77 protein-coding genes and 2 pseudogenes (1 of these 79 running past the window's edge) are annotated in these 81,191 nt (G+C 68.8%); 39 read left to right on the top strand and 40 right to left on the bottom strand.

The features are described from left to right. Positions 1-139 precede the first annotated feature (139 nt). Genes AWB89_RS11190 through AWB89_RS11165 form a run of 6 tightly spaced genes read right to left on the bottom strand, consistent with a single transcriptional unit; the run spans position 140 to position 6,530 of the window. On the bottom strand, positions 140-1,249 hold the full coding sequence (locus AWB89_RS11190; protein WP_085173509.1) for a M24 family metallopeptidase: 1,110 nt from the start codon (positions 1,247-1,249) through the stop codon (positions 140-142). Continuing rightward, complete coding sequence (locus tag AWB89_RS11185) at positions 1,239-2,498, bottom strand: M24 family metallopeptidase (protein WP_085100916.1); 1,260 nt, start codon at positions 2,496-2,498, stop codon at positions 1,239-1,241. Before AWB89_RS11185 ends, AWB89_RS11190 begins: the two co-directional genes overlap by 11 nt. A 1-nt stretch (position 2,499) precedes the next feature. Then, the gene (locus tag AWB89_RS11180; RefSeq protein ID WP_085173507.1) at positions 2,500-3,666 is read right to left on the bottom strand and encodes an amidohydrolase family protein; all 1,167 of its coding nucleotides are present in this window, start codon (positions 3,664-3,666) and stop codon (positions 2,500-2,502) included. A gap of 10 nt (positions 3,667-3,676) precedes the next feature. Continuing rightward, positions 3,677-4,624 (bottom strand): SDR family oxidoreductase, encoded by a 948-nt coding sequence (locus tag AWB89_RS11175; RefSeq protein ID WP_085173505.1) that lies wholly within the window; start codon positions 4,622-4,624, stop codon positions 3,677-3,679. Beyond that, the gene (locus tag AWB89_RS11170) at positions 4,618-5,841 is read right to left on the bottom strand and encodes a cytochrome P450 (protein ID WP_085100906.1); all 1,224 of its coding nucleotides are present in this window, start codon (positions 5,839-5,841) and stop codon (positions 4,618-4,620) included. The genes AWB89_RS11175 and AWB89_RS11170 overlap by 7 nt, the downstream gene beginning before the upstream one ends. Next, positions 5,838-6,530: a TetR/AcrR family transcriptional regulator gene (locus tag AWB89_RS11165; RefSeq protein WP_085100903.1), complete on the bottom strand. Its 693-nt coding sequence runs from the start codon at positions 6,528-6,530 to the stop codon at positions 5,838-5,840. The genes AWB89_RS11170 and AWB89_RS11165 overlap by 4 nt, the downstream gene beginning before the upstream one ends. A gap of 114 nt (positions 6,531-6,644) precedes the next feature. Here AWB89_RS11165 and AWB89_RS11160 point away from each other — a divergent pair, with 114 nt between their 5' ends. Then, a complete protein-coding gene (locus AWB89_RS11160) occupies positions 6,645-7,121 on the top strand; it encodes a nitroreductase family deazaflavin-dependent oxidoreductase (RefSeq protein WP_085173503.1) in 477 nt (158 codons plus the stop codon). A gap of 13 nt (positions 7,122-7,134) precedes the next feature. Here the strand turns inward: AWB89_RS11160 and AWB89_RS11155 are convergent, their stop codons facing one another. Genes AWB89_RS11155 through AWB89_RS11145 form a run of 3 tightly spaced genes read right to left on the bottom strand, consistent with a single transcriptional unit; the run spans position 7,135 to position 9,808 of the window. Beyond that, complete coding sequence (locus tag AWB89_RS11155) at positions 7,135-7,677, bottom strand: hypothetical protein (RefSeq protein WP_085173501.1); 543 nt, start codon at positions 7,675-7,677, stop codon at positions 7,135-7,137. Further along, complete coding sequence (locus AWB89_RS11150) at positions 7,674-8,825, bottom strand: serine hydrolase domain-containing protein (RefSeq protein WP_372515222.1); 1,152 nt, start codon at positions 8,823-8,825, stop codon at positions 7,674-7,676. Before AWB89_RS11150 ends, AWB89_RS11155 begins: the two co-directional genes overlap by 4 nt. Before the next feature lie 41 nt (positions 8,826-8,866). Next, entirely contained in the window at positions 8,867-9,808 is a 942-nt protein-coding gene (locus AWB89_RS11145) for a LysR family transcriptional regulator (RefSeq protein ID WP_085173499.1), read from the bottom strand. A 147-nt stretch (positions 9,809-9,955) separates the two neighbouring features. Between AWB89_RS11145 and AWB89_RS11140 the strand changes: the two genes are divergently transcribed. Further along, complete coding sequence (locus AWB89_RS11140; protein ID WP_085173497.1) at positions 9,956-11,059, top strand: sulfite oxidase; 1,104 nt, start codon at positions 9,956-9,958, stop codon at positions 11,057-11,059. Between the two features lie 9 nt (positions 11,060-11,068). On the opposite strand, the gene AWB89_RS11135 is transcribed toward AWB89_RS11140, so the two are convergent. The 3 genes from AWB89_RS11135 to AWB89_RS11125 form a co-directional block, all read right to left on the bottom strand. After that, positions 11,069-11,560 (bottom strand): DUF2231 domain-containing protein, encoded by a 492-nt coding sequence (locus AWB89_RS11135; protein WP_085100885.1) that lies wholly within the window; start codon positions 11,558-11,560, stop codon positions 11,069-11,071. 34 nt (positions 11,561-11,594) lie between these two features. Further along, positions 11,595-12,218 (bottom strand): hypothetical protein, encoded by a 624-nt coding sequence (locus tag AWB89_RS11130; protein WP_085173495.1) that lies wholly within the window; start codon positions 12,216-12,218, stop codon positions 11,595-11,597. Between the two features lie 102 nt (positions 12,219-12,320). Next, positions 12,321-13,130, bottom strand: coding sequence for a SigB/SigF/SigG family RNA polymerase sigma factor (locus AWB89_RS11125; RefSeq protein ID WP_085100878.1), 810 nt, complete (start codon positions 13,128-13,130; stop codon positions 12,321-12,323). 440 nt (positions 13,131-13,570) lie between these two features. On the opposite strand from AWB89_RS11125, the gene AWB89_RS11120 reads away from it, so the two are divergent. The 6 genes from AWB89_RS11120 to AWB89_RS11095 all read left to right on the top strand — a co-directional run bounded on the left by AWB89_RS11120 (position 13,571) and on the right by AWB89_RS11095 (position 19,456). Then, on the top strand, positions 13,571-14,449 hold the full coding sequence (locus AWB89_RS11120; protein ID WP_085173493.1) for an SDR family NAD(P)-dependent oxidoreductase: 879 nt from the start codon (positions 13,571-13,573) through the stop codon (positions 14,447-14,449). Positions 14,450-14,488: 39 nt separating this feature from the next. After that, positions 14,489-15,697 (top strand): FAD-dependent oxidoreductase, encoded by a 1,209-nt coding sequence (locus tag AWB89_RS11115; protein ID WP_241520462.1) that lies wholly within the window; start codon positions 14,489-14,491, stop codon positions 15,695-15,697. A 56-nt stretch (positions 15,698-15,753) separates the two neighbouring features. Next, entirely contained in the window at positions 15,754-16,323 is a 570-nt protein-coding gene (locus AWB89_RS11110) for a DUF4389 domain-containing protein (RefSeq protein WP_085173591.1), read from the top strand. Beyond that, positions 16,320-16,949, top strand: a complete 630-nt coding sequence (locus tag AWB89_RS11105) for a class I SAM-dependent methyltransferase (protein WP_085173491.1) — start codon at positions 16,320-16,322, stop codon at positions 16,947-16,949. The genes AWB89_RS11110 and AWB89_RS11105 overlap by 4 nt, the downstream gene beginning before the upstream one ends. A gap of 188 nt (positions 16,950-17,137) precedes the next feature. Further along, a complete protein-coding gene (locus tag AWB89_RS28275) occupies positions 17,138-18,772 on the top strand; it encodes a PE family protein (RefSeq protein ID WP_142282500.1) in 1,635 nt (544 codons plus the stop codon). Between the two features lie 225 nt (positions 18,773-18,997). Further along, positions 18,998-19,456, top strand: coding sequence for a limonene-1,2-epoxide hydrolase family protein (locus AWB89_RS11095; RefSeq protein WP_085173589.1), 459 nt, complete (start codon positions 18,998-19,000; stop codon positions 19,454-19,456). A 53-nt stretch (positions 19,457-19,509) separates the two neighbouring features. On the opposite strand, the pseudogene AWB89_RS11090 reads toward AWB89_RS11095, so the two are convergent. Then, positions 19,510-20,815: pseudogene (locus AWB89_RS11090) on the bottom strand (IS256 family transposase). Positions 20,816-21,055: 240 nt separating this feature from the next. On the opposite strand from AWB89_RS11090, the pseudogene AWB89_RS27945 reads away from it, so the two are divergent. Beyond that, positions 21,056-21,616 (top strand): annotated as a pseudogene (locus tag AWB89_RS27945) (PPE family protein); the annotation flags it as partial. A gap of 319 nt (positions 21,617-21,935) precedes the next feature. On the opposite strand, the gene AWB89_RS11080 reads toward AWB89_RS27945, so the two are convergent. Beyond that, the gene (locus AWB89_RS11080; protein WP_241520461.1) at positions 21,936-24,449 is read right to left on the bottom strand and encodes an FtsX-like permease family protein; all 2,514 of its coding nucleotides are present in this window, start codon (positions 24,447-24,449) and stop codon (positions 21,936-21,938) included. Further along, the gene (locus tag AWB89_RS11075; RefSeq protein WP_085173585.1) at positions 24,446-25,144 is read right to left on the bottom strand and encodes an ABC transporter ATP-binding protein; all 699 of its coding nucleotides are present in this window, start codon (positions 25,142-25,144) and stop codon (positions 24,446-24,448) included. The genes AWB89_RS11080 and AWB89_RS11075 overlap by 4 nt, the downstream gene beginning before the upstream one ends. Before the next feature lie 390 nt (positions 25,145-25,534). On the opposite strand from AWB89_RS11075, the gene AWB89_RS11070 reads away from it, so the two are divergent. The 3 genes from AWB89_RS11070 to AWB89_RS11060 all read left to right on the top strand — a co-directional run bounded on the left by AWB89_RS11070 (position 25,535) and on the right by AWB89_RS11060 (position 28,179). Continuing rightward, positions 25,535-26,935 carry a WS/DGAT/MGAT family O-acyltransferase gene (locus AWB89_RS11070; protein ID WP_085173489.1) on the top strand — a complete coding sequence of 467 codons (1,401 nt, stop codon included), beginning with the start codon at positions 25,535-25,537 and terminating at the stop codon, positions 26,933-26,935. A gap of 81 nt (positions 26,936-27,016) precedes the next feature. Continuing rightward, positions 27,017-27,802, top strand: a complete 786-nt coding sequence (locus AWB89_RS11065) for a heavy metal-binding domain-containing protein (RefSeq protein ID WP_085100862.1) — start codon at positions 27,017-27,019, stop codon at positions 27,800-27,802. Next, the gene (locus AWB89_RS11060; protein WP_085100859.1) at positions 27,802-28,179 is read left to right on the top strand and encodes a DUF5073 family protein; all 378 of its coding nucleotides are present in this window, start codon (positions 27,802-27,804) and stop codon (positions 28,177-28,179) included. Before AWB89_RS11065 ends, AWB89_RS11060 begins: the two co-directional genes overlap by 1 nt. Positions 28,180-28,189: 10 nt before the next feature. On the opposite strand, the gene AWB89_RS11055 is transcribed toward AWB89_RS11060, so the two are convergent. From AWB89_RS11055 to AWB89_RS11035, 5 genes are all read right to left on the bottom strand, one after another. Beyond that, on the bottom strand, positions 28,190-28,657 hold the full coding sequence (locus AWB89_RS11055; RefSeq protein ID WP_158089818.1) for a nuclear transport factor 2 family protein: 468 nt from the start codon (positions 28,655-28,657) through the stop codon (positions 28,190-28,192). 7 nt (positions 28,658-28,664) lie between these two features. Beyond that, entirely contained in the window at positions 28,665-29,306 is a 642-nt protein-coding gene (locus tag AWB89_RS11050; RefSeq protein WP_372515256.1) for a cutinase family protein, read from the bottom strand. A gap of 135 nt (positions 29,307-29,441) precedes the next feature. Then, positions 29,442-29,906, bottom strand: a complete 465-nt coding sequence (locus AWB89_RS11045) for a hypothetical protein (RefSeq protein WP_170929180.1) — start codon at positions 29,904-29,906, stop codon at positions 29,442-29,444. Between the two features lie 79 nt (positions 29,907-29,985). Beyond that, a complete protein-coding gene (locus AWB89_RS11040) occupies positions 29,986-30,657 on the bottom strand; it encodes a TetR/AcrR family transcriptional regulator (protein WP_085173485.1) in 672 nt (223 codons plus the stop codon). Between the two features lie 90 nt (positions 30,658-30,747). Beyond that, positions 30,748-31,332, bottom strand: a complete 585-nt coding sequence (locus AWB89_RS11035; RefSeq protein ID WP_085173483.1) for a TetR/AcrR family transcriptional regulator — start codon at positions 31,330-31,332, stop codon at positions 30,748-30,750. A gap of 206 nt (positions 31,333-31,538) precedes the next feature. Here AWB89_RS11035 and AWB89_RS11030 point away from each other — a divergent pair, with 206 nt between their 5' ends. Both AWB89_RS11030 and AWB89_RS11025 read left to right on the top strand, forming a co-directional pair. Then, entirely contained in the window at positions 31,539-32,084 is a 546-nt protein-coding gene (locus AWB89_RS11030) for a class I SAM-dependent methyltransferase (RefSeq protein ID WP_085173481.1), read from the top strand. Between the two features lie 110 nt (positions 32,085-32,194). Further along, the gene (locus AWB89_RS11025; protein ID WP_085100844.1) at positions 32,195-33,046 is read left to right on the top strand and encodes an enoyl-CoA hydratase-related protein; all 852 of its coding nucleotides are present in this window, start codon (positions 32,195-32,197) and stop codon (positions 33,044-33,046) included. On the opposite strand, the gene AWB89_RS11020 is transcribed toward AWB89_RS11025, so the two are convergent. From AWB89_RS11020 to AWB89_RS10985, 8 genes are all read right to left on the bottom strand, one after another. Continuing rightward, the gene (locus AWB89_RS11020) at positions 33,043-34,743 is read right to left on the bottom strand and encodes an FAD-binding protein (RefSeq protein WP_085173479.1); all 1,701 of its coding nucleotides are present in this window, start codon (positions 34,741-34,743) and stop codon (positions 33,043-33,045) included. The two genes, AWB89_RS11025 and AWB89_RS11020, sit on opposite strands and share 4 nt — an antisense overlap. Beyond that, on the bottom strand, positions 34,740-36,119 hold the full coding sequence (locus AWB89_RS11015; RefSeq protein ID WP_085173477.1) for an aromatic ring-hydroxylating oxygenase subunit alpha: 1,380 nt from the start codon (positions 36,117-36,119) through the stop codon (positions 34,740-34,742). The genes AWB89_RS11020 and AWB89_RS11015 overlap by 4 nt, the downstream gene beginning before the upstream one ends. An 18-nt stretch (positions 36,120-36,137) precedes the next feature. Continuing rightward, complete coding sequence (locus AWB89_RS11010; protein ID WP_085173475.1) at positions 36,138-37,670, bottom strand: acyl-CoA synthetase; 1,533 nt, start codon at positions 37,668-37,670, stop codon at positions 36,138-36,140. A gap of 19 nt (positions 37,671-37,689) precedes the next feature. After that, entirely contained in the window at positions 37,690-38,565 is an 876-nt protein-coding gene (locus AWB89_RS11005; RefSeq protein WP_085100832.1) for an enoyl-CoA hydratase-related protein, read from the bottom strand. 26 nt (positions 38,566-38,591) lie between these two features. Continuing rightward, positions 38,592-38,828: a lipoyl domain-containing protein gene (locus tag AWB89_RS11000; protein ID WP_085100829.1), complete on the bottom strand. Its 237-nt coding sequence runs from the start codon at positions 38,826-38,828 to the stop codon at positions 38,592-38,594. Continuing rightward, a complete protein-coding gene (locus tag AWB89_RS10995; RefSeq protein WP_085173473.1) occupies positions 38,821-39,831 on the bottom strand; it encodes an alpha-ketoacid dehydrogenase subunit beta in 1,011 nt (336 codons plus the stop codon). The genes AWB89_RS11000 and AWB89_RS10995 overlap by 8 nt, the downstream gene beginning before the upstream one ends. Next, positions 39,828-40,766, bottom strand: a complete 939-nt coding sequence (locus AWB89_RS10990) for a thiamine pyrophosphate-dependent dehydrogenase E1 component subunit alpha (RefSeq protein ID WP_085173583.1) — start codon at positions 40,764-40,766, stop codon at positions 39,828-39,830. The genes AWB89_RS10995 and AWB89_RS10990 overlap by 4 nt, the downstream gene beginning before the upstream one ends. Before the next feature lie 100 nt (positions 40,767-40,866). Continuing rightward, a complete protein-coding gene (locus tag AWB89_RS10985; protein WP_085100822.1) occupies positions 40,867-41,730 on the bottom strand; it encodes a mycofactocin-coupled SDR family oxidoreductase in 864 nt (287 codons plus the stop codon). 236 nt (positions 41,731-41,966) lie between these two features. On the opposite strand from AWB89_RS10985, the gene AWB89_RS10980 reads away from it, so the two are divergent. Next, on the top strand, positions 41,967-43,187 hold the full coding sequence (locus AWB89_RS10980; RefSeq protein ID WP_085173471.1) for a CaiB/BaiF CoA transferase family protein: 1,221 nt from the start codon (positions 41,967-41,969) through the stop codon (positions 43,185-43,187). A 9-nt stretch (positions 43,188-43,196) separates the two neighbouring features. Here AWB89_RS10980 and AWB89_RS10975 read toward each other — a convergent pair whose 3' ends face one another. Continuing rightward, a complete protein-coding gene (locus AWB89_RS10975; protein ID WP_085100816.1) occupies positions 43,197-43,571 on the bottom strand; it encodes a thioredoxin family protein in 375 nt (124 codons plus the stop codon). Between the two features lie 124 nt (positions 43,572-43,695). Here AWB89_RS10975 and AWB89_RS10970 point away from each other — a divergent pair, with 124 nt between their 5' ends. The 5 genes from AWB89_RS10970 to AWB89_RS10950 all read left to right on the top strand — a co-directional run bounded on the left by AWB89_RS10970 (position 43,696) and on the right by AWB89_RS10950 (position 46,742). Then, positions 43,696-43,965: a metal-sensitive transcriptional regulator gene (locus AWB89_RS10970; protein ID WP_067881621.1), complete on the top strand. Its 270-nt coding sequence runs from the start codon at positions 43,696-43,698 to the stop codon at positions 43,963-43,965. Between the two features lie 39 nt (positions 43,966-44,004). Then, a complete protein-coding gene (locus AWB89_RS10965; RefSeq protein WP_085100813.1) occupies positions 44,005-44,415 on the top strand; it encodes a DUF302 domain-containing protein in 411 nt (136 codons plus the stop codon). 14 nt (positions 44,416-44,429) lie between these two features. Then, positions 44,430-44,798: a carboxymuconolactone decarboxylase family protein gene (locus AWB89_RS10960; RefSeq protein WP_085100809.1), complete on the top strand. Its 369-nt coding sequence runs from the start codon at positions 44,430-44,432 to the stop codon at positions 44,796-44,798. Between the two features lie 110 nt (positions 44,799-44,908). Next, entirely contained in the window at positions 44,909-46,273 is a 1,365-nt protein-coding gene (locus tag AWB89_RS10955; RefSeq protein WP_085173469.1) for a wax ester/triacylglycerol synthase domain-containing protein, read from the top strand. Between the two features lie 190 nt (positions 46,274-46,463). Then, entirely contained in the window at positions 46,464-46,742 is a 279-nt protein-coding gene (locus AWB89_RS10950; RefSeq protein ID WP_085100802.1) for an ANTAR domain-containing protein, read from the top strand. Positions 46,743-46,800: 58 nt separating this feature from the next. On the opposite strand, the gene AWB89_RS10945 is transcribed toward AWB89_RS10950, so the two are convergent. Then, a complete protein-coding gene (locus AWB89_RS10945; protein WP_142282499.1) occupies positions 46,801-47,610 on the bottom strand; it encodes an IclR family transcriptional regulator in 810 nt (269 codons plus the stop codon). 21 nt (positions 47,611-47,631) lie between these two features. Between AWB89_RS10945 and AWB89_RS10940 the strand changes: the two genes are divergently transcribed. After that, a complete protein-coding gene (locus AWB89_RS10940) occupies positions 47,632-48,972 on the top strand; it encodes an FAD-binding oxidoreductase (protein WP_085173465.1) in 1,341 nt (446 codons plus the stop codon). Continuing rightward, positions 48,972-49,781, top strand: coding sequence for a DAPG hydrolase family protein (locus AWB89_RS10935; protein WP_085173463.1), 810 nt, complete (start codon positions 48,972-48,974; stop codon positions 49,779-49,781). Before AWB89_RS10940 ends, AWB89_RS10935 begins: the two co-directional genes overlap by 1 nt. On the opposite strand, the gene AWB89_RS10930 is transcribed toward AWB89_RS10935, so the two are convergent. Next, the gene (locus tag AWB89_RS10930) at positions 49,757-50,737 is read right to left on the bottom strand and encodes a DMT family transporter (protein ID WP_085173461.1); all 981 of its coding nucleotides are present in this window, start codon (positions 50,735-50,737) and stop codon (positions 49,757-49,759) included. The genes AWB89_RS10935 and AWB89_RS10930 overlap by 25 nt on opposite strands. A 62-nt stretch (positions 50,738-50,799) precedes the next feature. Here AWB89_RS10930 and AWB89_RS10925 point away from each other — a divergent pair, with 62 nt between their 5' ends. Then, positions 50,800-51,405, top strand: coding sequence for a CGNR zinc finger domain-containing protein (locus AWB89_RS10925; RefSeq protein WP_085173459.1), 606 nt, complete (start codon positions 50,800-50,802; stop codon positions 51,403-51,405). Positions 51,406-51,437: 32 nt separating this feature from the next. On the opposite strand, the gene AWB89_RS10920 is transcribed toward AWB89_RS10925, so the two are convergent. From AWB89_RS10920 to AWB89_RS10910, 3 genes are all read right to left on the bottom strand, one after another. After that, on the bottom strand, positions 51,438-51,887 hold the full coding sequence (locus tag AWB89_RS10920; protein ID WP_085100784.1) for a DUF6941 family protein: 450 nt from the start codon (positions 51,885-51,887) through the stop codon (positions 51,438-51,440). 183 nt (positions 51,888-52,070) lie between these two features. Then, positions 52,071-52,418, bottom strand: coding sequence for a DUF732 domain-containing protein (locus AWB89_RS10915; protein WP_085100781.1), 348 nt, complete (start codon positions 52,416-52,418; stop codon positions 52,071-52,073). Between the two features lie 146 nt (positions 52,419-52,564). Continuing rightward, positions 52,565-54,343 (bottom strand): DUF4407 domain-containing protein, encoded by a 1,779-nt coding sequence (locus AWB89_RS10910; protein WP_085173579.1) that lies wholly within the window; start codon positions 54,341-54,343, stop codon positions 52,565-52,567. A 232-nt stretch (positions 54,344-54,575) separates the two neighbouring features. Here AWB89_RS10910 and AWB89_RS10905 point away from each other — a divergent pair, with 232 nt between their 5' ends. Both AWB89_RS10905 and AWB89_RS10900 read left to right on the top strand, forming a co-directional pair. Continuing rightward, complete coding sequence (locus AWB89_RS10905; RefSeq protein WP_077097478.1) at positions 54,576-55,133, top strand: hypothetical protein; 558 nt, start codon at positions 54,576-54,578, stop codon at positions 55,131-55,133. Positions 55,134-55,215: 82 nt separating this feature from the next. Further along, entirely contained in the window at positions 55,216-55,644 is a 429-nt protein-coding gene (locus tag AWB89_RS10900) for a type II toxin-antitoxin system Rv0910 family toxin (protein ID WP_174627821.1), read from the top strand. 14 nt (positions 55,645-55,658) lie between these two features. Here the strand turns inward: AWB89_RS10900 and AWB89_RS10895 are convergent, their stop codons facing one another. From AWB89_RS10895 to malQ, 5 genes are all read right to left on the bottom strand, one after another. Next, on the bottom strand, positions 55,659-55,904 hold the full coding sequence (locus AWB89_RS10895; protein WP_085173457.1) for a hypothetical protein: 246 nt from the start codon (positions 55,902-55,904) through the stop codon (positions 55,659-55,661). Between the two features lie 90 nt (positions 55,905-55,994). After that, positions 55,995-57,746: a molybdopterin-dependent oxidoreductase gene (locus AWB89_RS10890; protein ID WP_085173577.1), complete on the bottom strand. Its 1,752-nt coding sequence runs from the start codon at positions 57,744-57,746 to the stop codon at positions 55,995-55,997. A 317-nt stretch (positions 57,747-58,063) separates the two neighbouring features. After that, positions 58,064-58,534: a nuclear transport factor 2 family protein gene (locus AWB89_RS10885; RefSeq protein WP_085100772.1), complete on the bottom strand. Its 471-nt coding sequence runs from the start codon at positions 58,532-58,534 to the stop codon at positions 58,064-58,066. After that, a complete protein-coding gene (locus AWB89_RS10880) occupies positions 58,531-59,424 on the bottom strand; it encodes an LLM class F420-dependent oxidoreductase (RefSeq protein ID WP_085173455.1) in 894 nt (297 codons plus the stop codon). Before AWB89_RS10880 ends, AWB89_RS10885 begins: the two co-directional genes overlap by 4 nt. Positions 59,425-59,453: 29 nt before the next feature. Continuing rightward, positions 59,454-61,592, bottom strand: a complete 2,139-nt coding sequence (malQ, locus tag AWB89_RS10875) for a 4-alpha-glucanotransferase (protein WP_085101467.1) — start codon at positions 61,590-61,592, stop codon at positions 59,454-59,456. A 364-nt stretch (positions 61,593-61,956) separates the two neighbouring features. Here malQ and eccB point away from each other — a divergent pair, with 364 nt between their 5' ends. Both eccB and eccCa read left to right on the top strand, forming a co-directional pair. Further along, positions 61,957-63,480 carry a type VII secretion protein EccB gene (gene eccB, locus AWB89_RS10870; RefSeq protein WP_085173453.1) on the top strand — a complete coding sequence of 508 codons (1,524 nt, stop codon included), beginning with the start codon at positions 61,957-61,959 and terminating at the stop codon, positions 63,478-63,480. Next, positions 63,477-67,646: a type VII secretion protein EccCa gene (gene eccCa / locus AWB89_RS10865; protein ID WP_085100763.1), complete on the top strand. Its 4,170-nt coding sequence runs from the start codon at positions 63,477-63,479 to the stop codon at positions 67,644-67,646. Before eccB ends, eccCa begins: the two co-directional genes overlap by 4 nt. Positions 67,647-67,691: 45 nt before the next feature. On the opposite strand, the gene AWB89_RS10860 is transcribed toward eccCa, so the two are convergent. Continuing rightward, positions 67,692-68,867 carry a cytochrome P450 gene (locus AWB89_RS10860; protein ID WP_085173451.1) on the bottom strand — a complete coding sequence of 392 codons (1,176 nt, stop codon included), beginning with the start codon at positions 68,865-68,867 and terminating at the stop codon, positions 67,692-67,694. A 197-nt stretch (positions 68,868-69,064) separates the two neighbouring features. Here AWB89_RS10860 and AWB89_RS10855 point away from each other — a divergent pair, with 197 nt between their 5' ends. From AWB89_RS10855 to AWB89_RS10800, 12 genes are all read left to right on the top strand, one after another. Then, entirely contained in the window at positions 69,065-69,259 is a 195-nt protein-coding gene (locus tag AWB89_RS10855; protein ID WP_066912427.1) for a ferredoxin, read from the top strand. 419 nt (positions 69,260-69,678) lie between these two features. Beyond that, positions 69,679-70,989, top strand: a complete 1,311-nt coding sequence (locus AWB89_RS10850; RefSeq protein ID WP_085173449.1) for a PPE family protein — start codon at positions 69,679-69,681, stop codon at positions 70,987-70,989. Between the two features lie 165 nt (positions 70,990-71,154). Further along, a complete protein-coding gene (locus tag AWB89_RS10845) occupies positions 71,155-71,454 on the top strand; it encodes a PE family protein (RefSeq protein WP_066912455.1) in 300 nt (99 codons plus the stop codon). A 10-nt stretch (positions 71,455-71,464) separates the two neighbouring features. Next, positions 71,465-72,670: a PPE family protein gene (locus AWB89_RS10840; protein WP_085173574.1), complete on the top strand. Its 1,206-nt coding sequence runs from the start codon at positions 71,465-71,467 to the stop codon at positions 72,668-72,670. A 500-nt stretch (positions 72,671-73,170) separates the two neighbouring features. Then, the gene (locus tag AWB89_RS10835; protein ID WP_085173447.1) at positions 73,171-74,409 is read left to right on the top strand and encodes a PPE family protein; all 1,239 of its coding nucleotides are present in this window, start codon (positions 73,171-73,173) and stop codon (positions 74,407-74,409) included. A gap of 217 nt (positions 74,410-74,626) precedes the next feature. Next, positions 74,627-75,847 (top strand): PPE family protein, encoded by a 1,221-nt coding sequence (locus AWB89_RS10830; protein ID WP_139830777.1) that lies wholly within the window; start codon positions 74,627-74,629, stop codon positions 75,845-75,847. A 309-nt stretch (positions 75,848-76,156) separates the two neighbouring features. Further along, on the top strand, positions 76,157-76,456 hold the full coding sequence (locus AWB89_RS10825) for a PE family protein (RefSeq protein ID WP_068231124.1): 300 nt from the start codon (positions 76,157-76,159) through the stop codon (positions 76,454-76,456). A gap of 223 nt (positions 76,457-76,679) precedes the next feature. Beyond that, complete coding sequence (locus tag AWB89_RS10820) at positions 76,680-76,976, top strand: WXG100 family type VII secretion target (RefSeq protein ID WP_066914021.1); 297 nt, start codon at positions 76,680-76,682, stop codon at positions 76,974-76,976. Between the two features lie 50 nt (positions 76,977-77,026). Next, complete coding sequence (locus AWB89_RS10815; RefSeq protein ID WP_068226688.1) at positions 77,027-77,311, top strand: WXG100 family type VII secretion target; 285 nt, start codon at positions 77,027-77,029, stop codon at positions 77,309-77,311. 97 nt (positions 77,312-77,408) lie between these two features. After that, complete coding sequence (locus tag AWB89_RS10810) at positions 77,409-78,311, top strand: ESX secretion-associated protein EspG (protein ID WP_085100747.1); 903 nt, start codon at positions 77,409-77,411, stop codon at positions 78,309-78,311. A gap of 269 nt (positions 78,312-78,580) precedes the next feature. Continuing rightward, the gene (eccD, locus tag AWB89_RS10805) at positions 78,581-80,098 is read left to right on the top strand and encodes a type VII secretion integral membrane protein EccD (protein WP_085173445.1); all 1,518 of its coding nucleotides are present in this window, start codon (positions 78,581-78,583) and stop codon (positions 80,096-80,098) included. Next, a protein-coding gene (locus AWB89_RS10800) for a type VII secretion-associated serine protease mycosin (RefSeq protein ID WP_085173443.1) crosses the window boundary here: on the top strand, positions 80,076-81,191 show its 5' portion. It continues 747 nt past the right edge of the window; the window shows 1,116 of its 1,863 coding nt (coding positions 1-1,116); the start codon lies at positions 80,076-80,078; its stop codon lies off the right edge, out of view. Before eccD ends, AWB89_RS10800 begins: the two co-directional genes overlap by 23 nt.

Below are 81,191 nucleotides of genomic sequence, written 5' to 3'. Positions count from 1 at the left end.
CTCGACCGCGGCCAACCCCGCACCAACACCTACCACCACCCCGAAAAACTCCTCCACCCCGACAACAACGACGACGAAGACGAAGGCAAAGGCGCGCAGGCAGCGTCCTAGCGCGGCCGGCGGTGCGCGTGTCTAGCGGTCAGCTGGGATCGCTGGTCAGCACCTCGGCGCCGTCGTCGGTGATGTGGACGGTATCGCGGCGGACCACCGCCCCGATGCCTTCCTGCCACACGTAACCGCTGATCGCGAGCACCATACCGGCTTCCAGACGGTCGAGTTCGCCTGCGGCCGAGAGGGTTTGAGAGACGACCGGCGGATCGAAACCTAGCCCCAAGCCGTGCGCGACCGGCATGGGCGGCAGCGGCTCACCGGCCTCCTCGTAGGCGGCCAGCAGTCCGGTCGTGGAAGCTCCGGGACGGCAGGCCGCGAGCATTTTGTCGAACAACGCATCCGAACGCGCGAACAGCTCGCGCGTCGAACCGTTCACGCAATCGCCTGCCTGCCAAGTCCTGCCCACCTCGGCGACATACCCGTCGGCCAGCGCACCCGCCGCCAAGGCGACGAGATCACCAGGACCCACCTTGCCCCGGCCGCGCTGCCACGGGTGCTCCCGCGAAGTCACCCAGGCGACGTCCTGGGTGGCCGGCGTGCTGACCCCGCCGGCGGCCATGGCCTCCAGCGCGGCACCGGCCAGCGTCTGCTCGGAGACGCCCGGCCGTAACTCCGCCACGGCGGCGGCAAGTCCCTTTTCCGCGACGCGGAGCGCTGGACCCATCGCAGCGATCTCATCGGCTGTCTTGACGCGGCGGGCGGTCCGCATGGCCGGCTCGCCGTCGACCAGTTCGGCGTTGGGGAACGCCTCGGGCAGCAACGTCGCGAAAGTCGGTGTGATGGCGTCTGTTCCGACCCTGCGCGCCGTCGCCGCGCCGTCGATGTGCTTGAGCACCTCGATGAGCGTCATCGGGTTCCAGGCCAGACCGTACAGGTGATCCCGACCGATCTCGTCGGGGACGCCCTCGTCGTCGGTGCTGTTGAGGTAGATCTCCCCGGTGGCGCGCACGACGACGCACATCGGGCCGAACGGTCGCGTCCCGGCTATCCACAGCTGCGGGGCGCCGGTGACGTAGCGAATGTTGGCTTGCCGCCCCAGCACCAGGATGTCGAGGTCGTGCGCCTCCATCTGTGCCAGCGCCCGCTCGCGACGCCCCGTCCGCAACGACAGCGAATCGGGCGAAACCTCAGTCGCCATAGGGGGAGTCGCCATAGGGGGAGTAGGGGTAGTCGGTGATCGGCGTATAGCCGTCTTCGGTGATCACCACAATCTCCTCACTGCGGTAGCCGCCGGTGCCGTCCTCCCACACCACGGGTTCCAGCACGAGCGCCATGCCGGGCGGGAAGACGAAGTTGTCGTCGAATTCCTCGCCGAGATCCGTTCCGATCATCGGCGCCTCGGCGGGGTAGGTGCCGATGCCGTGCCCCAGGTAGAAGTGCGGCAGCCACGGCTTGCGACCGCCGTTGGCGGCGATCGCCGCGCGCGCCAGATCCCCCGACGTGACACCGGCTTTCGTCACTGCGAGCACTTCGTCCAGGATGGCGCGCCAGCGCCGGAACTGGTCGTGCTGTCGCGGCGAGGGTGTGTCGCCGACCAACCAGGTCCGCCCGAAATCCGAGCAGTAGCCGCCGTAGCTGATGCTGATGTCCGTCCACAGCACGTCGCCGGCGGCCAGCTCCCGGGCGGTGGGAAGCAGGGGCAACGCGAGGTCGCCGTGGGTCGTCCACACACCGGCTTCCCGCGAGCTGGGCATCACCTGCCAGATGGCCTCGAGCATGTTGGTGGTGGCGCCGAGCTCGAACGCGCGCCGAACCAGCTTGGCCGACAGGTCTATCTGGCGGACGCCGGGCGCCAAGGCCCGCTGCACATCGGCCATCGCCTGCTCGGTGATGCGGCACGCGCGGCGCAGGCACGAGATCTCGTCGCGCGTCTTGACCAACTGCGCCGCGCCGACCACGATCGCCGCATCCGACGGCGGCCCGGCGGGAAACAGGGTGTCGCCCGCCCGCCGCATCGCACCCGTGAGCTCGTCGACGGCCACGGCCGCACCCGGCGGTATCAGGTCGGCCAGCTGCCGCGCGAAATCCCGGACGCCCTGGTCGAATTCGAGGTAGACCGGCCCGTGCAGATGATCGTCGGGAACCGGCGGACCGGACGATTCGGGGAACGCCCCGCCGCGGAATGGCATGAACAGATGCGGGTGCTGGTCATCGGCCAGCACCACGGCCACCGGGCGCTCCACGTGCGAGAGGCCCGCGTCCAGCAGCGGCCAACTGGTACCGGTGGCATACCCGACGTAGCCGTTCATCAGCAGGACGAGGGCGTCGACACCGTGGTCCGCCATCGCGGCCCGCAGGCGCGCGCCGGTCTCGGCGCGCAACCGCGCCCAGTTCGGCTCGTCGGGAATCTCGAAGACCGAGCCGCGGGCGGTGAGTGAGTTGGTCATCCTAAACGCCCAGAAACGCCTTGACGTTGCCGCTTACGACGCGGACGGCGTCCTCCGGGCCGACGGCGTCGACGACCGCGGCCAGCGATCGCTCCGAGTACCCGAAGGTGCTCTCGTTGTGCGGATAATCCGATGACCACATCACCTTGTCGATTCCGATCTCCTCGATTTGATCGAGCCCCAGCCCGTCGACCATGAACGACGCGCACATGTGCTGGTTCCAGTAATGCCGGATGTCGTGCTTCGGATGGCCTTTGAGCATGTGCCGGTAGGAGGCCAGGACGTGCTCGGCGTCCTGCAGAGCCGGTGGCACCCAAGCGATTCCGCCCTCGAACCAGCCGACACGCAACCCGGGATGCCGGTCGAGGATGCCGCCGAAGATGTACTTGGAGAACATCTCCCGGAACGAGTCGATGTTGACCATCATGGCGACCGCCACGCTGTTGACCTCGCTCGGGCACTTGGGCTGGCTTTCGCCGATGTGGTGGGTGACCGGCAGCCCGGCCTCCTCGATCTCGTCCCACACGGCGCTCATCGCCGCGCTGGAGAAGTCGATGACGTGGCCGTTGTCGTCATTGCCGGGGTTCAGCGGCATCAGAAAGGTCTTGAGCCCCAACGCCTTCAGCTCGGCCAGGGTACGGCGGGTGCCGCGCGCGTCCCACCAGTTGATCAGGCCGACCCCGTAGCAGTGGCCGTTCGAGGCCTCTTGCACTGCGGCGATGTGTTCGTTGTAGATGCGCAGAATGCGTTCGCGCAGGTCCTTATCGGGGTAGTGGAACAGGGCCAGCACCGCGTTGGGGAACACCAGTTCCTTGTCGACCCCGTCTTCGGCGAGTTCGCGGACGCGGGCGTCGATGTTGCTGGAGACGGCGCCGGCCAGGTCGTCGTACTGCATGAGCACCGCGCTGAAATCGCCGACCACCATGGACTGCCCCGGACGGCCGAGCAAGTAAGCGCCGTCCTCGTACCAGATCCGCGGCGCGTACTCCTTCAGGTCGTCCGGGAAGTGCTCGTAGAAGATGTCGTCGGCCACCGAGATGTGGTTGTCGGCCGAGAACACCTCCGTCCCGGCGGGCAGGCCCGTCACCGAGCCCGCGGCGTGACCGCGGCGGTGCTTGGGCGCCCCGATCACGCCCTCCGGGTACAGGGTGCGGGCTTGGCCTGACATCAGAGTCCCTTCATTGGGGATACCTGACCCCGGTGAGCTGTTCGGAAAGCTGCCACAGGCGCTCCATGTCGCCCTGACTGCGCGCCAGGCTGGGCACCGACGCGAAAGTGACGCCGCCCCCGGCGGTTTCGTAGAAGCCCCGCGGGCCGTAGTACCTGCCACCTTCGGCGCCGGGGGATACCGCCGCATACAACGACGGCTTGATCCCCTCGTCGACGTCGAGCCACATGAACGGCACGAGCCGCCAGGTCAGCCGGGTGAGCCGCGCCTGCAACGTCGGCTTGTCGCGGCCGTAGGAGGCGCCGCTGAGCAGGTTGGTCTTGCTCAAGCCCGGGTGCGCGGCGTTCGACGTCACGCCCCAGCCGCCGCGGCGGCTGCGCCGATCCAATTCGATTGCGAACATGAGTTGCGCCAGCTTGCCCATTCCGTAGGAGCGCATGGGTTTGTAGCCATGCTGCGCGTTGGGGTCGGTGAAGTCGAGACCGCGTTGCGTCGCGGCGATGCTGCCGACGGTCACCACGCGCGCGCCCCCCGCCCCGCGCAGCAGCGGCAGCAGGTGCCCGGTCAGCGCGAAATGGCCCAGATGGTTGGTGCCGAACTGCAATTCGAAGCCGTCCCGCGTTTCCTGGCGCTGGGGCGGTGTCATGACGCCGGCGTTGTTGATCAGGATGTCGACCGGGCGGCCCTCCGCGGCCAGCTCCTCAGCGAACGCCGCCACGCTCTTCAGCGACGACAGGTCCAGATGCCTGATGGCCAGCTTGGCCGCCGGCGCGTCCCGTCGGATCTCGGCGATCGCGGCTTCGCCCTTGGTCCGGCAGCGGATCGCCAGCACGACGTCGGCGCCCCCGGCCGCCAACCGTTTCGCGACACCCAGCCCCAGGCCGCTATTGGCTCCGGTCACGACCGCGAACCTGCCGGACAGGTCCGGCACGTCCAGGGTCAGGGCGGGCTTCACCATGTCACGGGGAGCTCGTAGACGCCGTACGCCAACGAGTCGTGCTTGAACGGCAGCTCCTCGAGCGGGACCGCCAACCGCAGCGTCGGGATGCGGCGCAGCAGGGTTGGCAGCACGATCTGCAGTTCCATCCGGGCCAGTTGCTGACCCACGCATTGGTGGCGGCCGTAGCCGAAGCCGACATGCGCGCCGTCCTCGCGGCCCAGGTCCAGGCGCTCCGGGTGCGGGAATTGGCGGGGATCCCAGTTCGCCGGCGCGACGTCGAGGATGATGCCCTCGCCGGCCCGGATGGTCTCCCCGCCCACCTCGATGTCCTCGACGGCGATGCGTCGCTGACCGGTCTGGATGATGCTGAGGTAGCGCATCAATTCCTCGACCGCGGTCGCGATCGTCTTCGGGTCGTCGGCCTCGCGCAGCACCGCCCGCTGATCGGGGTGCTCGAGCAGCGCCGCCACGCTCAGGCTCAGCATGTTCGCGGTGGTTTCGTGCCCGGCGATCAGCACGCCGAGCGCCAGTTGGGTGGCCTCGCGCACGCTGAGCTCTTCGGCGTTGACCCGCTCCGCCAGATCGGACACCAGATCCTCCGAGGGATCTTCCATCTTGGCGCGGATCAGCTTGGCGATGTATTTGGCCAACGAGGCGGCGCCCTGAGCCGTGTCCTCCTCGGTCGCGTAGCGCCCGGTGCCGCGTTGCGCTTGCTCCTGGAAGAAATCGGCGTCCTCGTAGGGCACACCCAGCAATTGGCTGATGACGAGCGAGGGGACCGGCAGCGCGACGGCGCTCACGACGTCGCCGGGGTTGGGGCCGGCCAGCAGGGCATCGATGCGATCGTCGGCGATCTTCTGCACCGCCGGCCGCAGCCCTTCGACGCGCTTGAAGGTGAACGGCTTGGACAGCATCCGCCGGAATCGGGTGTGCTCTTCGGCGTCGGACGTGAACACCGAGCGCGGCCTTTTGTGGACCGTCGCCAGCATCCCTTCGTTCCAGTGCGGATAACCCGGCAGCCGGTCGTCGACGCTGGTGCGCGAGTCGGTGAACAGCGCCCGTATCGCGTCGTAGCCGTGGATCAGCCAGGGCGTGCTCCCGTCCCAGATCCGCACCCGGCTCAGCTGCCTGTCGGCGTTGAGCGCCAACGCCTCCGGCGGCGGAGCGAAGGGGCAACCGGGCGCCCGCGTCATCGGGAAGTCGGGGATCTCGGTGGCGGTCGAGGTCTCGGTCATCGTCCTCCTCGGGTCTCATGTGCCGCGCCCACATGGACCGGAGCCCGCCACAGGCCGACGATCGCGTCGATCAGCCCCTCGCCGGCCACGGGCCAGCTCGACCGCGCCCGCGGCCCGTGCTCGGCCAGGGCGCCCTCGTGCTCGGCGCAGGTATGCATCAACAGGTTGCGGACCATCACGATGCGCTCGAACCGCACGCGCTTGGGCAGCTCGGGCAGGCAGCGGGTGATCCCGTCGATCGTCTGCACCAACCGCGGCGACGTCAGCGCGTCCTTGGTGACGACGTGGCGATAGGTCGGGTCGGCCATCGCCTGGGCGGCGAACCGCGCGTACCAGCTGGGGGTGCCGAGGGCGGCCAGGTGATCGGTCAGCGGCCGCACCAAGGTGCCCACCCAGTCCCGTAGTTCGGTCGAATCGCCCACGTCGGCAAGCATTTGCGCGCGCAGCTCCTCGATCGGCTCGCGATGCTTGCTTTCGATGGCCCGGAGCAGGTCGGTCCTGGTGCCGAAGTGGTAGCAGGCCGCGGCGTTGTTGCCCTGCCCGGCGGCCTCGCTGATCTGCCGGTTGGACACCGCGTACATGCCGCGCTCGGCGAACAGCACCTCGGCGGCCGACAGGATCGCCTCCCGGGTGCCGGTCGCCCTGTCGGAGCGAGCCATCCGCTCAGCGGTCATCGCCTCAGTGAACACTGCGGCAATCTTTAAATCAAGCCATTTATTTAATGGCGCCACCAATGGCGGGCGTCATCTCGCACGCTCGGCAGCCGCCGCGCCGAAAGCGCCGGGGCCGAATAGAGTACGGCTGTGAATCCGCTGCAGCGGGCGGCGCGCAACCCGACCGCCTACCGCTGGTTGGTGCTTCGGGGGCGACCGATGGCCCAAGGGACCGAAGCGCTGCTCCGCTTCGCGACCAAGGGTCGCCTCGGTGTCCTGGACCTGACCGGGCTGCCCAACGTGCAGGTCACCACGTCGGGGCGGAAAACGGGCCTGGCCCGCACCGCCACCGTGCAATGTGTGCCCACCGAGGACGGGTTGCTGGTCGTCGGATCCAACTGGGGTCTGCCCCGCCACCCGTCGTGGTCGGCGAATCTCAAAGCGACAGAACGGGTCACCGTTCGCAGGCGGGGCCACCGGTTCACCGCGAAGGTGCGGTTGCTCACCGGGGAAGAACGCGCCAGGGCATGGGCCACCGCGCTCACGCACTGGCCCAACTATCAGATCGCCCAAGACCGCGCCGGCGGGCGCCCGTTTCGGCTGTTCCTTTTGACGCCGGAGTCGTAAGAGTCGTAGCCGCTCAGCCGGCGAGGCCCCTCTTGATCGCCGCGTCCTGCTTGGTGCCGACGTCGGCCACGAAATCCGGCGCCACGAGGTCGTCGGGCGGGCCGTCGAATTCCAGCTCCGCGAACGCCCTGCCCTCGGTGAACAGCAGCACGGTGACGCCCCTGGAGCCGTCCGGCGAGGGGCCCGAGATCGTGGTCCCGCCGGCCCCGACGGCGATCGGATCGGGCACGCCGTGGACGTAACCGTCGGTTGTCGCCTTCGCCGATTCGAGCGCGCGGGTCGCGGCGGCGGGGTCCGGCAGGATCTGGATGCTGTCGACGATGACGCGGGTGCGGTCGCGGTCGCTGAATGTCGTCGTGGCGCCCGGCTGACCGTTCGGGTTGTTGATCGCGGGCGCGGCGGTGAACGCTTGGGGCGCAACCAGATCGCTCGCGCGGATCAACAACCCGGTGTAGTCGGTCGGCTGGGCGAGGGCCGCCGGCGCCGCCACCGGCAGCGGCAAAATCACCGCCGCGATCGCCGCCGGAAGGCCCCGGGCGGCAGGGGATGCCCTCACGCCGCGGACCCGAGCGCGGCGAAGATCAGTTCCCCGTAGGTCGCCATCCGGTCCGAACCGAGAACGCCCGGCCCCATCTTGTTCATCACGTAGGACACGGTGGTTTGGCGGTCGGGCCACGCCAGCACCATCGAGCCGCCCCAGCCACCCCAGAAGCAGATCCTCTCGTCGGGGACATAGGGGAGCGCCTCGGGCTGCGGAAGCGCGTATCCCAGGCCCCAGCGCAGCGGCGCGGGCAGCACCAGGTCGAGGCCGCTGGCCTGCTCCTCGAAGATTTTCTCGACGGTCTCGGGCCTGAGCAGTCGAACTCCGCGGGCCTTGCCGCCCAACGAAATCACCGACAGGATCGCCGCCAGGGAGCGGGCGTTGCCGTGGCCGTTCAGGGCGCCCATGTCGGCGTCGCGCCAGGCCGGCGTGTTGGCGGCGTCGGCGTTGGGCGCCGGACCAATGAAGGTTTTGCGCATCGGGCTGTCCTCGGGCAGCTGGTCGAGGGGCAACTCGAGGGGCGGCGGCGGGATGATTTCGGCGATGCGGTCGTAATCGGCGGGCACAGCACCGATTTGGAAATCCGCGCCGAGCGGGCGGGCGATCTCGTCGCGCACGAACTCCTTGAGCGTATGCCCGGTGACGCGCCGTATCACCTCGCCGATGAGGTGGCCCTGATTGTGGGCGTGATAGCCCGAGGCGGTTCCCGGTTCCCACCACGGCGCCTGGGCCGCCAGCGCCGCCGTCGCCCCGTCCCAGTCGTACATGTCCTCGGTCGCGAAGGGTAACTCCCAGCCGGAAACGCCGGAGGTATGCGACAGGATGTGGCGAATCTCGATGTCCTGCTTGCCGTTTGCGGCGAACTCGGGCCAATACTCGGCCACCGGCGCGGTGGGCTCGATCAGGCCGCGGTCGATGACCATCAGCGCGGCCAGGCTGGTGACCGTCTTCGTGGAGGACCACACGTTGACGATGGTGTCCTCGGCCCAGGGCCTGGTGCGTGCGGCGTCCGCGTGGCCGCCCCAGATGTCGACGACGCTTTCGCCGCCGATGTCGATGGTGATGCACGCGCCAACCTCTTCGCCGGAGGCGATGTTGTCGGCCAGCGCCGCTCGGACCGCGTCGAAACGCGCGTCGCAATGGCCGATGACGTCCGTCACCACGAACGGAACATAGGGGACGAACGGGGCCGTGGGCAAGGGAGCTAGCGGGCCGCGGGGCCGGTGATATGCGTGAGCAGGTCCCGGGCCACCCCGGCGGCCGGTGCGCGCCCACCCACCCAGATGGCCCGCAGTTGGCGTCTCAAGTCCAATTGGGTGATCGGCACCGTCCGCAACCGTCCGATCGCCAGGTCGTCGGCGACCGCCAGCCCGCTCATCACCGCGGGCCCCGCTCCCGCCGCCACCGCGGCGCGCACCGCGGCGGCGGAGGACAGTTCGAGGACCGGATGCGCTTGCTGGGAGGACTCGCCCAACGCCCGGCGCAGCGCCGCGGTCAGCGCGTCGCGCGTCCCGGATCCCGGTTCGCGGGTCACCAGCGGCGTCCGACTCAGTTCCGCCGCGGTGATCGGTCGCTGCCGGACTGCCCATTTGTGGTCGGGTGGCACGATCAGTACGAGTTCGTCATGCGCGACCACCTTGCTGCGCAACTCTTTTGGCAAGTGGGGTGTCTCGATGAAGCCGAGATCGGCCTTTCCGTGGCGCACGGCGGTGATCGCCTGGTCGCTGTTGGTGGCGGTCATGATGACCTCGGGCGCGGTGGCGCCCAACCGACTCGCCGCGACCTGGAGGGACACCAGCCAGCGCGGCATGAGTTGTTCGGCGATCGTGAGGCTGGCCACCACCTTGACTCGCTTGCGTCTTTCGGCTCGCAGTGAGGCTAATCCGGCGTCCACATACTGCGCCACGTCGAGCAACCGATCCGCCCACTCCGCGACGACGACTCCCGCCGGTGTGAGTTGCGAACCGCGTGGTGTCCGAACGACGAGGGCGATCCCGGTCTGGGCCTCGATCGAGGCCAGTCGCGCCGAAACCGCCTGCTGCGTCAGGCCGAATTCCCGGCCCGCGGCCGCGAGGCTGCCGGTCCGGGCGATGGCCAGGAAGATCTCGAACGCCGACAGGTTGGGTATGTGACTGCTGAGCGGCATGACGGTCCTCCGGGTACAAGGCGGCCTTGGGGGTACCCACAAGTAAAGCTTGTGACCCCACAAAACTCACCCCGCTAGCCGCGGCCCCTCGCGGGAGGGACGATTCCTGATATCGCCGGCAGAGGAGGAAGCGTGACAATAAGCGCCATGACGCCGACCACGGCATTGTGGGGTAAACGCGACGACATGATCGTGCGTGCGCACTTTCCCTACAACGCCGAACCGCCGCCCGCGGTGCTGGCCGACGGCGGCATCACCCCGATCGACGCGTTCTACGCGCGCAATCACGGGCGGTTCCCCGACACGGCGCCGCAGGATTGGAGGCTCGCGGTGAACGGGCGGGTCAACAAACCGCTCACCGTGACGTACGAGCAGCTGACCACCGATTTCGAGCAACACGAGGTGGTGGCGACGCTGGCATGCGCGGGCAATCGGCGCGCCGAGCTGCTGCGGATCCGGCCGATACCCGGCAAAGAGCCATGGGCGCACGGGGCGATCTCGACCGCGAGGTGGCGCGGTGTCCGGCTGGCCGACGTCCTGGCGGCCGCGGGAGCGCACCACGACGACGGTCTGCACGTGGCCTTCGAAGCATCGGACATCGCCGAGGAGGCGACGCCCGCGCAGCCCTACGGCAGCTCCATCCCGCTGAGCAAGGCAATGTCACAGGAAGTCCTGCTCGCGTGGCAGATGAACTCCGAGCCCCTCCCGCGCGTCCACGGTGGTCCGGTGCGGGTGGTGGTGCCCGGCTACATCGGCGCACGCAGCGTCAAGTGGGTCTCCGCCGTCACCGTGCAACCGGGCCCGTCGCAGAACTACTTCCAGGCGCGCGACTACCGCATCCTGCCGTCGGACGCCGACCCCGACGCCGCGGCCGCGGGGGAGGGCATCTCGCTGTCGCCCCTGGCGCTCAACTGCGACATCCTCGACCCCGCCGACGGCGACCGGGTGCCACGCGGTCCCTTGACCATCCGCGGCTACGGCATCGCCGGCGACGGTCGCAGCGTCGAGCGCGTCGACGTGTCGCTCGACGACGGGCTCACCTGGCGGCAGGCCGACCTGCATCCGGCGCTCAGTAAATGGTCGTGGCGGCCGTGGTCGCTGGTCGTCGACGTCGCGCCGGGACCGTTGCGCATCACCGCCCGCGCCTGGGACGAGACCGGTGCCGCGCAGCCGGAATCCGCGGCGTCGCTGTGGAACCCGCGGGGCTACGGCAACAACTCGTGGGCACGCGTCGCATTGAGTGTGCGATGACGCGAGTCGCTAGGTCCCGTTGGACTTCTTGAGGCGCGCGATCTCGCCTCCCCATACCGACTGGGCGCCCGCGTCACCGGTGCGGTAGACCTGCACCATCGACGAGACGCTCACGGCGAGAACGATTATCGCGACGACGACGTGGGTGATCACCCGGCGCTTGTCGGATCGGCGTTCGATGAAACGCAGCGCGACCAACCCGACCGCGACCACCAGCAGGGCGGCGGCGAAGTACACCATCGTGCTGCCGCGCTCGGCATGTTCCTGCAGGATCGGGCTGGGCTTTTTCCTCAGGTCATAGAGCCATTCGCCGGCGTTGATGGTGATGGGCGTTATCACCATTGTGGCGACGGCCATCAACACCGTGAGCCACAGCAGCGGGCCCCGCCGGGCGGCCGGCCACCAGCCACAGACGATTTCCAGCAATGCCGTGAGCGGCACGAACACCACCACCAGATGCAGCCACAGCGCGTGCGCCGGCAGACCGTTGACGACGTTCATAAACCCCCTCGGCTCTTCGCGACGGGCGCGCGGCTCAGCCGCCCAGCCCCTTCTTGACGGCCGCCTGCTGCTTCTGCGCCACGTCGGTGACGAAGTCCTGGGGCGGTAGCGACTCGACCGGTCCGTCGAACTCCAGCGTGACCAACGCCCTGCCCTCAGTGAACAGCAAGACGAGAACGCCCTTGGAGTTGTCCGGCGAGTTCCCGGTCAGCGTCGTTCCGCCGGTTCCGACGTTGAATGGCTCGGTCTTCGGATTCTTGACGCTGTTGCCCTGATTACCCTTGGCCGCGTTCAGCGCGTTCGTGGCGGCCGCGGGGTCCGGGAAGACCTGGATCGTGTCCTTGATGACGTGGCTGTTGTCCTGGGTGCTGAAGATTGTCGCGACGCCCGGCTGGCCGTTGGGATTGTTCGTCGGCGGGCTGCCCGTGAACTGGATCGGCGCGTCGATGTCGCTCGCCTGGATCAACAGCGCGGTGTAGTCGCTCGCCGGCGCGGGCGCCGGCGCCGACGATTTCGGCGCCGAGCTGCTGGTATTCGAGGCGGGACCGGATGTGCCCGACTGCGACGTGGACGCCTGCTTACTGCCGCAGCCGGCCACCGATACCGTCAGCGCCGTCGCCGCCGCGATCCCCGCGAGCACCGTCCGAGAAACCCTCATCGCATCGCGCTCCTTCCAGGCTGACTCCGGCGACACAGTCGACTCGTTTCCGAATCGCACAGTACATCGCCCGGTGTCAGCGGACGTTGCGGCGGCGGCGAGTCACTCCAGCTGGTCGCGCAGGCAACGCAGGGTGTTGGCCAGGATGCGAGAGACTTGCATCTGCGACACGCCGATTCGCTCGGCGATCTGGCTTTGGGTCATCGATTCGAAGAACCGCATGTGCAGCACCTGACGTTCCCGCTCGGGGAGCGCGCCCACCAGTGCTCGCACCGCCTCGCGGTTGGTGATGTGCTCGATTTGCGGATCGATGCCGCCCACCGCGTCGGCCACCAACCGGGGTTTGCCCGAGTCGTCGGCGCCCAGCGGCGCGTCCAGCGAGTCGAGCCGATAGGCGTCGCCCGCGACGAGGCATTCGACGATTTCCTCCCGGGGCACTTCCAGCACCTGAGCCAGCTCGCCGGCGGTGGGCGCGCGGCCCAGCTTTTGCGCCAAATCGCTTGTCGTCCGGCTGATTTGGACGTGCAGCTCGCGCAGCCGGCGCGGCACGCGCATGCCCCAGCTGTAATCGCGGAAGTAACGCCGAACCTCGCCCATCATGGTGGGAACCGCGAACCCGATGAAGCTGGGTCCCTTGTCGGGATCAAATCGGTTGACGGCGTTCATCAACCCCAGGCGGGCGACCTGGACCAGGTCGTCGAGACCCTCGCCGCGGCGGGCGAAGTGGCTGGCCACATGGTCGGCCAGGGGCAGGCATCTCGCAACGATGCGTTCGCGCTGCCGGCAGTACTCGTGGGACTCGCCCGGCATCCGGCGCAGCGCAATGAACATCTCGACGACGTCGTCGTAGGAATCGTCCGTTTGTGTGCTGGCTGACCGGGTGGGGCGGGTAGGAGTCGCGACGTCGGTCATCGGTCGAATCGCGTCGCACCGACGCAACTCGCAGTGAAAAGATAAGCGCACGAATAGGTTTGCATGTTGGCCCACTCCCTATGGGTCACGCGCGGCGAGGCATCGCAACTCTGCGCACAGTCGCCTCCACCACACTTGTATCCGCAGGACGAGTCGATGATCAGCGCACGTAGCGACAACGGGGGAAGGGTGACGGTGCTGATATCGCCGGAGCCACGTCAAGCCCAACAGCCGTGGGGGCTGATTGACCGCTTTGAGCTAAACGGCGACATGTCCAGAACGGACTTCACTCCCGACTATACGCCCCGCCGCGCGAACCCGCGATGTCGCTCGCATAACGGTCCGACGGTTGGCTTCGCTGAACGAAGGTCTCCGGGAGCGTCCGCCGCTGGTCCGATACGGGTTTCTCTTTCCCTCGTCGCGGCAGTACCGTTCGCCCCATGAACCTGCTGGACGGCCGCGGTGTGGTGGTGTCCGGAGGCAGCCGCGGCATCGGTCGTGCGGTGGCCGAACTGCTATGCGAGCTCGGGGCCGGCGTCGTCGTCAACGGCCGCGACGCCGATGCCGTGGGTGAGACGGTCGCGGCGATCGCCGAATCCGGGGGCCGCGTCACCCCGGTGGTCGGAGCCGCGGACGACGAACGCGTGGCCGGCGGGCTCATCGCCGAATGCCTGAAATCCTTCGGGCGGTTGGATGCCCTGATCAATTGCGCCGGGATCGCCGAGCCCCCGGGTTCGTCGATCCTGAACATCTCGCCGGCGGAATTCGACCACCTGATCGGCGCGCACCTCGGTACGGCGTTTCACACCAGCCGGGTCGCGGCCCGTGTCATGGCCGCCCAAGGACACGGGGCGATCGTCAACACCGGTTCGGTCGCCTTTCTCGGCGACTACGGCGGGACCGGCTACCCCGCGGGCAAAGGCGCCGTCAACGCGCTGACGATGGCCATCGCGGCGGAACTGAAGCCCTACGGTGTGCGGGCCAACGTGGTGTGTCCCGGCGCGCGGACGCGGCTCTCCACCGGCGCCGAGTACGAGCAACACATCGAGGACCTGTATCGCCGCGGCCTGCTCGACGAGATGACGATGCGGGCCTCGCTGGACAGCGCGCCGGCCGCGTTCGTGGCCCCGCTCTACGCCTATCTCGCCGGCGACTTATCCCGCGACGTGACGGGTCAAATCCTCGTCGCCGCGGGCGGATTCGTCGGGAGCTTCGACCGGCCGACGCCGCGCGTCCTGGCGTACCGCGACCACCACGACGCCGAACCCTGGTCGGTCGAGGACCTGCACACGATGATCGGCACGCCGGCGCCCACCTGACCTTTGAACCCATCGACCGACCGCTACGTATCCACTGGAGTGACGAGCGGCGGGGCCATTCGCATCCTGGTTGTCGGCGCCGGCGTGAGCGGCATTGCGGTGGCGCGGGGACTGCTGCGGGACGGTCACGACGTCACGGTCTTCGACCGGCGCGACGACACCCGCGCCGGCGGCGGCGCGGTGACCATCTGGTCCAACGGCTCGGCGGTGCTGCGACAGCTGGGCGTCGACATGGACGGCGCCGGCCAGGTGCTTTCCCGGGTGCAGGTCGTGACATCCCGCGGGCGCCGGCTGGCGACCCTGGACGTGACCGCGATGGTGGACCGGCTGGGCGCTCCCGTTCGGATGGTTCCCCGTCGCGTCCTGCTGGAACGATTGTTGGACGGCTTTCCGATCGATCGGATCCGGTGCAACGCGCGCGCGGTGGGCGCCGTCGCGACGTCCGACGGCGCGGAGGTCGAATTCGAAGACGGCAGCGTGGCCCGGGGCGACCTGGCGATCGGCGCCGATGGTCTGCACTCGATCCTGCGGGGCGTGGTCGGCGCGCCCGCCGCCCAGCCAACCGGCTGGTGCAGCTGGCAGGGACTCGTCGCCATTCCCGAGCTCGCCGACTCCCGCGTGGCGATGATCGCCATCGGCGCAGGGGGAAACGTCGGCGTGTGGCCGGCCGGCGGTGGCGAAGTGCAGTGGTGGTTCGACCTGCCGTGGTCCCGGGACTTCGTCAGGCCGCCGCGCCCGCTCGACGTCCTCCGGTCCACGTTCACTGGGTGGTCCGAGACCGTCGACCTCGTCCTGGGCAGGCTGACCGCCGACGACCTGGCGGGCTCGCCGTATCCGCATTTCCGGCACCCCGTCGGCGGCGCGCTGCCCCCGGGTCCGCTGACGCTGCTCGGCGACGCCGCCCACACCATGCCGCCTACCCTGGCCCAGGGAACCAACCAGGCGCTGCTCGACACCATGGTGCTGTGCAGGGCCCTGTCGCAGGTCCGCAACGACGCAGAGGAGGTTTCCCGCGCGCTGCGCCGATACGAGAGGACCCGGCGACGCCGCGTCGCGGCCGTGTCGCGGGTGGCCGGGCTGCAGGTGGCCCACGCCGAGTCCGTGCTGCGGCCCGCGGCGTTCATCCCGGACCGGCTGCACACCCGGATGCTGACCGCGTTCCTGGGCGCGACGAGTCACCGCCGGATGTCGGCGGAGATCGAGCGCGGCCTCGCCGCCACCACCCCGATCGCGATGGCGCGCCGGTGAACGCGGCCGAAGCCCCCGTCCTCACCGCGGTTCGCCACGCCGACGGGCCCGTGCGGGTGCGCGGGGACCTCGACGCGCCGTCGCGCAAGCGATGGCTCGTCAAGTGGTGCGTGCTGGCCGTTCCGCACTACCCGATATTGATATTTCTGTATTTGGTGTATCCGCTGCTGACGATCGCCGCCGGCCTCGCGATCCTGTGCACGGGGCGCTACCCGCGCCCGATCTTCGACTTCAACGTGGGGGTGCTGCGCTGGTCCTGGCGGGTGATGAATTACCGATTCCCGATGAACAGCACCGACAAGTACCCGCCTTTCACGCTGGCGCCGCGGCCCGACTACCCCGGCGACCTGGCGGTCGACTATCCCGAGCGGCTTTCCAGGCCGGCCGTACTGGTGAAGTGGTGGCTACTGGGACTCCCGCAGATAATGCTGTGTTGGGCGATGGAGCCGCTGTTGCAGGTGCTGTGCGTCATCTCGGCGGCCTGGTTGTTGTGCACGGGGTCCATCAACCCCGGCATGTTCGACCTCCTGATGGGGATCGTTCGGTGGCGCTACCGGGTGGCAGCGTATGTATCGTTGATGTCTGACGAATATCCACCGTTTCGACTGGATTTAGGTGGTCGATAACGCGCGAAAACCCTTTGTTCCCTTATATCTATCGGTTTGGACAGCCGATTTTCGACCGGCTTTTCTACAACCGATATCGTCGCGCGGCGATCGCACACGCGACCGGCCGGCTGCTCATGGTCGGCCTGGGCCCGGGAACGGACCTGAAGTTCGTGCCGCCCGCCGTGACGGCGGTCACCGCCGTGGAGCCGGTGGCCGCGTTCCGGCGGATGGCGTCGCGCCTTGCCATCCGCCACGGCATCGACGTCGAGGTCGTCGACGGCACCGGTGAGCGAATTCCCTTCCCCGACAACAGTTTCGACTCGGTCCACATCGGTCTGGTGCTGTGCTCGGTCGACGACGTTGCCGCCACGCTGCGGGAGATCCGGCGCGTCCTCGTGCCCGGAGGCAGGCTGGTGGTCCTCGAGCACGTCCGCGGCGAGGGTGTGACGGGCCGGCTCCAGGACCTCGTCGCGGGGCCGTGGTCGTGGTTGGCCGCCGGCTGTCATCCGAACCGCCGGACGGTGGACGCCATCGCCGCGGCGGGCTTCGACACGACGGGGCTGCGCCGCGTGCGGACCCCGGTCCCCTTCCCGTGCAAGCCGCATCTGCAAGGCTTCGCCACCGCAATCGAAAGCAACGCTTGAATTTTGCGGATGCGCACTCTTCGCATCGGGGCTAGGCCGCCCCTGTGTTGAGTTGTACGCTGGTCGAATAGCCCGGTGAGCGCCGCGCGGCGTCCGGGACTTGCCCCCACCGGTGGTGGCCCATCGAGCGCCTCACCTGATGCAGGTCAGGTGATCGGTTCGCGGAATCGGGCGATCGGGGTGACAACATGACATTTGTAATCGCAGCACCGGATTTGGTGACGGCGGCGGCCACGGACCTGGAAAACATCGGGTCGAATATCGGCGCCGCGAGCTCGGCGGCGGCGGGCTCCACGACGGCGTTGCTGCCCGCGGCCCAGGACGAGGTCTCGGCGGCGATCGCGTCGTTGTTTGGCCTGCACGGCAAGATGTTTCAGGCGTTGAGCGCCCAGGCCGCGGCGTTTCACCAGCAGTTTGTGCAGGCCCTGAACGCCGCCGCGGGGGCGTACGCGAGCACCGAGGCGGCCGGCATCCCGTCGTTGCAGGCGGCCCCGACCCTCACCGGCGTCGCGACCGCGCTGCAGAACGGCGGCGCCGCGCTGGCACCCGGGCTGCTGGCGCCGGCTGCGGGCACCGGGCTCGCCTCGATCGCCGGCCCCTACGAAACGCTGTTCGCCAACACGGCCGCCAACCTGCGAACGCTCGAGGCTGCCATCGCGGCCAATCCGGCGCCGTTCCTGCGCCAGTTCCTGCTCAACCAAATCGGCTACGCGCGGGAGATCGCCGCAGGAGCTCAATACGTGCTCCAGAATCTTCCCGCCGTGCTGGCCAATCTGCCGGCGAACATCCGGGCGGCTGTGCAGGCGCTGCTCGCCTTCAATCCGGTGCCGGTCATCCAGCAGTTCATCGCCCAGCAGATCACCTACGCCCAGATCCTCGCGACCTCCCTGCAGAACGCGGCCCATGACTTCGTCGTCGGCCTGGAGCAGTTGCCGGCGGCCTTCCAGTCCGCCGTCCAGGCCCTCATGGCGGGCAACGTCGGCGGCGCGGTAAGCGACATCGCGCAGGGCTTCCTGGGTCTGTTCGTCAGCGGTGTGGACGTCACGACCACCGGCGATCCCCTCGTCCCGCCCGGGCTCGCCATCAGCGTCGTCCCGACGGGGACGTTGGGAGACCTGTTACCCACCCTCACCATTCCCGGGATGATGGCGCAGAACTTCACCAACCTGCTGCCACCGGGTTCCATTCCGGCGCAGGTCTCGCAGAACTTCACCAACGTGATCGATACGCTCACGAACACGTCCATCAACGCCAACGCTCTACTCGGGCTCGGGACGTCCGGTCTCAGCGCCACTCTGACGACTGACATCGGGCTGCCGGCGGCGCTTCTCATCGACGCGTTCGGCGCGCCGGTCAACGCCTTCGACGCCCTGTCGGCAAGCGCAGCGCAATTCGCCGGCGACCTGCAAACGGGCAACCTGACCGGCGCGATCGCCACCCTCATCGACGCTCCGGCCGTCGTCACCAACGGCTTCCTCAACGGGGAGACGAGCTTGCCGCTGTCACTTGACCTGCCGGCGTTCAGCACGAACCTCGGCAACAGCGTCCTGTTGGGCACGCTGTCGTTCACGAACGGCACCGCCAACATCAACATTCCGCTGGATGGCCTTCTCGTGCCGCAAACCCCGATCACCGCGACAATCACCGGAACCGCGACAGGCACCGGTTTGGCGATCTCGGCGAGCAACATCGCCGCCGCTCTCGTCAACAGCCAAATCCCGCTGAACGTCGACGTCCTCGGCACGCCGACCAGCGGGCTCATCACCGCCCTGCTGGTCTACGCGCCCGAGCAACTGGCCCTGGCGATCACGCCTCCCGGGTAATCCGTTGAAGAGGAATTGTCAAGACTTGTGGATTTGGGTCAGGTGTGGGCGTTCGAAGGTTTGCCTTTGTGCCAATGAGCGCTGGCGCGCACCGACGCGACGAGCTCGGGAACATCGACCCTGTGTCTCAGCGGGCTTGTGCGGCGTCGATCGGCTTGTTGGTGATGGGGATTCCGGACTTGAGCGGGCTTGACACGTGACCAGCAACCGAGTTGCATGACCGCCATGACTGAAGCTTCCACGATCGCGGAACGCGAGGTTGTACTCGGCATGTGGCGGGCGCTTTCCCGGCGCGATTGGGATGCAATCAAGACTTTTCTCTCCGCGGATTGTCTCTACGTCGATATGCCGATTCCCGCGTTGGCGGCGCGCGGTCCCGATGACATCGTGAAGCGGCTCAGGCTATTGGTGGACCAGCTCGCTGGTTACGAGGGTCACGACGGCGTGCTGGTGTCAAACGGTTCCGACGTCATGTATGAGCATTCGGAAACTTGGATGTTCCCGTCGGGTGAGCAAGGCCTGCTGAAGGTCGTCACCGTACACAAGGTCGTCGACGGGAAAATCACTCTCTGGAAAGACTATTGGAATATGGCCACGCTCATGAGCTTCGCACCTGCCAACTACTTCGAAAGTTTCGGCACTGGCGATATGTCGTGGGTTCTCGACGCTACTAACCTGATCTGAGCCACTAGGCCGACGACCCGGAGGGACAGTCAATGCCCTGCGGATTGAGTATTTCAGGCGACCTCCTCGGTTGATTGGTTCGGTTCGGCGGCCGGGGTGATGTCGGTCGGCCGTTCCAGCAGCTTGCCTTTGTGGAAGACGGCGCCGGCTCGGACGAGGGCGACCAGTTCGGGGCCGTTGACTTTGCGCCAGCGGGCTTGTGCGGCGTCGATGAGCTTGTAGGCCATGGCAATTCCGGCTGCGCGTGATCCGGGGCCCTTGGTGACGCGTTGGCGCAGCCGCACGGTGGCAAAGGGTTGATTCGATGGGGTTGGTAGTGCGCAGGTGGATCCAGTGCTCGGCGGGGTATTTGTAGAACTCCAGCAGGACGTCGAGGTCGTCGGTGATCTTGGCCACCGCCTTGGGATACTTGGCGCCGTAGTCGGCCTCGAAGGCCTTGACCGCGACCTGGGCGTGGTCGATATCCTCGGCGTTGTAGATCTCGCGCCTCGCCGCGGTCGCGCCACCGTGTGCTGACTTCGGTAGCGCGGCAAGCACATTGGCTTGTCTGTGGAACCAGCAGCGCTGCTCGCGGGTATCCGGGAGCACCTCCCGTACGGCCTTCCAGAAACCCAGGGCACCATCGCCGACCGCGAGCACCGGTGCGGTCATGCCGCGGCGGCGACAATCGCGCAGCAGATCAGCCCAGGACTCGGTCGATTCCCGGAAGCCGTCGGCCAAAGCGACGAGTTCCTTGCGACCATCAGCACGGACCCCGATCATCACCAGCAGGCAAAGTTTCTGCTGATCGAGCCGGACTTTGAGGTGGATGCCGTCCACCCACAGATAGACGTAATCGGTGCTGCACAGATCACGCTGGCCAAAGGCGCGCGCCTCGTCTTGCCACTGCGCGGTTAGCCGAGTAATCGAGGTCGCCGACAGCCCCGCACCGGCGCCCAGGAAGTGCTCCAGCGCCGGGCCGAAATCCCCACTGGACAGCCCATGCAGATACAGCAGCGGCAACACCTCGGTCATCTGCGGCGACTTACGCGCCCACGCCGGCAAAATCGCGGACGAAAACCGGCACCGCTCACCGGTGTCAACATCGGTGCGCTTGTCGTTGACCCGCGGAGCCTTGACCGGCACGGCACCAGCAGAAGTGAGCACGCTCCGCTCGTCGTGATAGCCGTTGCGCACCACCAGACGATGCCCGTTCTCATCGACCTGATCGGTGAACTGCGCGATATAGGCCGCGACTTCGGCCTCCAGCGCCGCCGCAAGCATCTGCCGGGCGCCGTCGCGGACGATCTCATCGAGCAACGACCGGCCTGAACCGGCGTTGTCGTTGGACTCATCGACGTCGTGAACTACCGTGAGCATGGGCGTACCTTCCCAACTAGCGCGCCAACGCCGGTCCTTGATCAGACAAACGGACTTCAGATCATCCTCGGGAAGGTGCGCCCATTCACGACGCCCCGCCGAGGCTCATCCACAGGTTCTGATCATTGCTCTCCGTTGAACTTTCGGGGCGCGTATTTCGTGTAGTCCTAGACGCTGCGCGTTGTCGGCGACCACCGCGCCGACGCGATCGTCGCGGCCCGCAGGGAAGGGACTGTGGTCATGAATTTTTCGGTGCTGGCGCCTGAAATCAATTCGGCGCGGATGTTCGCCGGCGCGGGTTCCACTCCTATGTTGGGAGCGGCCGCCGCTTGGGACGCGTTGGCCTCCGAGCTGGGGTCCGCGGCGTCGTCGTTTTCCTCGGTCACTTCGGGGCTGACCGGCCAGGCGTGGCAGGGCCCGGCGTCGGCGGCGATGGCGGCCGCGGCGGCCCCGTACGCGGGGTGGCTGAGTGCGGCGGCGAGCCAGGCGACCGGGGCGGCCGGCCAGGCCCGGGCGGTGGCCGGCGCGTACGAGGCCGCGCGGGCCGCGACGGTGCATCCGCTGGAGGTGGCGGCCAACCGAAACGGGTTGGTGCAGTTGATCATGTCGAACCTGTTCGGACAGAACGCGCCGGCGATCGCGGCCGCCGAGGCCGACTACGAGCGGATGTGGGCCCAGGACGTGGCCGCGATGGCCGGCTACCACGCCGGGGCCTCCGCCGCCGCCGCGCAGCTGCCGCAGTGGCAGCAGTCGGTGCATGGTTTGGCGACCCGGCTGGCCTCGGCGCTGGGCCTCAGCCCGGTCACCAACCCGGTGCCCGGCGACCCGGACTTCATGAGCCAAACGAGTGGGTTCGCGGGCTTGCTAACGAACACCTCCATCGCCGACCCCGACGACAACAACTTCGTCGGGACGACGTTCAGCAGCCCGCTCTTCACGGCCGCGGTCACCTCCGGCGCCGAGCCCACGCTAGGCCTGGGGGCGCCCGGCCAGACGATCCTGACGTTCCAGAGCCCGGTAGCCCCGTTCCTGAACAGCTCGATCGCCCTTCCGGTGACCGACCCGTTGGCACCGCTGTTCACCGCGCTGCTGCCGCTGGGCTTCTGAACCTTCCCGCGATCTAGTCGACGCTGACGGCTTCGATGATGTTGAGCCGAGCCGCACGCCGGGCCGGCGGCAGCGACCCGAGCAAGCTGATCGCCAGCGCGCCGAGGCAGAACGCGAACGCCGTCCAGCTGGGGCGGAACGCGACCTGGAAGTTCATCATGTCCCCGCTGACGAGGCTGAACAGCCACTGGTCCGCGCCGCCGAACGCGAGTCCGAGCACGCCGCCGACGACCCCGATGCCCGTCGCCTCGGCCAGCACCATCCGCAAGGTGAACCGGCGGCTGGATCCCATGGCCCGCAGCACGCCGAGTTCCCGACGCCGTTCCAGCACCGACAGGGTCAACGTGTTGAGCAGCGCCACCGCCGCGACGCACACGACGATGATCCACACCGCATTCGCGATGAACATGCTCTGCCGCATCGGGGCCTCGAGGCCCGCCAGCTTGGCCCGACCGCCGTACACATAGTCGGGCGATGGCACCACGCGGCGGACGTCGGCCAGCAGGCGATCGGGGTCCACGCCCGGCCCGGCGGCGATCTCGAGGGTCGTCGTGACCGGGCGGTCGAACCAGGACCGCATGTCATCGAGGCTCATCCCGACCGTCCCGATGACGGTCGAGAAGTACGGCACGAGGGCCAGCACCGTCGCCTGCCGCGCGCCGTGCGGCGTTTGCATCCGCAATGGGTCGCCGACCCGCACGTGCAGGGTCTTGCCCAGGTTCTGTGAGAGCACCACACCACGACCGGCAAGCAGCTGGTCGCGCACCGGGGCGTCGAGCGCCCGGTAGAGCGGATCGGCGGTACCGGAGGAGAAGCCGTCGAGCATGACGCGAGTGCCGCCGACCTCGGCGAACCCGAGCGCGCCCTCGGTGACGCGCCGCACCCCCGGCAGCGCCGCAATTTTGCCCGAAAGGCCTTGCGGCAGAGCGTCGGTGGGATAGCTGTCGGGCGAGTTCGCGCTCACCCAGACGGGCACGTCGACGACCGGGGCGAAGACGTCCCGCGCGGAGCGGATCATGTCGGCGTTGGTGCCGGTGATCGTGATGGTGGTGACCACGGCGATGAGCACCGTCATCACCGTCGCCCACACCCGTCGCGGCGCCCGCTCGATGGTCGCGGCCGCGAGCGCCCCGACGGCCCCGAAGACGCGGGCCGCGGCGGCAGTGGCGTTGACGATGGGCACGGTGAGCGCGAAGCCGAGCGCGATTTCGGCGGAGAACACCGCCGACACCGCGACAAAAGCCAGGGCGCCACGCTGGGTGAGCACGACCCCGATGGACAGCCCGAAAACCGCGACGGCCGCCACCCCACTGGTGATCCGCAGCCACCGCGGCACCCGGTCGGCGGTTGAGACCCCCACGGGCGCCAACGCCTCGATGGGCGCGACCTTGTACACCTGCCGGGCGGCCATCGCCGAGGCCGCCACGCTGGTCAGCGCGGTCACCGCGACCGCGGCGGGGATGGCGTAGCCGGGCAGCCAGTATTCGATGCGCGCTTCCAGGCCCTGGGTCATCGCCGGGGGCAACCGGCCAATCGCGATGCGGCCCAGCGCGATTCCGATGGCCGAGCCAATGGCCCCGCCGATGATGCCGAGTATCGCCGCCTCCGCCAGCATGTCGCGGACGATGGTGGCGCGGCGCCCGCCGATGGCGCGCAACAACGAGATGATCGGCCGGCGCTGGGTGATCGCCATTGTCATCGTGGTGTAGATCAGGAACGCGCCGACCATCAGCGCGACCATGGCGCCCATGAGGGCCATGTAGTTCATCAGCTTGACGCCGTCACCGGCGCAGGTGGCCCGCATGCCGGGGTCGGCGACGATGGCCCGGCCGCTCACCGCGCGGTCGACGGCGGCGCGCACCTGGGCGAGATCGGCGCCGGGCTTGGCGGTGATCAGGATCGAGTCGAGCTGGCCCTGTCGCCCGGTGACGTTCTGCGCCAAGGCAAGTGGGGCCAGTACATAATGGCCGCCGTTGAGGGCGGCGGCCTGCTCGCCCGTGAGCACCTCGCTGACCGTCACCGAGGCGGTACCGAGTTGGAACGTCGCGCCTTTGGGGTGGCCGGTGCCGGGTCCGACCCGGACGGCGTTCGCGGCGGGCGGTCCGGCGGGTCCGCTTTTCGGGTCGTTCTTCAGCGCGTCCTTGAGTGCGCCGCCCAGGGCGGCGAGGCGGTCGTCGGCGCCGAACAGCAGGACTGGCCCCGACGAGGTGGACACCGTCGTCCGGATCATCGGCGCCGCGGTCGCGACGCCGGGAACCGCGGCCACGTCGGCGGCGATCGCGTCGGGAAACCCGGCGTCGGTGATCCCCGACACCTCCAGCGAGGCGACGCCCGCGATCCCGTCGGCGAGCCGGTCGACCGATCCGGTGATCGAGCCGAAGATGCCGAACACCGCGACCAGATACATGGCCGACGCCGCCATCACCGCGATCGACGCGATCGTGCGGCGGCGGTGCACCTTGAGCTCCCGCAGGCTGAACAGGCGCAGCCGGCTCGCCGCCGCACCGATCGCGGCGCCCGGTGTCACACCGGGACCGCCGACCGCTCGTCGGAACCGATCCGCCCGTCCTGCAACGCGATCACCCGATCGGTCGCGTCCGCGGCCTCCGCGTTGTGGGTCACCATCACCACCAGCCGCCCGCGGCCGGGCTCGTGCGCCACCTCGCCGAGCAGGCCCAAAATCGACGCGCCCGTTGCGGAGTCGAGGTTCCCGGTCGGTTCGTCGGCGAGGATCAGCGGCGGGTCCATCATCAGGGCGCGCGCCACGGCGACCCGCTGCATCTGGCCGCCGGACAACTCGGCGGGCCGGTGGTCTATCCGGTTGCCGAGCCCGACGCGGTCCAGGAGCCGGGTCGCGTCCGGTTTGGCCTTGCCCAGCCGGACGCCGTCGAGCAGCTTGGGTACCGCGACGTTCTCCCACGCCGACAGCGTTGGCAACAGGTTGAAGAACTGGAAGATGAAGCCCACCTGGCGATGACGGAAGACGGACTGCTGCTCATCGCTGAGCCGGCCGATCTCCTCGCCCTCGAAGGTGATCGACCCGGAATCGGGGGAGTCCAGCGCGCCGAGCAGGTGCAGCAGGGTGCTCTTGCCCGCCCCGGACGGCCCGACGACCGACAGGAAGTGCCCGCCCTCCAGCCGCAGGCTGATCTCGTCGAGCGCGCGCACCGTTTGACCGCCGACCCGGTACTCGCGCACCACATCGCGGAGCTCGATGGTCAGTGGGCCGCGCCCCGCGGGATTGTCGGTGTCGATGCGTCTGAACATGGTCCTCCCGCGCGTCCGCACTCGTCAGCGCGCGGCCGCCCCCACGCAGACCGTGCCGCCAAGGCGCTGATATCCGAGATAACGAGACCGCGCCGCGGTCGGTTCATCGTGCGCAGGTTTAACCGTCGCGGCGTTTGGGGAAATCCGACGGTTCTGGCGGGGGGCGCAATCGCACCCGCGGGAACCGTTGCGTCCCGTTTCGGAGCGGGATCGGCGAAATAACATCGCGGTCATCAACAATTAACGCGAAAAGATTTGTTAAGCAGTGGCTTTCAACTTTTTCGCTACCTAAACTCTGTGGGGTTAGGGCGGGGGATTTAGAGGTCACTAGTCGAGCAGGCGGCTATGGAACGACTAAGCGGACTTGACGCATTCTTTCTCTATCTGGAGACTCCGACGCAGCCGTTGAACGTGTGTTGCATTTTGGAGTTGGACACCTCGACCATGCCGGGCGGCTATACCTACGGCCGCTTGCGCTCCGCGGTGGCCAAACGCGTGTCCGCGATGCCGGAATTCCGGATGAAGCTGGCCGACACGCAACTCAACCTGGATCACCCGGTGTGGGTGGATGACGAAGACTTCCAGCTGCGGCGCCACCTGCGCCGCGTCGGGGTGCCGGCGCCCGGGGGGCGCCGCGAACTGGCCGACATCTGCGGCTATATCGCGGGGCTGCCGCTGGACCGCGATCGCCCGCTCTGGGAGATGTGGGTGCTCGAAGGCGCCGCCCGCCCGGACGCGGTGGCGGTGCTGCTCAAGGTCCATCACGCCGTGGTCGACGGGGTGGCCGGCGCGAACCTGCTCGCCCAGCTGTGCAGCGTGGCGCCCGATGCGCCGCCCCCGGAGCCCGTGCGCGGCGCCGGTGGCGGCAACGCTTTGCGCATTGCCGCGAGCGGACTGCTCGGGTTCGCCTTGCGGCCGTTGCGGCTTGCGACCGTGGTCCCGGCGACGATGCTGACCTTGGCGCAGACCGCGCTTCGCGCGCGCGACGGGCGCACCATGGCCGCGCCGTTCTCCGCGCCGCCCACCCCCTTCAACGGCGCCGTCACCCGGCTCCGGAACATCGCCTACACACAGTTGGACATGCGCGACGTCAAGCGGGTCAAGGATCGGTTCGGGGTGACGGTCAACGATGTCGTGGTGGCGCTGTGCGCGGGGGTGCTGCGGCGTTTCCTGCTCGAACGCGGGGAGTTGCCCGACCAGCCGCTGGTGGCGACCGTGCCGGTGTCGGTGCGCAACAAGTCGCAGCGGCCCGGCCGCAATCAGACCACCTGGATGTTCTGTCGGGTGGAAAGCCAAATCGCCGATCCGGCCGAACGCATCCGCACGATCGCGGCGGGCAATGCCGCCGCGAAAGACCACACGGCGGCGATCGGTCCCACGCTGCTGCACGACTGGACGCAGTTCGGCGGACCCACGATGTTCGGTGCGGCCATGCGGATCCTGCCGCGCATCCCGATATCGCACAGCCCGGCGTACAACATGATCCTGTCGAACGTGCCCGGCCCCCAGACCGAGTTGTATTTCCTCGGGTGCCACGTCGACGCCATGTACCCGATGGGCCCGATCATCGGCAGCGCCGGGCTCAACATCACCGTGATGTCGCTGGGCGGTGAACTCGGCATCGGCATCATCGCCTGCCCCGACCTGCTGCCGGACTTGTGGGATATCGCCGACGCGTTCCCCGATGCGCTCAAGGAGCTACTCGAATGCGCCGACGTCCGGCCGCAAGAGAGCTGTCCGCGATAATTCCCGCCGGGCCGAGCGCCCGGTGAGCGCGCCGTCGGCGGGCTACGCTTTCCTTCCCAACCTCAGGAGGGCCGGCAGCCGATGCAACCCAACCCGCTCGACCCAGTTGCCAGCGAACGCCTGTCTCACGCGGGCAAGGTCTTCACGTCCGACCTGTCGATCAACGAATTCGCGCTGCTGCACGGGGCCGGGTTCGAACCGATCGAGCTCGTCATGGGCGTGTCCGTCTATCACGTGGGATACCAGTTCACCGGCATCAGGCAGCAATCCGAGCTGCCGGTGCTCACCGAGGCGACCTACCGCGCACGGTGGAACGCGATGTCGCGGATGCAGGCCGAGGCCGATTCGCTCGGCGCCGACGGAGTGGTCGGCGTCCGCCTGGAATGGCGTCACCAGGGCGAGGGCGAGCACCTCGAGTTCATCGCCGTCGGCACCGCCGTGCGGTACACCGCGAAGCCCGGGGCGTACCGGCGTCCCAACGGGCAGGCGTTCACCAGTCACCTGTCCGGCCAGGACCTGACGACCCTGCTGCGCTCCGGCTACGCCCCGGTCGCCTTCGTGATGGGCAACTGCGTGTTTCACGTTGCCGTGCAAGGGTTCATGGCGATGCTCAAGCAGGCGGGACGCAACACCGAGATGCCGCAATGGACGCAGGGCAGCTACCAGGCCCGGGAGCTGGCGATGTCGCGCATGCAGGGCGAGGCCGAGCGGGACGGCGGAAACGGCGTCGTCGGTGTGCATTTCGCCATCTCGAACTACGCGTGGGGACACCACACGGTGGAGTTCTACGTGGCGGGCACGGCCGTCCGTCGCAGCGGCGAGGCGCAAACCCTGACGCCGTCGTTCGTCCTGCCGATGAGCGATTGATGACCGCCTACGATCACGATCGGGTCAGCCACGCCATCGGGTCCGCCCTGGCCGGGCCCGGGGGAGTCGCGTTGGTGGTCAAGGTGTTCTGCGGCGTTCCCGGGGTGGTTCTCGTCCCGGCGCGCCGGGGCTTTTTTCGCTCCCAGCCCGAGCGGATCCAGATCGGCGACTGGCGATACGAAGTCACCGCCGACGGCCGGCTCAGCGCGGCGCACGTGGTGAATGGCATCGTCCTGGCGGAGGAGGTGCTGCCCGCCGGCGCCGTGGGTCCGCATGTCGCCCGCGCGCTGGGGCAATTGGTGCGCAGCTACGGCCCGACGATCGTTCCGAACATCGACGCGGCGCTGGAAGTGCTCGAGAGCGCGCCCCGGTTCTGATCCATCCGGGTCAGCCGGCGCCGGGCTGCGCCTGGTCGATCGCCACCACCCACCGGCTGAACCGCCACACGCCGCCTTGCTTGGTCGCCGTGAACTCGTAGCGTCCGGTCAGATCGGCGACGGGCGGGCCGCCGTCTTTGACGGCGAAGACCTGGACGTAACAGTGACCCGTCGCCTCGGTGTCGCCCTGGCTGGAGAACCAAAACGAATTCAGCGCGTGGCGCCGTTGGTTGTTTTCGGCCTTGAACCCCGCCTTGCGGACCGCGAGCAGGCTCATGACCGTATCGATGTCCGCCGACAGCGGGCGGCCCTCGTGCCACAGGACGAGTTCGGGCGACTCGGTGAACAACGCACGAAAGTCGTCGAGCCGGTTCTCGTCGTAGGTGTGGGCGTAGGCGCCGAACAGGTTGATGATGGCCAGCCTGTCGGCGACGTCGAAGGCGGTGCTCCCGACGTTCTCGGCGGGTCCGTTCGTCACCGCGCGGCTACAGGCGGCTCGCGGCGAAATCGGCCGCCTGATCCACCATGCCGGCGTCGACGTACTGCCGGTGCGCGGCCGGGAATCCCGATCCCGAACAGACCGGGTCGTTGGGCACGCAGAGGTCGATCGTTTTGGGTGCATACAGCGGCCCGACGGTGACCGGCGGCTCGTTGATGATGCTCATGAACTGGCCCGACGGCTTGCCGAAGAGGGCGACCGCGGCGACGTGGTTGGCGACGTCGGGCGGCATCGGTTGCGGTGGCTGCGCGAGATTTGCGCCGTCCGGCACCTGGTTCGCGGTGACGAAACCCATCACCGCCGCGCCCTGGGAATATCCGCCCAGCACCATCTTGGTGCGGGGACAGCTCGCCGCCATGGACTCGACGTGGTGGCCGGCGTCGGTGATGCCGTCAATGGCCGTGGGGAAGTCCGTGGTGGCCGGGTAGTTGACCGGGTACACGCCCAGCGATTTGCCGCCCACGCGGGAGCGCAGCGTGTCGACGAAATGCTGGCCGATGCCGCCGACCCCGGGCGGCTCGCTGGTACCCCGGGCGAATACCACCTCGACGTCGGGGCAGGGCTCGGCCGATGCCGAGGGAACGGGCGCGATCACGAAGACCCAAATCGGCGCTACCGCAGTGCAAATCAGCTTGAGGAGGGGAGGCAACTTCACGCCAAAATTTTGGCATAACGCGGCGGCGGATGCTCGGCGAGCGCCCCCGCCCTGACGCGACGGGCACCCCGGCGGCCGGCAAAACCGCAGCTCAGGGCCGTGGAAGGGCTACGGCGCGCTGTCCCGCCTGCGCACCAGCGAGGTGGCGGCGCGCAGCACGCCCCGGAAGGCGTAGGCGGCGGTCACCACCACCAACAGGATCAGCAGCACGAACATCGGCAGCCAGTTGCCGCGGCTGTGATCGACTTCCCACCAGATGATGGTGAACAACACCACGCACAGCAGCAGCACCACATCGCGCCAGTTGCCTCGGTACGTCAGCGCGGCCTTGCGCAGCGCGCGGTTGCGGTCAGCGACATCGACCAGGTCATCGATGCGGTCGTCGATCGTGCGTTGCAGCTCGGCGCGCCGCGCGGTGGCCTCCGGTGGGAGGCGATCCAGCAGATCCATGTCCTGTTTGATCAGCTCGCGATAGTTCGGGCCCCTGAACTGCCCGGCCGCAACGGCCAACATGAGACCTCCGAACACGGGTGCGCTGTTGAGCGCGACTTGTCCCAGACCCACCACGTCCACTCCTTCGCCGGTCGTCAACGTCGGTTCGTTGAGGATCGCCGAAGCCGCCGAACGGATCAACCACCCGGCCGGGGCGCCGTCAGGACGCCTTCCAGGGCCGCTTCCGGGCGGGCGCCGCGTCCGGGCCCCGCAGCGCCTCCATCGTCCGCACCATTTGCGGATAGGCGATCGCGGGACCGATCCAGCGGATCAGATACCGCCGCAGATCGTCGCCACCGCGGGCCGGACGGCCCGGGTCGGCGAGGAAGGAGTGCAGCACCCGCAGGCAGAACTCGTTCAGCTCATCCAGGCCCGCCTCGTCGAAACCGTAATGCTCCCAATCGATGTCGTAGCGGTGCAGCATCGAGCGCCCGAACGCCAACGCGGTGTCGGAGATGATCGAGACCGGCTTGCCGCCGCGGTGGCGCCGATTCAGCACGAATTCGACCTGATTGTCCGACGCCAGTTGTTCGATGGCGAATGCCAGGCCCTCGGTCATCGCCACGACCGGGTCGGTCACGCCGTCGAGATGGCTCGCCAGCCGGTCCAGGAAACCGTCGGCCGATCGCATCGCGGTTGCCACCAGCAGCGCCTGGGTGCCGGGGAAGTACCGGTACACGGTTTGTCGGGTCACGCCGAGGGCCCGCGCCACGTCGGTGATCCGCGTCGCCGGCCCGCGTTCGTCGATGATCTTCTCGGCGGCGTCCAGGATGCGCTCGATCGCCTCCTCGTCGGAGGCGGGCGTGTTCCCTGCCCAGCCGTGACTGCGCATGCTTAGCGGACGGTCATCCCCATCGCTGGATCATAACGTCAATCGTGCGCGGAACGCCCGTCCCACTGGATCCCCTTCCACCGCAACCCTTTACGCGTGGGACGCGCCCAGGATCAGGTCGACGGCCTCGTCCAGCCGCCCCGCGATCTCCTGGTAGCTGACGAACCGAGCGGTCAGGAGCGCCCCGGCGAACGTCATCTGCAGCGCGGATCTCACCGCGCGGGGCCACCCCGGTCCCAGCGCGGCACCGATCCGCCTCGACACCTCGGCGCCGATCTGCTCGCGCAGCGGCTGGACCGCGGGATCGTCGGCCATCAGCGCGGCGCTGCAGGCCGTCATCAGCTCTGGCTCATCGGCGACCATGAGCGCCATGTCGCGCAGCGTCGCGCCGACCCGGGCCGCGGTGGTGTCGTTGACGTCGGTGTGCAGCGGGAGATCGCGCAGAAAGCGCAGGTACACCGCCGCCACCAGCGCGCTTTTCGACGGAAAGTACGTGTATGCGCTGGCCGGCGAGACCCCGGCGCGGGTGGCGACCGCCCGCATCGTCAGGTTCGCGTACGACGATTTGCGCAGCTCCTCCAGGCCGGCGTCGAGCACCTTGCGGATCGTCTGCGCCGGGCGACGGTCCGAGCGGCGGGGTGTGGTGGCGGCCGGCGAAACCGCTTCCCTGGACACCGGTCCAGTGTAGAAACGGGCCGCGCGACCTGGTCCACTGGTCGCCGCCCCGCAGCGCCCGGCGACGCCGCGCTAGCGAGCGCTCTGGTCCACTGGTCGCGCCCCGCAGCGCCCGGCGACGCCGCGCTTGCGAGCGCTCTGGTCCACTGGTCGCGCCCCGCCCCTCCCGGCGACGCCGCGCTTGCGAGCGCTCTAGGGTGGCGCCTATGGCCGAGGGCGACCGGCGCCGCTGGGACGAGCGGTACGCCGCTCGGGGCGTGCCGCCGGCGGACGCGGTGGCGCCGCCCGAGTTGCTGGCGCGCCACGCGAAGGAGGTCCCGACGGCGGGGCGGGCCCTGGACCTGGCCTGCGGCCCGGGCTACGGCGCGGTGTGGCTGGCCCGGCGCGGCCTGGACGTTCGGGGGGTGGACGTCTCCCCGGTCGCCATCGATCAGGCCCGCGAGGTGGCCCGGCTCGCCGGCGTCGGCGACCGCTGCCGCTTCGAGGTGTTCGACCTCGACGACGGTCTGCCGCCCGGGCCGCCCGTAGACGTCATCCTCTGCCACAAGTTCCGGGACCGCCGCCTCGACGCCGCCATCATCGACCGGCTGGCGCCGGGCGGGCTGCTCGCGATCGCGGCGCTCAGCGAAGTGGGGGCGGAGCCGGGGCCGTTCCGCGCGGCGCCCGGCGAGCTGGCGGCGGCGTTCGCCCAACTGGAGCAGATCGCCGCCGGCGAGGGCGACGGGCTCGCGTGGCTGCTGGCGCGCCGTTGAGGGTGGCGCGATCGAGCCTGCGTCCAGATCGCCGATTCGGAGCAAAATCGCGCTCTGAGCGCAGGCTCGGCGCCGTCGTCGCGGGCCTGCGACCCGGTAGTGTCACGAAGATGGAGCGGCGCGTGCTCGAAGCGATCATCTATGAACGCGAACCGCCGATTGCGCGGATCATCCTGAATCGGGTCGACAAGGCCAACACCAAGGACGCGGTGTTGGTCACCGAAGTCGACGACTGTCTGCACGAGGCCGACCGCGACAAAGAGATCAAGGTCGTCATCATCAAGGCCAACGGCAACGGCTTCTGCGGCGGACACGTGGCGCGCTGGGGCCCGGACGAAAACCCCTATCCCGACTTCGGAAACACGTTCGAGGACCTGTACAAGGGGACCGCCGACCTGTTCCTGTGGCCAACCCTGTACCTGTGGGAATTTCCGAAGCCGACGATCTCGCAGATCCACGGCTACTGCATGGGTGGCGGGATCTATCTAGGCCTGCTGACCGACTTCTGCGTGGCGTCCGACGACGCGTATTTCCAGATGCCCCTTGCCCAAAGCCTCGGGGAACCCGGCGGGCACACCATGATCGAACCCTGGTTGTTGATGAACTGGCACCGCACCATGGACTGGCTGCTGCTGGCGCCCACCCTGTCCGCGCAGCAAGCGCTCGACTGGGGCCTGCTGAACAGGGTCGTGCCGCGCGACGACCTGGAGGACACCGTCGAGGACATGGCGCGCCGGATCGCCCAGATCCCGTTGACCACCCTGATGGCGGTGAAGAACAACGTGAAGCGCGCCTGGGAATTGATGGGCATGCGGGTCCATCTGCAGGTCAGCCACATCCTGACCAACATGGTCGGCGCCGCCTCCGACGTTCAGGCGCGGCGGGCCGAACTCATCCAATCGGGCATGAAGCCAAGGGATTTCGTCGGCCGCGAGGACAAGGACGCTCCACCAGGGGACTAGCGGCTCTTTTCGCCGGCGATCCTGCGCCCGGCGGCGTGCCGCGCGGCGACGTAGCCGAACACCATCGAGCTGGCGATGCTCGCGCCGGCGCCCGGATACGTGCGGCCCATCACCGTCGCGGTGGTGTTCCCGGTGGCGTACAGGCCGTCGATCACCAGGTCCTGCTCGTCGAGGACCTGCGCGTGCTCGTTGGTGACCACGCCGCCGCACGTCCCGACGTCGGCCGGCAGCACCCGCGTGGCGTAGTAGGGCGCGCGGTCGAGCGGTCCGACGGCGGCGTTCGGCCGATACCCGGGATCGCCGAGGCAGTCGTTGTAGGCCGACTGGCCGCGGCCGAAGTCCGGGTCCAGTCCCTTGGCCGCGAAGTGGTTGAACCGCTGGATCGTTCGCGCCAATTCGTCCGCCGGAAGGTCGATCCGGCCGGCGAGGTCGGCGATGGTGTCGCCGCGTTTGACCGCGCCGCTCTCGATGAGCTCCGGTGGCAGGTGCTGGTTTCGCTTGAGCGGGTTGCTGCTCAGGACGTATCGGCGCACGTAACCCTCGTCGAAGATCATCCAGCAGGGCACCGCCTTGTTGGCGTACATCGCCTTGCCGATCTCGACGTAGGAGTTCGACTCGTTGCAGAATCGCCGGCCGGTCGAGTCGACGTAGATGGCCCCCGGACGCTGGCGGCCCGAACCGAGCGAGGCCGCCGCCGCACCGCCGTTGGCGATGAAAACCGAAGGCAGCCACCAGGCTTCGTCCAGCAGGTCGGTTTTGGCCCCCAGCCGCATCGCCGCCTGCAGCACCTCGCCGGTGTCCCCGGCGTTGGCGATCGACCACTGCGCCTCGTTGGGCTGAGCGCCGCTGTACTGGCGGCGCATCTCCTTGTTGTGCCCGAAACCGCCCGCCGCCAGCAGGACGCCCCTGCGCGCCTCGACGTTCAGCGTTTCCCCGTCCCGCGTGACGCGCGCGCCGACGACGCGGCCGTCCTCGACGATGAGATCGTCCATCGCCGCGTTCGTCCACAGCGGCGGCGGCCCGTCGCTGAGGTCGATCAGCGCCTTGAGCAGTTGGGCGATGAGCGACGCCCCGTTGGTGAGGATCTGGCGGCGGCGCGCCCGCGCGGCCGCGGTGCGCAGGAACACGCGGGCCGCGACGGCGAAGGCGCGCGGCGAACGGTTGTAGTACTGAACCGAGCGCAGTTCGTTGGTCAGGACCACGAATCCGTAGTTCTTGGCCAGCGGGGGCTGCACTTTGTCGCGCCAGCTGCCCAGCTCCGCGGCGTCGAAGGGGATGCCCTCGATCGCGCGCCCGGACTCGTTGCCGCCCTTGTGGTTCGGGTAGTAGTCGCTCCACCCGGCGCACCGGATCAGCCGAACACCCTTGCGGAGCAGGAAATTGACCATCTCGTAGCCGGCGGTCAGAAACATCTCGCGGCGGGCGGGCGAGGAGGGCGCGCCGATATCGCCGACCACGTCGGCCAGGTAGGCCAGGCCGTCCTCGTGCGAGTCCGCGACGCCCTCGGCGCGCATCAGGGGGTTGTTGGGCAGCCAGACGATGCCGCCCGACAGCCCCGTCGAGCCCCCGACCAGCGCCTGCTTCTCGAGGATCAGCGGTTCCAGCCCGCAGTCGAGTGCGGCCAGCCCGGCCACCATGCCACCGCCGCCGCTGCCCGCGATGAGCAGGTCGACCGAGCGGTCCCAGCGGGTGCTCATCGCGCCTCCCGCGTGAAGGCGAAGTCGGCGACCGGCACGTCGATGGTCGTGTTGGTCTTCTGAATCGCCGGCACCAGCGCGTCGTAGGGCAGGCCGGCCAGGAAGCCGTCGATGACGCGTTCGAAGTTGGAGATCAGCCCCTCGATCCGGTCGGACAGCCGCATGTATTCAAATCCCTTGGAGTGCAGGCCTTTCTGCTGCCGCGGCAGGTTGGAGAAGTCCTGGGCCGGGATCGGCGGCCAACGCGGGTCGTCGGGGGCCATCGGCTCGGGTGAAGTCGGTTTGCCGGTGACCTGGTCGGGTGGGATCCGGGTGAGCGACCAGATCTCGAACAAGGTCTCCTCCGGGCCCAGCGGGCGGATGCGGTACGACGAGGCGCTGCTGTATTGCGGCAGCAGGAAGTAATGGGGGAAACAGAAGTTGATCGCCTCGGTGATGCCGCGCCGCTCCAGCTCGTTGAGGTCCGGCATGTCGCAGCCCCGGGCCCGGTGCCAGCGGACGACGGCGTCGTTCAGGGTGGAGCGCCAGGTGGCGATCGCCGCGGCCGGATCGTCCGGCAGCTCCATGTCCTGCAGCCCCTCGGCGATGCGGACGTCGTTCTCGTGCGTCATTCCGGCCATGCCGTCGCCCAGCGTGCGCATGAAGTAGAGGTTGGTCTTCGCCAGCCCCGGCGGGCTCCCGTCCGCTCTCGGCATCGAGGACGGCAGCAGCTGCGGGTGCGTCTGCGGGACGTGGTAACCCTCCATGAAGGCCGCGGTGGCCAGCTTCCAGTTCACCGGCAGCCGGCATGACTGCCACCACTCGACGCGCAGGGATTCGACCTTCCACGCGTCGTAGATCGACCCGAACGGTTCGATGCAGTCGCGCAGGCCCGGGGCGTCGTCGTCGAGGTTGATCCACGCGCACCCGCCCCACAGCTCGCACCTGACCGGGACGAGTTGGAGATCCTCCGCGCGCAGGTTCTCTTCGGCGAACTCCTCGGGTCGCAACACAAACGTGTTGCGACCGTCGATGCCCCAGCACCAGCCGTGGAACGGGCAGACGAAGGTGCGCCGATTCCCGTTGCCCTCCACCAGCTTTACCCCGCGGTGGCGGCAGGCGTTGTGGTAGGCCCGCACCGTCTGACCGTCGACGCGCACCACGATGATCGACTCGTCGAGGATCTCGTACTCCACGAAGTCGCCGGCCTTGGGGATCTCATCGAGGCGGCACGCCATCTGCCACACCCGCGGCCAGAACATCTCGTTCTCGAGGGCGTAGAACTCCGCGTCGTAGTAACGCTGCTTAGGGATGCGATCGGGCGTCTGAACCGCCCATGGCACCGGTAGCGGTGTCCAGTTGACACCGACTCGCTCCGAACCCGTTTCTACCGCCATCTCACTGTCCTTGTCAGCTCATAGGATCCGCGAAACCCGTCCTTGCCAGTAACGTTCACGGATGCGCCGCTTGTAAAGCTTTCCGTTCGGGTCGCGCGGCAGCTCCGGCTCGAACTCGACCGTGCGGGGGCACTTATAGCCCGCCAGGTGCGCGCGGCAGTACGCGATGAGCTCGGCCTCCAGGTCGGGACCGGGCGCCACGCCGTCGGCCGGCTGTACGACGGCCTTGACCTCCTCGCCGAACTCGTCGTTGGGAACGCCGAACACGGCCGCGTCGACGAGCTTGGGGTGCATGACCAGCAGGTTCTCCGCCTCCTGCGGGTAGATGTTCACCCCGCCCGAGACGATCATGAACGTCGACCGGTCGGTGAGGTAGAGGTATCCGTCGTCGTCGACGTAGCCCATGTCGCCGAGGGACCGCCAGCCCCGGTCGTTCGCCACCGAGGCGGTCTTGGCCGGGTCCTTGAAGTACTCGAAATCGGGCCCGCCCTCGAAGAACAGCTCGCCGGACTCGCCCACCGGAAGTTCGACCCCGTCGTCTCCCAGCACGTGGACGGGGCTGAACGGCTTGCCGACCGAGCCGGGATGCGCGAGCCATTCCTCGGGTCCGATCGTGGTGCCCGCGAATCCCTCTGTGCCGCCGTAGTACTCGTGAATGATGGGACCGAACCACTCCATCATCCGGTGCTTGACGTCCACCGGACACGGGGCGGCCGCGTGGATCACGCACTGGAGGCTGGACACGTCGTATTTGGCCCGGACCGCCTCGGGCAACTTGAGCATCCGCACGAACATGGTGGGAACGAACTGCGCGTGCGTCACCCGATGCGTCTCGATCAACCGCAGCACGTCCTCGGCGTCGAACTTGCGCATCAGGATCGAGGCGGCGCCGACGCGGTGCACCGCCATCGTGTAGTTCACCCCGGCCGCGTGATACAGCGGTGCGGGGGAGAGGTAGACGCTGGAGGAGTCCATCCCGTACTTGTGGATGAGCGCCATCTCCAAAACCGCCTGGGCCCAGGAGCCGTTGCCGTCGGTCGGCAGCGCCCGGCGGACGGCCTTGGGCCGTCCCGTGGTGCCCGACGAATAGAGCATCTCCGAGCCGTCCGACGGCGGCGGCGCGTCGCCCGCCACCGCCAGGGCGTCCTCGTAGGGGCGCCAGCCGGGCAGCGCGTCGCCGACGGCCACGCCAACCGAGATGCCCGCGTTGACGGTGCCCAGATGAGCGGCGAGGCCGGCCATCGAGCCGTCGACGAACACCGCCTTCGCGTCCGAGTCGTCGATGACGTAGGCGACCTCGTCGGGCGTGAAGTGGGTGTTGACGGCGGTGTAGTACAGCCCGGAAAGCTGGCAGCCCCAGGTGATTTCGAAGAACTCGGGCCGGTTCGGCAGCACCAGCGCCACGCCGTCGCCGCGGCGCAGCCCGGCGTCGTGCAGCAGGGCGGCGACGCGACGGCTCCTGGCATGCAGCTCGCCGAACGACATCGGGCCGCGATCGGTGATCAAGGCGGGCGAGTCCGCGGCGGCGCTCGCATGGTCGGCGATGTTCACCGGCGGGCCTCGCGAAGGCTCAAGTCGTCGCCGCCCCGTCGACGGACGAGGCTGCTGCCGCCGCCTGGCGCCGGGCCTGCTCGGACGGCAGCACCTTGTCCTTGAACACCGTCTGGATCAGCTCCTGCACATCCCTGCTGATCGACGCGAGCGCAACGAGGTCGTTGGAGCTCTGCCAGTGCACCCGCATGCCCATCAGCTCCCAGGCCCGCTTGAGATTGGCCTTGGTCGCCAACAGCGTCGTCATCGGCGCCTGGGCGATGTGACGGGCGATGGCATCGGCGCGGGCCTCCAGTTGGTCGCGCGGCACCACCTCGTTGACCAGACCGACCTCCAGCGCCTTTTTCGCGTCGATGACCTCGGCGAGGTAGAGGTAGTACGCCGCGCGCCGCCAGTTCATGAAGACCCACGGCTCGATCGAGCACTCACCCGACGGCATCCCGAATCCCTGCAAGGGGGGATAGGAGAAGTACGCGTCCTCGGCCGCGATGACGATGTCGGTCGTCAACCCGTAGTGGGTGCCCCCGCCGACGCAGTAGCCGTGCACGGCCGCGATGGTCGGCTTGGAGAACTCCCACAGGTTCAGCACCGGCTTGACGAACAGGTCGGTCTGCGGCTTCCACGGCGTGCCCATCACCTTGGCGCCCTCGACGAATGCCGGATAGTCGACCGCGTTGTTGCCGATGGCGTGCCCGGAGCAGAAGCCCTTGCCGTTGGCCTTGAGGATCAGCACCTTGATGTCGTAATCGCGGTCGGCGTCGAGCAGCGCGGCGTCGACTTCCTCGGCCAGCTTCTGGTCCTGGGCGTTCGCCTTCTCCGGCCAGTTGAGCGTGACGCGGGCGATCGGGCCTTCCTTTTCGTAGACGATTCTCTCGCGGGTCTCGTTGAGATCCATGCAGACTTACCTTTCGCTCTCTCGAATCATGTGGTGATGACGCCGATTTGGGCGCCGATGTCGTAGGTCGTCCCGACCTGTCCGGTCCATTGCACGACGCCCGACGCGCCGGCTTCGATTTCCTGTTCCACCTTCTCGGTGGCGATCACATAGATCGGCGTGCCCTCCTCGACATGCTCACCCGCGGCCACCAGCAGATCGGTCAGCTCGGCTTCGGAGACCGCCACCGACACGCGTGGGATGCGGATGATGAAGTCAGCCATGCACTTTGGCCTTCCCCGCGCCTTCGAAGGTGCGCCGTGCGGCCGCGACGATGCGCGGCGGCGACGGGTAGACCTGCGCCTCGAGCGCGGCAGCGGCCGGGTTGGGGACGAACCTGGCCGCCACCCGTTCGACGGGTGCCGCCAGCTCGCCGAACAGTTCGGACTGCAGGATCGCGGCGATTTCCGCTCCGGGCCCGGCGAATTGGACCGCGTCGTGCACGATCACCGCCCTTCGGGTGCGGCGGGCGGATTCGACGATGGTCTCGACATCGAGCGGCACCAGGGTGCGCAGATCCACGACCTCGGCGCTGACGCCCTGTTCGGCCAAGGTTTCCGCCGCCGCCAGCGCGTCGTGCACGGGGCGACCGTACGCGATCAGCGTCACGTCGGTGCCCGGCCGCTTGACGTCGGCCTGCCCCAGCGGGATCGAGAACCCGGGTTCGACGGGAACGGGCCCCTTCTTGCCCTGCAGCCGGATCGTCTCGACGAACAGGCAGGGGTCCGGATCGAAGATCGCCGCTGTGAGAAGGCCTTTGCCGTCGCGCGGGGTGGACGGCACAATCACCTTCATCCCGGGGATGTGCATGAACCACGCTTCCAGGCTCTGCGAATGCGTGGCGCCGGTGGCCAGCCCGGCGTAGACCTGCGTGCGGATCGTGATCGGCGCCGTCGTCCGGCCCGCGGTCATGAACCGCAGCTTGGCGGCGTTGTTGATGAGCTGGTCGGCCGCGATGCCGATGAAATCCATGATCATGATCTCGGCCACCGGCAGCATCCCGTCGATCGCGGCGCCGATCGCGGCGCCCACGATGGCGGCCTCCGAGATGGGCGTGTCCAAGACGCGGTCGTGGCCGTACTTGGTGGACAACCCCGCCGTGGGCCCCGAGGCGCCGGGGTCGGCGATGTCCTCACCCAGCAGGAACACTCGGTCGTCGGCGGCCAGCGCCTCGTCGAGCGCGAGGTTCAGCGCCTCGCGCATCGTCATCTCTTTTTCCTGCGTCATGCCGGAAACCCGATCGGGGTCGCGTACACGTCGCGGTCGAGCTCGTCGATCGAGGGCGACGGCGCGCCCATCACCGTCGCGAGGGCGTCCTCCACCCTGGCAAGCGCCTCGTTATCGATGCGGGCGAGTTCGTCCTCGCCGCAAATCCCGGCCTGCGCGAGGTGCTCGCGGAACCGCGGCACCGGATCGGCCGCCATGGCCGCGGCCAGTTGCTCCTTGGGGATGTAGGGCATCCGGTCACCGAAGTAGTGGCCGCGGAAGCGAAACGTCACGCACTCGATGAACGTGGGCCCCTGACCGGCGCGGGCGCGGCGCAGGGCCTCGTCGAGGGCGGATTTCACCGCCAGCGGGTCGTTGCCGTCGACGCGGACGCCCGGCATGCCGTAGCCGGCCGCCCGCTGGGCGACCTGCTCGAGCTTCATCGTGTCCGACGTCGGTGTCATCTCGGCGAACAGATTGTTCTGGCAGACGAACACCATCGGCAGGTCCCACAGCGCGGCCATGTTGGCCGCCTCGTGGAAGGAGCCGGTGTTCGTCGCGCCGTCGCCGAAGCTGACCACCGTGACCCGGTCGAGGCCCTTGCGCCTGCCCGCCATCGCCAGCCCGACGGCGACCGGGGGTCCGGCCCCGATGATCCCCGTGGAGAGCATGACCCCCTTGTCGGGCTTGGCGATGTGCATGGTGCCGCCCTTGCCGCGGCTCGCGCCGACGGTGCGGCCCATCATCTCGCCGTAGATCTCCCCGAGCGGGACGCCCTTGCCGATCAGGTCGTGCAACCCGCGGTAGGTCGTCACCAGCTGGTCGTCGGGCCGCAGCGCCACCCCCATCGCGGCGGCGATCGCCTCCTGCCCGCGCGAAGGCCAGTACACGCACATGAATTCGCCGGTGCCGATGCCCTTGGACAGCCGGTCGTCAGCCGCCTTCATCAGGATCATCAATTCGTAGAGGCGACGTTCGACGTCCGTTGCGTCCTGACCGTCGCTCACCTACACCCTCCAGACATTCTGCACCCCAACACGATTGGTGACGCCGGCGTCAGCCGCCCGACCACGGCTTGACCTTGAGGAACCCGCCGCCGTCCACGCGGAGCTGCTGGCCGGTGATGTAGCGCGCCGCGTCCGACGCCAGAAACAGCACCGCCTCGCTGATGTCCTCGGGTTCGACGTAGGGGATGGGCATCGCCTGGACCACTGGGAAGACCGGTTCGGCGTCCTCCCGCTTGGGTTCCTTCAGATCGGGCCGGAACGCCCGGTACATCGGTGCGCTGTGCAACATGTCGGTGTTGACGTTCGTCGGATGCACCGCGTTCATCCGGATCGAGAACTTGGCCAGCGCCAGTGCGAAGTCGTTAACGTAATGCGCGGCAGCGAGTTTCGCGAACGCGTAGCCGGCTCCGCCGGGGCCGCCATCGATGCCCGTGGTGTTCATCGACGACATGAACGCCGCGTTCGACCCGATCACGATGATCGACGCGCCGGCCTGCAGATGTTTGAGGCTGGTGTGCACCAGGTTGAGCACGCCGACCAGGTCGACATCGACCGCGTCGGCGAACGCCTGCGGCGGAAGGCCGGCGGTAAGCGGGCAGATCCCGGCGTTGGCCACCACGATGTCGAGGTGGCCGAATTCGGCCACACCCTGGTCGATCGCGGCGGCCAGGGCCACCCGGTCGCGGACGTCGGCGACCGCCGTGAACGCGCGCTGCCCCTCCTTCTCCACCAGCCGCGCCGTCTCGTCGAGATCCTCGGGGCGCGCCAGCGGGTACTCGTTGGTCTCGATGTCCGCGCACAGATCCACCGCGATGATGTCGGCGCCCTCGGCGGCCAGCAGCCGCGCATGGGAACGGCCCTGGCCGCGCGCCGCACCGCTGATCACGGCCACCTTGCCCGTCACCCTGCCCATGTTGCGTCCTTTGCCCCGATGCCTACACCAGCGACCCGCGTTGGGGGCCAAAGCTATTCGGTGCCAAAGAGCTGTGAGTGCGCGCGCTCACCGCATCGCGGAGGTGGAGCGACCCAATGGTCGGCTCCACCACATGTCTTCCACGAAAACTGCGCGTGGCCACAGCCGGGCTCTCGATATCCCTTAGAGTAGCTAGAATACCTAAAATAGCAAGAAAGACGACCGAGGGGGTTGCCTTGTCCGGCGTGCTGAGCGGTGTCCGGGTGGTCGAATTGGCGTCCTGGACCTACGTGCCCTCGGCCGGCGCCGCCCTCGCCGACTGGGGCGCCGACGTGATCAAGGTGGAGGGCGTCGCAGCGGGGGACCCCGGGCGCGCGCTGGTGGTCGGCGGCTTCACCCGCGAAGCGGCCCGCCCCGACGCCGATTTCATCCTCGAATTGGGCAACCGCGGCAAGCGCAGCATCGCCATCGACATCAAGTCCGAGCCGGGCCGTGCGCTTTTCGGCCGCCTGCTGGCGAGTGCGGATGTGTTCCTGACCAATTGGCTGCCCGGCGCGCTCGAGCGGGCGCGGTTGACCGTCGACGACGTCCGCGGGTTCAACCCGAAGATCATCATCGCCCGCGGCACCGGGCTGGGGGTCCGGGGCCCGGACCGGGATCGCGGCGGGTTCGACGCCGCCACCTACTTGGCGCGCGGCGGGGTGGCGTACACGCTCACGCCGTTCGGCACCGACACGCCCGCGGTCCAGGGGCCCGCGTTCGGGGACCTGCAGGGCGGGGCGACGCTGGCCGGCGGCGTGTGCGCGGCCTTGTTCCACCGGGAACGGACCGGCGAACCGACGATCGTGGACTCGTCGCTGCTGGCACAAGCGATGTGGGCGATCGCGCCGTCGATTTCGGCGGCCGATTTCTTCGATATCGACGGCATTCCGGGCGCGCCGCCCGGGCTGGCCATCAACCCCCTGGTGAACCGGTACAAAACCAAGGACGGCAGGTGGATCCAGCTGGTGTTCCTGCAGCCCGACAAGTTCTGGGCCGGCTTCTGCACGCGGATGGGTTTGGCGGAGTTGGCCACCGACGAGCGGTTCGTCCCGTCAAGCAACCTGATCGCCAACGCCGCCGCGGCGACCGAGCTGGTGGCCAACGCCTTTGCCCGCCATGACCTTGCGCACTGGCAGGAGGTGCTCGCGGACGAGCCGGGCGTGTGGGGCGCGCTGGCGACGCCGCGCGAGACGCTCAACGACCCGCAGGTCGAGCCCAACGGGTACGTGGTGACCAACGTCGACGACCACGGGGAGAAGTACCGCATCGTCGCGGCGCCGGTTCAGTTCGACGAGACCCCACCCGCGCCCGCGCGCGCCCCGGAGCACGGGCAGCACACCGAGGAGATTCTGCTGGAGCTCGGCGTCGACTGGGACGACATCGCCAGCGCGAAGGATCAGCGGGCGATCCTCTGAGGGCGCGGGTCAACCGGCCACCGCGGCCTTGCGGGCGGCGATCTTGGCGCGCACCGCGTGCATGTCGAGCGATTTCACCTGGTTGATCAGGTCTTCCAGCACGGCCGCGGGCATCGCGCCGGGCTGGCTGTAAACGAGGACGCCGTCACGAAACGCCATGATGGTCGGGACGGACCGGATCCCCAGCGCGGCCGCCAGCTCCGGCTCGGCCTGCGTGTCGACCTTGGCGTGCACGACCTCGGGGTGGGCCTGCGCCGAGCGGTCGTACACCGGCGCGAACGCCTGGCAGGGGCGGCAGTAGCCGGCCCAAAAATCAACCAGCACAAGCGGGTTGTCGACGATCGTCGATTCGAACGTCTGGCGGGTGAGCGCCTGGGGTGTCATGGTGCTTCCTTTCGTGGACATGCTTGCCCGTGACAACGGATACCCTATGGGGTATATTCCTCGGTAGCTAGTTGATACCCCGGCGGGTACCCTGTTCGTAGCGACAAACGAGACGGAGGATCCAGTGATTGGTGACCAAGACAGCGTCGGCGCGGTGCTCAACCGGCTGCGGCGGGCCCAGGGCCAGCTTGCCGGGGTGATCTCGATGATCGAGCAGGGCCGCGACTGCAAGGACGTCGTCACCCAGCTCGCGGCGGTTTCGCGCGCCCTCGACCGCGCCGGGTTCAAGATCGTCGCGACCGGGTTGAAGGAATGCGTCACGGGTACCACCGCCGACGGCGCGACTCCGCTGAGCGAGGCCGAGCTGGAGAAGCTGTTCCTGGCGCTCGCCTGAGCGCCGGGTCGGTGACGGCAACAAACGGAAGGAAGCCACATGAATCTCGCCATTTCGACACCGCTGGAGACCTCATTCGAGGACGCGGTCGCCAAGACGCGCGCGGCGCTCGCTGAGCAGGGTTTCGGGGTGCTCACCGAGATCGACGTGAAGGCCACGCTGAAGGCGAAGCTCGGCCATGACATGGAGGACTACCTGATCCTGGGCGCCTGCAACCCACCGCTGGCGCACCGGGCCCTGGACGCACGCCGCCAGATCGGCCTGCTGCTGCCGTGCAACGTCGTGGTGCGGACCGACCCCGACCACGCCGGCACGGTGCTCGTGGAGGCCATGAATCCCGGGCTGCTGGTCGAGGTCACCGGCGAGCCGGAACTGCGGCCGGTCGCCGACGAGGTCACGGACAAGCTGAAGGCGGCCATCGACTCCCTCAAGCCCGCAGTGCACCGCTGAGAGCGGGCCCGGGCATGGCTGACCATCAACATCATCACGAGGTGCTGCAGGACCTGCTGCCGCAGCACCGCGCGCTTCGCAAGCAAATCCCCGAGGTTTACCAAGGATTCGCGGCGCTGAGCAGCGCCGCCCTGACCGATGGGGCGCTGAGCCGCAAAATCAAGGAGCTCCTGGCGCTGGCGATCGGGGTCGTCGAGGGTTGCGATGGCTGCATCGCCTCGCATGCGCAGGGCGCCGCGCGCGCCGGCGCCACCCGGGAGGAAGCCGCCGAGGCCATCGGCGTCACCTTCCTCATGCACGGCGGTCCGGCCACCATTTACGGCGCGCGCGCCTACACGGCGTTCTGCGAATTCGCCGACGCCGAAGCCGCCGAGTCGTCATAACCGCGGCGCCGCTGACGAAGGACCCGATGTAGAGGGACCAAAGTCATTGGCTGCCAAGGATCTGCTGACCTTTGCCGCCCCGCGTCGTAGGTTGGTGCCCGGAGCATGCGATGACCGGATTCCTGCGCAACAGCGACGCCTTCACGTGGGCGATGGAAAGCGATCCACGGCTGAGATCGACCGTGGTCAGCATCGTGCTGCTGCAGCGCTCGCCCGACTGGGACGACGTGCGCGAACGCTTCGATCTGATCAGCCGCAAACTTCCGATGTTTCGGCAACGGGTGGTGCCGTCGCCGGCGCCGGCCCCGCCGCACTGGGAGTACGCCCCGGACTTCGACCTCGACTACCACGTCCGGCGGACCGCCGCCCCGGGGGCGGGCACGCTCGACGACGTCCTCGAGCTGGCCCGGTTGGCCGAGATGCAGGACTTCGACAGGGCCCGGCCGCTGTGGGAGACGACCCTCGTCGATGGCCTGGAAGACGTTGGCGCGGCGGTGATTTGCAAGTTCCATCACGCCCTCACCGACGGGATCGGCGGCGTGCAGATCGCGATGCATCTGTTCAACCTCTCCGAGGAGTTGTGCCGGCGCGAACCGTTGCCGCCCGAGCCGGAGTTCTCGCGGCCGTCGTGGCTCGCGGGATACCGGGACACCTGGGGCTATGACGCCGGGCTGCTGGCCAACGCCGTCGCCGGGGCGCTCAGGGCGACCCCGCGGCTGCTCTACGGCGGCGTGCGCCGGCCGGTCGCGACGGCCCGCTCCGCCGCGGCCACCGCGGCATCGTTCTATCGGACCGTTCGGCCGATCAGCCGCACCGGCTCGCCGCTGCTCACCGAGCGCGGCCTGATCCGTCGCCTGATGGTGCACGAGGTGCCGATGCAGCAGCTGCGCGAGGCGGCGCACCGTTCCGGCGGCGCGCTCAACGATGCCTTCGTCGCCGGGGTCGCCGGCGGCCTGCGCCGCTACCACGAAAAGCACGACGTCGCGGTCGGCGACCTGCACCTCACGATGCCCATCAGCTTGCGGACCGAGTCCGATGACATGGGCGGCAACCGGATCACGCTGATGCGGTTCGACGTTCCGGCGGGGGAGACCGAGCCGACCGCACGAATCCGGGCGATCCACGAGCGCGCCGGCGCGGTACGCGCCGAACGGTCGCTGCCCTACACCCAGCTGATCGCCGGCGCTTTGAACCTGATGCCGCGCTGGTACATCGGTTCCGTGCTGCGCCACGTCGATTTCCTCGCCAGCGATGTGCCGGGCGTGCCGGTGCCGGTCTTCCTGGGCGGCGCGCCGGTGCGCGCGCAATACGCGTTCGGCCCCACCATCGGCGCGGCGGTCAACGTCACGCTGCTCACCTACGTCGACACCTGCACCCTGGGCATCGATGTCGATACCGCCGCCATACCCGACTACGACACCTTCTATGACGCGCTGGTCGCCGGCTTCGACGAAGTGTTGGCCCTCGCAGGCTGATCGCCCGATCCCGAAACGGTCACAAGCGAATATCGATACGGGCGGCGGTCTGGCACAAACTCGTTCAGTCCGCAAATCATTGCACAGGGCGCCTTTTGAGAATCACCGGCGCGACGATGCGTACGAATGGATTCTCTTCCGCAATGCGCGTAGCGGATTTCGTTCGGGCGCAACAGGAGGTATCGACAGCATGATGGCGAACTGGGTGCCTGCCCAGACTTCATATGGCCCGAATTCCGGCCGCATTCTCGACACCGCGCGAGGCATCCTCATCGGGCTGCGCCGCTGCCCCTCGCAGGCGGCTTTCGATGAATTGCACAGTGCGGCACTGCGTCACAAGGTTCCGGTGTTCGCCATGGCCTGGGCGCTTGTCCACCTGGCCGGCGAAGGGGAGAAGACCCCCAGCTTCGTCGACGCGCAGTCGGCCGCTCGCCGGGAGTGGGGTTCGCTGTTCGCGGTGAGCTGCTGAGGGAGGGTTAGGACTTGGCGCGGCCGGGGTCCTTTGGGGGGTACCGCGGCCGTCGCCATCATCCACTCGGCCGGCTGCTTGAACGGGTCCAGGCCGGCGAGTCGGCCGCCGCGCGCAACGCGTCGACGACGCGACCCTCCTTCTCGCGGAAGCGTTCGGTGGGGGCCGGAACCGAGATCGCCACCACGTTGTCGCCCAAGGCTCGCCGCGCGATGGCGGCCGCCGAAATTCCGGTGGTGTGCTCGTCGCGGTCGAAAGCGATCCCGCTGCGCCTGATTTCGGCGATCTCGGCGCGCAGCGACTCCGCGACTTCGGGGTCGAATCGGGACAGCGCGGCCTCCGCGTGGGCCGGGTCGAGCGCGGCGAGGGCCGCCTTGCCGTTGGCGGTCGACTCGAGCGGGAAGCGCACGCCGACGGCCGAGACGGCCCGCAGGCGGTGCGACGATTCGATCTGGTCGACGAACCACATCCGCTGCCCCCGCAGCACCGACAGGTCGACCGTCTCGTCGGTCGCGTGCGCCACCCGCTCGATCGTCGGGCGGAAGATCGTGGCGATCTGCGCCCCGTCGGCCCTGCCGAGCCCCAGCAGGCGCTCGCCGAGCGAAAAGTGTCCCTGCGCGTCGACGCTGGCCAGCCCGACCTCGACCAGGCCCACCAGCAGGCGGCGGGTCGTCGACTTGGCCAGCCCGAGCCGCTCGCCGAGGTCGACCAGCCGGAGGCGTCCGGGTTCGGCCGCGATCTCGTCCAGCGCGGCGGCGGCGCGACGCAACACCTGGATGCCCTCGTCGCGGCCAGTCGGCGAATTTTCTTCCGGGAAAGGCACGGGGACACTATAGTGTTCCGCAATGCGGTCTACCAAGTACCGCATTGTGGATCCAAAGGAGCTCCGATGGGCGTGCTTCCGGCCGGGCGGCATTTCTTCCGCGACGATGACGGCTACGAGGCCGCCCGCCGGCGCACCGTGTGGCACCAAAAGGTGCCCGACCGCTACCCGGAGCTGATCGTGCAGGCCATCGATGCCGGGGACATCGTCGCGGCTCTGCGCTACGCCAAGACCAACGGCCACAAGGTCAACATCGTGTCGGGTGGGCACAGCTTCGCGGCCAGCCATCTGCGTGACGGCGCGGTGCTGCTGGACGTCGGCCGCCTCGACCACGCGACGATCGACGCCGAGAACAGGACCGCCGTCGTCGGGCCGGGCAAGGGCGGCAGCCTGCTCATGGCCGACCTGGAGGCGCAGGACCTGTTCTTCCCGGGCGGCCATTGCAAGGGCGTCTGCCTCGGCGGTTACCTGCTGCAGGGCGGTTACGGCTGGAACAGCCGGATCTACGGCCCGGCCTGTGAGAGCGTCGTCGGCCTCGACGTCATCACCGCCGACGGCGAACAGATCCACTGCGACGCGGAGAATCATCCCGACCTGTACTTCGCCGCCCGCGGGGCGGGTCCGGGCTTTTTCGGCGTCGTCACCTCGTTTTATCTGAAGCTGTATCCGCGCCCGGCCGCCTGCGGCACCAGCGTCTACGTCTACCCGTGGGACGTCGCCGACGAGGTCTACACCTGGGCCCGCGGCATCAGCGCCGAAGTCGACCGTCGCGTCGAGATGCAGGCCATAGCCACCCGGAGCCTCGCGGAGATGGGCATCGACGGCCCCGGCATCGCGTTCGCGTCGCCGGCCTTCGCCGACTCCGAAGAGGAGGCCCGGCAGGCGCTCGCGATCTTCGAAACCTGCCCGGTCGTCGATCGGGCCGTGCTGAAAGTTCCCTACATGCCAAGCGATTTGCCCACCTGGTACACCGCGGTGATGACCCACTATCTGGACGACCATCGCTACACGGCGGACAACATGTGGACCTCGGCGGCGGCGGACGAGCTGCTGCCGGGCATCCACAAGATCCTCGACACCATGCCGCCGGCCCCATCGCATTTTCTGTGGCTGAACTGGGGGCGCTCGCCGGCGCGCCAGGACATGGCCTACAGCATCGAAGCCGAGATCTACCTGGCCCTCTACGGCTCCTGGAAGGACCCCGCCGACGACGACACCTACGGCAACTGGGCGAGCTCCAACATGGCCGCCATGTCGGGCCTGGCCACCGGGATTCAGCTCGCCGACGAGAACCTCGGCCAGCGCCCGGCGAAGTTCGCCAGCGACGAGGCGATGGCGCGGCTCGACAAAGCCCGCGCCACCTATGACCCCGACGGCCTGTTCAACGCCTGGATGGGGCGGCTCTGATGACCGGCGACCTATACCTCGGCTACCGCGGCGACGACGCGGACACGCCCTTTGGCAAGTTCTTCAAGCCCGAGATGGCCCCGCTGCCAACGCATGTCGTGGAGGCACTGCAGCACGGGCCACAGGGCGGGATGGCGCTGTCGGCGTTCGAGACCGCCGCCGGCGTCGCCGAGCCGGGCTACCAGCAGACCGAGAACGGCTACGGCGTTCTGGACGACGGCAGCTACCAGGTGTCGGTGCGCACCGACATGCCCGGAGTCAGCCCGGCGATGTGGTCATGGTGGTTCGGTTGGCACGGCTGCGACACCCGCCGCTACAAACTGTGGCATCCGCGCGCGCATCTTGCCGCGGCGTGGAAGGACGGCGCGGATGCCGGCCGCCGGGGCGCCCAGCGCTACATCGGCCGCTGGTCGCTCATCAGCGAGTACATCGGCTCCACGATGCTCAACGGCGCAATCCAATTCGTCGAGCCGACCGAGCTGGGCTGCCCACCCGACGGCGACGCCGCGGTGTCGATCTGCGCGCGGCTGGGCTCCAGCGATGCGCCGGTCGACGTCGGATGGTTCGTCCACCACATCAGGTCGACGGCCACCGGCGCCGAGATGCGGTCACGGTTCTGGATGGGTGGGCCGCACATCGCCGTGCGCAAGGCCCCGGGCGTCGCGTCCAAGGCGGTGCGCCCCATCGCGTCGCGGATCCTGGGCGACCCGGTGGCCAGCGGCCGTAACCTGCTGGTGCACTGCGCCCAGGAGATGAATCACCTGGCGGGCTTCCTGCCCGAGCTCTACGAACGGTTCGGCGCCGAGTAGATCCCGCCGCGCTCGCGAAAGCGCAACGGTTCCAACGTCTCTGGAGCGGACGCGTCGACAGCGGCACTCTCCCGATCAGGCTCGACCCCTGAGCCGGCAAGGTAGCCGGCGACGAGCACGAGCGCACAACCGGCGAGTTGCAGCGGGGACGGATGCTCGCCGAGCACGACGGCGCCCAGGGCGACCGCACCCACCGGCATCAGCAGAAGCAGCGCGGAGCTGACGGTGCTCGGCAGCCGGGCCGACAACCGGGCCACCAGCAGCCAGCCGAGTAGCTGCCCCGTGATGGCGACCAGCGTCAACCATCCGGCCGCGCGCCAGCCCGGCCACGGGTCCAGGCCGTGCCACCAGGGGCCGACGGCGGCCGCCACCACCACCGACGTCGCCAGCACGATGGCGTAGGTCTGCATGGGTTGGCCGGCCCGCCCGCCTCGGCGCAGCAGGAACAGAAACCCCGAGTAGCACAGCGCGGCGCCGATCGCGTGCAGGGTGCCGCGCGTGGGGTCGCTGCCGGAAATCCCGTGCTCGAGCATCCCGCCGGCGAGCGTGACGCCGGCGAGCAGCGCGGGCAGCGTGAGCAGGAACCGACGGGGCACCGGCTCCCGGTCGACGAGCCAGCTCAGCAACGGAACGACGGCGACCTGCGTGTTGACCAGGACCGTCGACAAGCCCGCGCCCACTTCGGGGATGGCCTGGGTCCACAGCAGCATGTCGGCGGCGAACAAGATGCCACAGCAGACCGCCGACAGCATGCCGCGGCGCGAGAACCCGCCGCCGCGTTGCCATTCCGGGATCGCCAGGGCGATGACGACCGGCAGCGCAATCAGGCAGCGCGCGAACGTTGCGGTGGCCGGCGTCGTCGCCGCGAGCTTGAGCATGATCGCCGACGCCGACAAGGACAAGGCTCCGAAGGCCAGCCCGGCCTGATTCATCCGGTGCGCGGAGGTGTGTCTCATGCCGGTTCGGGTACCCGATGATCTAATGGTTAAAGCGTCTTTTAGGGATTAGGTGATAAGTCATGAAAGGGTCGGCGGCGGCCAAGCTGGAGCTGCGCGGGGGCCATATCGCGGTTGACCTGGTCAACACGGTGGCGTGGCGGGGCGACCCGGACCGGCGGGTCGACTATCTGGTCGGCTACCTGGACCTGGTGGCCTGGGCGCACCACGCGGGTGTCCTGTCGCCCAGCGAGGCGCGAACCCTTGCCGGATGTGCGACCTCGGACCAGGACGCCGCCGCGAAAACGCTGCGCCAGGCCCATCGCCTCAGGGAGGCGCTGCACGCCATCTGGACCGGATGCGGGTCCAGCAGGGAGGCCGCCCGCGTCGCCGACGCTTACCGATCCGCGCTGCGCGCCAAGCGGCTCACCGTTGCCGAGGACGCCGGCAGGTGGGACGACACGGCGCTGACGGTGCGCACCCCGCTGCACCGGCTGGCCGTCGACGCGGTGACCCTGCTGACCACCGTCCCGCGCTCGCGCGTCAAGCGCTGTGGCGACTCACAATGCGGCTGGCTGTTCCTCGACGGCAGCCACCGGCAGAACCGCCGATGGTGCAGCGCGGCCGACTGCGGCAACCGCGCACGGGTCAGGAGCTTCTACCACCGCACCCGCGACGTTTCGGGCTGAGGGCGTGCCGAAACCGATTGCGGGGCGGTGTGTCACGCCGATGCCGTCGGTGGGTGCGCGGCACCGATGACGACGAACGCCTCGACCGCGGTCGCCTGTTCGAAACCGTCGACCTCCACCCGCCACTCGTAAAGGCCCGGCTCCAGCGGTATCCCGGCCGGGATGTTGAGCGTGAGCGGCATGCGAACAGAGGTGCCGTGGATCGCTCCCGGCGGGCGGCCGGCCTCCGCGGACGCCTCGAAAGAGATCCGTTGAGGCCCTTGCGTTCCCATCACCACGACCGGGTCGCCGTCGGTGGTCAACAGCTGGCAGCTCAGCTTGTGCGGCTTGTTGGTCTCGTCCCAGTCGATGTCCAGGAACAGCACCAAAGCGAAAGAGGGCGTGGGGGTTTGGCATTGCCGCCAGCCCAGGCCGAGGGCGTGGACCTTGCCCGACTGGGCGTCGGCCTGCGCCGCGTCCGCGAGGAACAGCGTGATCTTCATGGGCGGGCCGGAGTCGCGTTCGCTCTTGGGGTGTTCACCGCAAGATCCTGCCCTGCCATTGTCGCCGCCTCACCCGATCCACGCGATCCGTCCCCCGATCTTGTCGGGAGGATCATACCTTCGCGTGATCAGCGGCCGCGGCCCCGCACGCTCGCGGCCAGCGAGCGCGCGGCGGACCTTTCGCTATGCGCCGCTGGGCTTCGGCGTGGCGCCCGGGTCCTCGGCTTGGGTCAGCTTTTCGGGGCAGTACGCCGACGCCGCGATCGCCGCGAACTTCGCGGCACCCGGGCCCTGGAACCCCGGGTTGCGGTCCTGCAGATTCTTGACGATCTCCTCACCCGTCATGCCACCGTCGGCCAGGCTGCACACCTGTTTGCCGGCCGTGATGGCCCGGTCGGCGTTCAGGTAGGTCAGCCCGGCCTGCGACAGGGCGGTCAGGAAGGCTTGATCTTTGGCGTCGGGGTCGGCGTAGGCCGGGGCGGCCGTACCGATCACCACGGCGGCGCTTGCCATCAGCAGCACGAGTCTCATAGTTCGGTGATTGTTCCAAAGGGACGACGAGCCCGCATCCGTTGCGGCCGAACGGAGCTTTAACGGAACCTGACCACCCGATGAAATCCGGGTGATTCGAATGATCCTGTCCGGCAACGCCGCTCGCGCGTGCAGCGCCGCGAGGATCACTGCCCGGGCGGCAGCTGGCGGGGGCCGTCGGGCGCCCGCAATTCGCCCGGGCCGTCCCGCCGGCCCAGCTCGGCGTTGCGGTCGCCCGCGGCCGGCCCCAGGGAGGTCGTGGCCTCCCGCGCTGCCAGGGGCTGCGCCGACGAGTACCGCTCGTGCCTCGCCGGGCCGCGCTGTTGACGCGCCGACTCGACCCGCGCCGCCGGGGCGCTCGACGCCGGGTGCGGCGGTTGCCCGCCGCCCTCGGTGCTTTGCGCGTCGAAGGTCACCTTGTGGGTGCGCTTGAGCGAGAACCGAATCTCCTCGACCTCCTCGAACACCTGACGCGCGGTGCGCAGGGGTGCGGTCGTGTTGTCGATGACCCGGGCCACGAACGGCGGCACCAACGGGCGAATCCAGCGGGCCGCGGCCTTGGTGGCGTCGGGAATGGAGGGAATCAGGGGCGTCGCGCGCTCCTCGTGCCGGGGCTCGACCTCGCCGTGCGGCTCGACGGGCGCCGGCAAGTTCTCGGGGACCGGCTCGGCGGGTGGCACGGCGGCGATCACCCGGCTGGCCGCCTCGGCTTCCGCGGCGATCGGCAGGTAGATATCGTCGTCCACCGGCTCGAAAGCGCGCCGCGACGACGTGCGCACCGGGGCGTCGAGCGCGTCCATCACCCGCCGGCGCTGGCTTTCGCGATCGATCTCGGTCTGGGCCTCGATGGCGAGCCGGGCCTGCGTCAGCTGGTGCTCGGCCCACATGATCTCGGCCTCGCGGCGGACCTGCGCACGCTTGATCGCGATCGCGGTGTCCGCCTCGAGTTCGGCGCGCTCCTGCTCGGCCCGGGCCGTCGCCCGGCGGTCGTGGGTCGTCTCCCCGCGCCAGCGCCGCAGGATCAGCGGCAGCACGCACAGCAGCGCGAAGAAGGCAATCGTCGCCACCCGCAGCGCCAACGCCCCCGGGCTCGCCAGTGTCAACTCGTTCATCGCCACCCAGCGCGCGCCGAGACCCCGGCCGGCATCCGCGACCACGCTCTGCCGCGCCTGGCTCAGCGTCAGCTCGTCGCGCGACACCCTGCCGTCCAAGTCCGGCGCCCGGCGATCGCGGGCCGCCACCGCGGTGTCCAGCTCCTGCTGCGCGTCGACGAGAAGCTCGTTTGCCGTTCGCGTTTCGGGCCCGGACCCCGCAACGCCGGTGATCCGGGTCTGCGGGCAGGCCGGGGTGGGGTGGTACTCGCAGCGCGCCACGATCAGGGCCTGATCCTGGTGCTCGCGAGCCTGGTCGACGGCCCGGTCGAGCCCGGTGCGCGCATCCTTGGCCTGTTGGAGCTCTGCCGCCGCCTGCGCCACGGCCGGCGACGCGTCGGCACCGCGCAAGGCCCGTTCGGCGAGGCGGTGATCGATCGAGCCGGCGAAGATGGCCAGCGCGGCGAGCTCGCCGACGGCGACGCCGACCGCCACCGCGACCGCCGCGCGTCCGGCGACGCCGGGCCAGCGTGCGCCGGGCCCGCCCGCGACGCCGCGAGCCACCGCGCCCACCAGCAAGCCGAAGACCAGCGTGAGCGGCGCGACGGCCACCATCGGCCACCGCGTCGCCTCACCCACCGCCAAGCCGGCGACCAGCCACGCCAGCAGGGCGGCCAACAGCACGACCGCGCCCGCGACCGCGTGGGTGGACCGTTCGTGGCGCTCGCCGAGTTCGGCCCAGTGGCCGCCGCCGAGCCACGTGAGCGGCCCCTCGATCCGCGCTGCGGCCGAACGAGCCTCGGTCACGGGTTCAGCGAATTTTTGGGCGCACATCAGCTCCAAACACCTCCCAGTAGGTCAAGCCTCCCAGGCCGCCGGCCGACACACCGAATCGAAGCGCCACGCCTGTGGTGCTCTTCACAGAGACAGGGTGGCTGCGGATCACATCCTCGTGATACCCATCGGGTCCGCTCAACCCCGATCCCCACCGCGTACGCCGCGAAAATGCTGCGACGCGGGCAGATCAGCGACCGTTCCGGCAGGGGACGTGAGACGGTATAAGCCTATGCAAAATCGCGAGTATGTCACCTACGAAGAGTTCGGACGCAGGTTCTTCGAGGTAGCCGTCACCCCCGAGCGTGTCGCCGCCGCCTTCGCCGACATCGCGGGCAACGAGTTCGCCATGGAGCCGATCGCGCAGGGCCCCGGCGGCATCGCCAAGGTCAGCGCCAACGTCAAGATCCAGGACCCCAAGGTGACCCGGCGCCTGGGTGACGACATCACGTTCGTCATCCACATCCCGCTGTCCATCGACCTGCTGCTGGACCTGCGGTTGGACAAGCAGCGGTTTGTGGTCTCCGGCGACATCGCGTTGCGCGCCACGGCGCGCGCCGCCGAGCCCCTGCTCCTGATCGTCGACGTCGCGAAGCCGCGGCCATCGGATATCACGGTGAACGTGTCGTCGAAGTCCTTCCGCGGCGAGGTGCTGCGCATCCTGGCCGGCGTCGACGGCGAGATCCGCCGCTTCATCGCCGCGTACGTCGCCGAGGAAATCGACTCGCCCCAGTCGCAGGCCGCGCAGGTCATCGACGTGGCCCACCAGTTGCAGGAGGCCTGGCCCTAAAGGCCGCCGATCGCGTTTACCTCTTCGCCGGAGCCGGGTATGCGGTGCCAAACAGCGACCGTCTCACGAGGAGCGAGAAGACTTGGCACGAGTAGATGTTTCGATGGCGTCCGAGGTGGAGCCGGAGACCGCGTGGAAGCTCGCGTCCGACCTGCGTCGATTCGACGAGTGGCTGACCATCTTCGGCGGTTGGCGCGGGCCCGTTCCCTCGACCATCGAGAAGGGCACCTGCGTCTCCTCGTGCATCAAGGTCAAGGGCTTCCGCAACGTCATCCATTGGGAAGTCACCTGTTACGACGCGCCGGAATCGATCGAGCTGCAGGGCCGCGGCCGGGGCGGGATTCGGATCGCCGTCGGGGTGACCATCTCCGACAACCACCCCGGGTCGAAGTTTCACCTCACCGCCGACCTGAAGGGCGGCGTGCTCAGCGGACCGGTCGGCAGCCTGGTCGCCAGGGTGCTGCGATCCGACATCCGCAACTCGGTGAGCAACCTGGCATCGCTGCAATAACAGCGCTGCAATGACTACGGCGCCCGCCGGCGCGCCCCGCAGCCCCGTTCGGCGTCGCGAAACCGCCTGCCGTCCATGACGAGCCAGGCCAGGCCTGCCCCGAAGGCCAACAGCCCGACGCTCGCGGCGACGACGCCCGCGCCCGCGGCGCCGAGCGCGAAATTGACCACGCAGACCACGAAGGCCAGTACGGCGATCCCCATGATGACGAGCCCGGGCGAGCGCTCCGCACCCCGCCGCGTGCGCGCGATGTGGTTCATGGCGCCCCCTCAGTTTTGTCGTTATCGCTGCACCGCTTCAGTGCGGCTACCCGAAACGCCCTCTGAGGAAACGACTTCCGGACGGGCTCGCTACAGCGTCTGGTGGCGCCCGAAGTACTTGTGGTCTTCGCTGTAGCCGCCGTAACCGCTGCCGATGTCGCGGTAATCGGCGACGAACTCGATCCCCTTGATCCACTTCACCAGCTTGAAGCCGTGCTGCAACTCGTTGCGCAGCCGCAGCGGCTTGCCGTGCATGTAGGGGAGTGGCTGATCGTTCATGTTGAAGGCCAGCATCGTCATGTGATGGTCCATCTGGCCGATGTGGTGGGCGTTGTAGTAGATCCCGCCGGTGGCGCCGAGGCCCATCGAATAGAACACCGCCCATTTCGCCTCGGGCAGCGGTTTGACGATGTCCATGATCGTCTTCATCTGCACGCCGCCCCACTTGGCCACGCCCGACCAGGCCTGGATGCAGAAGTGCTGGCTGATCTGTTCGTGATAGGGCAGCGCCATCAGGTCGTCGAGCGAGAATTCCATCGGGTGCTCGACCAGGCCGTACACCTTCAGCCGCCAATCGCGAAAGTCGTTGGCCTCCAACTTTTTGTACTCGACGGTCTCCGGAAGGCGGCCGTTGCGCCAGTGGTGCGGTGAGATGTCTTTCTCGGTGAACGCACCGGGCTTGGGGTCGAGCTGTTCGAGCATGCGCTGGAAGGGGCCGACGAGCGCATAGCCGACCCGCTGGACCACCCGGGGGTGGCGAATGGTGAACGGGGTGGCCCACACCCACGCGACGGCCGTCACCACCATGGCCGCGGCGAAGATCCAGAAACCCATCCAGCTGTCGTCGTCGCGGGAGGCGAACATGTGGTTGAGGTTCTGCAGCGCTCCGGTGGTCAGCACCATCGTCACGTGCACCAGGATGAAGAACAGGAAGTACACCAGCACAACGAAATGCAGGGAGCGCGCGTGCTGAATGCTCAGCCGCTTGCTGAGCCAGTGCACGCGCTGCGACAGCGCGGGCGACATGCCCAGGCCGGTGATCAGCGCGGCCGGCGCGGCGATGAAGACCGTGGTGAAGTACGCCAGCAGCTGCAGGCCGTTATAGGCGACCCAGCCGTTGTCCTTCGGCCAATCCAGCGAGAGGTACTGCACCGCAACGGAGGCGGCGTTGGGGAAGACGTCCCAGCTGGTCGGCACGATGTGGCGCCACTGGCCGGTGGCGAACAACAACACGTAGAAGACCAACCCGTTGACCAGCCAGAGCACGTCGACGCCGAGGTGCCACCACCGGGCCAGCCCGATGGAGTGCCGGAATCCCGGCAATCCCAACTGCGGTGGGAGCGCGACGGTGTCGGCGTTGGCGGTCCACAATTCGTCGTCGGGCACCGGCGGACCGACCCGCAACCATTCGTCCTTGCCCGGAGTGGCGTTGCGGCTGAAGTAAAGCCGGGGATGGTCGCACAGGATCTGGATCCCCGTCCGGATGATGAACATCATCATGAACAGGTTGAAGAAGTGGGTCCAACCGATCCACGCGGGCAGGCCCGGGCTGACACCGGTGTGGGTGTCGGTTCCCGGGTAACGCTGGATGAACGACTGCACCGCCGGCATGTTGTGCAGGCCTTTGCCGATCGCCACGCCGACGACCAGCAGGGCAAAGCCGATCGGGATCAGCCACAACAGGTTGAACCACTTGTCCCGCCCGACACGCAGCTTCGGAGCCGTCGCCCGCCTGGTCAGATCGAAGCCGCCACCGTAGGCCTCGACGTCGATGGTGTCCTCGGCGGTGTGGATCTCGTTGCGGTAGTCCGGGATTTCCGCCAGCGGCGTTCCAACTGCCAGTGTCGATACAGCGCCGCCCGCCGCTTCCCGCCCCCCGGCGGTCCCGGCGGAATCGGCGCGCAGGTCCCGATGTTCGGTGTTCGTCACGCGGCCGAAAATACCCGAGCGCGCTTGGATAAATTGGACTCGATCGGAAAGAAAAGCGCTCAGGCGGGCCGCGTCACGCTCTGCGGCCGTTGGCAACAGTTGACGGCGGGCAAAATCCGCATCGGCACGGATACCGGTAGCCGTAAGTGCCAATCAAACGGTTATTTTTCGCCGCAAACTCGGTTTCTTGGCGGTCACTGTGAGTTTGGGCATAACCTTCTGGACATCGGCTACGCCGGGTCCGGCGGCCGCAATTTTCGGGCCGGACGGGTCTCAATGGCGTTGATGGTCAGGGCGCGCCGGCCGATCCGCCAGCCCGCGCCCGTCAGCCGGTAGTCGTCGTCGTAGCGCAGGTGCCACACCACGTCGACCACCTCATCGGAGCGCCGGCTCCAGTGGTGTGCGACGCACGCGACGCGCCCGCGCGCGGCGCCGGGGCGCGCGCCCTGCTCATAGACCTCACCGACGATGGCGTGCTCGGTGCGGGCGACGGCCGCGACGGCGGCCACCGCGGCAGCGATGGCTTCAAGGCCCGTGTGGGAGTGCACGGGCTCCAGCGCGGCCGGCGGGTCGGGCAGTACCAGCTCGGCCGCCTCGGTGAAAAGCCCGACCACGGCGTCGAATTGGCGGTCGTCGACGTTGGCGGCGTAGCGGTGCACGACGTCGCTGAGTGCCATCCGGTCGTCGACTGACAGCGTCATGAGGGCAGGGACAGCCGTTGCGCGCACGCCGACAGCATGTCCTTGGCCTCTTCGATGTCGGCGGTGGGCGGCATGGACAACACGATCCGGTCGGCGCCCTGATCGACGAGGGCGCCCGCGCGTTCCGCGTCGATCTTGTTGACCGCGTGGCCCAGCGACACCTCCAGGGCCGCCGGATCGCGGCCCGCCGCGGACGCCTCCTCACGCATCAGCGCGAGCAGCGACGCGAGTTGCGGGCCCGCCACGCCCAGCGGTTGGAAGCCGTCACCCAAGCGTCCCGCGCGCCGCGCCGCCGCCCGGCTGTGCCCCCCGATGTGGATCGGGAGCCGTTCGGCCGCAACGGGTTTCGGGTAGCACATGACATCGTCGAAGTCGAAGAATTCGCCGTGGTGCGAGGCGCCCCGGGGGCGGTCCGCCCACAGCTCTCGCAGCACCGCCAACTGCTCGTCGACCCGCCGGCCCCGGTTGTCGAACTCCGCGCCGCAGGCGGCCAGCTCCTCCTTGAGCCAGCCCACGCCCACGCACAGCCGCAGCCTGCCGCCCGAGAGCGCGTCGACGGTCGCCGCCCGCTTCGCGAGCACCACCGGATGGTGGTTGGGCAGCACCAGCACGCCGGTGGCCAGCCCGAGGCGGCTGGTGTGGCCGGCCAGGAAGGCCAGCAGGTCGAGCGGGTCGGGAATGGGGCAGTCGGCGGCCAGGCCGACGCGTCCGGAGCTGTCGTAGGGATACACGCTGTCGTAGCGGGTGACCAGCACGGTGTGCTCGACGACCACGATCGATTCGAACCCGCAGCGCTCCAGGTGGCCCGCGAAGCTGACCATCCACTCGGGATCCGCGGTGACACCGTCGGCGACCGGGGCGACCACCCCGACTTTCGGGGAAGCGTTCATGGAAACCGAAGCTAACAGGCCACTTACGCCTAAGGCGCGATCGCCTCGCGGACGGCCTCGGCCAGGGTGGCCGCCCGGGAATCGGCGAAGACGTCCTCGAGCGTCACCGGCCGGCCGTCGGGCCCGGTCAGCGGAACCCGCCAGTTGGGGTATTCGTCGGTGGTGCCCGGCTGGTTCTGGGTGCGGCGGTCGCCGACGGCATCGGTCAGCGCGACGCCCACCAGGCGCGACGGCGTCCGGCCCAGATATCGGTACAGCGCCAGGATGACGAGCTCCGGGTCCTCCTCGCCGTCGGCAAGCAGGCCGACGCGGCGCAGCTCGGCGAGCCAGGCCCGCTGCTCGGCCCGGTCGGATTCCAGCTCGACCTCGACCGGCCGGGTCAGCAACCCCAGCGATTCCCGCAGCCGCACGTGTTCGCCCGCCAGGTAACCGGCCGTCGGCGGCAGATCGTGGGTGGTGACCGAGGACAGGCAGTACTCCCGCCAGCGCTCGGCCGGCAGGGGGCCGCCGTTCCCGTCCCGATCCAACTCGAACCAGAGGATCGAGGTGCCCAGCACCCCGCGCAACAAGAGGTAGTCGCGCACCCACGGTTCGACGGTGCCGAGATCCTCGCCGACGACCAGCGCGCCGGCCCGGTGCGCCTCGAGGGCGACGATGCCGATCATCGCTTCGTGGTCGTAGCGCACGTAGGTGCCGTGGGTGGGCGGAGCGCCCTGCGGGATCCACCAGAGCCGGAACAACCCGATGATGTGGTCGATGCGGACACCGCCGGCGTGCCGCAGTTGCGCGCGGATGAGGGCGCGAAAGGGCAGGTACTCCCGCTCGTCCAGCCGGTCCGGGCGCCACGGCGGCTGCGACCAGTCCTGGCCGAGTTGGTTGAACTCGTCGGGCGGCGCGCCCGCGGTCACGCCCAGCGCCATCGCGTCCTGCAGGGCCCAGGCGTCGGCGCCGTCGGGGTGCACGCCGACGGCCAGGTCTCCCATGACGCCCAGCGCCATCCCGGCCCGGATGGCCTGCGACTGCGCCGAGGCGAGCTGTTCGTCGAGTTGCCACTGCAGCCATCGGTGGAAATCGACTGCGTCCGAATGCCTTTCGGCGAAACCGGCGACCCCGGCGGCGTCGGGGTGGCGCAACGAATCGGGCCAGCGGTGCCAGTCGCCGCCGTATTCCTCGGCCAGCGCGCACCAGGTGGCGAAGTCCTCGAGGGCGCGGCCCTCCCGGTCGCGGAACGCGGCGTAGGCCAGCTCGCGGCCCGCCGACCGAGGCACCTCGTGCAGCAGCTTGAGCGCCTCGCGCTTGGCCGCCCAGGCGCCGTCGCGGTCGATGGCGTCCAGCCGGGCCGCCCGCCGCTGCACGTCGGAGCGCAGCCGTCGCACCCGGCCGCGCTTGGTGAGGTCGGCGTATTCCGGGATCGCCTCGACGCGAAGATAAATCGGGTTGACGTAGCGGCGCGAGGTGGGCAGGTACGGCGACGGTTCCATGCGGCCGCTGGGACCGAACCCGGCCGCGTGCACCGGATTGATCAGCACGTAGTCGGCGCCGTGGCGGGACGCCGACCACACCGCGAGGTCGGTCAGGTCGGTGAGGTCGCCGACGCCCCACGACTGGCGGGACCGCACGCTGTAGAGCTGGGCCGCCAGCCCCCACGCGCGCCGGGCCCCGAGCTGCTCGGGCAGGCCGAGCCAGTCGGGGGTGACGATCAGCGCGGTGCTGGTCTCGGAGTCGCCGGACCGCAGGTGCACGCGGTGGTAGCCCAGCGGCAGGTGGGCGGGCAAGGCGAAGCTGGCCTCGCCGATCCAGCGCCCGTCCAGCTCGAACGGCGGCGTGAAGTTGTCGACCTGCTGCACCCCGCCCCGCACCGTGCCGTCCTCGAGCTGCAGCCACACCTCGGCGGGGTCACCGTGGGTGACGTGCGCCCAGAACCGGATCTGCTCGCCGGTGCGCCCGACGATGGTCGCCGGCATCCGGCGCTGCCAATACGCCCGCCGCTGCGCCGTCAGGGCGGCGTTGCGCTCCTGTTCGGTGCCGGCCTCGACACCGAGCGCGGCGAGGACCGCCACCAGCGTCTCCGCGGGAACGTGCACCGGCCGCCCGGTCCAGTCCTCGTACTCGGTCGCGATGCCGAACCGGCGGGCGAGTTCGACCAGCGAGGGCGCGAGCTCAGGCATGCCGCCCATCTTGCTTGAGGATGCCGGGACCCGGCTCGGGCGGGGCCGTCGCGGCAAGGTTGCCGTTCAGCAGGACTAGCCGGGCATCCGCGATTAACATGCCCAGTGAAGATGCGAAAAATCCAGCCGGGGGATGAGTGGGGAAGAGCAATGTTGGCGGCGCCGCGGCCGGCGCCGCTCATGGGCCAGGCGCCCGAAACGGGCGGGGTGCGCCGGCCCGAGGCGATGTAAATAGAAGGTGAAGCGCACGCCAACGCGTGGCGAGGCAGGTGCGGGTCCCTTACGGTTGTCGAAGTAATTCGCGCAGTGGGCATTTTCGACGGACAATATCCAGGCGTTCTAGCAGACCGGATGGTGAAATAACGTGGCGGAAGAGAGTCGCGGGCAGCGGGGCTCGGGGTACGGCCTCGGGTTGTCGACCCGCACCCAGGTGACGGGCTATCAATTCCTGGCCCGCCGAACCGCGATGGCGCTGACCCGCTGGCGGGTCCGCATGGAGATCGAGCCCGGGCGGCGTCAGACGCTGGCCGTCGTGGCGTCGATCTCCGCGGCGCTGGTGATCTGCCTGGGCGCGCTGCTGTGGTCCTTCCTCAGCCCGTCCGGCCAGATCAACGAGTCGCCGATCATCGCCGACCGTGACTCTGGGGCGCTGTACGTCCGGGTCGGCGACAAGCTGTACCCGGCGCTGAACCTCGCGTCGGCCCGGCTGATCACCGGGCGCCCCGACAACCCGCACCTGGTCCGGTCGAGCCAGATCGCCAACCTGCCCCGCGGGCCCCTGGTGGGCATCCCGGGTGCGCCCTCCAATTTCGCGCCGAAGACGCCGGCCGCGTCGTCCTGGCTGGTCTGTGACACGGTCGCGGGTTCGACCGGGACGGGCGCGCCGTCGGGGGTGACGGTGACGGTGATCGACGGCACCCCGGACCTCAGCGGCCACCGCCAGGTGCTGAACGGGTCGGACGCCGTGGTGCTGCGCTACGGCGACGAGGCGTGGGTGGTCCGGCAGGGCCGCCGGTCGAAGATCGACGCGACGAACCGCTCGGTGCTGCTGCCGCTGGGCCTGACCCCCGAACAGGTCAGCATGGCGAAGCCGATGAGCCGCGCGCTCTACGACGCGCTGCCGGTGGGCCCGGAGCTCACGGTCCCCGAGATTCCGAACGCGGGCTCGCCGGCGACGTTCGCGGGTGCGCCCGGCCCGGTGGGCACGGTGATCGTCACGCCGCAAATCAGTGGGCCGCAACAGTATTCGCTGGTGTTGACCGAGGGCGTGCAGACGCTGCCCCCGTTGGTGGCCCAGATCCTGCAGAACGCCGGCGGCCCCGGCGGCAACACTAAGCCGGTCACGGTGGAACCGTCGGCGCTGGCGAAGATGCCGGTGGTCAACAAGCTGGACCTGTCGTCGTACCCCGACAACCCGCTGAACGTGATGGACATGCGGGAGAACCCGGCGACCTGCTGGTGGTGGCAGAAGACGTCCGGGGAGAACCGGGCCCGCATCCAGGTCGTGTCCGGGTCGACCCTGCCCATCCCGACCAAGGAGTCGAACAAGGTCGTGTCCCTGGTGAAGGCCGACACGACGGGCCGCGAGGCCGACCAGGTGTACTTCGCGTCCGATCACGCGAACTTCGTGGCGGTCACCGGCAACGACCCCGGCGCCAAGACGACGGAATCGCTGTGGTGGCTGACGGACGCCGGCGCCCGGTTCGGCGTCGACGACACCCGCGAGGCCCGCGAGGCGTTGGGCCTGAAGACCACGCCGAGCCTGGCGCCGTGGGTGGCGCTGCGACTGCTGCCGCAAGGCCCGACCCTGTCGAGAGCAGACGCCCTGGTGGAGCACGACACGCTACCGATGGACATGTCCCCTGGAGATTTGGTGGTACCTAAGTGAAGCGCGGATTTGCCCGGCCCACGCCGGAGAAGCCCCCGGTCATCAAGCCGGAGAACATCGTCCTACCGACCCCGCTGAGCATCCCGCCACCCGAGGGCAAGCCGTGGTGGATCGTGGTGGTCGGCGTCGTGGTGATCGGCCTGTTGGGCGGCATGGTCGCGATGACCTTCGCCAGCGGCTCGCACGTGTTCGGCGGCGTCGGCGCGATCTTCCCGATCTTCATGATCGGCGGCATGGCGATGATGATGTTCGGCGGCCGGTTCGGCGGTCAGCAGCAGATGAGCCGGCCGAAGCTGGACGCGATGCGCGCCCAGTTCATGCTGATGCTCGACATGCTGCGCGAGACGGCGCACGAGTCGGCCGACAGCATGGACGCCAACTACCGCTGGTTCCACCCGGCGCCCGACACCCTGGCCGCGGCCGTCGGGTCGTCGCGGATGTGGGAGCGCAAGCCCGACGGCAAGGACCTCAACTTCGGTGTGGTGCGCGTCGGCGTGGGCATGACGCGCCCCGAGGTGACCTGGGGCGAGCCGCAGAACATGCCGACCGACATCGAGCTGGAGCCCGTGACGGGTAAGGCGTTGCAGGAATTCGGTCGCTACCAAAGCGTCGTCTACAACCTGCCCAAGATGATCTCCCTGCTGGTCGAGCCGTGGTACTCGCTGATCGGCGAGCGCGAGCAGGTGCTGGGCCTGATGCGGGCGATCGTCTGCCAGCTGGCGTTCTCCCACGGGCCGGACCACGTGCAGATGATCGTGGTCAGCTCCGAGCTGGAGCAGTGGGACTGGGTGAAGTGGCTGCCGCACTTCGGCGACCCGCGCCGTCAGGACGCGGCCGGCAACGCGCGCATGGTCTACAGCTCGGTGCGCGAGTTCGCCGCGGAGCAGGCCGAATTGTTCGCCGGCCGTGGGTCTTTCACGCCCCGACACGCCAGTTCGTCGGCGCAGACGCCGACCCCGCACACGGTCATCATCGCCGACGTCTCGGACCCGCAGTGGGAGTTCGTGATCAGCGCCGAGGGTATCGACGGCGTGACGTTCTTCGACCTGACCGGCGGATCGATGTGGTCGGCCGTCCCCGAGCGGACCCTGAAGTTCGACGAGCGGGGCGTGATCGAGGCGCTGCCCCGCGACCGCGACACCTGGATGGTCATCGACGAGAACGCGTGGTTCTTCGCCCTGACCGACCACCTCAGCGTCGCGGAGTCGGAGGAGTTCTCGCAGAAGCTGGCGCGCTGGCGACTGGCCGAGGCGTACGAAGAGATCGGTCAGCGGGTCGCCCATATCGGCGCGCGAGACATCATGGCGTACTACGGAATTGACGATCCGGCCGACATCGACTTCGACGCGCTGTGGGGCAGCCGCACCGACTCGATGGGCCGGTCACGGCTGCGGGCGCCGTTCGGCAATCGCTCCGACAACGGCGAGCTGCTGTTCTTGGACATGAAGTCGCTGGACGAGGGCGGTGACGGCCCGCACGGCGTCATGTCGGGGACGACCGGTTCGGGTAAGTCGACGCTGGTGCGGACCGTGATCGAGTCGTTGATGCTCGGCCACCCGCCCGAGGAGCTGCAGTTCGTGCTGGCCGACCTCAAGGGTGGTTCGGCGGTCAAGCCGTTCGCGGGCGTGCCGCACGTGTCGCGCATCATCACCGACCTGGAGGAAGACCAGGCGCTCATGGAGCGCTTCCTGGACGCGCTCTGGGGCGAAATCGCCCGCCGCAAGGCGATCTGCGACAGCGCCGGCGTCGACGACGCCAAGGAGTACAACTCCGTGCGCTTGCGGATGCGGGCGCGCGGTCAGGACATGCCGCCGCTGCCGATGCTGGTCGTCGTCATCGACGAGTTCTACGAGTGGTTCCGCATCATGCCGACCGCGGTGGACGTGCTGGACTCGATCGGGCGTCAGGGACGTGCCTACTGGATCCACCTGATGATGGCGTCGCAGACCATCGAGAGCCGTGCCGAAAAGCTCATGGAGAACATGGGTTACCGGCTGGTGCTGAAGGCCCGGACCGCGGGCGCGGCCCAGGCGGCCGGCGTGCCGAACGCGGTGAACCTGCCGGCGCAGGCCGGTCTGGGTTACTTCCGCCGCAGCCTCGAGGACATCGTCCGGTTCCAGGCGGAGTTCCTGTGGCGGGACTACATCTCCCGCGGGATCACCATCGACGGCGAGGAAGCCCCGGCGCTGGTGCACAGCATCGATTACGTTCGCCCGCAGCTGTTTACCAACTCGTTCACCCCGCTGGAGGTCAGCGTCGGGGGACCGGAGCTGGAGCCGGTGGCGGTCCACTCGAACGGCGAGGCGCTCGAGGCCGCCGACGTCGACGGCGAGGAGGACGAGGAAGGGATCCGGGTGCCGAAGGTCGGCACGGTGATCATCGACCAGCTGCGCAAGATCGACTTCGAGCCGTACCGGCTGTGGCAGCCGCCGCTGAACCAGCCCGTCGCCATCGACGAGTTGGTGAACCGGTTCATCGGACATCCCTGGCAGCAGGACTACGGCACCGCCCGGAACCTGGTCTTCCCCATCGGGATCATCGACCGCCCGTTCAAGCACGACCAGCCGCCGTGGACGGTCGACACCTCCGGTCCCGGTGCCAACGTCCTGATCCTGGGGGCCGGCGGCTCGGGCAAGACGACGGCGCTGCAGACGCTGATCTGCTCGGCCGCCATGACGCACACGCCCGAGCAGGTGCAGTTCTACTGCCTGGCCTACAGCGGCACCGCGCTGAACTCCATCGCGCGCCTGCCCCACGTGGGTGAGGTGGCCGGCCCGACGGATCCCTACGGCGTGCGCCGCACGGTGGCCGAACTGCTGGCGCTGGTGCGCGAGCGCAAGCGCACCTTCCTCGAATACGGCATCGCCTCGATGGACGTGTTCCGGCGCCGCAAGTTCGCCGGCGAGGCCGGGCCGGTGCCCAACGACGGGTTCGGCGACGTCTACCTGGTGATCGACAACTACCGGGCGCTGGCCGAGGAAAACGAGGTGCTGATCGAGCAGGTGAACCTGATCATCAACCAGGGTCCCTCGTTCGGCGTGCACGTGATCGTCACCGCCGATCGGGAATCGGAGCTGCGGCCGCCCGTGCGAAGCGGGTTCGGTTCCCGGATCGAGTTGCGCCTGGCCGCGGTCGAGGACGCCAAGCTGGTGCGTTCGCGCTTTGCCAAGGAGGTCCCGGTCAAGCCCGGGCGCGGCATGGTCGCGGTCAACTACGTCCGCCTGGACTCCGACCCGCAGGCCGGCCTGCACACGTTGATCGCGCGGCCGGCGCTGGCCAGCACGCCCGACAACGTGTTCGCGTCCGACAGCATCATCGAGGCCGTCAGCCGCCTCGCCAGCGGCCAGGCGCCGCCGGTGCGCCGGCTGCCCGCGCGGTTCGGCGTCGAGCAGGTCCGCGAGCTCGCCGCGCGCGACACCCGCCAAGGGGTGGGCGCCGGCGGAATCGCTTGGGCCATCTCGGAATTGGACCTGGCGCCGGTGTACCTCAACTTCGCCGAGAACGCGCACCTGATGGTGACCGGCCGGCGCGAGTGTGGGCGTACCACGACGCTGGCCACCATCATGTCCGAGATCGGCCGGCTGTATGCGCCGGGATCGAGCAGCGCACCGACACCGCCGGCCGGGCGGCCGTCGGCGCAGGTGTGGCTGGTCGACCCGCGTCGTCAGCTGCTGACCGTGCTGGGCTCCGAGTACGTCGAGAAGTTCGCCTACAACCTCGACGGCGTGCAGGAGATGATGAACGAGATGTCGGCGCTGTTGGCGAGCCGCGAACCACCGCCCGGCCTGTCGGCGCAGGAACTGTTGTCGCACTCCTGGTGGAGCGGCCCGGAGATCTTCCTGATCGTCGACGACATCCAGCAGCTGCCGGCGGGCTTCGATTCGCCGCTGCACAAGGCCGCCGCCTGGGTGACCAGGGCCGCCGACGTCGGCTTGCACGTGATCGTGACCCGGACGTTCGGTGGGTGGTCCTCGGCGGGCAGCGACCCCATGCTGCGGGCGCTGCACCAGGCGAACGCTCCGTTGCTGGTCATGGACGCCGACCCCGACGAGGGCTTCATCCGCGGCAAGATGAAGGGCGGCCCGCTGCCCCGAGGCCGCGGCCTGCTGATGGCCGAGGACACCGGCATCTTCGTGCAGGTGGCCGCGACCGAATTCCGCCACTAGGACGGCAATACCGCTGCGCTGGGGTTGATCCCGATCTGGGGGAGATCAACTCCAGTGCAGCGGTAGTTCTTTGAGCGCGAACGTCTTTGACGGGAATTTGATTTCGGGTCGGTAATCGGCCGGCACCTCGAAATCGGGGATCTGCTTGAGCCATTCCGCGACGATGATGGTCAGCTCGATCCGCGCCAGGTGCGAACCCAGGCAGCGGTGCGGTCCACCGCCAAATCCCCAGTGCCGGTGCACCTTACCGTCCAGGAACAGCTCGTCGGTGGACATCGCGTCGCTGCCGTCGCGGTTCACGGCCGCCATGCACAGCCGCACCGGTGTGCCCGCGGGCAGGGTCATGCCACCCACGGTGACGATCTCCGTCGTGACCCGGGGCGCCACCGGCGCCGACGGCTCCAGCCGCACGATCTCTTCGATGAAGACCCTGATCTGCCTGGGGTTGTCGCGCAGCTCCTCGCGGAGCTGCGGCCTGCGCGCGAGTTCGAACAGGGAGAAACCGATCGCCGCGGTCACCGTGTCCAGGCCCGCCAGGATCAGCAGGTGGCTCATGCCCAGCAGCTCGAGGTCGGTGAAGTCGCCCTCGCCCAGCATCACTTGCGACAACATGTCGTCGCCCGGGTTTTCCCGGCGCTGGGCGATCGCCTCGGTGAGATACGCCAACAGCTCGTGCGCCTTGGCGAAGTCCTCCTGCGCCATATAGGGCTTGTCGCCGATGATGGCGTCTTTCCAGTCGATGACACGGTCGCGGTCCTCGACCGGCAGACCGTAGAGGTCGAGGAAAACCTGGAAGGGGTACAGCCTGGCGAAATCCGCCATGGCGTCGCACTTGCCGCGCCCGGCGAGCTCGGCGATCATTTCCGCGGCGTGGCGCTGCAGCACCGGCCGCGACTTGCTCAGTCCCTGCGGGCTGAAGTAGGGCTGCAGGATCTTGCGGTAGCGGGTGTGCTCCGGCGGGTCGAACGCCAGCGGGATCACCGGCAGCGGGCTGCCCGGGGGCTGCAGTGCCAGCCGCGACGAATAGACCTTGGGATTGCGCAGCGCGGCGAGCACGTCCTCGCGACGGGTCAGGTAGTAGTGGCCGTTCATGAACACCACCGGCCCGGCGTCCCGCAACGTCTTCCACCCGACGCCGCGGTCTTCTGCCATCGGCAACTTGGTGTACTCGAGCCGCGGCAGGTGGAAGCTGCCTGGCTGGCCTTCGCCAAGTGTGCTCATGCGCTCGATCTCCGCCTGTCCGTGTGTTTTTCGTCTTGTCGTCTCAGTCCCCGACGCAGCAGGCCCGCCCGAACCCGATGGCACACCAATATCGCATGCAGGGGACAGGGGCACCAATTGGCGCGGCCGCGATCGGCGACCATCTCTTAGACTTTATCGACCGACCAAATCTACCTACCGTCGAAGAAGGAAACCTGGTGAAGGTTCGTCTCGAAAAGTCCAAATGCGTGGGCCACGCCCAGTGTTACGCCGTCGATCCCGAGCTTTTCCCCATCGACGCTTCGGGCTATTCGACTCTCGAAGAGCACGAGGTGCGGCCCGAGGACGAAGAGTTGACTCGCGACGGCGTGGCCTCCTGCCCGGAAATGGCGCTGATCCTCGAGGAGGATTGACGGCGCAGCGCTCAAACCAAAAGCAAACGGTGGGTGAACGATTGGCGGCCGTTGGTGAACTGCGGTTGGCCGGGAGTGAACAATAATTGGCTCGGAATGAACAGTTGGCATCGTCGGTCGGCGGGCCCTTTATCAGCAGCTAATGTCTTGGGCGAGCGGCAGTTCGGGCACTAGGAGCTGTCGCTCGGTTGCTGACCGCGGGCTGATCGAGGCACATTGTGGATCTCATACCTGACCGGAAGTCCGGTAATCCTGGTGGCACATCACCCATCTGGACAGAAGGGTCGGGTGCGTCGCCGTGCGCTTTCCGCCCGCGGGCCGAGTTTGCCGGTCCACAAAGTCGTGACCGCGCTCACCACGATTTTTACCTGACCGCCGCGATCGCCAACGCGATCACGGCCGACTGAGGAGGACACGGGGTGTTCGACTTCGGAGCGTTACCGCCCGAAATCAATTCCGGTCGGATGTACGCGGGTCCGGGAGCAGAGTCGATAATGGTTGCCGCGACGGCCTGGGACGCGCTGGCTGCGGAGCTGAGCACGGCGGCCAGTGGCTACAACTCGGTGATCACCGAGCTCACCAGCGCTCCCTGGATCGGGCCTTCGTCGACCGCGATGGTCTCGGCGGTCGTGCCCTACGTGAGCTGGCTCAGCACGGCGGCCGGCCTGGCCGAGGAGAGCGCCAGCCAGGCGCGGGCCGCCGCGGGCGCCTTCGAGGCGGCGTTCGCGATGACGGTGCCCCCGCCGGTGATCGTGGCCAACCGGGTGCTGTTGGCCACGCTGGTTGCGACCAACTTCTTCGGGCAGAACACACCGGCGATCATGGCCACCGAGGCGCAGTACATGGAGATGTGGGCGCAGGACGCCGCCGCGATGTACGGCTACGCCGCGTCATCGGCGGCCGCCACGGTATTGACCCCCTACCAGGCGCCGCCCAACACCAGCACGCCGGACGCTCCCAGCCAGCAGGGAGCTGCGGTCGCCCAGGCCACCGCCCAGCCCGCCGGCAACGCCGCGCAGACCGCGGCCCAGGCGGTCCAGGCCGCATCGATCCCGCAGACACTGCAGCAACTCGCGCCACAGCAGCTGAACGGTTACCAGTTCACGACCTGGCCGTTCTCGATGCTGCAGAGCCAGCTGCAGGACCTGATCAAGTACGGGCTGCCCACTCCTATGAACGACTGGTTCAACGTCCCGGGCATCATCAAGCCGGCGGTCGTGGGTTACCCGTCGTCGTTCCCCTCCAGCGGCATCAGCCCGTTGTACAACGAGGGGCGCCAGTTCCTGCAGGCCTACTTCGGTGTGGGCATCGGCAACTTCGGTTGGTCGATCGGCCAGCAGCTGAGCTTCGGCCCCGGCGGTGCAACGGCCGGTGCCGGTGGAGCCTGGTTCCCGACGCCGCAGTTCGGCGGCCTGCACCTGGGCGCCGTCGGTGGCCTCGGCGGCGTCCACCCCGCCGGAGCGGTATCGGCGAGCACCGGCGCCGCCGGCAAGGTCGGCATGATGTCGGTTCCGTCGAGCTGGTCCCATCCGACGTCAGAGGCGGCCGTCACGCTCGCCGCGTCGGAGGAAACTCCGGCACATGCTGGTGCCAACGGCGGTGTACCAGGGAATGGCATCCTGCGCGGCATCCCGATGACGGGCGCGGGCCGGCGCACCGCTGGCTACGGCTACACCAACAAATACGGGTTCCGATATAGCGTGCTGACCCGCCCACCGTCGGCCGGATGACGAGCCGAAATGAACAGCAGTTGTCCACCAGTGAACAGTTGGCGCTAAGGAGGCGCGACCCGGAGGGATCCAATTAGTCTCACTAGCAAGCCATGTCTGAAGTGAAATTCAGCAGCAAATCTTTCCTTGAAGGTCATCGAGCCTGAAAGTTGAGGAGGAAACGAAATGTCCTTTGTGACCACACAGCCCGAAGCGCTGGCGGCGGCCGCGGGCAGCCTGCAGGGCATCGGCTCGGCGTTGAGCGCCCAGAACGCGGCGGCGGCGGCCCCGACGACCGGCGTGGTGCCGGCGGCGGCCGACGAGGTGTCGGCGCTGACCGCGGCCCAGTTCGCCGCGCACGCCCAGATGTACCAGGCCGTCAGCGCGCAGGCTGCGGCGATTCACGAGCAGTTCGTCAGCACCCTGGGCATCAGCTCGGGGTCGTACGCGGCGACCGAGGCGGCCAACGCGGCCGCGGCCGGCTAGGAGGTCAGTGATGAGCGACTTGGGTATGTTGCCCCCGGAGGTCACCTCCGCGATGATCTACGCGGGCCCGGGCTCCGGGTCGATGATGGCGGCGGCCGCGGCCTGGAATGGGATTGCCGCCGAACTGAATTCGGCCGCCCTGGGCTACGACCAGATCATCACCCAGCTGGCCGGCGAGGAGTGGCTTGGGCCCGCCTCGGCGTCGATGGCTTCGGCGGCGGAGCCCTACGTGCAGTGGATGACGACCACCGCCGGTCAGGCCGAGGAAGCCGCCGCCCAGGCTCAGAACGCCGCTGCGGCCTACGAGACCGTGCTCGCGTCGGTGGTGCCCCCGCCGCTGATCGCGCTCAACCGCACGGAGCTGTCGCAGGCCATGGCGACCAACATCCTGGGCCAGAACAACGGGATCATCTCGCAGCTGGAGGCCCAGTACCAGGAGTTCTGGGCGCAGAACGCCGCGGCGATGTACAACTACGCCGGTCAGTCCGCGGCGGCGGCCAAGGTGACGCCGTACCAGAACGCGCCGACGGTTGCCAACCCCGCCGCGGCGGCCGTCACCCAGTCCGCGGCGCCCGCCGCGTCGATCCAACAGACGCTGCAGAGCTACCTCAGCCAGATTCAGAGCTCGTTGGGCGCGCTCGCCACTCCCGGTCAGACGACCGCGCTGGTGAACCAATTCGGGACCAACAATCCGTTGACCGAACTCTGGTTCCTCATCAGCGGTCAGACCACGCTGCCCACTAACCTCGGTACGTTCCTTGGTGGTTACTCGAACTACGCGAGCTTCTTCTACAACACCGAGGGTCTGCCGTACTTCTCCGTGGGTATGGGCAACTTCGGTGTGCAGATGGCCAAGACCTTTGGCGCGATCGGCGGGGCCGCGGCCCCGGCCGCGGCCGCGGTGCCCAAGGGCCTGCCCGGACTGGGCGGCCTGCTGGGTGGCGGCGCCGGCGCGGCGGCGCACCTGGGCAGCGCGACCTCGATCGGCAAGCTGTCGGTCCCGGTCTCCTGGACGGGCGCCACCGCCCCGACGGCCGCCGCGGCCCACGCCATTCCGGTCAGCAGCGTCAGCGCTGCCCCGGAGGCCGCCGGGGGACCCGGAAACCTGCTCGGCGGCATGCCGCTGGCCGGTGCGGGCGCCGGCGGGGGCAGCGGTGCCGGACCCCGGTACGGGTTCCGTCCCACCGTCATGGCCCGGCCGCCCCTCGGCGGGTAGCCGACCGCACTGCAACATCGCGCCGCGGGCGCAGGCACACAGCCTGCGCCCGCGGTGGCGTTTCGGGGGAGCGCAGGCCACCGCAGCTGCCGCCGACCGACCCCGCATGACCCGCTTCCGATCAGCGAACGCGCCGGTCGCGCCCATCCGCCGCTTTATCTGCGACCGGATTTTTAACTGGCCGGGCGGCGTTCGGGCCAGGAAAACTTGCTCGAACGGACCCGCCTGCCGCGGGCGCCGGCCCCGCCGTCGCCGGATTGTCGGTGCCTTTCCGCAGGTAGAGGCCCTGCCGGCGCCGCGCCGCCGAGTGGGCATTCAAACCCGCCCCGACCTCTCGTCGGCGGCTGCTTTGCCGCCGGCCGGAGGTTGCCGCCGTGCCCGGTGGAGGCGGTGGTGGGGTCGTTGCGTCTAGCCTCACAGCAGAACGACTGCGTGAACAATCGCGCCGTTATACCCGAACTTGCGGAGAAAACATGCCCTATGAGTCCGGTGGTGCGTAAGTGCTCGACTTCGGGGCACTACCGCCAGAGATCAACTCGGGCCGGATGTACGCCGGACCGGGTTCCGGGTCGATGATGGCTGCGGCGTCGGCCTGGGATGGGCTGGCCACCGAATTGAGCCTGACCGCGACCGGCTACACGTCGGCGATCACCGAGCTGACCAGCTCGCCGTGGCTGGGCCCGGCGGCGCAGGCCATGGTGGCCGCGGCCACCCCGTACATCTCCTGGCTCAGCAGCGCGGCCGCGCTGGCCGAGGAGACCGCCAACCAGGCCAGGGCGGCCGCGGCGGCCTTCGAGGCCGCGTTTGCGCTGACGGTCCCCCCGCCGGTTGTCGCGGCCAACCGGGTGTTGTTGATGACGCTGGTCGCGACGAATTTCTTCGGTCAGAACTTCCCGGCGATCGCGGCGACCGAGGCGCAGTACGCGGAGATGTGGGCACAAGACGCCACGGCCATGTACGGCTACGCCGGCGCCTCGGCGGTCGCCACGCAGTTGAACGCGTTCAGCGAGCCGGGACAGACCACCGACCAAAGCGGACTGGCCGCGCAGGCCGCCTCCGTCAGCCAGGCCATCGCCACGCCCGCCGGGACCAGCGCACCGCAAGCGGCCGCCACCCCGGGATTGTCGCTTACGCCCGACGCGATCTCCGTCACGTCGATCTTCACGCCGATCAATCAAGCGCTGCAACAACTTTCGACCGGGGCGTTGGCGTCGCCGCTGAACCCCTACAACTGGTGGATCGTCCAGCAGTTCGCCAACCTCAACGTGACGAACCGGACCGCGTTGTCCCGGCTCGCGGTGGGGCTTCCGTACTTCTCCACCGGCATGATGAGTTTCGCCGGCTCGATCGCGCAGCAGCTGACCTTCGGCCCCGGCGGAACGACGGCCGGCTCGCAGGGCGCCTGGTTCGCCACACCCCAATTCGCCGGCCTGCACCTGGGCAGCGTGGCCGGCGGCGTGGGCAGCCCCGGCGGTGTGGCGGCGAACTTGTCCTCGGCCACCAAGATCGGGGGGCTGTCGGTGCCGCAGGCATGGACCGGCTCTCCCGCCGCGGTGGAACAGCAAGCAGCCCAGGCGCTCGCCGTCGACTACGCCACCGACCCGCAGGGCGCCGGGCCCAATGGGTTGCTGCGCGGCATGCCGATGGGCGGCGGCGGCCGGCGCGCCGGCTCCGCGTGGCCGCCCCGTGAATATGGCTTCAGACGCAGCGTGCTCGCACGTCCACCATCGGCCGGATGACCCAGATGGCAAACGACATTCGCCGAGCGCGCCCCGAGCCGACCCGATCCCATGCGATCCGGCCGGCCCCACCGAGCGCGGTAAGGCACAGCGCCGCAAGCGATTTCACGGTGGTCCAGCAATTGTTCGGCGAAGCCCGGGGCGTCGGCTCCGGGGCAGATGCGGCTACGGAGGCGGCCAAGGCGGCCGCGACTGGTTAAGGAGTCAGGAAATGGCAATCGATTTTGGTGCATTACCGCCCGAGATCAACTCGGCGCGCCTGTACGCGGGCGTGGGCTCCACGCCGTTGGTGACCGCGGCGTCGGCGTGGAACTCATTGGCCGCCGAGCTGAACGCGGCCGCCCTGGGGTACGAGAACGTCGTGACCCAGCTGGCCAGCGAGGAGTGGCTGGGGCCGGCCTCGTCGTCGATGGCGGCGGCGGCGCAACCATACGTGGACTGGGTGAGCACCACGGCGGCCCAGGCCGAACAGGCGGCCACCCAGGCCAGCGCGGCCGCGGCCGCCTACGAGGCCGCCTTTGCGGCAATCGTGCCGCCACCGCTCATCGCGGCAAACCGGGCCGAGCTGGCCCAGGCGGTGCAGACCAACGTGCTCGGTCAAAACACCGGGATCATCGCCCAACTGGAGGCGCAATACAGCGAGTTCTGGGCGCAGGACGCCGCGACCATGTACAGCTATGCCGGCAACTCGGCGTCGGCGTCCACCGTGACGCCGTTCACCGCGGCGCCGACGGTTGCCAGTCCCGCCGCGTCGAGCACCCAGGCGGCCGCGACGACCGCCGCCGCGGGCACCTCTGTCAGCTCGATCCAGAACCAGATCAACAGCGCGATCAGCCAGATCACCGCGCAACTCACCAGCCTGGCGTCGCCGTACTACACGCCGTTGCAGCAGGAATGGTGGTACTTCGCGTCGGGCACCGGTCCGCTGTCCTCGGTGTGGCAGCTGTTGTTCGGCAGCCCCACGTTCCCGGGCAGCAGCCTGTCGGCATTCATGTCCGCGATCTCGCCGTACGCCGGGGTTTTCTACAACACCGAGGGTCTGCCCTACTTCAGCATCGGCATGGCCAACTCGATGACCCAGACCGCGAAAACGGTCGGCGCGATCGGCGGGGCGGCGGCGCCCGCGGCGGCGGCCGTCCCCAAGGGCTTGCCCGGGCTGGGCGGATTGCTCGGCGGAGGCGCGCCCGTCGCCGCGCACCTGGGGAGCGCGACATCGCTCGGCAAGCTGTCGGTGCCGGCCTCGTGGTCCGGGCCCGTCACGGCGCCGAGCCACGCGACCGCCATACCCGTCAGCAACGTCAGGGAGGCCCCCGATGCCGGGGCCGGAAACCTCCTGGGCGGCATGCCCCTGGCGGGCGCGGGTACCGGCGGATCCAGCGCCGGACCGCGGTACGGATTCAAGCCGGTCGTGATGGCCCGCCCGCCCGCGGCCGGGTAGCCGGACCCGCCCACCGTGATCGATTTGCTCCCGCGCGTTTTCGGCCCGTCAGTGCTAAGCTCCATACGTGCTGGCCAGCAGGCCTTCCGCAGCACCACCGGGGCGCTGGCTCTGATTGTTTGCTGTGACGGTCCTGTGAACGCCAGCGGTAGGGGCCCGGCGCTGTTACTGTGTCGTTACCAAAAGTGAATTTGCCGTGCCATCCGGTGAACAGTTGAGAACGGGTGGCCTCGGAACGAGCTTGAAACGGAAGTTGTCATCTAGTCTCTGCACATAGCGGTGCGGGGGAAATCTTGAGGAGGGAAAAGCATGTCGTTCGTTACCACACAACCCGAAGCGCTGGCGGCGGCCGCGGGCAGCCTGCAGGGCATCGGCTCGGCGCTGAGCGCCCAGAACGCCGCCGCGGCGGCCCCGACGACCGGCGTGGTGCCGGCGGCGGCTGACGAGGTGTCGGCGCTGACCGCGGCGCAGTTCGCCGCCCACGCGCAGATGTACCAGGCCGTCAGCGCCCAGGCGGCGGCGATTCACGAGCAGTTCGTCAGCACCCTGGGCATCAGCTCGGCGTCCTACGCCGCGACCGAAGTCGCCAACGCGGCGGCCGCGGGCTGATCGGATCCAGCGGTTAACGCCTTTGACGGAACCCGCGACGGCGCGGGTTCCATGGCGATCATCCGGCGTCCATCGCGCCGGGGCCTGACGGCTGGGCCGAAGCAGCTTTTCGGGGGGACCAACTTTCCTGTATGCGGCTCGGCGGTGCGTTAGCGCGTAACCGCAGGGTCGTCGCTCAATTACAACTGAATACAAGTCACCCAGAATTAAGGAGAAAGCCAACATGGCAACACGTTTTATGACCGACCCGCACGAGATGCGGGCGATGGCGGGCCGTTTCGAGGTCCACGCTCAGACCGTTGAGGACGAGGCTCGCAAGATGTGGGCGTCGTCGATGAACATCGCTGGTGCCGGCTGGAGTGGCCAGGCGCAGGCGACCTCCTACGACACCATGGGTCAGATGAATCAGGCCTTCCGCAACATCGTGAACATGCTGCACGGTGTGCGCGACGGGCTGATCCGCGACGCGAACAACTACGAGCAGCAAGAGCAGGCTTCGCAGCAAATCCTCGGCAGCTAGCGCGAAAAGCGCAGGCTGCGTACCCTTTGAGACGTTAGGAGAACACCGATATGACAATCAATTACCAGTTTGGCGATGTGGACGCCCACGGCGCGACGATTCGCGCTCAGGCCGCGTCGTTGGAGGCCGAGCACCAGGCCATCGTTCGCGATGTGTTGGCTGCTGGTGACTTCTGGGGTGGCGCCGGTTCGGTGGCTTGCCAGGAGTTCATCACCCAGTTGGGTCGTAACTTCCAGGTGATCTACGAGCAGGCCAACGCCCACGGCCAGAAGGTGCAAAGCGCCGGCAGCAACATGGCCAGCACCGACAGCGCCGTTGGGTCCAGCTGGGCCTAACTCGCAACTTCGGGCGCGGCAGCACACCAGAAATCGGTGTGCTGCCGCGTCCTGCGGTTTCAGTTAATTTCGACCACTTCGACCTCCGAGGCTATTGATGGATCAACAGAGCACCCGCACCGACATCACCGTCAACGTCGACGGCTTCTGGATGCTTCAGGCGTTGCTCGACATCCGGCACGTCGCGCCCGAATTGCGGTGCCGGCCGTACGTATCCACCGATTCGAGCGACTGGCTCAACGAGCATCCCGGTATGGCGGTGATGCGCGAGCAGGGCATCGTCGTCGGCGACGAGGTGCAGGAGCAGGTCGCCGCCCGGATGCGGGTGCTCGCCGCGCCCGACCTCGAGGTCGTCGCCCTGCTGTCGCGGGGCAAGCTGCTCTACGGCGTCGTGGAGGACGAGAACCAGCCGCCCGGTTCGCGCGACATCCCCGACAACGAGTTCCGGGTGGTGCTGGCCCGCCGCGGGCAGCACTGGGTGTCGGCGGTTCGGGTCGGCAGCGACATCACCGTCGACGACGTCGCCGTCGCGGACAGCGCCTCGATCGCGTCGTTGGTGCTGGACGGCCTGGAGTCGATTCACCACGCCGAGCCGGCGGCGATCAACGCGGTCAACGTCCCGCTGGAGGAGATGCTCGAGGCGACGAAGTCGTGGCAGGAGTCCGGTTTCAACGTCTTTTCCGGCGGTGATCTGCGGCGGATGGGCATCAGCGCCGCCACCGTCGCCGCGCTGGGGCAGGCCCTGTCCGACCCGGCCGCCGAGGTGGCGGTGTACGCGCGTCAGTACCGGGACGACGCCAAGGGCCCGAGCGCCTCGGTGCTGTCCCTGAAGGACGGCTCGGGTGGCCGCATCGCGCTGTATCAGCAGGCGCGGACGGCGGGCTCGGGGGAGGCGTGGCTGGCGATCTGCCCGGCGACCCCGCAACTGGTGCAGGTGGGCATCAAAACGGTGCTGGACACCCTGCCCTACGGCGAGTGGAAAACGCACAGCAGGGTCTGACATCCGCGTGAAACACAAACTTTACCAACGCTTTTGCCGACAACATGCGGTCGGGATGCGAAGACGGCATACTTCTCTAGAATCACATCAGCAAATCTTCAAAGCACTGTCACCACAACTCCTTAGCGCAAGGCGAGGCAGATGAAATCCGAATTAGTCGAGCTGTACCTCTCAGGGGGCCGCAGCGCCGCGGCGAGTGAAGCGACCGAGGCTCCCACGCGCCTCGCGACACGGGGTTCCACGTTGACCATGGCAGGGGGTGCTGGGCGATGACATCGGCCGGAGTAGCTGACGCCTTACAGGCGGAAATCGAGGGCATTGCACAGCCCCGCGCGGTAGTCGTCGGCATCATGGCCGGCGAGGGCGTCCAGATCGGTGTGCTGCTGGACGCCAACGCCCCGGTCTCCGTGATGACCGACCCGCTGCTCAAGGTGGTCAACAGCCGCCTTCGGGAGCTCGGCGAGACCCCGCTGGAGGCCACCGGCCGCGGCCGCTGGGCGCTGTGCCTGGTCGACGGCACCCCGCTGCGGGCCACCCAGTCGCTGACCGAGCAGGACATCTACGACGGCGACCGGCTGTGGATCCGGTTCCTGCCGGACACCGAGCACCGGTCGCAGGTCATCGAGCACATCTCGACCGCGGTCTCGGCAAACCTGAGCAAGCGCTTCGCCGCGATCGACCCGATCGTCGCCGTCCAGGTCGGCGCCTCGATGGTCGGGATCGGCGTGACCGCGGCGGCGGGTTTGCTGGGGTGGTGGCGTTGGCATCACAACTCCTGGCTGCCGACGGTCTACGCCGCCGTCATCGCCGCGATCGCGTTGACCGTCGCGATCCTGCTGGCGATGCGCGCGAAGACGGACTCCGACCGACTCGTGGCCGACATCATGCTGCTGAGCGGCCTCGCGCCGCTGACGGTGGCCGCGGCCTCGGCACCACCCGGCGGCGTCGGCTCGCCGCAGGCGGTGCTGGGCTTCGGCGTGCTCGCGGTCTCCGCGGCGCTCACCCTGCGGTTCACCGGTCGCCGGCTGGGCATCTACACCGCGATCGTCACGATCAGCGCGGTGGCGGCCATCGCCAGCCTGGCGCGCATGGTGGCCAACACCAGCGCGGTCACCAACTTCACCTGCGTGGTGCTGGTCTGCGTGCTGGCCTACCAGGCGGCGCCGGCCATGTCGCGCCGGTTGGCCGGCATCCGGCTGCCCGTCTTCCCGTCGGCCACCAGCCGGTGGGTGTTCGAGGCGCGGCCGGACCTGCCGACCACGGTAGTGCGGCCCGACGGCGGCGCCCCGGTCCTGGAGGGCCCGGCGTCCGTCCGGGATGTGGTGCTGCAGGCCGAGCGCGCCCGCTCGTTCCTGACCGGCCTGCTGCTGGGCCTGGGCGTGCTGATGGTGGTCTCGCTGACCGCGCTGTCGGATCCGCACACCTTCCAGCGCTGGCTGCCGCTGCTGCTGGCCGGCTTCAGCGCCGGGTTCCTGATGCTGCGCGGCCGTTCGTACGTCGACCGCTGGCAGGCCATCACGCTTGCCGCCACGGCGGTGCTCATCGTCGCCGCGGTGGTGGTGCGCTACGCCCTCGGGCTGCAGTCGCCGCTGGCGGTGTCGATCAGCGTGGCGATTCTGGTCGTGCTGCCGGCGCTCGGCATGACGGCCGCGGCGGTCGTGCCCAACACCATCTACAGCCCGCTGTTCCGCAAGCTGGTGGAATACGTCGAGTACCTGTGCCTGATGCCCATCTTCCCGTTGGCATTGTGGCTGATGAATGTCTATGCGGCGATCCGTTACCGCTAGGAGCAAGGTGCGGCGCGGTCGCGCATTACGCGCGACCGTCGCCGCACTCCTGCTCACTTCAGGCGCACTAGCCGGCTTGCCGCCGGCGTCGGCCATTTCGCCCCCGACGGTTGATCCGGGCGCGGTGCCGCCGGACGGCCCGCCGGGACCGCCGGCGCCGATGAAGCAGAACTCCTACTGCACCGAGGTCGGGGTGCTGCCGGGCACCGACTTCCGGTTGCAGCCGAAGTACATGGAGATGCTCAACCTGCAGGAAGCGTGGCAGTTCGGGCGCGGCGCGGGGCAGAAGGTCGCGGTCATCGACACCGGTGTCACGCCGCACCCGCGGTTTCCGCACCTGATCCCCGGCGGTGACTACATCATGTCCGGCGACGGGCTGTCGGACTGCGACGCGCACGGCACCATCGTGGCGTCGATGATCGGCGCGGCCCCGGCCAACGGCGCGGCGGCACCGCCCGCGGCGCCCCGCAAGCCGGTCACCATCCCCACCACCGAGCCGCCGCCGAAAGCGCCGCCGCCGCAGACGGTGACCCTGTCGCCGCTGCCGCAAACGGTGACGATGGTGCCTCCGCCGCCGCAGTCGGAAGCGCCCCCTCCCGGACCGTTCGGCGCGCCGCCCGCGCAGCCCGCGCCACCCGGGCCGGCGGGCCCGCCCGGACCCGCGGGCCCCCAACCCGGACCGGGTCAGGCGCCCGCCGCGAGCCACTCCGGCGGGACGGTGACGATACCCAGCTATTCGGGCGGCGGACAGGTGATCGGGGTGGACAACCCGGTCCGCCCGACCGCGCCGCGGCCGCTCGACCCGCCCAAACCGCCGCCACCCCCGGCGCCGCCGCCGGGAGCGCCGTCGTCGCAGGCCCCCGACGCCTACAGCGGGATCGCCCCGGACGTCGACATCATCTCGATCCGGCAGTCCAGCCAGGCGTTCGGCCTCAAGGACGCCTACACCGGCGACGAGGACCCGCAGACGCGGGCAAAGATCGACGACGTCGAGACCATGGCGCGGGCGATCGTGCACGCCGCGAACCTGGGCGCCACGGTGATCAACATCTCCGACGTGACCTGCATGAGCGCGCGCAACATCATCGACCAG

It is taken from the genome of Mycobacterium paraense (genome assembly GCF_002101815.1).
GTDB lineage: Bacteria > Actinomycetota > Actinomycetes > Mycobacteriales > Mycobacteriaceae > Mycobacterium > Mycobacterium paraense.
Note: the sequence above shows the minus strand (reverse complement) of the source record. Positions and strands in the feature narration are given on the sequence as shown.

Bases quoted from the DNA above. Each gene is read 5' to 3' on its own strand.
- AWB89_RS10885 (WP_085100772.1), bottom strand. From the start codon at position 58,534: ATGACGCTGTCAGTCGACGACCGGATGGCACTCAGCGACGTCGTGCAC.
- AWB89_RS11135 (WP_085100885.1), bottom strand. From the start codon at position 11,560: ATGAACGTCGTCAACGGTCTGCCGGCGCACGCGCTGTGGCTGCATCTG.
- AWB89_RS10810 (WP_085100747.1), top strand. From the start codon at position 77,409: ATGGATCAACAGAGCACCCGCACCGACATCACCGTCAACGTCGACGGC.
- eccD (WP_085173445.1), top strand. From the start codon at position 78,581: ATGACATCGGCCGGAGTAGCTGACGCCTTACAGGCGGAAATCGAGGGC.
- AWB89_RS10995 (WP_085173473.1), bottom strand. From the start codon at position 39,831: ATGACGCAGGAAAAAGAGATGACGATGCGCGAGGCGCTGAACCTCGCG.
- AWB89_RS11190 (WP_085173509.1), bottom strand. From the start codon at position 1,249: ATGGCGACTGAGGTTTCGCCCGATTCGCTGTCGTTGCGGACGGGGCGT.
- malQ (WP_085101467.1), bottom strand. From the start codon at position 61,592: ATGCCTGAGCTCGCGCCCTCGCTGGTCGAACTCGCCCGCCGGTTCGGC.
- AWB89_RS11000 (WP_085100829.1), bottom strand. From the start codon at position 38,828: ATGGCTGACTTCATCATCCGCATCCCACGCGTGTCGGTGGCGGTCTCC.
- AWB89_RS11170 (WP_085100906.1), bottom strand. From the start codon at position 5,841: ATGACCGAGACCTCGACCGCCACCGAGATCCCCGACTTCCCGATGACG.
- AWB89_RS10905 (WP_077097478.1), top strand. From the start codon at position 54,576: ATGCAAAATCGCGAGTATGTCACCTACGAAGAGTTCGGACGCAGGTTC.
- AWB89_RS11140 (WP_085173497.1), top strand. From the start codon at position 9,956: ATGACGCCGACCACGGCATTGTGGGGTAAACGCGACGACATGATCGTG.
- AWB89_RS10940 (WP_085173465.1), top strand. From the start codon at position 47,632: ATGGGCGTGCTTCCGGCCGGGCGGCATTTCTTCCGCGACGATGACGGC.
- AWB89_RS10880 (WP_085173455.1), bottom strand. From the start codon at position 59,424: ATGAACGCTTCCCCGAAAGTCGGGGTGGTCGCCCCGGTCGCCGACGGT.
- AWB89_RS11095 (WP_085173589.1), top strand. From the start codon at position 18,998: ATGACTGAAGCTTCCACGATCGCGGAACGCGAGGTTGTACTCGGCATG.
- AWB89_RS11020 (WP_085173479.1), bottom strand. From the start codon at position 34,743: ATGAGCACCCGCTGGGACCGCTCGGTCGACCTGCTCATCGCGGGCAGC.
- AWB89_RS11175 (WP_085173505.1), bottom strand. From the start codon at position 4,624: ATGGTGAAGCCCGCCCTGACCCTGGACGTGCCGGACCTGTCCGGCAGG.
- AWB89_RS10860 (WP_085173451.1), bottom strand. From the start codon at position 68,867: ATGAGCACACTTGGCGAAGGCCAGCCAGGCAGCTTCCACCTGCCGCGG.
- AWB89_RS11145 (WP_085173499.1), bottom strand. From the start codon at position 9,808: ATGCCGCTCAGCAGTCACATACCCAACCTGTCGGCGTTCGAGATCTTC.
- AWB89_RS10895 (WP_085173457.1), bottom strand. From the start codon at position 55,904: ATGAACCACATCGCGCGCACGCGGCGGGGTGCGGAGCGCTCGCCCGGG.
- AWB89_RS11030 (WP_085173481.1), top strand. From the start codon at position 31,539: ATGGCCGAGGGCGACCGGCGCCGCTGGGACGAGCGGTACGCCGCTCGG.
- AWB89_RS10915 (WP_085100781.1), bottom strand. From the start codon at position 52,418: ATGAGACTCGTGCTGCTGATGGCAAGCGCCGCCGTGGTGATCGGTACG.
- AWB89_RS10955 (WP_085173469.1), top strand. From the start codon at position 44,909: ATGACCGGATTCCTGCGCAACAGCGACGCCTTCACGTGGGCGATGGAA.
- AWB89_RS10935 (WP_085173463.1), top strand. From the start codon at position 48,972: ATGACCGGCGACCTATACCTCGGCTACCGCGGCGACGACGCGGACACG.
- AWB89_RS10945 (WP_142282499.1), bottom strand. From the start codon at position 47,610: ATGCGGTACTTGGTAGACCGCATTGCGGAACACTATAGTGTCCCCGTG.
- AWB89_RS11025 (WP_085100844.1), top strand. From the start codon at position 32,195: ATGGAGCGGCGCGTGCTCGAAGCGATCATCTATGAACGCGAACCGCCG.
- AWB89_RS11185 (WP_085100916.1), bottom strand. From the start codon at position 2,498: ATGACCAACTCACTCACCGCCCGCGGCTCGGTCTTCGAGATTCCCGAC.
- AWB89_RS10990 (WP_085173583.1), bottom strand. From the start codon at position 40,766: ATGATCCTGATGAAGGCGGCTGACGACCGGCTGTCCAAGGGCATCGGC.
- AWB89_RS10950 (WP_085100802.1), top strand. From the start codon at position 46,464: ATGATGGCGAACTGGGTGCCTGCCCAGACTTCATATGGCCCGAATTCC.
- AWB89_RS11065 (WP_085100862.1), top strand. From the start codon at position 27,017: ATGCAACCCAACCCGCTCGACCCAGTTGCCAGCGAACGCCTGTCTCAC.
- AWB89_RS11125 (WP_085100878.1), bottom strand. From the start codon at position 13,130: ATGACCGACGTCGCGACTCCTACCCGCCCCACCCGGTCAGCCAGCACA.
- AWB89_RS10985 (WP_085100822.1), bottom strand. From the start codon at position 41,730: ATGGGCAGGGTGACGGGCAAGGTGGCCGTGATCAGCGGTGCGGCGCGC.
- AWB89_RS10965 (WP_085100813.1), top strand. From the start codon at position 44,005: ATGAATCTCGCCATTTCGACACCGCTGGAGACCTCATTCGAGGACGCG.
- AWB89_RS11120 (WP_085173493.1), top strand. From the start codon at position 13,571: ATGAACCTGCTGGACGGCCGCGGTGTGGTGGTGTCCGGAGGCAGCCGC.
- AWB89_RS10930 (WP_085173461.1), bottom strand. From the start codon at position 50,737: ATGAGACACACCTCCGCGCACCGGATGAATCAGGCCGGGCTGGCCTTC.
- AWB89_RS10960 (WP_085100809.1), top strand. From the start codon at position 44,430: ATGGCTGACCATCAACATCATCACGAGGTGCTGCAGGACCTGCTGCCG.
- AWB89_RS10825 (WP_068231124.1), top strand. From the start codon at position 76,157: ATGTCGTTCGTTACCACACAACCCGAAGCGCTGGCGGCGGCCGCGGGC.
- AWB89_RS10845 (WP_066912455.1), top strand. From the start codon at position 71,155: ATGTCCTTTGTGACCACACAGCCCGAAGCGCTGGCGGCGGCCGCGGGC.
- AWB89_RS10920 (WP_085100784.1), bottom strand. From the start codon at position 51,887: ATGAAGATCACGCTGTTCCTCGCGGACGCGGCGCAGGCCGACGCCCAG.
- AWB89_RS10820 (WP_066914021.1), top strand. From the start codon at position 76,680: ATGGCAACACGTTTTATGACCGACCCGCACGAGATGCGGGCGATGGCG.
- AWB89_RS11015 (WP_085173477.1), bottom strand. From the start codon at position 36,119: ATGGCGGTAGAAACGGGTTCGGAGCGAGTCGGTGTCAACTGGACACCG.
- AWB89_RS10815 (WP_068226688.1), top strand. From the start codon at position 77,027: ATGACAATCAATTACCAGTTTGGCGATGTGGACGCCCACGGCGCGACG.
- AWB89_RS11130 (WP_085173495.1), bottom strand. From the start codon at position 12,218: ATGAGGGTTTCTCGGACGGTGCTCGCGGGGATCGCGGCGGCGACGGCG.
- AWB89_RS28275 (WP_142282500.1), top strand. From the start codon at position 17,138: ATGACATTTGTAATCGCAGCACCGGATTTGGTGACGGCGGCGGCCACG.
- AWB89_RS11005 (WP_085100832.1), bottom strand. From the start codon at position 38,565: ATGGATCTCAACGAGACCCGCGAGAGAATCGTCTACGAAAAGGAAGGC.
- AWB89_RS10910 (WP_085173579.1), bottom strand. From the start codon at position 54,343: ATGTGCGCCCAAAAATTCGCTGAACCCGTGACCGAGGCTCGTTCGGCC.
- AWB89_RS10975 (WP_085100816.1), bottom strand. From the start codon at position 43,571: ATGACACCCCAGGCGCTCACCCGCCAGACGTTCGAATCGACGATCGTC.
- AWB89_RS11060 (WP_085100859.1), top strand. From the start codon at position 27,802: ATGACCGCCTACGATCACGATCGGGTCAGCCACGCCATCGGGTCCGCC.
- AWB89_RS10925 (WP_085173459.1), top strand. From the start codon at position 50,800: ATGAAAGGGTCGGCGGCGGCCAAGCTGGAGCTGCGCGGGGGCCATATC.
- AWB89_RS11040 (WP_085173485.1), bottom strand. From the start codon at position 30,657: ATGCGCAGTCACGGCTGGGCAGGGAACACGCCCGCCTCCGACGAGGAG.
- AWB89_RS11070 (WP_085173489.1), top strand. From the start codon at position 25,535: ATGGAACGACTAAGCGGACTTGACGCATTCTTTCTCTATCTGGAGACT.
- AWB89_RS11180 (WP_085173507.1), bottom strand. From the start codon at position 3,666: ATGTCAGGCCAAGCCCGCACCCTGTACCCGGAGGGCGTGATCGGGGCG.
- AWB89_RS10840 (WP_085173574.1), top strand. From the start codon at position 71,465: ATGAGCGACTTGGGTATGTTGCCCCCGGAGGTCACCTCCGCGATGATC.